General features: G+C 42.1%; 82 protein-coding genes (1 of these 82 cut by a window edge). 50 read left to right on the forward strand and 32 right to left on the reverse strand.

Features of this window, described 5'->3' with window-relative positions:
• Positions 1 to 1,147: the 5' portion of a penicillin-binding protein activator gene (locus NLF92_RS03025; protein ID WP_254098744.1), read on the reverse strand. 764 nt of this gene lie to the left of the window's left edge; 1,147 of the gene's 1,911 nt are visible here — the first part of the coding sequence; it begins with the start codon at positions 1,145 to 1,147; its stop codon lies off the left edge, out of view.
• Between the two features lie 123 nt (positions 1,148 to 1,270).
• On the opposite strand from NLF92_RS03025, the gene rsmI reads away from it, so the two are divergent.
• Positions 1,271 to 2,110 (forward strand): 16S rRNA (cytidine(1402)-2'-O)-methyltransferase, encoded by an 840-nt coding sequence (rsmI, locus tag NLF92_RS03030; protein ID WP_254098746.1) that lies wholly within the window; start codon positions 1,271 to 1,273, stop codon positions 2,108 to 2,110.
• 41 nt (positions 2,111 to 2,151) lie between these two features.
• Here rsmI and nspC read toward each other — a convergent pair whose 3' ends face one another.
• The 4 genes from nspC to NLF92_RS03050 form a co-directional block, all read right to left on the reverse strand.
• Complete coding sequence (gene nspC / locus NLF92_RS03035) at positions 2,152 to 3,288, reverse strand: carboxynorspermidine decarboxylase (RefSeq protein WP_254098748.1); 1,137 nt, start codon at positions 3,286 to 3,288, stop codon at positions 2,152 to 2,154.
• Between the two features lie 16 nt (positions 3,289 to 3,304).
• Positions 3,305 to 4,513 (reverse strand): saccharopine dehydrogenase family protein, encoded by a 1,209-nt coding sequence (locus tag NLF92_RS03040; RefSeq protein WP_254098750.1) that lies wholly within the window; start codon positions 4,511 to 4,513, stop codon positions 3,305 to 3,307.
• Positions 4,514 to 4,618: 105 nt separating this feature from the next.
• Positions 4,619 to 5,026 (reverse strand): hypothetical protein, encoded by a 408-nt coding sequence (locus NLF92_RS03045; protein ID WP_254098752.1) that lies wholly within the window; start codon positions 5,024 to 5,026, stop codon positions 4,619 to 4,621.
• A gap of 71 nt (positions 5,027 to 5,097) precedes the next feature.
• Positions 5,098 to 6,093, reverse strand: coding sequence for a 1-aminocyclopropane-1-carboxylate deaminase/D-cysteine desulfhydrase (locus tag NLF92_RS03050; RefSeq protein WP_254098754.1), 996 nt, complete (start codon positions 6,091 to 6,093; stop codon positions 5,098 to 5,100).
• Positions 6,094 to 6,208: 115 nt separating this feature from the next.
• Here NLF92_RS03050 and NLF92_RS03055 point away from each other — a divergent pair, with 115 nt between their 5' ends.
• Positions 6,209 to 6,826, forward strand: a complete 618-nt coding sequence (locus NLF92_RS03055; RefSeq protein WP_254098756.1) for a chalcone isomerase family protein — start codon at positions 6,209 to 6,211, stop codon at positions 6,824 to 6,826.
• Between the two features lie 2 nt (positions 6,827 to 6,828).
• Entirely contained in the window at positions 6,829 to 7,380 is a 552-nt protein-coding gene (locus tag NLF92_RS03060; protein ID WP_254098758.1) for a DUF3833 domain-containing protein, read from the forward strand.
• A 46-nt stretch (positions 7,381 to 7,426) separates the two neighbouring features.
• Here NLF92_RS03060 and aceK read toward each other — a convergent pair whose 3' ends face one another.
• The gene (aceK, locus tag NLF92_RS03065; RefSeq protein WP_254098760.1) at positions 7,427 to 9,160 is read right to left on the reverse strand and encodes a bifunctional isocitrate dehydrogenase kinase/phosphatase; all 1,734 of its coding nucleotides are present in this window, start codon (positions 9,158 to 9,160) and stop codon (positions 7,427 to 7,429) included.
• A gap of 404 nt (positions 9,161 to 9,564) precedes the next feature.
• Between aceK and thrA the strand changes: the two genes are divergently transcribed.
• The 4 genes from thrA to ung all read left to right on the forward strand — a co-directional run bounded on the left by thrA (position 9,565) and on the right by ung (position 15,079).
• Complete coding sequence (gene thrA, locus NLF92_RS03070) at positions 9,565 to 12,033, forward strand: bifunctional aspartate kinase/homoserine dehydrogenase I (protein WP_254098762.1); 2,469 nt, start codon at positions 9,565 to 9,567, stop codon at positions 12,031 to 12,033.
• The gene (gene thrB / locus NLF92_RS03075; RefSeq protein ID WP_254098764.1) at positions 12,030 to 12,977 is read left to right on the forward strand and encodes a homoserine kinase; all 948 of its coding nucleotides are present in this window, start codon (positions 12,030 to 12,032) and stop codon (positions 12,975 to 12,977) included. The genes thrA and thrB overlap by 4 nt, the downstream gene beginning before the upstream one ends.
• A 27-nt stretch (positions 12,978 to 13,004) precedes the next feature.
• Positions 13,005 to 14,288 (forward strand): threonine synthase, encoded by a 1,284-nt coding sequence (gene thrC / locus NLF92_RS03080; RefSeq protein WP_254098766.1) that lies wholly within the window; start codon positions 13,005 to 13,007, stop codon positions 14,286 to 14,288.
• A gap of 131 nt (positions 14,289 to 14,419) precedes the next feature.
• A complete protein-coding gene (gene ung / locus NLF92_RS03085) occupies positions 14,420 to 15,079 on the forward strand; it encodes a uracil-DNA glycosylase (RefSeq protein ID WP_254098768.1) in 660 nt (219 codons plus the stop codon).
• A 71-nt stretch (positions 15,080 to 15,150) separates the two neighbouring features.
• On the opposite strand, the gene NLF92_RS03090 is transcribed toward ung, so the two are convergent.
• Positions 15,151 to 15,315 carry a DUF3545 family protein gene (locus tag NLF92_RS03090; RefSeq protein WP_254098770.1) on the reverse strand — a complete coding sequence of 55 codons (165 nt, stop codon included), beginning with the start codon at positions 15,313 to 15,315 and terminating at the stop codon, positions 15,151 to 15,153.
• A 164-nt stretch (positions 15,316 to 15,479) separates the two neighbouring features.
• On the opposite strand from NLF92_RS03090, the gene NLF92_RS03095 reads away from it, so the two are divergent.
• The 3 genes from NLF92_RS03095 (at position 15,480) to hemN (ending at position 20,238) form a co-directional block, all read left to right on the forward strand.
• Positions 15,480 to 16,532 (forward strand): aldo/keto reductase, encoded by a 1,053-nt coding sequence (locus NLF92_RS03095; protein ID WP_254098772.1) that lies wholly within the window; start codon positions 15,480 to 15,482, stop codon positions 16,530 to 16,532.
• A 14-nt stretch (positions 16,533 to 16,546) separates the two neighbouring features.
• Positions 16,547 to 18,703 (forward strand): S9 family peptidase, encoded by a 2,157-nt coding sequence (locus NLF92_RS03100; protein ID WP_254098774.1) that lies wholly within the window; start codon positions 16,547 to 16,549, stop codon positions 18,701 to 18,703.
• A 170-nt stretch (positions 18,704 to 18,873) separates the two neighbouring features.
• Positions 18,874 to 20,238, forward strand: a complete 1,365-nt coding sequence (gene hemN / locus NLF92_RS03105) for an oxygen-independent coproporphyrinogen III oxidase (protein WP_254098776.1) — start codon at positions 18,874 to 18,876, stop codon at positions 20,236 to 20,238.
• Positions 20,239 to 20,341: 103 nt separating this feature from the next.
• Here the strand turns inward: hemN and pgi are convergent, their stop codons facing one another.
• Positions 20,342 to 21,976, reverse strand: a complete 1,635-nt coding sequence (gene pgi / locus NLF92_RS03110; protein ID WP_254098778.1) for a glucose-6-phosphate isomerase — start codon at positions 21,974 to 21,976, stop codon at positions 20,342 to 20,344.
• Positions 21,977 to 22,131: 155 nt separating this feature from the next.
• Entirely contained in the window at positions 22,132 to 23,085 is a 954-nt protein-coding gene (tal, locus tag NLF92_RS03115) for a transaldolase (protein ID WP_254098780.1), read from the reverse strand.
• Positions 23,086 to 23,471: 386 nt separating this feature from the next.
• On the opposite strand from tal, the gene yaaA reads away from it, so the two are divergent.
• Positions 23,472 to 24,254 (forward strand): peroxide stress protein YaaA, encoded by a 783-nt coding sequence (yaaA, locus tag NLF92_RS03120; RefSeq protein ID WP_254098782.1) that lies wholly within the window; start codon positions 23,472 to 23,474, stop codon positions 24,252 to 24,254.
• On the opposite strand, the gene NLF92_RS03125 is transcribed toward yaaA, so the two are convergent.
• From NLF92_RS03125 to NLF92_RS03140, 4 genes are all read right to left on the reverse strand, one after another.
• On the reverse strand, positions 24,251 to 24,670 hold the full coding sequence (locus NLF92_RS03125) for a DUF4426 domain-containing protein (protein WP_254098784.1): 420 nt from the start codon (positions 24,668 to 24,670) through the stop codon (positions 24,251 to 24,253). The genes yaaA and NLF92_RS03125 overlap by 4 nt on opposite strands.
• 61 nt (positions 24,671 to 24,731) lie before the next feature.
• Entirely contained in the window at positions 24,732 to 25,274 is a 543-nt protein-coding gene (locus tag NLF92_RS03130; RefSeq protein WP_254098786.1) for a YggT family protein, read from the reverse strand.
• Between the two features lie 20 nt (positions 25,275 to 25,294).
• Entirely contained in the window at positions 25,295 to 26,152 is an 858-nt protein-coding gene (gene proC, locus NLF92_RS03135) for a pyrroline-5-carboxylate reductase (protein ID WP_254098788.1), read from the reverse strand.
• Positions 26,153 to 26,268: 116 nt separating this feature from the next.
• Positions 26,269 to 26,955 carry a YggS family pyridoxal phosphate-dependent enzyme gene (locus NLF92_RS03140; protein ID WP_254098790.1) on the reverse strand — a complete coding sequence of 229 codons (687 nt, stop codon included), beginning with the start codon at positions 26,953 to 26,955 and terminating at the stop codon, positions 26,269 to 26,271.
• A gap of 34 nt (positions 26,956 to 26,989) precedes the next feature.
• On the opposite strand from NLF92_RS03140, the gene NLF92_RS03145 reads away from it, so the two are divergent.
• Genes NLF92_RS03145 through NLF92_RS03155 form a run of 3 tightly spaced genes read left to right on the forward strand, consistent with a single transcriptional unit; the run spans position 26,990 to position 29,539 of the window.
• Entirely contained in the window at positions 26,990 to 28,033 is a 1,044-nt protein-coding gene (locus tag NLF92_RS03145; protein ID WP_254098792.1) for a type IV pilus twitching motility protein PilT, read from the forward strand.
• A gap of 33 nt (positions 28,034 to 28,066) precedes the next feature.
• Positions 28,067 to 29,179, forward strand: coding sequence for a PilT/PilU family type 4a pilus ATPase (locus NLF92_RS03150; protein ID WP_254098794.1), 1,113 nt, complete (start codon positions 28,067 to 28,069; stop codon positions 29,177 to 29,179).
• Positions 29,180 to 29,221: 42 nt separating this feature from the next.
• The gene (locus NLF92_RS03155) at positions 29,222 to 29,539 is read left to right on the forward strand and encodes a putative signal transducing protein (protein ID WP_254098795.1); all 318 of its coding nucleotides are present in this window, start codon (positions 29,222 to 29,224) and stop codon (positions 29,537 to 29,539) included.
• On the opposite strand, the gene ruvX is transcribed toward NLF92_RS03155, so the two are convergent.
• The 5 genes from ruvX to NLF92_RS03180 form a co-directional block, all read right to left on the reverse strand.
• The gene (ruvX, locus tag NLF92_RS03160) at positions 29,536 to 29,952 is read right to left on the reverse strand and encodes a Holliday junction resolvase RuvX (RefSeq protein WP_254098797.1); all 417 of its coding nucleotides are present in this window, start codon (positions 29,950 to 29,952) and stop codon (positions 29,536 to 29,538) included. The two genes, NLF92_RS03155 and ruvX, sit on opposite strands and share 4 nt — an antisense overlap.
• Positions 29,953 to 29,979: 27 nt before the next feature.
• The gene (locus NLF92_RS03165; RefSeq protein WP_254098799.1) at positions 29,980 to 30,534 is read right to left on the reverse strand and encodes a YqgE/AlgH family protein; all 555 of its coding nucleotides are present in this window, start codon (positions 30,532 to 30,534) and stop codon (positions 29,980 to 29,982) included.
• Between the two features lie 6 nt (positions 30,535 to 30,540).
• Positions 30,541 to 31,503, reverse strand: a complete 963-nt coding sequence (gene gshB, locus NLF92_RS03170) for a glutathione synthase (RefSeq protein ID WP_254098801.1) — start codon at positions 31,501 to 31,503, stop codon at positions 30,541 to 30,543.
• Positions 31,503 to 32,237, reverse strand: a complete 735-nt coding sequence (locus tag NLF92_RS03175; protein WP_254098803.1) for a 16S rRNA (uracil(1498)-N(3))-methyltransferase — start codon at positions 32,235 to 32,237, stop codon at positions 31,503 to 31,505. Before NLF92_RS03175 ends, gshB begins: the two co-directional genes overlap by 1 nt.
• 81 nt (positions 32,238 to 32,318) lie before the next feature.
• Positions 32,319 to 32,480, reverse strand: a complete 162-nt coding sequence (locus NLF92_RS03180) for a hypothetical protein (protein WP_254098805.1) — start codon at positions 32,478 to 32,480, stop codon at positions 32,319 to 32,321.
• 464 nt (positions 32,481 to 32,944) lie between these two features.
• Here NLF92_RS03180 and NLF92_RS03185 point away from each other — a divergent pair, with 464 nt between their 5' ends.
• Positions 32,945 to 33,700, forward strand: coding sequence for a mechanosensitive ion channel family protein (locus NLF92_RS03185; RefSeq protein ID WP_254098904.1), 756 nt, complete (start codon positions 32,945 to 32,947; stop codon positions 33,698 to 33,700).
• Positions 33,701 to 33,851: 151 nt separating this feature from the next.
• On the opposite strand, the gene NLF92_RS03190 is transcribed toward NLF92_RS03185, so the two are convergent.
• On the reverse strand, positions 33,852 to 34,646 hold the full coding sequence (locus NLF92_RS03190) for a M48 family metallopeptidase (RefSeq protein ID WP_254098807.1): 795 nt from the start codon (positions 34,644 to 34,646) through the stop codon (positions 33,852 to 33,854).
• 180 nt (positions 34,647 to 34,826) lie between these two features.
• On the opposite strand from NLF92_RS03190, the gene NLF92_RS03195 reads away from it, so the two are divergent.
• The gene (locus tag NLF92_RS03195) at positions 34,827 to 36,962 is read left to right on the forward strand and encodes a glycoside hydrolase family 97 protein (RefSeq protein WP_254098809.1); all 2,136 of its coding nucleotides are present in this window, start codon (positions 34,827 to 34,829) and stop codon (positions 36,960 to 36,962) included.
• Positions 36,963 to 37,064: 102 nt separating this feature from the next.
• On the opposite strand, the gene metK is transcribed toward NLF92_RS03195, so the two are convergent.
• Entirely contained in the window at positions 37,065 to 38,210 is a 1,146-nt protein-coding gene (metK, locus tag NLF92_RS03200; RefSeq protein WP_254098811.1) for a methionine adenosyltransferase, read from the reverse strand.
• A 370-nt stretch (positions 38,211 to 38,580) separates the two neighbouring features.
• On the opposite strand from metK, the gene tkt reads away from it, so the two are divergent.
• The 4 genes from tkt to NLF92_RS03220 all read left to right on the forward strand — a co-directional run bounded on the left by tkt (position 38,581) and on the right by NLF92_RS03220 (position 43,962).
• Positions 38,581 to 40,572, forward strand: a complete 1,992-nt coding sequence (gene tkt, locus NLF92_RS03205) for a transketolase (RefSeq protein ID WP_254098813.1) — start codon at positions 38,581 to 38,583, stop codon at positions 40,570 to 40,572.
• 8 nt (positions 40,573 to 40,580) lie between these two features.
• Positions 40,581 to 41,600 carry an erythrose-4-phosphate dehydrogenase gene (gene epd, locus NLF92_RS03210; RefSeq protein WP_254098815.1) on the forward strand — a complete coding sequence of 340 codons (1,020 nt, stop codon included), beginning with the start codon at positions 40,581 to 40,583 and terminating at the stop codon, positions 41,598 to 41,600.
• An 18-nt stretch (positions 41,601 to 41,618) separates the two neighbouring features.
• Positions 41,619 to 42,782, forward strand: coding sequence for a phosphoglycerate kinase (locus NLF92_RS03215; RefSeq protein WP_254098817.1), 1,164 nt, complete (start codon positions 41,619 to 41,621; stop codon positions 42,780 to 42,782).
• A gap of 280 nt (positions 42,783 to 43,062) precedes the next feature.
• A complete protein-coding gene (locus tag NLF92_RS03220; RefSeq protein ID WP_254098819.1) occupies positions 43,063 to 43,962 on the forward strand; it encodes a fructose bisphosphate aldolase in 900 nt (299 codons plus the stop codon).
• A gap of 83 nt (positions 43,963 to 44,045) precedes the next feature.
• On the opposite strand, the gene ppx is transcribed toward NLF92_RS03220, so the two are convergent.
• The gene (gene ppx / locus NLF92_RS03225; RefSeq protein WP_254098821.1) at positions 44,046 to 45,572 is read right to left on the reverse strand and encodes an exopolyphosphatase; all 1,527 of its coding nucleotides are present in this window, start codon (positions 45,570 to 45,572) and stop codon (positions 44,046 to 44,048) included.
• Positions 45,573 to 45,587: 15 nt separating this feature from the next.
• A complete protein-coding gene (ppk1, locus tag NLF92_RS03230) occupies positions 45,588 to 47,717 on the reverse strand; it encodes a polyphosphate kinase 1 (protein WP_254098823.1) in 2,130 nt (709 codons plus the stop codon).
• 352 nt (positions 47,718 to 48,069) lie between these two features.
• Between ppk1 and NLF92_RS03235 the strand changes: the two genes are divergently transcribed.
• The 24 genes from NLF92_RS03235 to mutT all read left to right on the forward strand — a co-directional run bounded on the left by NLF92_RS03235 (position 48,070) and on the right by mutT (position 75,678).
• The gene (locus tag NLF92_RS03235) at positions 48,070 to 48,978 is read left to right on the forward strand and encodes a hydrogen peroxide-inducible genes activator (RefSeq protein ID WP_254098825.1); all 909 of its coding nucleotides are present in this window, start codon (positions 48,070 to 48,072) and stop codon (positions 48,976 to 48,978) included.
• 69 nt (positions 48,979 to 49,047) lie between these two features.
• The gene (locus NLF92_RS03240; RefSeq protein ID WP_254098827.1) at positions 49,048 to 50,580 is read left to right on the forward strand and encodes an ATP-binding protein; all 1,533 of its coding nucleotides are present in this window, start codon (positions 49,048 to 49,050) and stop codon (positions 50,578 to 50,580) included.
• Between the two features lie 111 nt (positions 50,581 to 50,691).
• On the forward strand, positions 50,692 to 51,816 hold the full coding sequence (locus tag NLF92_RS03245) for a beta-ketoacyl-ACP synthase III (protein WP_254098829.1): 1,125 nt from the start codon (positions 50,692 to 50,694) through the stop codon (positions 51,814 to 51,816).
• Positions 51,817 to 51,963: 147 nt separating this feature from the next.
• The gene (gene prsK / locus NLF92_RS03250; protein WP_254098831.1) at positions 51,964 to 53,982 is read left to right on the forward strand and encodes an XrtA/PEP-CTERM system histidine kinase PrsK; all 2,019 of its coding nucleotides are present in this window, start codon (positions 51,964 to 51,966) and stop codon (positions 53,980 to 53,982) included.
• A 30-nt stretch (positions 53,983 to 54,012) separates the two neighbouring features.
• Positions 54,013 to 55,371, forward strand: coding sequence for a PEP-CTERM-box response regulator transcription factor (gene prsR / locus NLF92_RS03255; RefSeq protein ID WP_254098833.1), 1,359 nt, complete (start codon positions 54,013 to 54,015; stop codon positions 55,369 to 55,371).
• Between the two features lie 40 nt (positions 55,372 to 55,411).
• A complete protein-coding gene (locus NLF92_RS03260) occupies positions 55,412 to 56,548 on the forward strand; it encodes an alpha/beta hydrolase (RefSeq protein WP_254098835.1) in 1,137 nt (378 codons plus the stop codon).
• A 12-nt stretch (positions 56,549 to 56,560) separates the two neighbouring features.
• Entirely contained in the window at positions 56,561 to 56,830 is a 270-nt protein-coding gene (locus NLF92_RS03265) for a hypothetical protein (protein ID WP_254098837.1), read from the forward strand.
• 173 nt (positions 56,831 to 57,003) lie between these two features.
• Positions 57,004 to 57,783 carry a SapC family protein gene (locus NLF92_RS03270; protein ID WP_254098839.1) on the forward strand — a complete coding sequence of 260 codons (780 nt, stop codon included), beginning with the start codon at positions 57,004 to 57,006 and terminating at the stop codon, positions 57,781 to 57,783.
• A gap of 297 nt (positions 57,784 to 58,080) precedes the next feature.
• Positions 58,081 to 58,539, forward strand: coding sequence for a division/cell wall cluster transcriptional repressor MraZ (mraZ, locus tag NLF92_RS03275; protein ID WP_254098841.1), 459 nt, complete (start codon positions 58,081 to 58,083; stop codon positions 58,537 to 58,539).
• On the forward strand, positions 58,536 to 59,468 hold the full coding sequence (rsmH, locus tag NLF92_RS03280; protein WP_254098843.1) for a 16S rRNA (cytosine(1402)-N(4))-methyltransferase RsmH: 933 nt from the start codon (positions 58,536 to 58,538) through the stop codon (positions 59,466 to 59,468). Before mraZ ends, rsmH begins: the two co-directional genes overlap by 4 nt.
• Entirely contained in the window at positions 59,465 to 59,779 is a 315-nt protein-coding gene (gene ftsL / locus NLF92_RS03285; RefSeq protein ID WP_254098845.1) for a cell division protein FtsL, read from the forward strand. Before rsmH ends, ftsL begins: the two co-directional genes overlap by 4 nt.
• The gene (locus NLF92_RS03290) at positions 59,776 to 61,524 is read left to right on the forward strand and encodes a penicillin-binding transpeptidase domain-containing protein (RefSeq protein ID WP_254098847.1); all 1,749 of its coding nucleotides are present in this window, start codon (positions 59,776 to 59,778) and stop codon (positions 61,522 to 61,524) included. Before ftsL ends, NLF92_RS03290 begins: the two co-directional genes overlap by 4 nt.
• A gap of 5 nt (positions 61,525 to 61,529) precedes the next feature.
• Positions 61,530 to 62,981 (forward strand): UDP-N-acetylmuramoyl-tripeptide--D-alanyl-D-alanine ligase, encoded by a 1,452-nt coding sequence (locus tag NLF92_RS03295; protein WP_254098849.1) that lies wholly within the window; start codon positions 61,530 to 61,532, stop codon positions 62,979 to 62,981.
• Entirely contained in the window at positions 62,975 to 64,057 is a 1,083-nt protein-coding gene (gene mraY / locus NLF92_RS03300) for a phospho-N-acetylmuramoyl-pentapeptide-transferase (RefSeq protein ID WP_254098851.1), read from the forward strand. Before NLF92_RS03295 ends, mraY begins: the two co-directional genes overlap by 7 nt.
• Positions 64,058 to 64,064: 7 nt before the next feature.
• Entirely contained in the window at positions 64,065 to 65,351 is a 1,287-nt protein-coding gene (gene ftsW, locus NLF92_RS03305; RefSeq protein ID WP_254098852.1) for a cell division protein FtsW, read from the forward strand.
• Positions 65,344 to 66,423, forward strand: coding sequence for an undecaprenyldiphospho-muramoylpentapeptide beta-N-acetylglucosaminyltransferase (gene murG / locus NLF92_RS03310; protein WP_254098854.1), 1,080 nt, complete (start codon positions 65,344 to 65,346; stop codon positions 66,421 to 66,423). Before ftsW ends, murG begins: the two co-directional genes overlap by 8 nt.
• A complete protein-coding gene (locus NLF92_RS03315; protein ID WP_254098856.1) occupies positions 66,420 to 67,361 on the forward strand; it encodes a D-alanine--D-alanine ligase in 942 nt (313 codons plus the stop codon). Before murG ends, NLF92_RS03315 begins: the two co-directional genes overlap by 4 nt.
• Positions 67,358 to 68,086: a cell division protein FtsQ/DivIB gene (locus NLF92_RS03320; protein ID WP_254098858.1), complete on the forward strand. Its 729-nt coding sequence runs from the start codon at positions 67,358 to 67,360 to the stop codon at positions 68,084 to 68,086. Before NLF92_RS03315 ends, NLF92_RS03320 begins: the two co-directional genes overlap by 4 nt.
• A gap of 25 nt (positions 68,087 to 68,111) precedes the next feature.
• Positions 68,112 to 69,341 carry a cell division protein FtsA gene (gene ftsA / locus NLF92_RS03325; RefSeq protein ID WP_254098860.1) on the forward strand — a complete coding sequence of 410 codons (1,230 nt, stop codon included), beginning with the start codon at positions 68,112 to 68,114 and terminating at the stop codon, positions 69,339 to 69,341.
• A gap of 41 nt (positions 69,342 to 69,382) precedes the next feature.
• Entirely contained in the window at positions 69,383 to 70,510 is a 1,128-nt protein-coding gene (gene ftsZ / locus NLF92_RS03330) for a cell division protein FtsZ (protein ID WP_254098862.1), read from the forward strand.
• A 59-nt stretch (positions 70,511 to 70,569) separates the two neighbouring features.
• Entirely contained in the window at positions 70,570 to 71,487 is a 918-nt protein-coding gene (gene lpxC, locus NLF92_RS03335) for a UDP-3-O-acyl-N-acetylglucosamine deacetylase (RefSeq protein WP_254098864.1), read from the forward strand.
• 139 nt (positions 71,488 to 71,626) lie between these two features.
• On the forward strand, positions 71,627 to 72,517 hold the full coding sequence (locus tag NLF92_RS03340; protein ID WP_254098866.1) for a M23 family metallopeptidase: 891 nt from the start codon (positions 71,627 to 71,629) through the stop codon (positions 72,515 to 72,517).
• Positions 72,518 to 72,539: 22 nt separating this feature from the next.
• Positions 72,540 to 75,224 carry a preprotein translocase subunit SecA gene (secA, locus tag NLF92_RS03345; RefSeq protein ID WP_254098868.1) on the forward strand — a complete coding sequence of 895 codons (2,685 nt, stop codon included), beginning with the start codon at positions 72,540 to 72,542 and terminating at the stop codon, positions 75,222 to 75,224.
• Positions 75,225 to 75,258: 34 nt separating this feature from the next.
• On the forward strand, positions 75,259 to 75,678 hold the full coding sequence (gene mutT / locus NLF92_RS03350) for an 8-oxo-dGTP diphosphatase MutT (RefSeq protein WP_254098870.1): 420 nt from the start codon (positions 75,259 to 75,261) through the stop codon (positions 75,676 to 75,678).
• 14 nt (positions 75,679 to 75,692) lie between these two features.
• On the opposite strand, the gene NLF92_RS03355 is transcribed toward mutT, so the two are convergent.
• From NLF92_RS03355 to nadC, 8 genes are all read right to left on the reverse strand, one after another.
• Complete coding sequence (locus NLF92_RS03355) at positions 75,693 to 76,565, reverse strand: aspartoacylase (RefSeq protein WP_254098872.1); 873 nt, start codon at positions 76,563 to 76,565, stop codon at positions 75,693 to 75,695.
• Position 76,566: 1 nt separating this feature from the next.
• Positions 76,567 to 76,800, reverse strand: coding sequence for a DNA gyrase inhibitor YacG (gene yacG, locus NLF92_RS03360; protein ID WP_254098874.1), 234 nt, complete (start codon positions 76,798 to 76,800; stop codon positions 76,567 to 76,569).
• A complete protein-coding gene (gene zapD / locus NLF92_RS03365) occupies positions 76,800 to 77,552 on the reverse strand; it encodes a cell division protein ZapD (protein ID WP_254098876.1) in 753 nt (250 codons plus the stop codon). Before zapD ends, yacG begins: the two co-directional genes overlap by 1 nt.
• A gap of 56 nt (positions 77,553 to 77,608) precedes the next feature.
• Positions 77,609 to 78,241 (reverse strand): dephospho-CoA kinase, encoded by a 633-nt coding sequence (coaE, locus tag NLF92_RS03370; protein WP_254098878.1) that lies wholly within the window; start codon positions 78,239 to 78,241, stop codon positions 77,609 to 77,611.
• Between the two features lie 17 nt (positions 78,242 to 78,258).
• Positions 78,259 to 79,158, reverse strand: coding sequence for a prepilin peptidase (locus NLF92_RS03375; protein WP_254098880.1), 900 nt, complete (start codon positions 79,156 to 79,158; stop codon positions 78,259 to 78,261).
• Positions 79,159 to 79,193: 35 nt separating this feature from the next.
• Positions 79,194 to 80,408, reverse strand: a complete 1,215-nt coding sequence (locus tag NLF92_RS03380) for a type II secretion system F family protein (RefSeq protein ID WP_254098882.1) — start codon at positions 80,406 to 80,408, stop codon at positions 79,194 to 79,196.
• A 128-nt stretch (positions 80,409 to 80,536) separates the two neighbouring features.
• Positions 80,537 to 80,953, reverse strand: coding sequence for a pilin (locus NLF92_RS03385; protein WP_254098884.1), 417 nt, complete (start codon positions 80,951 to 80,953; stop codon positions 80,537 to 80,539).
• A 165-nt stretch (positions 80,954 to 81,118) separates the two neighbouring features.
• A complete protein-coding gene (gene nadC / locus NLF92_RS03390; RefSeq protein WP_254098906.1) occupies positions 81,119 to 81,970 on the reverse strand; it encodes a carboxylating nicotinate-nucleotide diphosphorylase in 852 nt (283 codons plus the stop codon).
• Between the two features lie 207 nt (positions 81,971 to 82,177).
• Between nadC and ampD the strand changes: the two genes are divergently transcribed.
• From ampD to lpdA, 6 genes are all read left to right on the forward strand, one after another.
• Complete coding sequence (gene ampD / locus NLF92_RS03395; protein ID WP_254098886.1) at positions 82,178 to 82,735, forward strand: 1,6-anhydro-N-acetylmuramyl-L-alanine amidase AmpD; 558 nt, start codon at positions 82,178 to 82,180, stop codon at positions 82,733 to 82,735.
• A complete protein-coding gene (gene ampE, locus NLF92_RS03400) occupies positions 82,726 to 83,550 on the forward strand; it encodes a regulatory signaling modulator protein AmpE (protein WP_254098888.1) in 825 nt (274 codons plus the stop codon). Before ampD ends, ampE begins: the two co-directional genes overlap by 10 nt.
• A 200-nt stretch (positions 83,551 to 83,750) precedes the next feature.
• Positions 83,751 to 84,500: a GntR family transcriptional regulator gene (locus NLF92_RS03405; protein WP_254098890.1), complete on the forward strand. Its 750-nt coding sequence runs from the start codon at positions 83,751 to 83,753 to the stop codon at positions 84,498 to 84,500.
• A gap of 34 nt (positions 84,501 to 84,534) precedes the next feature.
• The gene (gene aceE, locus NLF92_RS03410) at positions 84,535 to 87,201 is read left to right on the forward strand and encodes a pyruvate dehydrogenase (acetyl-transferring), homodimeric type (protein ID WP_254098892.1); all 2,667 of its coding nucleotides are present in this window, start codon (positions 84,535 to 84,537) and stop codon (positions 87,199 to 87,201) included.
• A 9-nt stretch (positions 87,202 to 87,210) separates the two neighbouring features.
• On the forward strand, positions 87,211 to 89,166 hold the full coding sequence (gene aceF / locus NLF92_RS03415) for a pyruvate dehydrogenase complex dihydrolipoyllysine-residue acetyltransferase (RefSeq protein WP_254098894.1): 1,956 nt from the start codon (positions 87,211 to 87,213) through the stop codon (positions 89,164 to 89,166).
• Between the two features lie 179 nt (positions 89,167 to 89,345).
• Positions 89,346 to 90,767, forward strand: a complete 1,422-nt coding sequence (lpdA, locus tag NLF92_RS03420) for a dihydrolipoyl dehydrogenase (protein ID WP_254098896.1) — start codon at positions 89,346 to 89,348, stop codon at positions 90,765 to 90,767.
• A 314-nt stretch (positions 90,768 to 91,081) separates the two neighbouring features.
• Here the strand turns inward: lpdA and NLF92_RS03425 are convergent, their stop codons facing one another.
• Both NLF92_RS03425 and NLF92_RS03430 read right to left on the reverse strand, forming a co-directional pair.
• Complete coding sequence (locus NLF92_RS03425) at positions 91,082 to 91,513, reverse strand: hypothetical protein (protein WP_254098898.1); 432 nt, start codon at positions 91,511 to 91,513, stop codon at positions 91,082 to 91,084.
• An 8-nt stretch (positions 91,514 to 91,521) separates the two neighbouring features.
• A partial coding sequence (locus tag NLF92_RS03430; protein ID WP_349293213.1) for an RHS repeat-associated core domain-containing protein occupies positions 91,522 to 92,778 on the reverse strand: 1,257 nt, incomplete at its 5' end.

A 92,778-nucleotide genomic window follows, 5' to 3' on the forward strand; every position in this document is an offset into this window, starting at 1 on the left:
ATGTCATGGCAGTTGCCGTTTTTGATGCGTCGAAACCTGCCAGGAGACGACTAATCTCATCTGTTTGTTGTGTCGTGTTTGTGATTCCCGGATCAAGAGTAGTCTGTCTATCCACTCGATTTAAAGCAAACAGCTGTTGTTGTGGTTTGATTAACGGTAAGACCATTTCTACATTTTCTTTTAGTAATGGACCGATAATAACATCGGCATCTACGATAGCTGATTGCATCTGTTCACTATCCATTCCAAACGTATCTGTGAACGTCAGGAGATGAGCTTTTCCTTGGGCAAAATAACTGGCCAGAATACCTTGTTTGATTTGTTCAGCACGTGCTCCCAAGCGCCCACTAAGAGGCAGGAGAACGGTGACTTTGACTGCAGTATTATTTTGTTCATTGGCCAACAACACCGGTATTTCTTGAGGTATATTTGTAACCAAAGGATGTCCTGCGTATTGGTACTGCCAATACGTCAAGGCGTTAGCCAATGCATAAGGAGTGAGACCGTGTTCACGTAAAATCAACGCCAACTCAATAAATGCGTTCACTCTTGGTTCGTCAGTTTTCGTTAACTCTGTAGCAGGTAAACTTTGGGTTAACGCCCATACTTGCTCCAACACATAACGTTCACTTTTTACGTACGCATAAATGGCATTGGGAATATCTAACAACGCCTCAAACAGCAAGGCTTTGTTGAACCATTGTTGCTGGGATAAGTCTGTTTTTTGAGTGGGCGCATTTAACAGTTCGATACGCTTAACAAGACTATCTTGTGGGTGAGCGCAAACCGCTCGGTAAAAACTAGCTTCGGCTTGCTGTTCTTTGTCTAGCGCCGCAAAATGATCCACAGTAAAAAGTGGAGCAAGCACAGCATGTGTGGCTGCGCAGTCATCATTTGTAAAATATACTTTAGCAGCGGCTAAGACTTTTTCATATAGAGTATTAACTGCACCTATTTGCTCAGCTTCTTGGGCCGCTTTTAGGTATTTTGTAGATTCCGCAAGCACTGAATGGTCTTGTGTATGAGCCGCTTGTGTTTGTTTTATACGCTCCGGGAGTGTTGTCTGAGGTTTATGAGTACTGCCACAGCCAGTTAGTAAGAGCGTGAATAAAACCATTCCAACGAGAGGTATCAGTGACAGGTGCATTATGTGGCGTTCTCCAAATACTGTTCGGGCAAATGTTTTAAGCAATCTGATCTAACTAAGCTATCCGTTCATAACGGCTTGGGTGTATAATACATCTTACTGTATTTTTTATGAACAAGCATTATGTCAGACACGGGTTTTTTATATATTGTGCCAACCCCGATAGGGAATCTCCAAGATATCACACAACGTGCTATTCAAGTTTTATCGGAGGTGAGTGCCATTGCTTGTGAGGATACTCGGCATAGTCGGATATTACTCGAACATTTAGGGATCAAAAAACCCACCTTTTCGATTCATGATCATAACGAATCTCAGCGTATTGAGCTAGTGATCGAAAGGTTAGAAAAGGGCGAATCGTTGGCGTTAATAAGTGATGCTGGCACGCCATTAATTAGTGATCCTGGATATAAGATCGTACATGCTTGTCGTAAGCAAAACCTACCTGTGGTGAGTTTGCCTGGCCCATGTGCTGCCATTGCTGCGCTGGCCGGTTCTGGGTTACCCTCTGATACATTTACATTTAAAGGCTTTTTCCCTGTCAAACACCAAGCTAAACAAAACTTAGCGCATACCCTACTCACTGAAACGGCCACGAGTATTTTTTATGAGGCGCCTCGACGTATTCTTGATACGCTGAGTGTATTAGCTGAAATGTTACCTGCTGAACAAAATATTGTGGTCGCCAAAGAAATCAGTAAAACCTTCGAAACGTATCGCTATGGTTCTGCAGAATCTGTGCATGCATGGTTTGCTGCAGAAGATGTCCGACAAAAAGGTGAGTTTGTCATTTTAGTCAGTCCCGGATTAGCTCAGGACGAAGCCCTACCTATGGCCGCTCAAGACCTTTTACGTTTGTTGTATACAGAAATGCCACCCAAGAAAGCGGCAGGTGTAGTCGCCACTCACTATGGCCTCAAAAAGAACACTTTATACCAATGGGCGCTTGCTAATTTAGGCTAGAGGAATACTTCGTACAAGGGGTTCCCCTGATAAATGACTTTCTAAGAAAGCCTATCTTTGAAATCTTGATAAGTGAATTCACGAACTAATGTAAATGTCCCATCGGTTTTTAATACGCCAATCGCAGGGTGCTGAATACCATTAAAGAAAGTCGTTTTGACCATCGTATAATGCATCATGTCGGTGAATACCAAGCGCTGTCCCACTGCCAACGGTTCAGCAAAACTATACGCTGGTAACATATCGCCAGCCAGACAAGAATTGCCACCGAGTTTGTAGGTATATGGCAGTTCATCTGCTGCACCTGCGCCAAGGATATTCGGGCGGTAGGGCATTTCTAATACATCAGGCATATGTGCCGTCACAGAAATATCTAGGATCCCTATGGGCCCATTGTTTTCAACAATATCAACGACTTCACAAATTAGCGGGCCAGTATCCCAAGCTACAGCAGAACCTGGTTCAAGGATGACTTGTAGATGAGGGTATTTTGCCGTAAAGCGTTGTAACACCTCGATGAGATGCTCAACATCATAATCAGCACGCGTCATTAGGTGACCACCACCGAGATTCAGCCACTTTAATTTAGCAAAATATTCGGAAAATTGTTGCTCTATCGCGTTTAGCATGCGTTCAGTCGCATATGAATCAGACTCACATAGGGCATGGATATGGAAGCCTTCAACGTCGCTAAGGTCTTGCTCTTTGAGCTGTGCTGCTGTTATCCCTAACCGAGAACCTGGTGCACAAGGATCATATAAGGGAGTGTCGGCTTCTTGATGCTCAGGATTGACCCGTAAACCGATGCTCACATTATGGCGATGGGCAGTCGATTTATGCAATAAATATTGGGCAATAGAATTAAACGAAAGATGATCGACGGTTTGGCAGATTTCTTCCATTTCAGAGGTTTTAAATGCGGGTGAAAAAGCATGTACTTGCTTCCCAAACTCTTTGGCAAGTAAGGCTTCCCACAAACCAGAAGCTGTCGCCCCTTGTAAATATGGGCGCATAATTGGAAAACATGACCACATGGAAAAGCCTTTAAGTGCCAAGATGATTTCTACACCCGTTGCCTCTTGGACTCGCTGTATTAGTGCTAAATTGTGCAATAATTTTTGCTCTTCCAGAACATAACAAGGGCTCTGGATGTCAGAGTTATTGGTCCAATGTGGCATGTTTAATCCTAGATATTTAGCTTTCAGAGCGGTCAAAAGGTGATTCACATTCCATGACATGCCAAGGTAAACCATGTTTATTTAGCATTTCCATAAACGGATCTGGATCCATTTCTTCCATGTTGACCACGCCATTTTTGCGCCATGTACCATTTAACATTAATGCCGCACCGATCATTGCTGGCACACCAGTGGTGTATGAAACAGCCTGTGCACCGACTTCTTCGTTACAAACTGCATGGTCACAGTTGTTATAAATGAAAATCGTTTTTTCTTGGCCATCTTTAACACCAGTAATGTAGGTACCAATACATGTTTGTCCAGTGTACCCCTCAGCTAATGAACCTGGATTTGGCAACACGGCTTTTAAAAATTCCAGTGGGGCAATTTGTTGGCCATTAAAGTCAATCGGATCAATACTCGTCATACCAATACCTTCAAGGACTTTTAAGTGATTTAGGTAGGCGTCACCAAATGTCATCCAAAAACGTGCGCGTTTGATCGTTGGAAAATGTTTCACTAATGATTCTAGTTCTTCGTGATACATCAAATAAGAAGCACGCTCACCGATATTTTGATAATGGAGGTCCTCACGAACACTTAACGGTTCTGTTTCACGCCACTCACCGTTGAAATAATAACGGCCACGCTGAGTGATTTCTCGAATGTTGATTTCAGGGTTAAAGTTAGTGGCGAAGGCTTGTCCGTGATCGCCACCATTACAATCTACGATATCGAGATAATGAATTTCATCAAAGTAATGTTTCGCTGCATATGCGGTATATACATTAGTGACACCAGGATCAAAACCGCTACCTAATAAAGCCATTAACCCAGCTTTTTCAAAGCGTTCCTGATATGCCCACTGCCAAGAGTATTCAAATTTAGCGACGTCTTTGGGTTCATAATTTGCAGTATCCAAATAATCAACGCCACATGCTAAACAAGCATCCATAATTGCTAAATCTTGGTAAGGTAATGCTAGGTTAACCACTAAGTCTGGCTTAGTTTGTTTAATGATGGCCTCTACCTCGTGTGCATGGTCAGCATCGACGGCAAACACCCCTTTAACGCGATCAGCTCCCACTTCTTCTTGTAACGCTGCGCATTTACTCACTGTTCTTGAGGCCAAATAGATCTCTGAAAAGTGCTCAACTAAGCGGGCGCATTTTTTTACTGTAACTGCAGCAACACCGCCTGCACCAATAATTAAAACAGTAGACATAACAAAACCTTATCAATGAATAAAAGCTAAACGATAGACAGTCCTTACCCATCCAGTAAGAAGATACCGTCAAAATTTCGCGAATTCTAGCACCGAATACAATTTTTACAATGTTTGATGCATAAATGGCGCACCGATTTCCACCTTATTGGGCGTAAAGGTAACCGGATAAAGAATTTGTTGCATTATCCCCGTATACAAAGAGACTTCAAAAACTAGAACATCTTGGTTTTCCGTTTGTGGGGTGTCGACATACGCAGAATACACAATCAATGAATTGCTTTTGGATACATTGACAGTGTGGTGCAAGATAGTGTCTTCTAATTGCTCAATAACGCCACATTCGTGTTCTTTGTGTTCGTCAAAAAACACACTCTGTATATCGCCATCTATGCCAATGGCAGCGAAGGGGTAAAACGTTTCGTTATACGAGAGAAGCGAGGAACATAAAGCTAAACTCGCGTCTATCATTTGGGTAACATCTGCAGGAAGTTCTGGTTTGGGAATATGCAAGGTAATGTCCTAGTAACGAATATATAATTAGAACGTCTAGGTATTAATATTAGTTCACAATTTTCAAATGTTCACTTTTTGTCGATAGAATTTGTCGAAAGGTTTCTAGTCGCCTGCAAACCGCCAGTATGCAGAAATACAATATCGGTATAATGCTTAAGATGGCCACTTTTGACTAGCTCGCTCAAGCCCCACAGCGCTTTTCCTGAATAACAAGATTCCACTAATAACGTGGGATTTGCTGCGTTCCAAGATGTGATAAATCCATCTAATACGGGAGAAGATTTGGCATATCCACGAGTGACATAATCATGATTTATCCACCACGTGTTGTCCCTGTCGTAGTGTTCATCACAGAGTAACTCAGAGACGTTATCCTCGAGATAACCTTGGCCTTTTAACACCGCTATTCCCAACACGTCACAGTATTTGGCGGCCACTAAGCCAGCGAGAGTGGCACCCGTGGCGACAGGACTCACAACTAATACTTTTTGTGGTACTGCTGAGTATTGGTCATATGCTTGCGGTAATTGTGTTGCTATTTCTGTCATACACATAGCACTTCCTGCTAAAGCATCCACCGAGTAACCTCCTTCTGGCAGAATTATTGCGTTAGGGTGGCTTGTTTGTAAGGCTTGAATACTGGCTTGGTGTTCTGGATGAGATGGGTCTGTATAGCGTTTATATTGGGACTTATCTGTGTAAATAATATGACTCGACCATGCCGCTAAATCCTGTAAGCAAGGTGTTTCATTTCCCGTATAGTGACCACGTACAATAGCCGTAAACTCATAGCCCAACACAAAACAAGTATAGGCCAATGCATGCAAGTGATTAGAGTGGCCCCCCCCGAAACTGATCAGGTGCACTGAATCTTGAGTAACCCGTCTATGGCCTAGTGCTGTGATTGTTTGACTTAATTTACGCCATTTATTTCCAGAAATAATAGGATGAATTAAATCATCTCTTTTGCACCATATCCTAGCGAGACTGCCGTCGAGAGTCATACTTTCAAGAGGAGAGGGTAGCGTCAGTACATCAGCTAATGCGGGAGGTAAATTGTACATTAAAGTTGATCAATATCTGTCTTGATTGGGTAAACATTAACATAGAACCATTTAATCATGCAGTTGAATTATGTGATTAAAAATCCACAGTGTTTTCATTAAGGATAAGCATAAGATGCAAAATAATTCGTTTTTTAAACGGTCAAAATGGCATGCAAGTACCCGCTATTTGGGGCATAAGTTGACATATTTCAGTATATTTTTGAGTGTGTGCTTGAGTATACCTGCTTGGGCCGCTCCAGTAACCGAGAAGCCAACCCAAATTGAATCAACAATCGACATTGCCCAAGTGAAATCCTTTGTTCAGCCTACTAATTTAGTCGGCAAAGCCCGCTTATCCTATTTATTTTGGGATGTATATGATGCACAGCTATTTGCACCACAGCAAAATTTTTCAGCACAAGGGACATATGCGCTTTCTCTTCGCTATCTAATGGATTTCTCTGGACCTGATATTGCAGAACGTTCACTGGATGAAATGCGTGGCCAAGGATACCGCGATCAAGAACAGTTAAAGCGTTGGTTAGTTGAAATGCTCGCTATATTTCCTGATGTGCAAGCAGGTGACGAGTTACTGGGAGTTCGGTCCGTCACTGGAAGTAGTTATTTCTTTTACAATGGCTCAGCAGTAGGTGAGGTTAGTGATCCTTTGTTTGCCGACGCATTTTTTGGTATTTGGCTGGCCCCCAATACTTCAGAACCGAAATTACGAAAAAAATTACTAGGAATATAATTATGTTGAAACAACATTTACGAGCGCTTTGCTTATCGAGTTTATTGGTGTTCTCCTTGAGTGGCTGCACTTTAACGATTGATGGAAACGACTATAAACAGCAAGCACCTGAATTTAATGTTGTGGCATTCTTTTCTGGCGATGTTAAAGCATGGGGGATTGTCCAAAATCGTTCAGCTGAAGTGGTTCAGAGGTTCATTGTGGATATTGATGGCACGGTGGAAGACGGCGTTTTAGTGCTAGATGAAACCTTTACATATATTGTCGGTGAAGGAGTTCAAAAGCGTGTCTGGCGGTTGACTCCTCAAGCGGATGGCACATTTGTGGGGAATGCCGGTGATATCAATGGTGACGCCCTAGGCACTCCTTATGGGAGTGCGTTTAATTTTGTATATGAAATGGATTTGACCGTTGATGGTAGTACATACACAGTATCTTTTGATGATTGGTTTTTTGCGTTAGACGACCAAACCATGATGAACCGATCATATATCAAAAAGTTTGGCATTGTCGTAGCTGAGGTCACTATATTCATGCAAAAGACCTCAAGCTAGGGGCTATTGGTTACAAGTTTGCCACTGATAGAAAAAGGCAGAATGTCTAAAGCGTCAGATAATCATACTTTTTATCAGGGTGATAGAAAAAACTTTTCTTCGGATTATAGGGGGTGAAATTAAGATATTTACCTGCTTTACACATCCCTTGAATTTTGATCCAATATTCTGGGGTCATCAAGTCCCCATGGAGTTCTTTTAGTAAATCCTTTAGATGTTTTTTCCCAACAATAAAATGTTCAAATTGTTGCGGGAAAACATCATTAGGTCCGACAGATAAAGTATCTACAGCAAATGGGTCATCAGTTTGAGGCATTTTTCTAAAGTTGCGTTCATTCATGAAGCAAATTTCATCATAGTCGTAAAAGATGACGCGACCGTGTTTAGTGATGCCAAAGTTTTTGTGCAACATATCTCCAGGAAATATGTTTGCTAAGGCAATCTGTTTGATGCATAAACCGAGTTCATCAATGGCCGAACGGATCTTTACCGGGTCGGTTTCTTCATTTAAGTATATATTTAAAGGTGTCATTTTCCTTTCGATATACAAATGTTTGATAGTTAAAACATCTCCTGTAATGGCGATACTACTCGCACAGGTCTCTTGTAAATAGTTGAGAAGTTCAGGATCGATCCGGTTTAAGTCAAAGTTAAAATTCATATATTCATGGGTATCAGCCATGCGTCCGATGCGATCTGACGTTTTGACGAGTCGATATCGGTTTTTAACAAAATCACGGGTAATTTTTTTACTTTCAGCAAATTCATCTTTAATGACTTTGAAGACAATGCCGTAACTTGGAAGATGAAAAACGGTCATAACCAAACCCTTGATCCCCGGGGCAAGTTCATAGTTGTCTTGAGTTTGGGTCAGGTGGTGAGAATAATTCCGGAAAAATTCTGTTTTACCGTGCTTATAAAAGCCCAATGACATATACAATTCGAACTGTTTTTTATTGGGGAGTAGTTCAGCTAAGAAAGCGACTAATTCTGCTGGATTTTGAGTATCTGCCATAAAATAAGAACGTGCAAACCCAAAAATAACACTCAGATCTGCACTGTCAGTTAGTAAGGCATCCACAAATATTTCATGACTTTTGTTGATTCTCAGGGCAATCACAAAAGGGAGAGTTTTGTTTTCTAAGCAGATACGCCCAATGAGATACGCAGCTTTCCCTCGGAAAAAAACAGGCCGTAACATTTCTACCGTATGGACTTTGGCTAACTCTTCTTGGGGAAAGACTGCTCGTAAACCTTGTTCAAGGTTTTGCTTGTCTCTTTCTAAGTCCGCAAATGGCGTGTTAAACGTGAATGTTGCGAAAATCTGATCATACATATTCCGCACGGTACCCGTGGTATCAAATGACACAACCACTTTGTCGCGTTCTTGTCCGGGAAGATAACACCGGGTTGACTCGACAAACATCATATCGTTGGTAATGCAGCCATGTTTGAAAATACGGCAAATAACAGAGTTATAAAACGTTTCTGCCAGTTCAAACTGTGGATGATGAGCTATGAGTTTGGTATAGCAGGTTTTCATTTGTAACCAAAACTCAGCGGTCTCCTGTTGTGGTTGCAAATGATGATAAATTTCAGTGACGACTTCACCTAGGCTTTGTTCATAAATCGTGATGCGTTCTTTTATCGCCTGCTGTGAAGCTGCCCAGCGCCTTTGCTCAAATCGCGATTGGGCACCTTTGGTGATCCGAGAATACCATCGATAGCTTTTATCAAAACCAGATAAAATTTGATAAGCGATTTTTTGGGCACGTTCCATTGAGCATCCTAAACGATAAAGGTTTGGTTGTATTTGCGACAAAGACCTTGGATGAGATGTCCTCACTATAAAGTAAAACAGAAAGGTTTAAAAAGCCCCTGTATTTAGACCTTAGTCGTGCTATGATAATCAACATAAAAAGTATGCTTATTTGTTGTTGACATTTAGACGTCTATACGGCAAATTAAAAGCATGAAAACAATTATTAGCACCACCGACATGACGATTATTACCATCCTTAACAGGGCGGACGTTGGTTAGTGCAAGTCACAAAATCTTCAGAAGCCCGCTAAGTTAGCGGGCTTTTTCGTTTTTGGCAAGGTGTTAATGAATCATGCAAGAGTATTGCATAGTGTCTCAAAAATTATCAATACTCACACAATAAAGGGCATACAGGAGTCTATATGAAAGTTTTAAAGTTTGGTGGGTCATCATTAGCCGACGCCCAACGTTATCAAGGTGTCGCTGACATTGTATTTGATGTACATCAAACCCATGGTGCAGCTGCTGTGTTATCCGCTCCTAAAGGTGTGACTAATGCATTGTCGCTATTAGTCGAACAAGCCCAAGCCCAAGAGGATTTTGGCGAGTTACAAGCCAAATTAACCATGACACTAAATAGTATCGTGGCAGAATTAATGGGGGCCGTTGAAGGGTTCAAGCCGGAACCTGTGAAAGCAGTCATCGATGATGCCCTGACCATTTTAGATGAAAAATTAAGAGGTATTTCTTTACTGAACTCTGCCCCACAAAGCACAACTGCCGAGTTGCTTAGTTTAGGTGAATATGTCTCAGTCAATATTTTACAAGGTATTTTACAAGCACGTGGCGTGACTACCGCTATTGTGGATCCCGTTGAACACATTATTGCTCATGGTCCTTATTTGGATGCTTTAGCCGATGTTGGTGCCTCAAAAGCCACATTTGGCTCAGTAGATACTTCAGGTGACACGTTGCTTATTATGCCGGGTTTTGTGGCTGTTAATGAAGAAGGTGAAAAAGTCACGCTGGGCAGAAACGGTTCTGATTATTCAGCAGCAATTCTTGCTGCTTGTATTGACGCTGAAGTATGTGAAATTTGGACGGATGTAGATGGCGTGTATAACGCTGATCCAAACCAAGTAGAAGGTGCGGTCTTAATGGATAAGTTGACCTACGAAGAGGCGATGGAACTGTCTTATTTCGGCGCTAAAGTCTTGCATCCTAAAACGATCGGTCCGATTGCCCAACACCACATACCATGCTTGATTCGCAACACTTTGAACCCAGCCGCACCAGGTACCTTAATCAGTAACGAGAAAAGTGAAAAATGGACCCATGTTAAAGGGATTTCTCATTTAGATGATGTCGTGATGCTAAACATCGCTGGCCCTGGGATGAAGGGGATGGTGGGTATGGCTACGCGTATTTTTGACTCATTAGCGAATGCTCAGATTTCAATTACCTTAATCACTCAGTCATCTTCAGAGTACTCGATCAGTTTCTGTATTTCTGCCGTTGATCACAGCAAAGCATTGGATGTTTTACACGATGAGTTTGCTTTGGAACTGCACAATAAGTTACTTGAACCGATTGATGTTCGAGAAAATTTATCGATTGTCACCTTAGTCGGTGATGGTATGCGTAAAACCAAAGGTATGGCTGCAAAGTTTTTCCAAGCGTTAGCTCAAGCACGAATTAACAACATCGCGATTGCTCAAGGTTCATCAGAACGCTCGATTTCAACAGTGATTGAAGCAAATAAAGCGAAAAAAGCCGTCAAAGTTGTGCATCAAAACTTCTTTAGCCGAATGCATTGTATCGATGTCTTTCTTATCGGTTGTGGCACAGTGGGGGCTGAGTTATTGGACCAGATCGCACGTCAACAACCTCAGCTAGAAGCTAAATCAGTACGCTTACGCGTCTATGGTGTAGCCAACTCGAAACAAGTATTGCTTAATCCTAATGGGATTGATTTGAGTGACAAAGCCCAATGGCAAGCTGATTTAATAGAACACGGTGTGCATTATGGCTTACCAGAGCTACAACAATTTGTGGTGGATAATAGTTTAACGAATCCTGTGTTTGTTGATTGCACTAGTGCCCAGTCCGTAGCTGATCAGTATGTTGACATCCTTGATGCTGGTTTCCATGTAGTGACGCCAAACAAAAAAGGCAATACAGGCAGTAGTCAGTATTATGCAGATATCAAAGCGGCCGCTTTGCGTCACAAGCGTCAATATCTATATGAAACAACCGTAGGTGCAGGTCTACCGGTTATTGATAACTTACAAAAGTTAGTGTCTGCAGGTGACCGCTTAAATACTTTTGAAGGTATTTTATCAGGCTCTTTATCCTATGTGTTCGGTAAGCTAGAAGAAGGTTTATCTTTGTCAGAAGCAACCGCTGTCGCAAAATCGAACGGTTTCACAGAACCCGATCCGAGAGATGATTTAAGCGGTATGGATGTCGCGCGTAAATTACTGATCATGGCACGTGAGGCAGGGATGGTATGCGAACTAAGTGATATTGATATTCAGTCTGTGTTACCTGCTGACTTTGATGACAGCGGTGACATTCCGACGTTTATGGCTAATCTTGAAAAAGCCAACGATTACTATGCTGAATTAGTTGCACAAGCGAAAGCGGATCATAAAGTATTGCGCTATATTGGGAGTATCAAAGACGGTAAATGCGCTGTCAGTATCCAAGCTGTGGCATTAGATAACCCACTTGCAGCAGTTAAAGACGGTGAGAATGCCTTGTCAATGCACTCTGATTATTACAGCCCAGTACCTTTTGTCATTCGTGGCTACGGTGCTGGCGCAACAGTTACAGCAGCTGGTGTATTTGCCGATATCCTTAGAACAATGGCATGGACACAAGAACTATGAGTCAGTCTCTCACTGCGTTTTCACCTGCATCCATCGGTAATGTAAGTGTTGGCTTTGATGTCCTTGGTGCTAGCCTGGCGCCGGTGGATGGCACTTTATTAGGTGATCAAGTCACTGTCCAAGAGGCCCCTGAATATACCTTAACGGTTTCTGGGCGCTTTGCCGATAGATTACCACCTGGTACTGACAATAATATTGTTACTACTAGTTATCATTTTTTTAATGAGGCGTTGGTACAAAAAGGGCTGCCCGTAAAAACACTTGCTTTGCATTTGACCAAAAACTTACCGATAGGGTCTGGCCTGGGTTCCAGCGCTAGCTCGATTGTTGCAGCGTTTTATGCGTTGAATGCATTTTATGACCATCCTTTTGATGATAATAGCTTGTTGTTTATGATGGGGGAGTGTGAAGGGCAAATTAGCGGAGCCGTACACTATGACAATGTGGCCCCAGCCTTGTTTGGTGGGATGACACTGATGACGGGACTAGACAGTCCTATCTGTGAAAATGTTCCAGTGTTTGCCGATTGGTATTGGGCGATATGTTATTCAGGAATTTCTGTATCAACCTCTGCAGCTCGTAAAATTTTACCGACTGAATTACCCATGGCGACCACATTGACATTTGGTCGTCAATTAGCGTCATTTATCCATGCATCGCATACCCAAAACGCGCCTTTAGCCGCCGCAGTTTTACAAGATGTGATTGCCGAACCTTATCGCCAATCATTGTTGCCGCATTTTTCGGAAAGTCGAGAATTTGCGCTGGCCAATGGCGCTTTAGGTTTTGGTATATCTGGCTCAGGTCCAACTGTATTTGCAGCCTGTCCAGATCGTGCTACAGCAGAAAAAGTAGCGGATTATTTAACTAAACACTATATTCAGAACGAAGACGGTTTTACTCATGTGTGTCATATTGATACAGCAGGCAGTCGCGTTTTATAACCTTATTTTTGATAGAAAGGAACAACCATGCATTTGGTTAATTTAAAAGATAATACTCAGCAAGTTGGTTTTTGTGATGCCGTTAAAACCGGTTTAGGGCGTGACCAAGGCTTGTTTTTTGTTGAAGAGATAGCTCCCCTAGCAGATATTAATGCTGCATTGGCATTACCACTGGTCGAGCGTAGCCAATTGATCTTACAACACCTTATTGGTGATGAATTCAGTGAAGGCGAATTAAATGCCCTAGTCGAGGCTGCATTTACCTTCCCTGCACCGGTAGTGAAAGTCGATGAACAAACCTATGCATTAGAGTTATTCCATGGTCCAACGTTAGCATTTAAAGACTTTGGTGGTCGTTTTATGGCTCAATGTTTGACGAAAATCAGTCAAGGTGCTCCAGTGACTATTTTGACGGCAACTTCAGGTGATACAGGAGCTGCAGTAGCACATGCTTTCCACGGTATTGATAATATCAATGTCGTAATCTTGTTCCCTAAAGGTAAGATTTCTCCATTACAAGAAAAGCTCTTTACTACACTAGGTGGCAATATTCATACTGTTGCCATTGATGGTGATTTTGACGCTTGTCAGGCCATCGTCAAACAAGCGTTCGATGATCCGCAAATGCGCGAAGAACTGCACCTTAATTCAGCTAACTCGATCAACATTTCTCGGTTGTTGGCACAAGTTTGTTATTATTTTGAAGCCTTTGCTCAGTTAGATGAGGCAGCTCGTAAGGAGCTGGTTGTTTCTGTGCCGAGTGGAAATTTTGGTAATTTAACAGCCGGCCTGATTGCTAAAGCACTCGGTTTGCCGATTAAGCGTTTTATCGCGGCAACAAATTTGAATGACACGGTTCCTCGCTATTTAGAAACGGGTGAGTGGGCTCCGAAAGACACGATTGCTACCTTGTCTAATGCTATGGATGTGAGCCAACCCAACAATTGGCCACGGATCGAAGCTATGGTCGAATTCGGGATTATTGATAAAGACATCATCACGGGTATGATGATTGACGAAGATTGTACACAAATCGCAATGAAACATTTACAAAGCGTAGGCTATACCTCAGAGCCTCATGCTGCGCTTGCTTATCGCAGTCTGCAAAAGAGTTTAGCAGAAGGAGAAACTGGCTTATTCTTAGGTACAGCACACCCTGCTAAGTTTCGAGAGTCAGTGGAAAATATCTTAGGTGAACCATTAGCATTACCTAAAGCCTTAGCCGATGTAGCTGCTGAAACGTCGTTAGATGTGGATAAACCGGCTGATTATCAAGCAATTAAACAATACATGTTTGATATTTTGAAGTAATGTTAGTGTTTTATGCGTGAAGATGAGTACGTTTTGGAATATTTTTTCTAAGCGTACTTATATCTACTAGAAATTTATTGTGACAAGCGGTAATCTCAGTTTAAGATTTTGCCGCTTTTTTATAGGTGCCTATGTCGACTTGGGCCGATTTTATTGAACAACAACAACAAGAAACGTATTTTCAGCATCTACAGCGTGAAGTGGCTTCGTTGCGTGCCAACGGACAAGTTGTTTACCCAGCTGAAAAAGATGTGTTTGCCGCTTTTTTGTTAACCGACATATCTCAAACAAAAGTGGTTATATTAGGTCAAGACCCTTATCACGGGCCCGGTCAAGCTCATGGTTTAAGTTTTTCAGTCCCCGATGGTATCCAACCTCCACCTTCCTTGAAGAATATCTATAAAGAGTTGGAAATGAGTTTATCTGATTTTGTTCCCCCTGTGCATGGTAACTTGACCGCTTGGGCAAAGCAGGGGGTAATGTTGCTCAACACGGTACTAACGGTTAACGACGGCCAGGCACATTCTCATGCCAAGCTTGGCTGGCAAACATTTACTTACCGAGCGTTAGAGTTCCTACTGACAAACAATCAACACGTAGTATTTATGCTGTGGGGAGCCCATGCGCAAAAATTTGCTCCGCAGATAGACACTCAGCAACATCTTGTACTAAAAGCGCCTCATCCTTCACCCCTTTCAGCCCATAGGGGGTTTATTGGCTGCAAGCACTTTAGTCTGGCAAATGATTGGTTAGACAGAAAAGGGTTAGGCAGCATCAATTGGCAGGTGTGATCATTTAATGGGGCAATAACACCCAAATATGGCCCTGCTTCATACGATGTTACCGACCCAGGTTATTCGTGCTATTTATCTTCGTCGCTAAAGTCGAAATTAAAATCATAAGCGCCAAGCTCTTTGGCAAGTCGGCTTTTCTCTTTAATCGCTTCAATTTCTCGCCATTTTCCGTTTTTGCTTTTTCGTTTTGCTTTATTTGGCGCTGGTGTTTCTAACGTTATTGATTCTTCCATGAGAACCTCCTTGTTATGAATTTGTTTAATTTTTGCGCTTATATTGATTATTACTCATATATTGTCAATGATCGAGTAAAGTTATAGAAAATAATATTCCGTAAGGCTTTAGCCTATGAATATGCTAACCTCATTCGGTAATTATCAAAATAATAAGGAATTTTATGCGTTACTCTCCTCTAGGTGCTTCTGGTTTGTCGGTTTCAAGAATTTGTTTAGGTACAATGACATGGGGTATACAAAATACCCAAGCCGATGCAGACTTACAGCTCAACCATGCTATCGCTACTGGAATTAACTTTTTTGATACGGCAGAGATGTACCCTGTTCCCCCAAGCGAACCTACGTACACCAAAACAGAGCAAATTATTGGCAACTGGTTGTCACGTCACCCGGATAAACGCAAAGATATGATTATTGCGACTAAGATCGCTGGTCCGGGGTTTCCCTATGTCCGGAATAATGCACCGATCACGGGAGAGAATGTAGGCTTAGCACTAGCAGGATCGTTAGAACGTTTAAACACCGATTATATTGATTTATACCAATTACATTGGCCTAATCGTATGACGCCACATTTTGGTAAGCATGCATTAAACGCAACACGGCCAACTAAGCTGGATGTTGAAGCTGAACGTGAAAATATGCGCGATATTTTGCTAGGCCTGAAACAGGCGCTGGATGAGGGTAAAATTCGGCATTGGGGTTTGTCTGATGATACGACTTGGGGGATCCATACTTATCTTAACCTTGCCCAAGAGATAGGAATGCCTGCACCAGTATCCATTCAAAATGAATTTAATTTATTACATACCAAAGATTGGCCTTTCCTCATCGAGTCTTGTGTCTGTGAAGATATTGCTTATTTGCCATGGTCCCCTTTATCGGGCGGAATGCTTTCCGGTAAATATCGCAATGGGGTCATCCCCAAGGGCAGTCGTTGGAGTTATGAGCAGCGCCATGGTCTGTTCCGCAACACCCAAGATAGTCAACGTGCCACACAAGCTTATTGTGATATCGCCCAAAAATATGATATGACACCCGCACAACTGGCTCTGGCATGGTGCGATCAAGTGGATGGTGTGACGTCTACTATAATTGGCGCGACCAGTATGTTGCAATTAGAAGAAAATATTGCGGCTTTTGCTAAGACATTATCCAAAGAGTGTTTAGACGAAGTCGCAAATGTCTTACGCCAATATCCAGCGCCATTTTAAACAGGATACAGAACATGCAAAACCGACAGTCGAAAAGACTCATGAAAACACCATTTGTGGGTGTAGTACTTGGTACAGTATTGGGAATTGTGTCGAGCTTATCACATGCCAACGATGCCAATATAAATCAGCAAAATACGCCTCAGAATCTTGCTTACTCAGGTGTCTATCCCATAGCAGATACTTTGACTTACGAAGATATATTTGGTTTAGAGTATGCCGCAAATCCGATCATTTTAAGTGATGATAAAACAGTCTTATATGAGCGCATTAGCCTAGATATTATGTCCGATTCACGTAGAAGTAATCTATGGACTGTACAAATTGACGGGAATAAGCATTTACCTTTTTTATCCAGTCAAGCTAATCATTCGAGTCCAGTTTTGTCTAAAGATGGCCAACGTTTAGCTTACTTATCTACTCATGAAGGTAGCACTCAGATCTATGTTTATGATTTTGCAAACCAAACGACAACTAGGGTAACAGATGTCGCTATGCGTCCCTCTGGTCTTGCCTTTTCACCGGATGGGAAAACGTTAGCTTTCTCTATGTTTACTCCTAAATCACCAAAACCTTTATTTAGCCTAGGCTTTAAACCCAAGGGGGCAAAATGGGCTGAACCTGCGACATATATTGAAGATACCTTATTTCAGCGTGATGGTGCAGGCATGAATAAACCTGGGAATATGCATTTGTATGTAGTCCCAGTTATCGGAGGTCAAGCACGTCAAGTCACACAAGGTGATTACGACTATTCTGGAACAGTTGCTTGGTTACCTGATAGTGAACACGTGGTGGTCTCTGCCAATATTCGGCCTGATAGCCAATTTGATGTTTTTAACAGTGATTTAGTGCGCATTAATACCAAAACGGGTACGTGGCTCCGTTTGACGGATATGACAGGGCCTGAAGCTAACCCAGTCTTGAGTCCAGATGGGCAGAAAATCGCTTTTACAGGGTTTATTGATAATGGTAAATCGAATCAAATTGCTCATTTATATGTGATGGATATTCAGGACCATTCTATAGCGCAAAACGTGCGTGATTTAACTCCAACCTTGGACCGTTCAGTTGGTGATATCCGCTGGGCTAAAGACGGTGCAGGCTTATATTTCTCGTACGACGATGATGGCAAAAAACACGTCGCTCATGTGGGATTAGATCGCAGGATTTCCAGTAAAACTGATGCGTTAGGAGGCCAGAGTTTTGGCCGTCCTTACACCTCTGGTGATTTTGCAGTTACTGCAGCAGGAGATGTAGTGTTTACCTTAGGTAATGGTGTCGCTCCTGCAGATTTAGCGGTTACTGATAAGCAAAATATACATGTACTCACCGATTTAAATAGTGATGTGCTCGCCCACAAGAAACTCTCAGCACCACAGGAGATGAAAGTAAAAAGTTCGGTAGATGGACGAGAACTGTCTGCCTGGATAGTGACACCGCCAGACTTTGATCCAAGTAAAAAGTATCCACTCATCTTGGAGATCCACGGTGGCCCTCATACTGCTTATGGTCCTGAGTTTTCGACCGAGGTACAGTTATTCGCTGCGGCAGGCTATGTGGTGGTCTATGGCAATCCTCGTGGCTCGACTTCACAAGGTACGGAATTTGCCAATTTGATTGATAAAAATTACCCCTCACAAGACTATGATGATCTGATGGATATGGTCGATGGTGTAGTGGCTAAAGGGTATATTGACCAGGATAATTTATTTGTGACTGGTGGCTCTGGTGGTGGAGTATTAACTGCGTGGATTATTGGTAAAACAGATAAGTTTAAAGCTGCAGTAGTCGCCAAACCGGTGATCAACTGGATAAGTATGATTGGTACCAGTGATATTTATACATTTATGACGAAATACTGGTTCACAGATTTACCCTGGAATGACGTTGATCAATATTGGAATCGCTCACCTTTGAAGTTGGTGGGGAATGTGACGACACCCACGATGGTGTTGACCGGAGAGCTCGACGTGCGTACTCCTATGGGAGAAAGTGAACAGTATTATGGTGCTCTTCGTTTAGAAGGTGTGGAAAGTTCTTTAGTCAGGATCCAAGGTGCATATCATGGAATTGCGGCAAAACCGTCTAATTTAGCCCGCAAAGTTGGGTATATTTTAGCTTGGTTTGACCGTTATAACAGTCAAAAGCAACCCAAAGAAAAGAAGTAAATAAGCGGACTTATTCTGGAGCGCATATTGTACAATGCCGACCAGTACGAGTGGTTCTTTTGGGAGTATAAAGAACCGCTCGATATCCCTTAGTAATTGCTCTAGATCAATAAACAATAAGTGTTGAATTGGTAGCATAATGGCTCTTTTTATTCGCTTGAGAATCTTACGTGTCCATATCTTTATCACCAGCATTAGTAAGCAAGTACAATAGCCAAGGTCCGCGTTATACCTCTTACCCTACCGCTTTAGAATTCACGCCAAATAACAGTCCCACTGCACTGGCAGACGCTTTTGCAACGGCTACGACAGATGCTTTTGCTTTGTATGTACACATCCCGTTTTGCCATGCTCTGTGTTATTACTGTGGTTGCAATAAAATTGTCACTCGTCACCAAGACAAAGCTGATCGATATTTGGATTTTCTTGCCCTCGAAATGCAAGCCACCCAAGACTTCATGACGTGTAAAACCGTTGAACAATGTCATCTCGGTGGAGGTACACCCACCTTTTTAACGATTGGACAAATGACGCGACTAGTCGCCTTGTTAAAGCAACATTATCAGTTCAGTCCTAGTTGTGAATGGAGTATTGAAATTGACCCACGCAGTGTGGACCAGGCGTATTTGACAGCTTTAAAAGCACTTGGATTCAGTCGCATTAGTTTGGGCGTACAAGATATTGACAATGCAGTACAAATATCGATTAATCGAGTGCAATCCACCGCACATGTAGCGGAGTTGATTCGTCATGCACAAAAAATTGGTTTTAGGTCAGTTAATATTGATTTAATTTATGGGTTGCCCAAACAAACACCAGAGACTTTCAAGCAAACACTGAATGCGGTTACAACATTTGCGCCAGAACGCATTTCACTGTTTAGCTATGCCCACCTACCGACACGTTTTGCTGCGCAACGCAAAATCAAGGACACGTGGTTACCAACACCGGATCAAAAAATTGCCTTGATGACGATGGCTCATCAGTACTTGCAAGCAGCCGGTTACCATATGATAGGGATGGATCATTTCGCTAAATCTCATGATACCCTTGCCATTGCACAGGCGAATAAAGTGTTACACCGGAACTTTCAGGGGTATACAACACACCAACACCTTGACATGCTAGGCTTAGGTGTTTCTGCGATAAGTTTTATTGGGGATCGATATTTACAAAATACAAAGACACTGAAGGCCTATTATGCAGCTTTATCTGCAGAGCAGTTGGCAGTAGAAAAAACGTTAAGCCTGCACAAGGATGATCACATACGTCGAGCCGTTATTATGGGGCTGATGTGTAATCTACAAGTCGATAAACAAGCGGTCGAACAGTCCTTTGGTATTGATTTTACGACGTATTTTGCAGAGGCTGAGACCTTATTAAGCCCTTTCATTAAAGATGGGTTGTTAACGCTCGACGCCCGTTGGATTAAAGTCCATCCCGCTGCAAGGTTGTTGATTAGAAGTATTGCGATGTGCTTTGATGCTTATATAGGGCTGCACAAAAATCAGCAACGTTTTTCACGAGTGATCTAACTTTTTGAGAGGCGACAGTGATGGTACATCAGGCATGGGTTTGCGAATGAGAAGGTCCCCCGCAAGCGGAACTTGCTGACGAGGGAGGAGGCGATGATGACGCTTATTGGGCTGTTCTGAATTGCTCTATCAAAGCTTGGGTTGAACTGTCCATGGCTGGATGCATCGTACCTGTTTCAATAGCATCTAAAACTTGATTACCTAGCACCTTACCTAGTTCCACACCCCATTGGTCGAAACTATTCACGCCCCAGATGACGCCTTGAACAAATACTTTATGTTCATACAGCGCAACTAAAGCACCTAACGTAAACGGATCCAATGTTTGGAAGGTAATCGTATTAGAGGGCTTATTACCTGGCATGACTTTATGCGCTGCAAGCGTATCTTTTTCAACGTCAGATAAGCCCTCAGGGAGTTCTGCACGACATTCTGCAAAGGTTTTTCCTTGCATCAGTGCTTGGGTTTGACCAAAACAGTTTGACGCTAACATCGCATGATGCGTGTTATCTTGGTTAGGGACATTTAAAGGTAAAATAAAATCGGCAGGAATAATCGTATCCCCTTGATGGATCAACTGATGGAAGGAATGTTGACCGTTCGTACCTTCAGAGCCAAAAATAATAGGACCAGTGGCATAGTCTACAGCGGTACCATCGTGTTGATTGCGTTTACCGTTAGATTCCATATCTAATTGTTGTACATACGCAGGGAAACCACGTAGATAGTGATAGTAAGGCAATAACACATGTGACTGAGCATCTTGGAAGTTGCGATACCAGACACCTAATAGACCTAAAATAGCCGGTAAGTTTTCTGCAAGAGGGGCTGTTTGGAAATGCTGATCCATCGCTTCTGCCCCCTTCAGTAGTTGTTCGAAATTAGCATAGCCGATAGCTAATGCAATCGGTAAACCAATTGCAGACCATAACGAATAACGGCCACCTACCCAGTCTTCCATGCCGATGACACGGTCTGGACTCATGCCAAATTCAACCGCTGCGGGTACGTTTGATGAGATAGCGGCAAAATGATCCGCTATCGCAGATTGTGGTGCTCCTGACGCCAAGAACCATGCCTTTGCCGTTAGGGTATTTTGTTTCGTTTCTTGGGTGCCAAAAGATTTAGACGACATGAGGACCAAGGTTGTTTCTGGGTCACGTTGTGCCAAAACATCTTGAATATGACAGCCATCAACGTTGGCGACAAAGTGTACATTGAGTTTGTGTTGATGATAAGGCAATAGGGCCTCTGACATAATTTTAGGGCCTAAAAATGAACCCCCAATACCAATACTGACGACATCTGTGATGGTTTTGCCGGTATAGCCTTTGTGCTCACCCGAGTGGAGCGCCTCAGTGAACGCTTTGATTTTAGCACGTGTTGCTTGGACATCAGGCATGATGTCTTTGCCATTAACGTAGATAGGATCAGTGCCAAAGTTACGTAAAGCGGTGTGTAACACAGCACGTTGTTCGGTATGATTAATGGGTGAGCCAGTAAACATATCAGTACGTTTTTGGGCAACATCTGCACTTTCAGCTAGTGCGATTAACTCTGCAAAAATATCATCAGAAATCGTGTTTTTAGAAAAATCGATATGTAATCCACAAGCACTTTGGGAAAAGCGTTTAACACGATCAGGATCAGTGGCAAATGCATCACGCATGTGGACATCAGCTTGTTTTGTTGCCAAAGCTTGTAGATTCTGCCACGGTTGGGTTTGGGTAATACTCATAAAATAGCCTTTTGTTAGCAATCCATTAGTTACATGACAAAGTCATGTCTGAGGCGTAGGGTAGGTATTAGTTGTTACGGGCGTTTTTTGTTTTTAGAGAAGCACCGTTTAGTTTTAGCCAGTCGGCAATCATAGTGTCGACTGGCTAGTTATACTTATAGCTTGGCTTGGAGTAACTGCTCAAGTTTAATTTGGTCTATAGTGAAATTACGAATGCCTTCGGCTAGTTTTTCAGTGGCCATGGCATCTTCGTTCATAGCCCAACGGAATTCACTTTCACTTAAACGAGAAGGCGGTGTTTGTGTCGCGCCTTTGTCACTTAATTTTACCGTTAATTCACCGTTTGTGTTGGCTAGCTCTTCCAACAGAGCAGGAGCAATAGTTAACCGATCACATCCAGCGAGTTCAATAATTTCATCTGTATTACGGAAACTTGCACCCATGACAACGGTTTGATAACCATGATCTTTATAATATTGGTAGATCTTACTCACTGATTGCACACCCGGATCTTCAGCGCCAGGAAAGGCATCTTTACCCGTTGATTTTTTGTACCAGTCCAAAATGCGACCAACAAAAGGCGAGATTAAGAAAACACCTGCTTCCGCACATGCACGAGCTTGGGCAAAGGAGAAAAGTAGCGTCAAGTTGCACTGAATACCTTCTTTTTCTAGGATTTCAGCTGCTTGGATACCTTCCCATGTTGACGCGATTTTAATTAGGATGCGGTCTTTACTGATCCCTTCATCTGCGTACATACCCACTAATTTACGTGCTTTAGCAACCGTTGCTTCAGTAGCAAAAGATAAACGAGCGTCAACTTCGGTAGAAATACGCCCAGGAATAACGCCTACGATTTCTTTACCGATCAGTACTGCTAACTTATCAGAAGCATCAGCTACTTGTTGTGCGGTATCAGAAGACTCTGTTTTTGCCCATGCTAATGCAGCACTGACCATCTCGCTATATTCTGGGATCTCAGCTGCTTTTAGCAATAAAGATGGATTCGTTGTCGCATCAACAGGTGCGTATTTTTTGATCGCTGCAATATCGCCAGTGTCAGCTACAACAGTGGTTACTTTTCTGAGTGCGGTAAGTAGGTCGCTCATCATAATCCTTTTTATCGATTGTGGTGATAGGTTTTCTTCATTTTATTTGATGAGACTATCTTGTCATACTCATCATGTGCTTCGGTTAGAGGCATTTAAGAAAACTAATTTAGAAGGTAAATATTATGCAAAAGCTTATCAATTTTTTTATGAAAAAACCATTAAACCGTGCACAAGTCTGTAATTATCTTGATAATTATTATGGTGACCAAGTTTGCATCACAAAAGATGCAGATAAAGCACAATGATGGCATTGCAAAATACCGTCACTCAGCTGTTTACAAAGACCGGGTATCGAATATGAGATTGTCTATTTTTTCCTGGCTGAGTTACGGTATACTTTACATCGATTAGAAAAACTACCCCCATAGTGCAAAGAGGTTCTTATGCTTGTTGTTGTATCTCCAGCAAAAAACTTAGACTACAAAACACCTGTAGCAACGTCAGAATATACCCAACCCCAGTTTATGCCAAAAACCCAAGAGTTGGTGGCGACTTGTAAAACACTCGCGCCAGCTGACCTTTCTAATTTAATGGGGATCAGTGATAAATTAGCGGTGTTGAACGCAGAACGCTTTTCGTCGTTTTCTCAACCATTTACACCACAGAATGCCCGCCAAGCAATGTATGCTTTTAATGGTGATGTATATGCTGGGTTAGATGCTCATAGTATGACGTCAGAAGATGTTGCATTTGCTCAAGCTCATTTACGCATTTTGTCTGGATTGTATGGGGTGTTACAACCGCTTGATTTAATGCAGCCCTACCGTTTAGAAATGGGGACCAAACTCGCTACTGAACGCGGCAAAAACTTATATGAGTTTTGGGGTGCTGATTTGACTGCAGCGTTAGATAAAGAATTGGCCGAGCAATCTCACCAAGTGCTAGTGAACCTTGCTTCCAATGAGTATTTTTCAGCAGTACAACCTAAACAGCTCCATGCTCAGGTTATAACGCCTATTTTTAAAGATGAAAAAAATGGCAAGGTTAAGATTATCAGTTTCTATGCTAAAAAAGCCCGAGGCTTGATGGCGCGCTATATCATTGATAACAAAATCACGGATCCGGCAGAACTCAGTCAGTTTTCTGTTGCAGGATACCGATTTGCAGCAGAACAAAGTTCTACAACTGAATTAGTGTTTGTGAGATTAGAAAAAGATCGTCCTTAATCGACAAACATTTCCTGTTTGAACGTTAAGTTCTCTGTGGTGTTTCCTCTCCTAATGTCCACTGAAAACGTATAGTTCTCCATGTGACGAAAGGAGAGTGGCGCCAGATAATAAATGGCCTCACCATCGATAACTCTTTTGAAGTTTAACGGTTTGGTTGTGCCAATTAGATTTCGGGCGGTACCAGAAATATCAATGCGTTGCGCGACCTTGGTGGTTTTGTCTAACACTGAGATATTGACGAGCGCATTGTATTTACTGCGAATTAAACCGTTTGCTTTGGCAATTTCTGGGGTTAAAAACGTCGTTGGAAAAACAATATAATGGACTTCCCATTGTCCTAACTCCTTTTTTTGCTCGGCACTTGCTGTAGCGCTCACTAATAGCAAACTGACGATTAATAATAGAATTCTCATACCTGCCTCAATATTTCTCAATATGGATTATAGCGTTGCGCATATCGTTTGCGAACAACGTCTACAGTGGACCTATAAAATCTTGGAGTAACAATTGTATGAATTGCAGAGCAATGATTGCAATTAATACTGATAAATCTAGGCCACCTAATGGCGGTATTACTTTACGAATAGGTGCTAACAGCGGCTCTGTCAGTTGGGCTATCACTAGTTCAAAGGGGTTGCCACCTTGGGATACCCAGCTGAGAATGGCCCGTAGGATCAACATCCAAAAAACTAACGATAAGAACTGTTTGAGTAGTGTAATGCTCCCTATGATAAGGACGGCCAGTGGATTAAACGGACCATTTGAGAATAGGGTGGAAATGATAGCAATTTTAGCGATGGCAACGACCAAGGCCAATATCAATGTGGCCGTATCGAGTTTGCCTAGTGCAGGGATAACACGACGCAATGGAGCCACCACGGGTTGGGTCGCTTTTACAACAAACTGTGAAAAAGGATTGTAAAAATCAGCTCTGACATATTGTAACCAGAGACGCAGAAGCACGACCATGAGGTAGAGGTTAAATAGTGTGTCGATTAAAAAATAAGAAGAACTCATAAAATCCCTAAAAGTAAAAATTAAATATTCGCTTGCATTTCGCGGGCACGGTCTACGGCCGCTTGCATGGCATCAGCTATAATATCGGCTAGATTGGCTGTATGAAAACTGGCAATCGCTGCAGCTGTGGTACCGCCTTTAGATGTCACGTTAGATCTAAGTGTAGCAAAGTCTGTGTCAGGGTTCTCTAATAACATTTTACCCGCACCAGCGAGTGCTTGCGCTACGAGTAATTTAGCATCTTGTTCTGTCAGACCTAACTCTTGGGTTTTTGTTTGCATCGCTTCAGCAAACATAAACAGATAAGCCGGAGAGGAGCCTGCCGCCGCGATGACAGTATTGATGTCATCTTCATGGGTAACCCAAAGTGTTTCACCGACCTGTTTTAGGCAATATTCTGCACAAATGCGTAAGTCGGTAGAGGTATTATTTTGCGCATATAAACCGGTCATCCCCATACCGATTGCTGAGGGAGTATTCGGCATAGTACGAACGACTTGCACTGGCGCATCTAACATTTCTTGAATACGCGCAACACTAACCCCAGCGGCGATAGAAATATAAGATTTATCTTGTTTGCTCTCTGGTAAAGCCGCACACATATCAGCCAATATTTGTGGTTTAACCGCTAGTACAATGGTTTCCGCAAAATCTAAAGCCGCAGCATTATCTGTTGCCGTCATAATCCCTAAATCATTCGCCAAAACGTCTAATTTTTCTTGTGAGGGGTTCGTTGCCATTAACATATTGGCAGGATAACCTGCTTTCACCATGCCACGAATAATGGCAGACGTCATATTACCAGCACCAATAAAAGCGATGTTCTCATGGGTAAATTGCGTACTGTGCGGTGTTGTTCCTGCGCTTACTTGTGACATGGTATAACCTATTTTGTTGCAGCAAAACTCCCCAAGATGGGCTCATTGAGAGCTTGAGCTAATTCTAAACGTGATAATAAGCGAAGGAATAGCGGATTTCCATCTATTTCCTTGCGCTACCTCGCTCCAAAAATACCAGTTCCGACCCTTACCATAGTAGAGCCTGATGCAACCGCTAGTTCTAAATCACTACTCATTCCCATAGATAAAGTGTCAACGCTAGGATAGTGAGTTTGTAAGTCTGTGAACATATCATGCAGAGCTGCAAAGGTCGCGGCTAACTCAGGTTCAGATTGGCTCGCCTTGGGGATGGCCATCAGTCCTCGCAGGTTTAGATTGGGCAATTCTGCAATAATTTGGGCCGCGCTACTGACTTCTTCAGGAGCAAAACCTGATTTGGTCTCTTCCATGTTGATGTTCACTTGGATACACACATTTAACGCTGGTAAAGCTTCTGGGCGTTGAGCGCTGAGACGTTTTGCTATTTTTAACCGGTCAATGCTGTGACACCAAGAAAAATTTTTTGCAACGAAAGCACTCTTATTTGACTGAATTGGGCCGATAAAATGCCATACAAGATCAGATAAGTGGGCCAATTCTTCTGTTTTCGCCACACCCTCTTGGACATAGTTTTCACCGAAGTGGCGTTGCCCCGCTGTATACGCAAGCATGATATCTGATACCGGTTTTGTTTTAGAAACAGCTAATAATTGTATATCACTAGCTGGTCTTTGAGCTAGTTCTGCAGCTTTTGCAATGGCTGACAAAGTGGCTTGTAAACGCTCTGCTATAGTATTTGGCATGGCTCAATTTTTCTGTAAGTTAAAAGGGTAAAAAATGGATATTACCGAATTATTAGCGTTTAGTGTAACGAATAACGCATCTGATTTACACTTATCTTCAGGCTTACCGCCGATGATTCGAGTGGACGGTGAAATGCGTCGACTGAATGTACCTGAATTAGACGATAAAGCCGTCCAAGCACTCATTTATGAAATCATGAATGACATGCAACGCAAAGAATACGAAGAAAACCTTGAAGTCGATTTTTCTTTTGAAATAAAAGATTTATCGCGCTTTAGGGTCAATGCATTTATGCAAAATCGTGGCCCTGCAGCGGTATTGAGAACCATTCCAAGCAAAGTACTGACTTTGGATGAGTTAGGTGCCCCCGCTATTTTTAAAGATATTATCAACCAACCCACCGGTATCGTCTTGATTACTGGTGCAACGGGATCTGGTAAATCCACGACGCTTGCCGCCATGATTGATCACATCAATACACACAAACGTGAGCATATACTGACGATTGAAGATCCGATTGAATTTGTCCATCAAAATAAACTGTGTTTAATGAATCAGCGCGAAGTGCATCGTGATACAAAGAGCTTCTCTGCTGCACTGCGGTCGGCACTGAGAGAAGATCCTGATGTGATTTTAGTGGGCGAGTTACGCGATTTAGAAACCATCCGTTTAGCGATATCAGCTGCTGAAACTGGGCATTTAGTATTTGGTACGTTGCATACAAACTCAGCACCTAAAACGATTGATAGAATTATTGATGTGTTCCCTGCGGAAGAAAAATCAATGGTGCGGTCAATGTTATCCGAAAGCCTACGGGCGGTAATTTCGCAAAACCTGTTAAAGAAAGTTGGTGGTGGTCGTGTAGCAGCACATGAGATTATGGTAGGTGTACCCGCTATCAGAAACTTGATTAGAGAAGACAAAGTGCCGCAGATGTACTCGGTGATTCAGACTGGACAAAACTACGGTATGCAAACCATGGAGCAGTGCTTACAACGCTTAGTCGCCCAGGGCCTAGTGTCTCAACAGGATGCAGATATGTTATCTCCTGATAAGAAAAATGCCGTTAATTTTTAAGTCACAATGACCCTATTATAAAAAGGTGATGCTATGTCTCTTCATCAATATCTTGCCAATATGGTGGCCCAGAATGCCTCAGATTTATTTGTCACAGTCGGGCGTCCTGTCAGTGCTAAAATTAATGGCAAAATGCAAGCTGTGGACACTCATTCGCTGAATGCTGAAAATGCTTTAGCGTTAGTATACGAAGCGATGACGACTGAAAACCAAGCAAAGTTTAACACTGAAAAAGAGTGTAACTTTGCGATTGCGCTAGAAAATGTAGGGCGGTTTCGTTGTTCTGCCTTTTGGCAACGTGATATGCCTGGCATGGTCGTTCGTCGTATTGTTACAGAAATTCCCCAAGCTGACGATTTGGGTCTACCAGAAGTATTAAAAAATATCATCATGGCGAAACGCGGCCTTGTGCTATTTGTCGGTGGTACAGGGACGGGTAAGTCGACCTCTCTAGCTGCTTTGATCGGTCATCGAAACCGTCATTCTTCAGGGCATATTTTAACTATCGAAGATCCGATTGAGTTTGTCCATGAGCATGATGCTTGTGTGGTGACACAACGAGAAGTCGGGATTGATACACATTCTTTTGATGATGCATTAAAAAGCTCACTCAGGCAGGCACCTGATGTAATATTGATTGGTGAAATCCGATCTATGGAGACGATGGAATATGCCATGTCTTTTGCCGATACCGGGCATTTATGCGTGGCGACCTTACATGCGAATAATGCTAATCAAGCTATTGAACGTATCATGCATTTAGCACCCAAAGATATGCATGATAAGTTACGTTATGACCTGAGCTTAAACATCCGAGCGATTGTCGCCCAGCAATTGGTACCAACGGTTGATGGGAAAGGTCGTGTTGCGGCGATTGAAGTACTTCTGAACTCGCCGTTGATCAGCGATTTAATTCAGCGCAATGAGATGTCTGGTTTAAAAGATGCGATGGGCAAAGGTAAAGAAATGGGTATGCAGACCTTTGATATGGCTTTATTGGAACTTTATAAAGCCGGTAAGGTCTCTTTAGAACAGGCTTTACACCATGCTGACTCACCCAACGATTTGCGTTTAATGATTAAGTTAGAGCAAAATGATGGCAGTCGTTTAGGGTCATTGTCGAATGTATCGATTGATATGGACTAAGCCCAAGACATTTATTTTAGCTGCATTGCTGACCAGGAACTTATGCCAAAATTATATACCGATCATCAGCTTTTCAAGGTTCACCAAGTCATGCATTGTCTTGAAGATGCTGGTATTCCTTGTGTCTTGAAAAATGAATTTGCCCAAGGTGCTGTAGGCGAATTGTCCGCCATAGATAATTTGCCAGAAGTGTGGTTGATAGATGAAGAATGGCGGCCTAAAGCACAGGCGTTAATTACGCAGTTGATGGCTGCACCTCTAGAAACGGAGGATGCACATAATGATTGGATATGTCAGGTATGTACTGCTGAAAACGAAGCACAATTTGGTGTGTGTTGGCAATGTCAGAGTTCTTGTTAGTCGTTTTGGCTTGCTAACCAACCTTCAAAGATCACACAAGCTGACACTGAATCTATCTTATCTTTCGTGAGCTTTTTAAATCCACCCAGTTCAAATAAGCGAGATTTGGCATCTGTTGTTGTTAAACGCTCATCCACCTCAAACACTTCTTTATGACATTGAGCACTTAAGCGACGAGCAAATTTACGCGCTCTTAATGTCATCTCTTGTTCAGTACCATCCATGTTATAAGGGATCCCTACAAGTAGCTTGGCTGGCTCCCATTCTCGGCATAACTGAATAAATATTTGCCAATCCGCTTTACCGTCATTTGCTTTAATCGCCGCTAACGGTTGAGCCGTGTTAGTAATCGTTTGCCCAACGGCAACGCCGATACTTTTGGTGCCAAAATCAAATGCTAAGTAAGTACTCATTAATCTAGTGGTCCTTTATAATTAGAGTTAAGCATGACCTGATGAGGATGTTAGTTGCCAAGGCTCTATACCCAATGCTTGCACAGCAGCTTCCCAGCGACGATGTAAAGGCGTCCCAAACACCAGTTCACTTGATGCAGGGATAGTGAGCCAGGTGTTTTCCGCTAACTCTGCTTCAAGTTGTCCTTCTGTCCAACCGGCATATCCCAAAGCGACAATTTGTTGTGCGGGGCCAGCCTCATTGCCGATAACATTGAGAATATCTTTGGAAGTCGTGATCATAAAGTCATCATTTAGTTGAATACTGCCTTCCCAGCCTAGTTGGGGTTTATGTAGAATAAAACCACGGTCTGGGTTAACAGGACCACCTTTGATTAAAATCTGTTTAGCTCTCTCGGGAATCACCTCAGCATCTGGCACCGCTTGATTGAGCATTTCTCCAAGCGTCATCTCAATCGGTGCATTAATCACAAGCCCCATTGCACCTTCTGCATTATGTTCACATAAATATATGACAGAGCGTTTAAAATTAGGATCTTGTAAATCAGGCATCGCTACCAATAAATGATTCTCAAAATACATAGTGTCTTAGGCTACCTTTGCTTCAATTGCGGCAAATAACTTGGCGCAGATATTAATTTCATACGCGGCTTCAATCTCTCTGACGCAGGTTGGCGACGTAATATTTATTTCCGTGACACGGTCGCCGATAACGTCCAGTCCGACAAACAAAATACCATGCTCGATAAGAGTAGGAGCAATACTTTGAGCTAATAAACGATCGGATTCAGTAATCGGTTGTGGACGGCCAACACCACCAGCGGCTAAATTCCCTCGAGTTTCGGTACCTTGGGGTAAACGCGCTAGACAATACGGCATGACTTCACCATTGACGATTAAAATCCGTTTATCCCCATCTTTGATCGCTGGAAGGTAAGCTTGGAACATGGCTAAGCGAGCCCCGTTATTGGTCAAAACTTCGCTAACTACCCCTAAATTGTTGGCATCTTCTTTGACACGAAAAATGGATGTCCCACCCATGCCATCGAGAGGTTTACAAATAATATCCCGATGTTGCGCATGGAATGCTTTTATTTGATGACTGTTTCTAGTCACCAACGTCGGTGGGATTAAATCTGGGAAGTATGAGGTAAATAATTTTTCGTTAAAATCACGCAGAGCTTGTGCTTTGTTAACCACCAAGAGCCCTTGCTTCTCTGCTAATTCAAAAATATGTGTCGCGTATATAAATTGATCATCTACCGGAGGGTCTTTGCGCATCAACAACACATCAAAGTCGGCCAGGTGATAATCGCTAGCTTCACCCAAGGTAAAGAAATCTTGAGCTTGATCTCGAACAGTGAGCGGGGCACTACTTACTCTGGGTTCACCATTATTGATATACAAGTCCTGCATTTCAGCATAGTAAACATCGTGGCCTCTGCGCTGCGCTTCTAAACACATGGCTATAGAAGTGTCCTTGTGCGGTTTACTTGTTGCGATGGGGTCCATGACTACGATAATTTTAAGTGGATTAGAGCGGATAGTCATTATAGTAAATCTCCATATTGTGCTTGTAATACAGCAATACTCGCTAAGGCTGCAGTTTCGGTGCGTAGGACGCGAGGACCAAATGTGACGGTTTGAAAGCCTAATTGTTCGGCGTTGTAAGTTTCGGTATCAGCAAGTCCACCTTCAGGACCGATTAATAAGCGCACACCATGTTGTTGGGTGATCGGCAGTTGCCCCATAGTTTGTTCAGCATGAGGATCCAAGGTTACACGAACTGCTTGCGTTGTCTGCCCTAACCATTTATTCAATTCGATAGGTGGGTGTAAAATGGGGAGTGTATTTCTGCCTGACTGCTCGCAAGCGGCAATAATGATTTTTAACCACTGTTGATGTTTTTTCTCCCAGCGTTCCGCCGTGATTTTCACGTTACAACGTTCGGTAATGAGTGGGGTGATTTCAGTCACTCCAAGCTCTGTCGCTTTTTGTAGAGCGACATCCATACGGTCGCCTTTGGCGATCCCTTGACCAAGATGAATAGGTAGAGGAGATTCGACACTTAAGCCGATTTTACTATCGACAAAAACGGTTGCGGCCCTTTTGTTGACTAAACTCAATATACCTGAATAATCGTTCCCATCGCCATTAAATAGAACCACTGGGTTATCGATTTTCATCCTTAAAACATTATGAATGTAATGCGCCGTTTCAAGAGGTAAAACACAATCTTCATCCACTGCTATAGGCGTATCTACATAAATTCTAGGTACTCGCATTGCCTACCCTATTGCTTACGCTATAAAAGCTGTGATGATAGCAAAATGTCAAAGTACTAGCAGGGCTTAATTGATAAAAAATTAGTTTTTTTCGTGAAACCCCTTTGGTAGTAGGTTTTTTAAATTGACTTTTTGTGGAGTATCGGAGAATGTATGTTTGGTTCGCTTGGCTGTAGCATCACTGGTCAGAGAAAAAATCAATAAAGCAAAAACGGCAAAGCCAAGTGCTAATAGATAGAACATATAAAGTTCCTTTTCATTCTGTTATTTTGGTTTGAGTTGAGTTGATTGCATCCCTATGCAATATCTAAAGGCTAGTCTACTTCTCTTAAAATGCAAAAAATCAGTATGTTTTTCTTAGAAAAAAGCAGAATCTGAATGAGCTAGCAAGTGAAAAGATATAGAGTTGCAAATTTGACATTTGCAACTTTGACATTAACAGCTAGGCTAACATGTACAGCTAGGTTAATAATGATACAAACCGTACATCAACCAGACGAATGATAAATCATTGAGTCATACACTCTAAACTTGTAAAGGGAATTGCCATGCTCCACACACTACTTTCTTTTTTTACTCAAGATTCTGCTCCTGCTTCGCCGGCCAATGAGTCACCGATTACGAGTGACCCACTGTCAGCAACAGCAGATGTTGTCAGTAACTTTGACTTAAATGCCTTTATTGAAACTTATGCGATCCCTTGGGGTATGAATATAGGTTTTGCGATTCTGATTTATCTTGTTGGTAAGATAGTGGTCAAAGTATTAGTTAGTGTCTTTGTCAAAGTCATGAGTAAATCGAAATATGACGACATGTTAGTTGATTTCTTAAAATCTATAGTACATGCCGTTTTAATGTTGTTCGTTATCATCGCTTCTTTGAATCAACTCGGTGTCAATACTACTTCATTAGTTGCTATTTTAGGTGCTGCAGGTCTAGCAATTGGTTTATCACTACAAGACTCCTTGAAAAACTTCGCCGCAGGTGTGATGTTATTGGTATTCCGTCCATTTAAAGCCGGAAATTTTGTTGATGCTGGTGGCGTATCGGGTACAGTAGTAAGTGTTGGTGTTTTCTCAACCACGATGAATACGCCAGATAACAAAGAGATTATTGTGCCAAACGGGAATATCTACGGTGGTAATATTGTTAATTACTCTGCAAAACCAACGCGACGTGTCGATATGGTATTCGGGATTGGCTATGACGATGATTTGTTGAAAGCTAAGCAAATACTTGAAGCCATGTTACAAGCTGATGAGCGTGTTCTAAAAGATCCAGCCTACACTGTTGCAGTAGGGGAACTTGGTGATAGTTCAGTAAATATTTTAGTGCGTCCTTGGGTGAATTCTGCCGATTATTGGGCGGTGAAATTTGAATTTACCGAAGCTGTCAAATTGCGTTTTGACCAGGAAGGTATTTCTATCCCTTATCCGCAAATGGATGTCCATCTCCATAAATAAAAAGGTGTGACGAAACAAAATGCCATTATTTTTACTAATACCAGAATGTTGGATACGGTAAAAATGAATGGCATTTCGTTTGTCGTTAGCCACTAGTTACTAGCCATTATTTACTATCCACTATGACTAACAATGTCTCTCTTATATTGGCTTACATCCGACAATTAGGTGCTTTGTTAGGAACGGGGTGCTTTTTAACGGCACTTTTTATCGCATTTTTGAGGTCTTTGATACGTGTATCTGCAGACGGATGTGTAGATAAAATCTCCGGTGGTTTCGTTTTTCCTGCCGATGCTTGGTCCATGTTTTGCCATAATTCAACGGCTGCATAAGGGCTGTATCCGGCCTGTACCAAGAGCTCAAGACCCGCTATATCAGCTTCGCTTTCATGTAATCGTGAATAAGGCATAAGCACGCCATACTGCGATAGGAGCCCTATACCATTCATAGCAAGATTTTGAGTACCCGCATCCACGTTGTTCAAATCCATCAATACCTTACCAATGATACTGGCGCCTTTGGCTAACATTTTTTGAGATGCACGTTCATTCGCATGTTCTTTGATAACATGTGCGATCTCATGACCAATAATGGCAGCTAATTGATCTGGCGTTTCTGTCACAGCTAAAATACCGGTAAAAATCCCGATTTTGCCCCCAGGCATTGCAAAAGCGTTGATTTGTTCTGAATCAAATACAACGACTTCCCATTCACCGGTAAACGTTTCAGCACTGACTAAGGGCGTTAGTGCATCAGCGACACATTGCACGTACTGGGTTGGTCTAGGACCGGCAATCGGGATTTCTTGTTTCATTTTGCTAAAGGCTTCAGCGCTTTGTCCCGCTAGTGTTGCATTATCTAAAAACTTAAATTGGGTTCGACTATCTGAAGTGCTGGAGCACCCGAGTAAGAGAATACTAAAAAGAAAAATGATCGAGTTTCGCATAAAACCTCCTGTTAATGATTAGTTAGGTTATCGAATGAAATGGATAGAATTCAAGTGAAATTATTCAGTACTTTATCTTAATTGATTAAGTTAATGGTTTATTTCTAGGGAAACTTAAGGCATATTAACTTTTGGTTAACATATAGAATTACTCGTACAGCTCTATAATAAGGATACGCTATGCGTCAACGTTTATCATTTATCCCGTCATTGCTAACACTTTCAGTGATGATTGGCAGTGTTGTGGTTCTGGCAACTGCCCAAGCAGTAGAACACACAGCAGAGCATGCCGCAGATAAGTCCACTGAGATCTCAGTGAGTTCACCCGACCAAGACATTGTGTTGCACTTTACTGATGCTTCAGAACTTGCGCAGTACAAAGTAGATTATCGTGGTAAAGCATTGGTGAAGCCAAGTAAATTAGGTTTTACCTTCGCCCAAGCCAAGCCCCTATATCGGGATTTTACCGTCAGTGAAGTGGCGCGTTCCAGTCATAACCAGACCTGGGAACAGCCTTGGGGTGAACAACGTTTGATCGACAATCACTATAACAGTGTAACCGTCAAATTCACCCATTTACGCGACAAAGCACGAGAGTTTAGTGTAGAAGCTCGCGTATTTGATGATGGCGTCGCATTTCGTTATCACGTCCCTGCAGATGGACCACGAGCGATCACCAGAGAACTAACAGAGTTCTTTTTTCGAGATTCACACTTAGCTACAGCTTACTGGATCCCTGGTCAGGGTCGAGAGCGTTATGAATATTTATATCGCAAGACACCGATGCAAGACATGCTGCTATCACATACACCGATGACGTTTAATTATACAGACGGTCTACATGTTTCAGTACATGAAGCTGCTTTGGTGGATTATGCAGGCATGAGCCTGGAGAAAAAACAAATGGGGCGCTTTGAGGCCAAGTTAGCACCACGTGCTGATGGCGTTTTAGTACGCAAAGAAGGCAGTTTTACCACGCCCTGGCGGACTATTACGATCGCAGATAAAGCGGTTGATTTGATCGAGTCATACATGGCGTTAAACTTAAATGAGCCGAATAAATTAGGAGATGTTTCATGGGTAGAGCCTGGCAAATACCTAGGTATTTGGTGGGGGATGCACATTGCTAAATATACTTGGGGCTCTGGTGCAAAACACGGAGCCACAACAGAACGCACGATGGAGTATATGGATTTCGCTGCCGAGCATGGTTTTGATGGCGTCTTAGTTGAAGGTTGGAATACTGGCTGGGATGGCGATTGGATTGCTAATTCAGAATTGTTCTCTTTTACTGAGTCATACCCAGATTTTGATATTGAAAAGGTCTCCGAATACGGCCAGAAAATAGGGGTACGGTTGATTGGTCACCATGAAACATCAGGGGGAATTACGAATTATGAAGCCCAGATGGAAGATGCGTTTAAGCTTTATGAAGACCTCGGTGTTGCACAAATCAAAACCGGTTATGTAGCCCATGGACAAAACTTAAAACGACGTGATGCTCAGGGTATTATGCGTTATGAATTCACAGATAGTCAGGATGTGGTGAATCACTTTATCCACAATGTGGCTACTGCGGCGCAATATCGTTTGTCGATTAACACGCATGAAGCAGTAAAAGATACCGGTTTGCGTCGTACTTATCCAAATTGGATCAGCCGCGAAAGTGCCCGAGGACAAGAGTATAATTCAGGTTGGGCGGCAGTGAACCCCCCGTCACATATTCCCACGTTAACATTCACTCGGATGTTATCAGGACCGATGGATTTTACTCCGGGGATCTTTGACCTGGACTATCCTCCGGTCAAGGCTGAGCCAGATCCTGAAGCAGGTTTTGGCCCCTATATGCGTCCTCTGACAACGCTGGCAAAACAGTTAGCACAATACGTTGTGATTTATAGTCCGATTCAAATGGCAGCCGATTTGCCACAGAATTATCTGCGTCACCCTGAAGCATTCCAATTTATTAAAGATGTTCCTACAGACTGGGAAAAAACAGTCGCCCTAGCGGGTGAAATCGGTGAGTATGTCATGATTGCTAGACAAGAACGCAAACATCGCCAGTATAGTGGTAATGATTGGTACTTAGGTGTGATTACCGGAGATACAGATAGGCGCCTTAAGATTGCTTTGGATTTTCTAAAGCCAGGTCAAAAGTATCTTGCACACATTTACCAAGATGCTAAGGATACAGATTACAAAACGAATCCCTATGCGATAGATATCCAGAAAACACCGGTACAATCTACCGATGAATTGGTAGTGACTGCCAAAGTTGCTGGTGGTGTAGCTATTCGTTTTGAGGCGGTACAATAGTATCTATGCAAAGACAGTTATGTCTTAACTCAAAAACAAAAGGGAGCCTAAGCTCCCTTTTTCTTAATCACTAACATCACATCTTTAGCAACTAATAAACCCTCATAAAGCCGCTTTTAATAAATCAGCTTTGTCGGTTTTTTCCCATGGATATGCGTTATTACCAAAGTGCCCGTACGCCGCTGTTGGTAAATAAATTGCGCGCTCTAGGTCGAGCATTTCGATTAAGCCATAAGGTCGTAAATCAAAATGTTCGCGGACTAATTGAGTGATTACCTCATCAGCAACTTTACCCGTACCGAAGGTATTGACACTGATAGATGTCGGCTCAACCACACCAATTGCATAAGATACTTGTATTTCACATTTATCAGCGAGTCCTGCTGCCACGATATTTTTTGCGACATAACGGCCAGCATAAGCCGCTGAACGGTCCACTTTTGAAGGATCTTTTCCAGAGAAAGCACCACCACCATGGCGAGCCATACCGCCATATGTGTCGACAATGATTTTACGCCCCGTCAAACCACAATCACCCACTGGACCACCAATAACAAATCGGCCGGTAGGGTTGATATGGAACTTCGTATCAGCCGTAATCCATTTTTCGGGTAAAACGGGCTTTATGATCTCTTCCATCACCGCTTCACGCAGATCGGGAGTACTTATAGTGTCAGCATGTTGCGTCGATAAAACAACCGCATCAATCCCAACAGGTTGGCCATTTTCATACACGAAAGTGACTTGAGATTTGGCATCTGGGCGCAACCAGTCAAGTTTTCCTGATTTGCGAATTTCTGCCTGGCGACGCACTAATTTATGTGAAAACATGATTGGTGCGGGCATGAGTTCTTCTGTTTCATTACAGGCATAGCCAAACATTAAACCTTGGTCACCGGCCCCTTGTTCTTCACGACTACCACGGTCAACACCTTGGTTAATGTCTGCCGATTGCTTGCCAATGGCGTTTAAAACGGCACACGAATCCGCATCAAAACCCATGTCTGAGCTAACATAACCGATTTCTTTTACGGTATCTCGGGTGATTTTCTCGATATCTACCCAAGCGTGAGTATTAATTTCACCACCTACTAGCACCATACCCGTTTTAACAAATGTTTCACAAGCTACTCGGGCAGTAGGATCTTCAGTCAAAATAGCATCAAGAATCGCATCAGAAATTTGGTCGGCGACTTTATCTGGATGACCCTCAGAAACCGATTCTGAAGTAAATAAATGTTGTGACATGCGCACCTCTAAATAAAAATTGGAGTGTCGTTGTAATAATTGTTGTTATCCGTCTTAAATCCAAACGCCAGTATTTGCGAGAATGGATTTGGCATAAAATGCAGTTTATCAGTTTTACCGTCTAGACGTCTATATGTCTATTTACGTTTTTATCGGTATATGGTTCATAGATTTTAAGAAAAAGTTAGACACTGGTCTTAACTCCCTAAAAACTGTGAAGAAAAGTCGCAAATATGATTGAACAAACACTGAGTCTGGGGGACAATGAAGAGATTATTTATTGCATCATTTCAGTAATCGAAGGTTGTCAGTATTTTACCTGGCAGTCAGAATGATTCTGCGTTAACACATTATCCCATTGGAGTTTTATATGTCCTCACGTCAACAACAAGCAAATGCGATTCGCGCCCTCAGTATGGACGCTGTCCAACAAGCTAATTCAGGTCACCCAGGTGCACCAATGGGTATGGCGGATATTGCGCAAGTGTTATGGACAGACTTTTTAGCCCATAACCCTGCAGATCCAACATGGGCAAACCGCGACCGTTTTATTTTGTCAAACGGCCATGGTTCAATGTTGTTGTATTCATTGCTACACCTTTCTGGTTATGCTTTACCGATTGAAGAATTAAAGAACTTTCGCCAGTTGCATTCTAAAACGCCAGGTCACCCTGAATATGGTTATGCACCCGGTGTGGAGACAACTACCGGCCCTCTAGGTCAAGGTATTTCTAATGCGGTAGGTATGGCGATTGCAGAAAAAGCATTGGCTGCGCAGTTTAACCGTGGTGAGTTTGATATTGTTAACCACTTCACGTATGCCTTTTTAGGTGACGGTTGTTTGATGGAAGGTATTTCTCACGAAGTTTGCTCACTTGCTGGCACATTAGGCCTGGGTAAAATGATTGCGTTTTGGGATGACAACGGTATTTCCATCGACGGTGAAGTAGAAGGTTGGTTCTCTGATGATACTCCTGCTCGTTTTAGAGCCTATGGCTGGCAAGTCATCGAAGGTGTGGATGGTCACAATGCTGACGAAATTGCATCCGCGATTCGCACAGCCCAAGCGGAATCAGAAAAACCGACGCTGATTTGTTGTAAAACTGTCATTGGTTTTGGTTCTCCTAGCAAACAAGGTACAGAGTCTTGTCATGGCGCACCATTAGGTGCCGATGAAATTGTAGCGACCCGCAAGGCGCTAGGCTGGGAACATGACGCTTTTGTCATCCCTGAAGATATTTATGCTGCATGGGATGCAAAACCACAAGGAACTAAGCGTCAACAAGCCTGGAACGATTTATTCGCCGCTTATGCCGCTGAATATCCAGAGTTAGCAGCTGAATTTACACGTCGTAACAGTAATGAATTACCTGCAAATTGGGCAGAGACTGCTCAGGATTATATTCAATCCCTACAAGATAACCCCGCCAATATAGCTACTCGTAAAGCATCACAAAATGCCTTAAATGCATACGGTCCTGTGCTACCTGAGTTAATGGGCGGTTCGGCAGACTTAGCCGGTTCGAATTTAACCATTTGGTCTGATTCAAAAGGCTTAACGGCAGATGATGCATCGGGTAATTATATTTACTATGGTGTACGTGAATTTGGTATGTCAGCCATTATGAATGGGATTACTTTGCACGGTGGATTCAAAGCTTACGGTGCAACGTTCCTAATGTTTATGGAGTACGCGCGTAACGCTGTCCGTATGGCTGCATTGATGAAGCAACCTGCAATTTTTGTTTATACCCATGACTCTATTGGCTTAGGTGAAGATGGTCCGACGCACCAGCCTGTTGAGCAATTAGTCGCACTGCGTTCTACACCGAACTTAGATAACTGGCGTCCATGTGACCAAGTGGAAAGTGCAGTGGCATGGAAATGTGCGATTGAGCGCACCGATGGTCCATCTACGCTTATTTTTACCCGCCAAGGATGTGAACAACAACCACGTTCCGCACAACAATTAGCTGACATCGCCAAAGGCGCTTATGTCCTGGTCGATAGTGCTGAAACGCCAGAATACATTTTGATTGCGACAGGTTCAGAAGTTGAACTAGCTGTCGCTGCTCAAAAAGAATTAACGGCTCAAGGTAAACAAGTGCGCGTCGTCTCTATGCCTTCTACCGATGTGTTTGATGCCCAATCTGCAGCATACAAAGAATCTGTATTACCGGCAGCTGTAACGAAACGCGTTGCGGTTGAAGCGCTAGCCAAAGACACTTGGTACAAATATGTTGGTTTAAATGGTGCCATTATTGGTATGGATTCTTTTGGTGAGTCAGCACCTGCCAAAGACTTATACGAGCACTTTGGAATTACTACTGCAGCAGTTGTGGCTGCAGCTCAAGCACTATAAGTGAATCAATGCTAAAGATCGCTATCAATGGTTTTGGCCGCATAGGGCGCAATGTATTACGTGCGCTCTATGAATCGGGTCGACAACAAGCAATTAAAGTCGTCGCTATTAATGAGATTGCTGAGCCTGAAGGGATTGCCCATCTTTTGCAATATGATACTGCGCATGGTCGTTTTGGCCATGATGTACGATTAGAGACAGTAAATGGGCCGACATTATATGTGGATAATGACTCGATAGCGTTGCTTCAACACAGCGCTATTACGGATTGCCCTTGGGGAGATTTAGGCGTTGATATTGTGTTGGAATGTACCGGACATTTTGGTCAGGCGACACACGCTGCTCAACACATTGCGCAAGGGGCAAAGCGCGTTTTATTATCAGAACCTGGTAGTCCCGACGTCGATGCGACCATTATTTATGGTATCAACCATGAAGAACTCACAGCCGCACATAAAATCGTTTCTAATGGTTCTTGTACCACAAATTGTATTGTCCCCGTCATCCAAGCTTTAGACGCCGCGTTTGGTGTCGAAAGTGGGACTGTGACAACCATCCATTCTAGTATGCATGATCAACAAGTTATCGACGCGTATCATCCTGATCTACGTCGTACTCGCGCGGCAAGTCAATCCATCATTCCAGTAGATACCCGTTTAGCGCAAGGTATTGAACGTATCTTGCCAAAGTTTGCCGGCAAGTTCGAAGCCATCGCTGTACGTGTACCAACGATCAATGTTACCGCGATGGATCTTTCTGTGACTTTACGTGACAAGGTTGATATTGGCCAAGTTAACCAGGTTTTGAAAGCTGCCAAAGTGGGTAAGTTAAGCGGTATTCTAGATTATACCGAAGCACCATTGGTGTCGGTAGATTTTAATCATGATGCGCATTCTTGTATCGTTGATGGCACACAAACTCGTGTCAGTCATGGCCAGCTCGTAAAAACATTAGTCTGGTGTGACAACGAGTGGGGCTTTGCCAATCGCATGCTCGATACTGCATTTTGTATGCATCAATTTTCATAATTTTTTCAAGGATTTTCCATGACTATTCAAGCCATGTCTGATTTAGATTTACACAACAAAACCGTACTGATTAGACAAGACCTAAATGTCCCAGTCAAAAATGGTATAATTACGTCAGATGCCCGCCTTAGAGCATCTTTACCGACTTTGAAAACCGCCTTAGCAAAGGGGGCTGGCGTCATTGTAATGTCGCATCTAGGGCGGCCGACCGAAGGTGAATTTGCTGCAGAATTTTCGATGGCACCCGTCGCGAAGTATTTATCTGAAGCACTTGACCTAGAAGTCACTCTAGCAGATGATTTGGATAATGTAGTGGTGACGCCAGGACAAGTCGTTTTACTTGAAAATGTCCGCTTTAACGTTGGTGAGAAAAAAGATGCTGATGATCTCGCTAAACGCTACGCAGCTTTGTGTGATGTATTTGTTATGGATGCTTTTGGTACCGCTCATCGGGCTCAAGCTTCCACTCATGGCGTCGCAAAATTTGCTCCAAATGCCTGTGCTGGTCCTTTGCTTAAAGCTGAACTAGATGCGCTTGGCAAGGCAATGGATAACCCTAAACGTCCATTGGTAGCTATTGTTGGTGGTTCAAAAGTCTCCACTAAGTTAACGGTATTAAATTCTTTAGCCCCAATGGTCGATCAGCTGATTGTCGGTGGTGGTATCGCAAATACTTTTATTGCCGCAGAAGGTCATGCTGTTGGTGGCTCTTTATATGAAGCCGACCTCATTCCTGAAGCACAAAAATTACAAGCAGACGCCCAAGCGAATGGCGGTAATATTCCTGTTCCAAGTGATGTGGTAACGGGCAAAGCGTTCTCTGCAGACACAGAAGTGACAACCAAGCCAGCATCAGCAATAGCGGCTGATGAAATGGTGTTTGATATTGGTCCTGATACAGCCGCTACCTTATGTGAAATATTAAAAAATGCAGGTACGATTGTATGGAACGGCCCAGTTGGTGTATTTGAATTGGCCCCATTTGCTGCAGGTACTAAAGCGATTGCAGAAGCCATCGCCGAAAGCTCAGCATTTTCTATTGCAGGGGGTGGAGATACGTTAGCTGCCGTTGATATGTTTGGTATTGCGGACAAAGTGTCATATATATCAACCGGTGGCGGTGCATTTCTAGAGTTTTTAGAAGGTAAGACATTGCCAGCAGTTGCAGTTTTAGATAAATAAAACAACACTAAAGTGGTAGGTAATAAGTTTTCCAACCTTGCATTTGTCGTATACGATATAGTGATAAAATAATCTGATATATGTTTCACTTGAGACGTATATCAGACAAAACATATAAGTGACTAACATACTGAGTAAAGAAATTTAACAACTATCATGACCAAACATGTAATGCTGGCGTATTGTACAAGGTATTATAAATCTAATAAAAATCGTTTGGCTTGAGTATCTGTAACCCTACACCCACCTAGTTTGGTGGGCTACAATTTGGAGAGTCGACATGACGTCAACCGCCCAACAAGCCATGCTAGAGCAAGTGCGTTCTGGTAGTGGTTTTATTGCTGCTTTGGATCAAAGTGGTGGTAGCACACCTAAAGCATTGGCTTTATACGGTATCGAGTCAGCTGAATACAACACTGAAGACGAGATGTTTGGTAAAGTCCACGAAATGCGTACTCGTATCATTACTAATCCCGCTTTCAACGGTGAACGCGTTTTAGGAGCTATTTTATTTGAAAATACCCTAGATCGTGAAATCGAAGCAAAGGCGACAGCTAATTATTTATGGGAAGAAAAACACGTTGTTCCGTTTTTAAAAGTCGATAAAGGCTTAGAGGCTGAAGCAAATGGTGTACAACTCATGAAGACTATACCTAGCTTAGATGCTTTACTGGCAAAAGCCAATGCACAAAACGTGTTTGGTACTAAAATGCGCTCTGTGGTGAAGTTAGCGAATGCCGATGGCATAGAAGCAATCGTCAAGCAGCAGTTTACCGTAGCAAAACAAATTCTAGCCGCTGGTTTAGTACCGATCATAGAGCCAGAAGTCGATATTAATAGTCCGGAAAAAGCAGCCGCTGAGGCGCTCTTAAAAACGGCTATTTTAGCGCACTTAGACACGTTGAATGACGGGCAACAAGTAATGTTGAAATTAACCTTACCAGAAACAGCCAACTTTTATGCAGAGTGTGTTGCACATCCTAAAGTATTGAAAGTAGTAGCTTTATCAGGTGGGTATGCCCGTGACGAGGCTAACGCTCGCTTAGCAGAAAATCACGGTATAATTGCTAGTTTTTCTCGTGCGTTAACTCAAGGGGTGAGCGCTCAGCAATGCAATGACAAATTTACTGAAACCTTGGATTCTGCAATCGCTGATATCTATGCCGCGTCTTTAACGTAGGGCATAGGTGATTTATTATCCTGATGCATGGACACAATAAATAGATAAAACCGAAGGTTAACAGGCCTTCGGTTTTTTTGTCGCTAATTCACGGTGAGTTTTATATTTAACACCTCTAAATATTTCGCTTCTTGAATTAAATCAGCCGTAAATATGGGCTTTTCTGCCAACCAGCCATCAGCAAAAGCAATAGCAATTTCCTCATCCGTAAAATCTACTGCATACTCAGGGAGGATATCGGATTGACGTTTGATATTGAGCAAGACACCTAGCCGCAATAAAATAATCATACGCTGTACTTCTTGGTCAGAAAATTGTTCAAGAGTGGCGAATAAATCAGGTTTGATTTTTTTCCGACAAAAACGGGTTAATGTACCTAACAACAATTGTTCTTCTACATTAAAACCTGGCATTTCAGTATTTTGAATAATGTATTGTGAATGGCGTTGAAAACCCTGTGAATTAATCGCAATTCCCACTTCATGCAACAGACAACTCCAAGCTAATAAGCTTTTTACTTTCTGTTTCTTACTCAGCCAACTAGCGGGAGCTTTCTTATATAAAGTATCTACAGTATCCCAAACACGTGCGGCTTGGGCTGGATCAATGTCATAGCGATTCGCCAAGGTTTGGGCCGTTCTTTCACGAGTCTCAGATTGAAACAGGTCGCCATGCATTTCATAAATAACCCCTTCACGCAGTGCAGAGCTAGAAAACACCATTTCTTTGATATTTAGACTTTTAAAAATGCCCAATAGAATAGCTAGTCCAGCAGGAAAAACATCAGCCCGATCAGGCGAGACATCATTGATAGGTAAATCAGCGATATTGCCAATGTTAACGGTTTCTTTTCTGAGTGCTTTGAGGTCAGAAAGTTTAATCGTCATAAAATCCGTTTTGTGGCGGCTTAATAATAACTGCAATATGCTTTTTATGGTGCCTGAAGTACCAATGCATTCATGCCATTTTAGGCGAATATACTTATCTTCGATCAGTTCAAGAGTTTGTCGCGTCGCAATCACTGCCGCAGCCATATTTTTCTTAGTGATTTTCCCATTGGGGAAAAAGCGTTGTGTGTAACTGACACAGCCCATTTGTAAACTTCGACAAATTTTAGGTTTGAAACCATCCCCAATGACAAACTCTGTAGAGCCTCCCCCAATATCGATAATTAAGCGTCGTCCGTCGTCAAAGTGAGTATGGGCAACACCAGAATAGATTAAGCGGGCTTCTTCGACACCTGAAATGACCTCGACGGGGTAGGGGAGTATTTGTTTTGCTGCATGTATAAATGCATATGCATTACGCGCTTTTCGCAATGTAAATGTGGCGACAATTCGCACATGTTCAGGGGCAAAGCCCTGTAAACTTTCTTGCATACTGCGCAGAGCATCCAGGCCTCGTTCTATCGCCTCTTCTGACAGCATATTGTTAGCATCTAACCCTTGGGCGAGCTGCACCCTACGCTTTACCCGGTGCACAATTTGCAAAGAGCCAGAAACCACACGGGTAACGACTAAATGAAAACTATTAGAACCCAGGTCAATGGCCGCCAAATGCTCTTGGTCGGGTTGATTTAACTCTTGGATGACTTGTTCAGGTTGATTCAAAAAGATAGACCTTATTTAAGATGGCTTAGTTGGAGGATCAGTTTTGTCACTTTTGATAAAATACGGCATAGACTCAAGGCCTTTTAAGTACTTAAAAATCTCTATTTGTGAGCGTAAATGCTTGCGGTTTCCTCTGGCTACATAGTGATTTTTTTGTTCAGCATCAATCACTCGAGCTTTTAGTGTATCTCTAAATTGTAGCTCAATCATATCGGTGATTTGTTGAATTAAACGTTTGGAGTAAATAGGACAGCCCACTTCTATACGTTTGTCCATATTACGAGTCATCCAATCAGCAGATGAGATGAACACTTTCGGTTCGCCACCATTTTCAAATATCATGACTCGAGGATGCTCAAGGAATCTGTCAACAATACTCACTACAGAAATATTTTCTGAAAAGTTTGGAATTCCAGGTATGAGTGCACACATACCGCGAATGATCATCCGTACTTTTACACCAGATTGACTGGCGCGATATAAGTCATCGATCAATTCATTATCAACTAGGTTATTTATTTTCAAAGTTATCCGAGCAGGTAAACCTTGGTTCAAGTTTTGAATTTCACGACGGATCAAAGACTGGATCTTAGTTCTGGTGTTTACAGGAGATACTTGTAAATGTTGAAACTTCACGTTGCGATAAGGGTTGATAATAAAATCAAACACTTCTAAGCCTTCGACAGCAAGGTCCTGGTTTTTCGTAAACAAAGAGTAATCTGTATAGATCTTAGCGGTCTTCTCGTTAAAATTTCCTGTACCAAAATGGGCATAATGTATGGTTTTACCATGTTCATTGCGGCTCACCACACAGAGCTTGGAATGGATTTTAACGCTTGGGTTACCAAATACTACGCGGATCCCAGCATCCGTCATTCGCTTAGAAACTTCCACATTGTTTTCTTCGTCAAAACGGGCTCTGAGTTCAACGACAACCGTGACTTTTTTGCCATTATCAACAGCGTCGATTAAAGAGTTAATAATACGTGAGTTAGATGCAACACGATAGATATTGATTCGAATGTGTTTTACATGACGGTCAAAAGCGGCTTGACGTAAAAACTCGGTAAAATGTAAGAAGCGATGGTATGGGTAGTAGAGCAAGATATCATGATGGGAGATGGCATCAAACACAGTATCAAAGTTTGTGAATTGCTGTGTACTGATTGCTGGTATTTTTTCATTTTCGAGGTAAGCGCGACCAATGTTGGGAAACCCAATGAAGTCCTTGAAGTTACGATAATGACTCGCTTCTTGCATGGTACTTGCAGATTTGATTTTGAGTCTACGCGCTAAATCTTGGATCATGTAGTCAGGCATACTTTGATCATGGATGACGCGAACCGGCTCCGCATACAAACGCTGTTTCATACTCTCTGATATTTTATCAACAAAACTTTCATCGATTTCATCGTTGATACGATAATCCGCATCCCGCGTCATTTTAAAGCTGTAAGCTTGGATAGAGTCAAACTTCACGAAGCCTTTGAAAATCTGTTTGATACACAATTTGATCATGTCATCGAGCAGAATAATTTGTTTGTTCTTTTTACTTTGTTCAGCAGGCAACTGAATGAAACGTGACATTTCTTCTGTCGGTACTTGGACAACCGCAAATCTAGGTTCTTTTTGCTCACGGTTTAATGCGACATAAAAATAGACACTGCTACCATTCAAACGTTTCGACAAATCGACTTTATTGTCTTTTGAGGTGTGTAAGAGGATTGGGGCGATATGTCGTAAAACCTTGTTGACAAAATAATCTTGGATCCACTCTTTGTGAAAATCAGATAAGCTCTCAATCTTACAAATTTCAATATTGTATTTTTTGAGGGTACGCAGTACTTCTCTGTGAATTTTATCAAAGCGTTTAGTGAGATGGTTAATGCGCTCTTGGATGACAGTGAATAAGGTCTTGTTTTGTTGAAGTTTGGTTTGGTCATCATGTTTCTTTGCGACAGAAATGGTCCGTTGAATTTCTGCGACTCTTACCCGAAAAAACTCGTCCAAGTTATTGGAGTATATTCCTAGAAAACGCAACCGTTCAATGATGGGGTTATTGGTATCCGCGGCTTCTTGAAGGACGCGCTCATTAAAGGCTAACCAACTGAGTTCTTTAGGGTAATACTGCGGCTTATTTTCCATCTATGGACATTCTCCAAATAAAATAAATCATGAGTCCAAAAAATCAACGTAATGTATGCTACTGAGAACTCTTAAAAAACAATATATTTGATGCTTAGTGTAGGCGTGTTGTGTTAATTTTTGGTGACACAAATATAATATTAGCTAAATTATTCTCGTACTACTAGCATTGTGTAAGGTTGTTTTGCTAAAAGAAGCCTTCTAAAAGACAAATCAAATTTCAACCTTTTTTGTCCGAGCGGTAATTCTTGTGTATTATCTATTGCAGATGCTTTAAAACGTCAGTGTATCAGTTTGCAACGCTAGACATTTGTGAAGTAGTCGTTTGCAAAAAAGTGAAAGAAGGGTACTGATGCGTTTTCCAAACTTAAAACATTTACACTACCTGGTTGTATTATTTGAAGAACAACATTTTCATAAAGCTGCAGCACGTTGTTTTATTGGCCAATCCACATTGAGTGCGGCGATCCAAAATTTAGAAGAGCAATGTGCGCAACAAATTCTTGAGCGAGATAATAAACAATTTGTTTTTACCGGTTTTGGTGTGGAATTAGTTGCTCAAGCCAGACAACTCTTGGAGCATGCCGAAGATGTTTCGAACTTTGCGAATACAGGTGGTGATTGGCAGAAATCTACTGTATTACTTGGGACTATTCCGACGATAGCACCGTTTATTTTTAGTGATTTACTGAATCGCGTCCAAGCTGAATATCCAGATTTACAGATTAAATTGACGGAAGATACTTCTGAAAACCTCGTACGCAAACTCCAAGATGGTCAGCTAGATTGCATTATCTTAGCTTTACCGTTTGCTACGCCAGGGTGCACTCAGCGCTTGTTAGGGAATGACCCATTTTATCTCGTAGGCACCCAAGCGAATATAAGCTTGTTACCTGAACCATTTGTATACAGTCATCTCCCTCAAGACAGTGTGTATTTATTGCATGCTGAACACTGCATGACTGAGCATGCGGTAAGTGCTTGTCAGTTAGCATTCCAAGAACAGGTGAATTCACTTGCAGCATCCAGTATTTTTACCTTGGTACAAATGGCCCAAAACCAAGGTGGATTTACTTTTGTCCCAGAACTCGCAAAACGCAGTGGTATTCTAGATAATACCAACCTAGTAGTGAAACAAGGTGCACCGGATGCTTATCGTGAAATAGCCTTGGTCTGGCGTAAAACTTCGCGTCGTTTACCACTGTATAACGGTTTAGCAGTCCTTTTACAAAAGCTAATGCCGGTGCCATTGGCAGAATAAAAGTATACTTCCGTTTAATATCTAAATATTGCCTCGTTATCTATAATTTTAGATAACTAGGGGAATATCATGTTTATTGAAAGAAGTTATGTTCAGGAGCACTTACATAACACATCGAGTGGCTTACAATTTTCGTTTACGGATGCATTGATCCGGGATCTTGAGCAATCAACCGTCGATGTGACGATGTTGATCCGAGGCTCAGGGTTTGGAATTTGTTTGAAACAACATGGCCAACTTACGACTGTCGCGTCTTCCAGTGCGATGCTAGCACAAGTGAACCCTAACCAGTTCTACACTCAACAGACCTTAGAAAACGCACGAGTCACAGAGATCATGATGCCCTTTGGCATGGTTGGTCAGTATGCATTGCCGGAAAACTTTAAAATTATTATCCATTATTTCATCGGTATGCCTATTTTTTTGAATACTGGAGAGTGTGTTGGATGTATTTTTGCTTTGAGCGATAAACACGCTTCACTGTCAGAAAAAGAAAAAACCATGTTGCAGATTATTGCTCAGAACATTGGGCTTAAATTAGATGTGGCAGCTTCAGAACAAACCGAGGTTTTGCATCATAAAACTTTTCAGTTTCTGTTTAATCATTTTGAAGAAGCGGTTTTTATAAAAAACGAACGTTTTGAAATTGTGTTCGCCAATGAAGCTTTCCTGTCGTTATACCCAGAAGACCAAAGATCACAAGTTATTGGGTATACCACATTAGAAAAATATTCCCCTGAAGAGGTCGAAGTGTTTGTCCAAGATGACCGAGATGCTTTTCGTGACGGGCAAAAGTCGGTCATCGAAAAAATTTCGTTTCCGAATGGTAAAATACGCACAATGCGCACCAGTAAATCCCGTTTTGAGTTTGCTGGGCAAACCTATATTTTAGGGATTGCCGCGGACATTACAGAAGAATTACAGTTACAAAAAGCATTGAGTTTATCGACTCGTGATCTACGCATGTTATCCAACCTCGCGATGCAAGATTTGCACAAACCTTTAGATAAAATTCAACGCCTAGCGTTTTACGTAAAAGAGGATACTGAAGGATTATTAGATAGTACCTCTATTGGACAATTGAGTGAAATTCAAGACCGCTGTATAGGCATTAGCCAGTACTTGTCTGCATTAGGCTCTTATACGAAATCTTACAGTGATATAGAAGAATGCTCGCAGTTTAACTTGGCAAACATAGTAGAAGAAACCATGGGGTTGATTAATTTACCTGCAAGTATGCGTATATTTATGTCGCATGGTGAGATAAATATACCTAAAATTTCACTACAAATTATTCTCATGCAGTTAGTTAACAACAGCATCATTCACAGCCAGAACACCTTGAACACCATCAAGATAACCTTTGAAAAGGAGAAATTTGGTACCGTTATACATATTTGTGATACTGGTAGAGGCTTTTCCGAAGCTGCTTTGGCCAGGGTTGAAAAGTATATCGAAGGTGATGCAGAAGAGTCTTTTCAATTACTAGAAGGAAAAGGCTTGGCTATCGTAAGTAATCTTGTGCGTCTGTACAACGCTAATTTATTAGTAGATAGTAAGCCAACGACTGGTGCTAGAGTTTCTATTTTTTGGCCTAATTAATCGTGTGACGCGCGATGAACCATTGAATAAGTTGTTCTTAATAGCATTTCGACTAACATTTTTTGTTAAATCGATGTAAGCTAAAAAAATAACAACGTGAAGGTTATCTCAATGTCCATAGACGTCAGAATTACAGGCTCAGGTTTATTTACGCCAAAGTATAAAATTACGAATGAAGAATTAGTAGAAAGTTACAATGCTTACGCTGATAAGTTTAATGCTGAAAATGCAGCTGCTATTGAGGCGGGTGAAGTAGCCGCTAAGCCTCATTCTAGTGCTGAGTTTATCGCTAAAGCTTCTGGTATTAAATCGCGTTATATTTACGCCAAAGAAGGCGCCCTTGATTTAGATAGAATGCGCCCCCTGATCGCCCCAAGATCTGATGATGAATTGTCCCACCAAGCTGAAATAGCCGTTGATGCAGCTAAAAAAGCCATGCAAGCAGCACATAAGTCTGCGGCTGATATCGATGTAGTGATCGTCTCATGTGCTTATACCGAAAGAGCTTATCCGGCCGTTGCGATTGAAGTTCAGGCTGAGTTGGGTATTCGTGGCTTTGCTTTTGATATGTTAGTGGCTTGTTCTGCTGCAACTTTCGGTATGCATCGCGCATATGAGATGCTCGCTGCCGGGACCGCAAAAACGGTATTGGTGATTAACCCAGAATTGGTTTCTCCACAGGTCAATTATACAGATCGTGACTCGCACTTTATTTTTGGTGATGTGGCAACGGCGGTTATTTTAGAAAAGGGCGAAACTGCGACTTCTGAACATCAATATCAAGTCTTATCGACCAAAGCGGTTACCCAATTTTCAAATAATATTCGTTCTAATTTTAGTTACTTAAATCATGCTACCGATCTAGCACCCTATGCGGCTGACATGCTATTTCACCAAGAAGGCCGTAAAGTATTTAAAGAAGTCTGCCCGATGGCTGCTGAGCATATTGAAACTCACCTACAAGCACATTCACTCACTCCAACCGATGTGACAAAGTGGTTTTTACATCAAGCAAATATCAATATGAATACATTGATTTGTAAAAAGTTACTCGGGCGGATGGCGGAACAGTCAGAAGCGCCGATAGTATTAGATGAATACGCAAATACGGCATCGGCAGGTTCGGTGATAGCATTTAATTTGCATCACGCCTCTATGCAATCAGGTGACTATTCAATTCTATGTTCATTTGGTGCAGGATACTCGATAGGCAGTTTAGTTCTGCAGAAGATATAACGCACGGCAAGAAGAACAATGCTGGAGATGCAGACCATACCAAAAGTAGGTTATTTCTGGCGTATGTACGACGTCTGTTAGCACGATTCAGTATTGACAAAGGGCGTAGGATGCACTGAGTTTAAGTTTATAACATAAAGGTCAAGGATGATTGCAAATATCGGCTTTAGTATAGCTAGTATGGGGTACTTGTTACTCTTGCTGTTACTGTTTACTATTCGCAAAAAAACGACGGCAACCTATTTACTCATATGTGCAGTAGTGACCACGATCGTTTGGTCTTTACAATATAATTTGTGGTTATTTCCTAGTCCTTCTTTAGCACAATACCTATTTTTTGAAACGATTAAACAAATATCTTGGCTGGTATTTCTTTGTGCTGCAATTCACAATCAATTTGGCCGATTTTTAGATGTGTTGCGGCAACGATCAACATTAATCGCATTATTTTTCCCACTAATCGCCATGTTGGGGATCTTTATTCCTAGCATACCTATGGATTGGTTGTTTTTATTACAAACGATATTAGCACTCGTCATGCTGTTGTATATCGAAGTGCTCATTCGCCAAGCTGGCGAACAACGCTGGGCTTTTAAACCCTTAGTGTTATACCTTGGGGTCATCAGCGTATTTGATTTCGTTATTTATGCCAATGCGACAATGGTTACTTACTTAGACGTGAATTTCATTGCTGCCAAAGGGTATATTTATGCTGGGCTCTTACCTTTATTAGTACTGGCTACAAGGCGCATGCAGCATTGGGGGATCAAGATATTTATCTCTAGAGAAATCGTTCTGCATTCGACGTTATTAACTGTCGCTGGTTTATATTTATTTGTTATGGCAAGTGCCGGCTATGTCATCCGCTACTTTGGTGGGGATTGGTCAATGACAGTACAAGTTATATTACTGGTATTATCCTTGGTGTTATTAGGCACATTGATGCTCTCCACTCAGTTTAGAACTAAGATGAAAGTATTCATTACTAAAAACTTTTTCGCTAATCAATTTGATTATCGAGAGCAGTGGATTGAATTAACGAATCATTTAGCCGTCGCTGAAAATACCTTAAATGATGTGTACAAAACCGCATTAACCGGTTTAATAAAAGCAGTCAAATATGATGCAGGATTACTGGTAAAAACCCAAGGGAATGACTTTACAATAGTTGCACAACATCATACATCCAAGCCATCGAGTTTGGAGAAGGATGTTATCGAACAAAGTATTATTTTTTGTCGAAACAAACCTTGGTTAATTGATTTAAGTGAACTTTTGACTAGGCCTGAAAATTACCACGGTTTGGCACTGAATCCTCAAGTGGGCAAATTAACCCCCTACCAATTTATCTTACCTATCTATAAAGAAAATCAGCTTTGGGGCCTGGCAATTCTACAAGCTGATAGTGCGGAAAAAAGAGAGTTAAACTGGGAGTTGCGCGACTATTTAAACGCTGTACTTGCTCAAGTATCTAATTTTTTATTGCATTATGAAGCAGCAAATGTGGTGGCAGAAAATGCTCAATTTGCTGCATTTAGTCGTATGTCAGCTTTTGTTGTTCATGACCTAAAGAATGTATTAGCACAGATAGATATGATTTTAGCCAATGCGCAGCAGCACCGAGATAATCCAGAGTTTGTCGATGATACGTTTGAAACACTTGGGCACACTCAGACGCGAATGCACAAAATGTTGAGTCAATTAACTGAAAAACAAATCAGTGCTGAAGATGCTCAACAGTCTGTCCAGTTGTCAACTATACTTAAAAAGTTGATAGAGCAAAAATGCGCAACATTAACCCCGCTCCCCCAACTTATCGTGTTGAGCGAAGCTGAGGTTCGTTGTAGTGCAGATAAAATAGAAACGGTTTTTTATCATCTTATCAGTAACGCGCAGCAAGCAACCTCAGCCCAGGGGAGTGTGCAAGTCACTTTGGAGATAAAAAATACCGACATGCAGGTGGTGTTACAAGATACAGGACATGGGATGTCCCAAGCATTTATTGAAGAACGTTTATTTAAACCCTTTGATACAACAAAAGGAAATGCTGGAATGGGAATTGGTGCGTATGACGCCAAACAATACATTGCAGAATTAGGCGGTAGTATTAAAGTAGAAAGTATTGTTGATAAAGGCTCTACTTTTACCATTATTCTGCCGATATAAAGTTATTGCACGATTATTCAAGGAAGAAATATGAGCAAAGTTCTCGTGGTAGATGACGATTTGGGGATCCAGAAACAGTTAAAATGGTGTTTAACTGATTTTGATGTTGTGTATGCCGACGACCGCGCATCTGCGATCAACCAACTGAGACGTTTCGAGCCCGCTGTGGTAACGCTGGATTTAGGTTTGCCACCTGACCCGACTAATGCCTCAGAAGGACTCAAGACACTTGAGGAAATCTTAGCATTATCACCACATACCAAAGTCATTGTAGTGACGGGTAATAATGATAAAGAAAATGCCTTGCAAGCTATAGATCTGGGTGCATACGACTTTTACCAAAAACCGATCGACTCTGACACTATGAAGATCCTGGTGTCTAGGGCCTTGCATGTATCGAGTTTAGAATCTGAAAACCGTAAGTTGTTACAAGCTCGGCCGGCCATGGGACGAATAGTCGGCACGTCTGAATCTATACAAGCTGTCAGTCGTCGCGCTGAAAAAATTGCTAAAACAGATATTTCTACGTTATTGCTGGGCGAAAGTGGCACGGGAAAAGAGGTTTTTGCGCGTTCAATCCATGAAGCATCACCTAGAGCAGATAAAGCATTTGTTGCGATAAACTGTGCCTCGATCCCAGAAAACTTATTAGAAAGTGAGTTGTTCGGCTATGAAAAAGGGGCATTTACAGGGGCGAATAAAACCACTTTAGGTAAGATTGAAACGGCTCAAGGCGGTACATTGTTCCTCGATGAGATCGGTGATATGCCAATCGGTTTACAGGCCAAAATGTTACGTTTTCTGCAAGAACGAGTGATTGAACGGGTCGGTGGACGCAGTGAAATTCCAGTTGATATTCGAGTTGTGTGTGCAACGCATAGAAACCTACAAACAATGGTCGCTGAAGAGACATTTCGTGAAGATTTATTTTATCGTGTAGGTGAGATGGTCATAGAAATACCACCATTGAAAGAACGTGATAAAGATGTCGTGTTGTTAGCAAAAACATTTTTAGCACAGTATGCAGAAGACTTTAATAGCAAGGTTAAAGGCTTTAGTGATAACGCGATTCAAGCGATGCTAGAACATCATTGGCCTGGCAATATTCGTGAACTACAGAATAAACTGAAGTCTGCGGTTATTTTGGCAGAAGGAACAATGATTCAAGCGTCAGATTTGTCTTTACGCGTATCGGGTGAAACAGCAGAGCAAGAAGTATTTAATTTACGAAGCGTTAGAGAAGAAGCTGAGTCTCGGGCAATCCGTCGAGCATATAACCAAGTGGACGGAAATATTTCAAAAACAGCAGAGTTACTCGGTGTTACACGTCCTACTTTGTACTCTTTGATTGATAAATATTCATTAGAGGATTTAAAAACAAGCGCATAAGCAGTATGCTTCAAGAATAATATTGTGTTGTGAGGACAGCATGCACCGTTTCTTGAAGCATATACAAAAAATGATTTTATTCGTCAGTGTGTTGGGGTGTTTTGTGACCCAGGCAGACACTGTCGCGTTAAACAATCTAGAAGCAGTTTACGCAGATTCGTTGACATTGACCGAATGTGAGCAAAACGAGGCTGCTTTTTCTACGCTAAACATCTCAAACTTAGTTCCCACTCTTACGTCAAACAACGCAAGTATTACAGCACCTTCCTTGATCCGTTATTGCGCAACACAATTACGCAATCCAGGTAATGCTCCCTTTGTGTTGTATCATGGGCATTCGACTCGTGGGGTAGTGGTTTTGTTTCACGGCTTGAGTGATTCCCCCTTTTATATGGAGTCGATTGCACAAGCTGCTTTCACAGCTGGCTACAATGTCGTAGTCGGTTTACTTCCCGGACATGGTTTGCGAGAAAATGCGTTGGCCGTATTACATGATGCAAATTTGAAAAGTATTTGGCGTCAACATGTCGCACAAGTCATCCACGCTGCAAAACCACTGGGGCAGGACTTGATTTTGGGTGGTTTCTCAACTGGAGGCGCATTAGTGACAGACTATGCGTTACAAAATAGTTCTGAGGTGACGGGGGTGGCTTTATTCTCTGGGGCCTTACGTTTACCACCTAATGCTGAGGCATTGACCAAGTTTCCTTTCGCTAAATACATTGCGCAGTGGACTGAGTTATCTTACCAAACCTCAGGGGCTAATCCCTTTAAGTATCCCAGTGTATCGAGTTATGCAGCTGGTGAATTGATGGCTATCATTCGCGATATTCGACGTGTACTATCCAACAATCAGTCGCTTGATTTACCAATTTTTGTGGCACACTCCGAACATGATTGGGTGACGCCAATCGGTGGTGTAGAGGAATTAACTGCGAATGTGAATGGCGAACATACTTTCTTTAGGATCGCGAAATCTTTGGCAGTGTGTCATGACGCACTGCCTATGAGTAGTGCTCAAATCCAACTCATTCCTCAGCCAGAGAAATTAACAACGGATAGTTGCAGTCAGAAAAAAGCAAATCCGGTGCATGCCAAGATGCTAGGGATGTTTGAATTTTTCTTAGTAAATCAATCTAGTACGTTTAACAATAACAATAACAATAATAATAATTAGTAGGAGTTGGCTATGCGTGGTTTTTTTTGGATATTAATCGCTGTTTATATTTTCTTGTATTTCTATGCAGTGTATTTGTATGAAGAGTTTAGTGTTTGGTTGATTATCGCGCTATTAGTGGCTATCGCGATCAGTTATTGGGTGCACAAGAATAAAGGGGCGTTAACTAAACAAGTCCATCATGTTGAAGTAGATACCCAACCCTTATCCTTATGGCAGTCACCCTTTCCTTACCTATTAATAGGCCTTGGTGCATTTTTGTTATGGTTTGTATTGTTGTGAAGCGTGATTAAATTTCACTGTTTTGTATGCTTTTTAAGCATTGCATTCAGAAAGATATTCCCTAAATACAGAAAATATCACAACTTTTTAACAAGTTAATTTATCAGATGACTTGAATACGGATTCTTAGTTACTATATAGATAGTTTATAATTACAAAAATTAGAGAGCAACATGGCTATTAATTATGTGCCTTTAGATAAGGCAGTTCACAAAGATCTTAAACTTTCCACAAAACCAGATTATTCTTTTACCGAAAGTACTCATATCGCAGCGGCAAGCATTCGCGAATATCCACAACTAGCGACGGCTATGCCAATTGTTTTCATCAAGGATGAAAGTACCGGCAATCACCACTCTGTTGCTATGTTAGGTGTTGAGCAACAGAAAAATTTATATATGAATGATGGTAAATGGCAAGCGCCACAAGTGCCAATGAACATTCAGCGTTACCCTTTTGATATCCGCCCAGACGGTGACAAGCTAGGTTTGTACATCGACGAGAATAGTGATTTATTAGGATCAGAAGGCACTAGTTTATTCACTGAAGACGGTGAAGCATCGGAATTATTGCAAAACCGCCTACAATTTATGGATTTACTGGCTAACAGTGAGCGTCTAACAGCTGAATTCATTAAGAAGGTTGTCGAGTTAGAATTGTTGACTGAAATTGAAATCCGTTATGTGACTGTAAATAACGAGCGTCGCACAATCACTGGTATGCTTAGCATTGATGAGCCTAAGCTACTTGATTTAGCTGATGAAGAAGTTGTCGCATTACACAAAAAAGGTTTCTTAGGTGCACTGTATGCCATCATGATGTCTTTGGGCCAGCTTAATCGTTTAGTTGAGTTATCCAATAACACTGAAAGTCCAATTCGTTCGTTACAAATTGTGAACTTAGCTCAAGAAGCAGCAGCGAAAGCAAAAGCGGAAACAGAAGCTGCGCAATAATCTCCTTGGGATATCAGCCAAATAAAGCCTCGCATTAGCGGGGTTTTTTTTGGCTTAAAATTAATAAATCGAATGGAATCAATACCTTTAATTTTACTGTATAAAAAAACACCATACCATTGTCTGTTTTTACTTACATTTGACTTGACCAAACCAAAAATTGACCATAAACTGCAAATAAGTGGGTAAAAGTGGCACAAAGTGGATCAAATAAGTTAGTTCACGTTTAAAAATCTTATTTTCACAATGCCACCCTTACAAAATTCAATGAGATAATAACAATAAAAGGTCTGGGGCATGTTCCGCGGTGCTAATGCAATTAATCTAGATAGTAAAGGCAGGGTGGCGATACCGACAAAGTATCGACAATCTTTGCTAGATGATTGTCAGGGGCAGCTGGTTTGCACGATCGATACTAAACAAAGTTGTTTGCTACTTTATCCACTTCACGAATGGGAAGAAATTGAACTAAAACTTGCCAGACTCTCCACTATGAATACCGCTGAGCGTCGGATTATTCGTCTTACCTTGGGCTACGCTTCTGAAGGTGATATGGATAAAAGCGGACGTTTCTTACTCCCCCCCCCACTGAGACAACATGCCAAGCTAGATAAGCAAATTATGCTAGTTGGGCAGTTAAACAAATTTGAAATTTGGGATGCTGACATTTGGCAGAAACAAATTGAAGAAGACATCCAGACTGAACAACTGGGTGGTTTTGAGTTGACTGAACGATTACAGGACTTTTCCTTATGATGGACCCGGCGCATTATTCAGTGTTACTCAAAGAGTCGCTAGCAGGATTAGCGATTAAACCTGATGGTATTTATGTCGATGCGACTTTTGGTCGTGGCGGTCATTCGAGTGCTATTTTGGCTGAGTTAGGTCCACAGGGTCGTTTATTTGCCTTTGACCGTGATCCTCAAGCAATTGTTGCTGCCGAGAAGTTTGCCGGTGATACTCGATTTAGAATCTTTCATGCTGCTTTTGCTGATATGCAGTCATGCCTTGCAGAAGCTTTAGATATTCATCACGTTGATGGTGTATTGATGGATTTAGGTGTGTCATCTCCGCAGTTAGACCAAGCTGAGCGTGGGTTTAGTTTTCTCCGTGATGGCCCACTCGATATGCGTATGGATACTACTAAAGGGCAAAGTGCAGCCCAATGGTTAACGTATGCTGACGAACAAGATATTGCACAGGTTATAAAGGAATTTGGCGAAGAAAAATTCGGCAAGCGCATCGCGCACGCGATTGCGAACACGCGCAAAGAGACGCCCCTTACGAGTACGTTGCAATTAGCACAAATTATCAGTGATGCCATGCCTGTTAAAGACAAGCACAAACATCCTGCGACACGTGCATTTCAAGGGATCCGAATTTATATAAATAGTGAGTTAGATCAGTTAAGAGATGGTCTGAAGGCGGCTACGGCCATGCTTAAGCCGGCAGGACGTTTGTCGATCATTAGTTTTCATTCTTTGGAAGACCGTTTGGTAAAACGTTTTATGAAGGACCAAGCAAAAGGCAAATCGGCACCGCGTAATATGCCAATTACCCAAGCCGAAATTGATGCAGATAAGGTGCTAAAAATAGTCGGAAAAGCGCACAAAGCGAGTGAATCTGAGTTGCAAGAAAATATTCGTTCGCGCAGTGCAGTGTTGCGGGTGGCAGAAAAATTATGATGCAGACAGATAACCAACTCGTCAATATTTTGCTAAAGGATCTAGCCCGCAACTTCATGCGGGTTTTGTTGTTTATAGCGGTTATTGTGACAGCCTTTGGTGTCATTCTCTCGGTCCATGAAAATCGTCAGCTATCTATAAAATTAGAAGAGTTAATGCAAGAACAGGATGAGCTTGATGTCGAATGGCGGCACTTGGTGCTAGAACAAAGCGCATTGACTGAACACAACCGTATCGAAACTATGGTCCAGCAAAAGCTCAATATGCGTCGCCCTACCACCACAGAAGAAATCGTAGTGGTGATTGAATGAGTAAGTCCTATACAGAAAAAAACACTACAGAGAAGAAAGTTGCTCCAGCGGTCGTGACATGGCGGTTTGTTCTGGTTGTTGTGGCGATAATGTTAGTGTTTACAGGGATTGGCACTCGAGCAGCCTATATTCAAGTAATTGAACCGGATCAACTGATCAAACAAGGTGATAATCGGACCAAAAGAACCCGAAATACTCCAGCTCATAGAGGCTTGATCACCGACCGTCATGGTGAAGAATTAGCGGTGTCTATTCCGGTTCGAGCTATCTATGCGGATCCAAAAATTGTTGCTCAGCAGAATTCGTTAGCTGATACCAGACGTTGGTCAGCCCTAGCCAAAGTGTTAAATCAAAATGTGACCAAGCTACAAGAAAAAGTGAGTAATCCGAAACGTCGCTTTGTGTATTTACAACGTCAAGTGACGCCAGCTATGGCAAATTATGTCGAAGAACTGGATATTCCAGGCGTATATTTGCGCAATGAATCACGTCGTTATTATCCAGCTGGGGAAGTTTCTGCGCATGTCATTGGATTCACTAACGTGGATGATAAGGGCATCGAAGGTATCGAAAGTTTGTTTAATACGCATTTGACGGGTAAAGCCGCCAAACGTGTAATTCGCCGTGATGGACGCGGTCGCCAGGTTGAGTTATTACGCGAAGAAAAAGGCGAAAAAGCCAAGGATTTACAGCTGACGATTGACCAGCGCATCCAAGCACTGGCGTACAAAGAAATCAAAAAAGCGTTAACCTTGTATCAAGCCCGTTCAGCTTCTGCGATTGTGGTAGACGTAGAAACTGCGGAAGTCCTCGCATTGGTCAACGGACCGTCATACAACCCAAACAATCGCAGCAATGTAGGTTCACATCGTATTCGTAATCGTGTGGTGACGGATGCTTTTGAACCAGGTTCTGCAGTCAAACCATTAGCTGTGCTCAGTGCACTAGAGTTTGGTACTACCGAAAAAGATGCCCTCATCGATACGCACCCAGGCTGGATGCGCCTTGGGGGGAGTCGAGTGTCGGATAGCCGTAATTACGGCGAAATTGACTTGCGAACCATCATTCAAAAATCATCCAATATGGGTACCTCAAAGCTAGCGTTATCTGTACCCAAAGAGTTTTTATTAGATACTTATTACAATATCGGACTGATGAGCGAGACCGGCATGAATATGCTGGGCGAAAGTAATGGTATTTTCCATGAGCGCAACCGCTGGTCTGATTTTGAATTGGCAACGTTATCTTTTGGTTACGGCTTATCGGTCACTACAGCCCAGTTAGCGCGCATGTATACCACGCTAGCAAATGGTGGCATTAATCAGGAATTATCCATCATTAAAAATATGGATAAGGCTGCAGGAGAACGTGTTTTCTCAACAGAAAACACACAGTATGTTTTAGAACTTATGGAAAGCGTGACGCAAAAAGACGGTTCAGGGACCAAAGCCGCAGTACCGGGGTATCGAGTGGCTGGTAAAACGGGGACCAGTAGAAAAGCGGTCGCCGGTGGATATGGCGAAGAATACGTGAATATTTTCGCTGGCGTGGCGCCTGTTTCAGATCCGCAACTCGTCGTAGTTGTTCTCGTCAATGAACCCGCTGGGGATTTATATTATGCCGGCGATACTGCAGCACCTGTGTTTTCAAAGATCATGAGTGGTAGTTTACAAATTTTAAATGTTGCACCCGATGCACAAAATAATAATAACGTAGCGCAAATAAGTGCGCTGGAGGATGAATAGTCATTATGATTAATCTTACTTTACACGACATTATACAGCATTTTGCTCGTTCTGAATTGCTTGATGATAGCACCATACTGGCAGCAGATAACGATATTAAATCCAGCGAGTTAATTATTTCAGGTGTCTCTACTGATACTAGGACGATACAACCTGGGGATGTGTTTATTGCATTGGTTGGGCCAAATTTTAATGGTCATGCGTTTATTTCTGAAGCACGTCAGAAAGGTGCTGTAGCAGCTATTGTGAGTGAGCCTACACAAACATTTATTCCAGAAATCATTGTGTCTGATACCAAGTTGGCACTTGGCGAGTTAGGTGCATTTGTTAAACAACAAGTCAATCCTAAAACAATCGCGATTACTGGGAGCTGTGGCAAAACCACCGTTAAGGAAATGGTAACAGCGATATTGCAAGAGTGTGGGTCAGTATTATCAACTAATGGTAATTATAACAATGATATTGGTGTACCACTAACATTGTTGAGAATCGAAGAACATCATGAATTCGCGGTGATTGAGATGGGGGCAAATCATCTTGGGGAAATCGCGTATACAACAAAGCTAACTCAGCCAGACGTCGCAACTATTGTCAACGCAGATGCCGCACATTTAGAAGGGTTTGGTAGTTTATTTGGGGTCGCTCGTGCCAAAAGTGAAATTTTTAAAGGCCTAGGTCCTCAAGGCACCGCAATCTTAAATTACGATAGCCAATTTCATGATTTTTGGCGTGGTAAGTTAGCCAACGAGTTTATTTATTCCTTCTCATTAAATGAAGCACCGGGCGGCAATGCTGATTACACTGCGGAATCTGTCGGTCTAGCGTATAACGGTTGTGCGCATTTCATTATGCATACCCCGATTGGCGAGATGAACATTGAGCTGACTTTACCAGGCTTGCACAATGTGGGCAACGCATTACTAGCCGCTGCACTAAGTATCAATGTTGGTGCTAGTTTAGAACATGTTCGGGATGGTTTGGCGAAAATGCAAAACGTTGCAGGTCGCTTGCATGTCAAACAAATATCAGAACAAGTACGTTTGATTGATGATACTTACAATGCTGCTGTGGGTTCAGTTAAAGCGGCTATTGAGCTACTAAGTCAGTATGAAGGAAAACGCGTTTTGGTTTTAGGTGATATGGCAGAGCTAGGTGATAAAGCGCGTTACTATCATGAAGAAATAGGTACATTGGCCAAAGATAAAGGTATTGAGTATTTGTTTACTCTGGGTGTATTAAGCCAATCAGCGAGTCAAGTCTTTGGGGCAAATGGAGCTCACTTTTCAGCGATTGATGCACTCAACGATACGCTATATAACACCTTGTACAACACACCTGAGAATATCACTATTTTGGTTAAAGGCTCCCGCTCAGCTCGCATGGAAAGAGTCGTCAAAGCACTGGAGGAATCCCCCGTGGGAAAGCTTGATAGAAGCCGAGGGCTTATCGCGTGTTAATACTTATTACCGATTGGTTGATGCAATTTGATGTAGGCTTTAGTGTCCTAGGGTATCTTACTTTACGTACCATACTTGCAACGTTAACGGCATTACTTATGGCTATTTTGATTGGCCCAAAAATGATTTTATGGTTACAAAAATTGCAGATCGGGCAAACCGTTCGCGATGATGGTCCTGAATCGCACTTGCAAAAAATGGGGACACCGACCATGGGCGGTGTACTTATTTTGGCAGCGATTTTGACCAGTGTACTGTTGTGGGCGGACCTCAGTAATGAGTATGTTTGGGTAACGTTAACTATAGTTGTTGGTTACGGTGTTGTGGGTTTTGTAGATGATTATCGTAAAGTCGTCCGCAAAGATGCAAAAGGACTGATCGCACGCTGGAAATATCTGTGGCAATCCATTATCGCTTTAGCAGTGGCGATTTACTTATATGCCAATGCCACCTCTCCAGAACAAACTGCGTTAGTTGTCCCCTTTTTCAAAGATGTTATGCCTCAATTGGGGATGTTCTATATCGTTGTTGTATATTTTACGGTTGTGGGTAGTAGTAATGCAGTGAATCTGACGGATGGTCTAGATGGTCTTGCCATAGTACCAACCATATTGGTTGCTGGCGCATTAGCCATTTTTGCTTATGTCACTGGCAATATTAACTTCTCCGAATATTTACATATTCCATATATTCCACAGGTCAGTGAATTAGTCATTATCTGTGGTGCGATTATTGGTGCCGGTTTGGGTTTCTTATGGTTCAACGCTTACCCTGCCCAAGTATTTATGGGGGATGTGGGTTCATTAGCACTAGGTGGCACACTGGGTATAATCGCTGTGTTGGTCCGTCAGGAAATCGTATTGATCATTCTAGGTGGTATTTTTGTTATTGAAACCTTGTCGGTCATTATTCAAGTAGGTTCTTTTAAATTAAGAGGTAAGCGGGTTTTTCGTATGGCACCGATTCATCATCATTTTGAGTTAAAAGGTTGGCCAGAGCCAAAGGTTATCGTCCGTTTTTGGATCATTTCGTTAATTCTTGTTTTAGTCGGACTTGCGACTTTGAAGTTGAGATAGGCACCCAATGACAACACAATCCTTACAACAACTGTTTCAAGCTAGGCACGCTTCATCAGGCCCAGTCGAAACACGTCTATATGATTTGGGATTGATTTGTATTGTCATTGCACTAATTGCTTTAGGTATCGTTATTGTCGGTTCAGCTTCGATGCCTGAAGGCACTGCAAAGTTCGATAATCCGTACCATTTCATCATACGTCATATTATCTTTGCCGGACTTGCCTGTATGGTTGGGATGTTTACGCTAACAATACCTATGTCTGTATGGCAAAAGTACAATCCATATTTGTTGTTTGCTGCTTTCTTGCTGCTAGTTGCAGTATTACTTATTGGTCGAAGTGTGAACGGGGCAATGCGTTGGATCACCATCGGACCGATTAATATCCAAGCGGCAGAGCCCGCTAAATTATTCTTTTTTAGCTACCTTGCTGGGTACTTGGTCCGCCGCTATGAAGAAGTAACAGAAAACTTAAAGGGCTTCTTAAAACCTTTAGCCGTATTCTTTGTGTTTGGTGTTTTACTCCTTAATCAGCCAGATTTTGGGACCACAGTGGTGATGTTTATTACCACAATTGGATTATTGTTTTTAGTGGGTGCCAAAATTTATCAGTTCGTGGGTATTGTGATTACAGGTGGCTTCCTAGGAGTGGCGATGATCATATTTGCCGAATATCGGATGCGTCGAATTACTGCGTTTTTAGATCCTTGGGCCGACCCTTTTGGTAGTGGTTATCAGCTGACACAGTCATTGATGGCGTATGGTCGTGGTGATTGGTTTGGTCAAGGTTTGGGTAACAGCCTGCAAAAATTACAATTTTTACCAGAAGCTCATACCGATTTTATCGTCGCCATTTTAGCCGAGGAATTAGGTTATGTGGGCGTCTTATGCTTACTGGGTTTAATCATGGCTTTGGTGATGAAAGCGTTGTTTTTAGGTAAACGCGCACTACACAATGATATGGCATTTTCTGGTTATTTTGCTTATGCCATTGGTATTTGGTTTAGCTTTCAAACCGTCGTGAATGTCGGTGCCAGTGCAGGCGCATTACCGACCAAAGGACTGACTTTACCACTTGTTAGTTATGGTGGTTCAAGTTTGATCGTCATGGCGATTGCGGTTTCGGTATTGATTCGTATTGATTACGAATGTCGTTGCAACGAGATGCGGTTGGCCGAGGCAAAGCCAGTGAAAAAGAAAGCGACCAAGCGCAAGCCAAAAAAACAGATTGTGATTGACGATGAGTCCCTTGCTCCTGCAGGCGGTACTGAGCCAGAGGTGCAAAATGCCTAAATTAATGATCATGGCAGGTGGTACTGGTGGACATATTTTTCCGGGAATAGCCGTCGCAGAAGCATTACCAAAGAATTGGGAAGTGATATGGTTAGGGACGGCAGACCGTATGGAAGCTGATATTATACCAAAACACAATATTCCTTTTTTCACAATCGAAATAAAAGGTATCCGTGGGAATGGATTATTGCGGATGTTAGCTTTACCGTTGACGTTAGCAAAGGCGGTTTATCAAGCATATCGCATTATTCTTCACGAACAGCCTGATGCTGTTTTAGGAATGGGGGGCTATGCCAGTGGACCTGGCGGGATTGCAACTAAATTAGCGGGCTTACCTTTGTACTTACATGAACAAAATGCAGTATTGGGAATGACGAATCGTTGGTTAAGCAAAATTGCTAACCACCTGTTTACGGGTTTCCCGTTATCCAATACAGGTACATTAGTGGGCAATCCAGTGCGTCAGGCGTTTGGACAAATACCTGAACCTATTCAGCGAACGATATCTGACAAACTGTCAATTCTAGTAGTGGGTGGTTCGTTGGGGGCCAAGGTTTTAAACGAGACATTACCAGAAATATTCAGTGAAATCGGTGGTTTTGTAGTGGTGCACCAGTGCGGTAAAGGTAACACTCAAAAAGTGACCGCTAACTATGCAAGTGCACTCAAATCAACGAATAACGCCAGCGCTAGTGAAAATGAAATAGTGCTGACAGATTTTATCGATGATATGGCGAGTGCTTTTGCCCAAGCCGATATCATCATTTGTCGAGCGGGTGCATTGACCGTGGCAGAGGTTGCAATGGCAGGAAGAACCGCAATTTTTGTTCCTCTGCCCAGTGCAGTGAATGATCACCAGACGCGTAATGCAGAATACTTAAGTCTAAATGATGCGGCTTATCTAGTGCCCCAGGCACAAATAAAACCACAAATAAGAGAGATACTCACTACACTTAAAGCTGCGCCAAACAAGAGCTTTGACAAAAGTATACTAGTAAAATCCTATGCCCGTTTTGCTGCAGCAGAAAAAATAGTAACGCATATTATTGATAATACAGTGGTGCGCACATGATTAAAAAAATAGCCGTTTTGTTAGGCGGAACGTCTGCCGAGCGAGAGGTCTCATTGGCTTCCGGTACCGCTGTTGCGCGCGCACTAACAACATTACAACTCCCACACATAGAGTTCGATACTGCCAAGCGCCAACTGCATGAATTAGTAGAGGAAGGTGTGAGTCACGCTTTTATCATGTTGCATGGTCGTGGAGGTGAAGATGGCACCGTCCAAGGAGCCTTAGAATTTATGGAGATCCCTTATACGGGTACAGGTGTTTTAGGTTCTGCATTATGCATGGATAAAGTACGTACTAAACAAATCTGGCAAGCATTGGGATTACCCACTGCCGGCTATCAAGAAGTCCGAAGACCTCTGGAGTTAGCTGAAGCTAAAGCGTGTTTAGAGCAACTATCTGGTCAGGTAATGGTCAAACCAAGCCATGAAGGTTCCAGTATCGGAATGGCAAAAGTAGATACCGCTGAAGATTTAGTAAAAGCGGTAGCAACAGCCTTGCTCATTGATGACTCCGTGTTGATTGAATCTTATATTAATGGGCCAGAATACACTGTCGCAATTCTTGGTGATAAGGCTTTACCGAGTATTAAAATGGCAACGCCAAATGCATTTTATGATTATGAGGCAAAGTACCAAAATAGTACGACTGAGTATTTTTGTCCAAGCGGTTTAAGTGCCGAACAAGAAGTAATCTTGGGTGATTTGTGCATCGCTGCATTTAATGCAGCCTCAGCTAAAGGTTGGGGACGAGTAGATGTCATGCAAAATGAACAAGGCGAATTTATTTTATTAGAAGTCAATACTGTGCCAGGGATGACTGAAAAAAGTTTAGTACCCAAAGCAGCCGCCCAAGCAGGACTGGATTTTACCCAATTAGTAGCCACGATTATTCAGCAAGCGTTTCAGGTTGAAATGCAACACATAGGCAGTACTGAATGACGCATAACACTGAACATACAGACCATGCCACTGATGCACGAGCCCGTTCTTTCGGGTTAGCTTTTTTGCTGGCAGTGTGTTTTGGTTTAGCGGTAGGTGCAGTGCAATTGTGGCAGTGGATGATGGATGCCCAAAAAACACCTATTCATCAAATACAGATAACGGGCAAGACGTCATATATTGATGAAACATTGTTAAGAGCCGTTATTAGAGCGCAAAATAAAGCGAGTTTTTTTGCTTTAAATATTGATGAAGTGCATCAGCAAGTGGTCAGTCAACCTTGGATTTACCAAGCATCCGTTAGGAAAAAATGGCCCAACACATTACAAGTCTTTGTGGTAGAACAAGAGCCTGTTGCGCATTGGAATAACGATTTATTGATCAACGCCCAAGGGCAACCATTTGCAGGTAAAGTAAAATTAGCAGGGTTACCTGAGTTGTATGGTCCAAATGGCGCCGAGAAAACAGCACTTTCAGGCTTGAACTCGATGCGTTTATTGCTTAAAAGTCAAAATATGGACGTTAAATCTTTGATTTTGACCGAGCGCTTTGCTTGGCAAGTGACATTAGACAACGGTATCCAGTTGAACTTGGGGCGACAAGAATTTATTAATAGGTTACAACGCTTTGTCAATCTTTACCCACTCTTGGAAAGTCAAGGTAAGCCCATTAAGTATGTGGACTTACGCTATGACACAGGTGCGGCAGTGGGTTGGCAGGTTTAAGTAGTAGAAATTTCAGGGTTCAAAAATGTCAAAAGTGGAAAGTGGCAATATTATTTTCGGTTTGGATGTGGGAACACACCAAATAAAAGCGCTCGCGGGTGAAGTTCTGGCGGATGGTTTTATCAATATTGTGGGAGTTGGCACTCATCCTGCTAAAGGAATGGACAAAGGAGGAGTAAACGATCTAAACCTCGTCGCTCAGTCCATTCAAAAAGCGGTGAATGAAATGGAAGTCTTTGCTAATTGTAAAGCCTCAAGTGTGAATTTAGCGATAACAGGCCGCCATGTTCAATGTCAAAATGAAAGTGGTATGGTGCCGATTAATCATCATGAAGTTGATCAAGATGATATTGATAATGTCATCCATGCTGCTCGGTCCGTACCCATTCCCGCTGAACGCAGGATATTGCACGTTCTTCCCCAGGAATACTCTGTTGATGTACAAGAACGGGTAAAAAATCCTATGGGCATGTCAGGTGTCCGGATGGAGGCGAATGTGCACATGATTACGTGTGCAGATGACATGGCAAAAAACTATATTAAATGCACTGACCGAGCTGAAATAAAGGTTGAGCAAATGGTATTTTCTGCTTTAGCATCGAGTTACTCAGTGTTGACAGATGATGAGCGAGAGTTAGGTGTCTGTGTGGTTGATATTGGTGCTGGGACCATTGATTTAGTGATATACGCCGAAGGAGCTATTCGACATAGTGCAGTTATTCCTGTAGCCGGGAATCAAATTACGGGTGATATCGCAAAAATATTTAGAACACCGATTAACAACGCCGAAGCATTAAAAGTGAAATATGCCTGTGCATTAAAAGATATGGTGAACCAAGAGCAAACGATTCAAGTTCCGAGCGTTGGCGGACGTGAAGCAAGGAACATGGCAAGACACACGTTAGCTGAGGTGATTGAGCCAAGATATCAAGAAATTTTTGAACTGGTACGCGACCAAATCCGTTCTAGTGGTTTAGATGAGCAAATTGCTGCAGGGCTAGTTTTGACTGGTGGAAGTGCAAAAATGGAAGGGGCAGTTGAGTTTGCAGAAGAAATTTTTCAGATGCCGGTGCGTATTGGCAAACCTTTACAAGTAAAAGGTTTAACAGATTATGTCAATGATCCATCAATGGCAGTAGCAACTGGTTTATTACAATATGGCAGAGCAGAACTGGATGAGACTCAAACCATACAGAAAATGCCAGAAGAAAGTGTATTTAAAAGAATAAAAGCCTGGTTTAAGGGCGAATTTTAAATTTATAAGTTGTATAATAACGACATAAATTGGAGAGCAATATGTTTGAATTAATAGACGACGATAGTTCAGAAGCGGTCATCAAAGTCATCGGTGTTGGCGGTGGCGGCGGTAATGCTGTAGAACACATGGTAAAAAATACGGTTGAGGGAGTTCAATTCATCTCTATCAACACAGATGCTCAGGTACTTAAAAAGTCAAATGCTGACACCATATTACAAATCGGTAATAACGTCACTAAGGGCCTTGGTGCTGGTGCTGATCCAAATGTTGGACGTGAAGCAGCCCATGAAGACCGTGAAACTATTCGCCAAAGCATTGATGGTGCCGATATGGTATTCATTACTGCTGGTATGGGTGGTGGTACTGGTACTGGTGCAGCCCCAGAAGTGGCAAAGATTGCCCGTGAAATGGGTATCTTAAGTGTTGCAGTTGTGACACGTCCGTTCCCATTTGAAGGTAAGAAACGTAACTCTTATGCATCACAAGGGATTGATGAATTAGCCAAACATGTTGATTCACTCATTACTATTCCAAATGAAAAACTCTTAAAAGTTTTGGGTAAGGGGACACCTTTATTGAAAGCTTTTGAGGCAGCTAATGATGTGTTACTGGGTTCAGTTCGCGGTATTGCTGAGTTGATTACCACCGAAGGTTTAGTCAATGTCGATTTCGCGGATGTGAAAACAGTGATGTCAGAAATGGGTACTGCAATGATGGGTACCGGAACTGCTTCAGGTGAAGATCGTGCTGAAGAAGCTGCTAGCCAAGCAATTGCTTGCCCGCTGTTAGAAGATATCGATTTATCTGGTGCACGTGGCATTTTGGTCAACATCACAGCTGGTCCTGATTTTGCGATTGATGAATTTGAAACCGTTGGTAATGCAGTGCGTGCCTTCGCATCAGAAAATGCGACTGTTGTTGTGGGTACTGTGATTGATATGGAAATGGAATCAGAGATCCGAGTTACAGTTGTTGCGACTGGTATTGGCCAAGATAAGCCTGAAATATCGCTAGTTACACCAGATACTCCGGTACGTACAAGTGCAGTCAGTCACTCGTCTTCAGTGCCTAGTGGTAATGCTCAAACAGCAACAAAACTAGAAGCGGAAGATGAAGATTTGGAATATTTAGATATTCCAGCATTTTTGCGTAAACAAGCAGACTAATATTTGACTGTTAACTGGTATGACCATATAATATGCCTCCAGTTTTAAAGGGTTAAGCGATGATTAGACAGCGTACCATCAAACATTCTGTACAAGAGACAGGAATTGGCTTACACAAAGGCGAAAAAGTGACTATGACTTTGCGCCCAGCACCTGCCAACACAGGTATTGTGTTTCGCCGAGTTGATTTGCACCCGCATGTCGACATTCCTTCACGTGCTGACGCAGTAAAAGATACTGTGTTGTGTACCTGTATCAGTAATACTGATGGCGTGACTATACATACCGTTGAACACCTAGCCTCAGCTCTCGCAGGTTTAGGTATTGACAATATCATCGTCGAAGTTAACAGTCATGAATTACCTATAATGGATGGTAGTGCTAGCCCATTTGTTTTCCTCTTACAGTCTGCGGGCATCGAGGAATTAAATGCGCCAAAACAATTCCTTAAAATGATCAAAACGGTGCGTGTTGAGGATGGTGATAAATGGGCAGAACTTCAGCCTTATAACGGCTTCAAAGTTGATTTTGCTATAGACTTTGACCATCCAGTGATTAGTCAAACTCGTCAACATATGGAACTCGATTTTAGTTCCGATTCTTATATCGACCATGTTTCAAGAGCGCGAACTTTTGGTTTCATGCGAGACTTGGAAACGATGAACGCTATGGATCTTGCTTTAGGTGGCTCGATGAATAATGCTGTCGCATTAGATGAGTACCGTGTGTTAAATCCTGAAGGTTTACGTTATGAAGATGAATTCCTAAAGCATAAGGTACTTGATGCCGTGGGTGATTTATATCTTGGTGGCCATAGTATTATCGGATTAATGTCAGCTTATAAAACGGGCCATGGTTTAAATAATAAACTACTAAATGCTGTACTCACCCAAACCGATGCTTGGGAATACGTCACATATGAAGATACAGTTAATGCACCAATTCAGTATCTGAATCCTGTTTTGGGTTTTAACTAAGCCTGCAAACTCAGTTAATCCTATTTTTTTCAGACGATATTCTCTAATTTTTTGTTCTTAATATGTAAATAACAGATGATTAGTTTGTAATCTACTGCTTTTACGTTAAAATTATGGCCTTATTTTTTTAGGTCATATTATGAAATTTACTATCCAATTAGAAAAAGCAGAAAAGCGTTATGCGCTATCTTTTTCTGCACGTAAATTTTTGACCTGCTGCGTACTCGGTATCTCTTTATTACTCATCTCCAGTCGTTCAACGTTTTTACCGAATGACGAAGCTCAACGTGTTAATTTAGTTAAGCAAGGCTTGTTACAACAGCAAGTCATGATCAGTGATCTACAAGCTGAAAACACGCAATATTTAGTTTCATTGGCACAGACCATACAAAAATTAGATGCACAACTGACACAATTGAAAGTTCAGCAGCAAGTGTTAGCTGATTCAGTCAATGTAGAAATGCCAGTTCTGAAAGACGTTGGTTCTAGCAGTACTAACCCGTTGTCAGAGATTGAAAGCATTGACAATCCACTGCTTGAAAAATTAGAAAATTTAACACAGAAAATTAAAAGACAGACTGCAGAGCTCACCGTCCTTGAAAATATTCTGTTGAATACCCATATCAATAATGAACAGCGAATCGCTGGACGACCGATACACAAAGGGTGGTTATCTTCGTACTATGGTAAACGCAATGACCCGTTTACCGGTAAACCCGCTATGCACAAAGGCATCGATTTTGCTGGTCGCGAGGGTGATCCTGTCATAACAACGGCAGCAGGGGTAATTACCTGGGCCGGTGAACGATATGGATATGGCAATTTGGTTGAAATAAATCATGGTAATGGCCTGGTATCAAGATACGGTCATAACCACAGTATTAATGTGCAGGTAGGTGAGGTCGTCACCAAAGGGCACACAATTGCATTATTAGGGAATACCGGGCGCTCAACAGGGGCTCATGTTCACTATGAAATCATTAAGAACGGTAAACAGATAGACCCGTTACCTTTCGTCTATCGTCAATAATTATAACGGAATAAAAATATCCATGTTTTCTTCAATCGCACGCAAAATATTTGGTAGTCGTAACGATCGTATTCTCAAAAAAATAAATAAATCAGTTAAGCTCATTGCTGCTTTAGAACCAGAGATGGAAGCATTATCCGATGCGGAACTAAAAGCAAAAACCCAAGCTTTTCAAGCCAAAATTAAAGAAGGTATCGCATTAGATGATTTAATTATCGAAGCGTTTGCTGTCGTGCGTGAAGCGAGCAAACGTGTCTATGGAATGCGTCCATTTGATACACAGATGACTGGCGGTATTGTACTCCAGCAAGGAAAGATTGCGGAAATGAGAACTGGTGAAGGTAAAACACTCACCTCTACATTATCGACATACTTAAACGCATTGACTGGGCGTGGTGTTCACGTCATCACTGTAAATGATTATCTAGCGCAACGTGATGCTGACTGGTCGCGTGATTTATATGATTTTTTAGGCCTAACGGTCGGTTGTAACATCGCTGGAATGAGTCATGACGCGAAAGTTGCGGCTTACGCATGTGATATTACTTATGGTACGAATAACGAATTTGGTTTTGATTATTTGCGCGATAATATGGCGTTTAGTCCAGAGCATCGAGTACAACGTGGATTATTTTATGCCGTTATCGATGAGGTTGATTCCATCCTAATTGACGAAGCGAGAACCCCATTAATCATCTCGGGTGCTGCCGAAGATAGCTCTGCTTTATACAAGCAGATCAATGCGTTAGTCCCCAAATTAATTGAACAAGATAAAGAGGATGAAGAGGGTGAAATGGGCGATGGCCATTACACCATAGATGAAAAAGGTAAACAGGTTCATTTAACCGAAAATGGCCAAGTTTTTGTTGAAGAATTGTTATTAGAGGCCGGCGTTTTACAAGAAGGCCAGTCTTTGTTTTCATCTGCCAATATCGCATTATTACAGCATGTAAATTCTGCATTAAAAGCGCATAAGTTGTTTGCTAAAGACGTCGACTATATCGTGAAAGATGGCGATATTGTCATTGTTGATGAACATACCGGTAGAACGATGGAAGGTCGTCGTTGGTCAGAAGGTTTACACCAAGCAGTCGAAGCGAAAGAAGGTGTCAACATTCAAAATGAAAACCAAACGTTAGCTTCAATTACTTTCCAGAATTATTTCCGTTTGTACGAAAAACTAGGTGGTATGACGGGGACGGCTGATACTGAGGCGTTTGAGTTCCAGCATATTTACGGCTTAGAAACGGTTATTATTCCAACAAACAGACCGATGATTCGCAACGATATGGCGGATTTAATTTATCGTACGGCGCAAGAAAAATATGAAGCCATAGTTAACGATATTCTCGTTTGTGTGGAAAAAGGCCAGCCGGTATTGGTGGGTACAGTATCGATTGAAAATTCAGAGTTAATTTCAGCGTTCTTGAAAAAACGAAAGATTAAACACAACGTACTAAATGCTAAATTTCACGAACAGGAAGCCGACATTGTTGCCCAAGCGGGTTTACCCTCAGCTGTCACCATTGCAACTAACATGGCCGGTCGAGGAACCGATATTGTTCTTGGTGGTAATTTACAAGTTGAGTTGGCTAAATTAGCCGAAAATGACACTGAAGCGAGGGACCGTGCCAAAGCCAAATGGCAAGAGCGCCATGATGCAGTATTAGCCTCTGGTGGTTTACATATTATTGGTACAGAGCGCCATGAATCTCGCCGTATCGATAATCAGTTACGTGGTCGTTCAGGGCGTCAGGGGGATCCTGGTTCTTCGCGTTTTTATCTTTCTTTAGAAGATGCTCTTATGCGTATTTTTGCTTCAGAAAAAATGGGCAATATGATGCAGCGTTTAGGGATGGAAGAGGGCGAAGCAATCGAGCATCCTTGGGTATCACGTGCTATTGAAAATGCTCAACGCAAGGTTGAAGGGCGTAACTTTGATATTCGTAAGCAACTTCTAGAATATGATGATGTGGCGAATGATCAGCGTAAAGTTATTTATGAGCAACGCAATGAATTGTTGAATGACGGTGATATCGGTGAAACGATTAGTGCAATTAGAAATGATGTCGTTGATGGTGTTATTAGTGCATATATCCCACCACAATCTTTAGAAGAAATGTGGGACGTGCCAGCATTAGAAGAACGTTTACGTGCCGACTTCACACTCGATTTACCGATCCAGCAGTGGTTAGATGAAGACGATAAGTTATATGAAGAGCGTTTAAGAGATAAAATCCACGCAGAGATTGAAGGTGCATACCAGGCCAAGGTTGAACAAGTGGGTCCTGATGTAATGCGTCAATTTGAAAAGGCGGTTATGTTACAAAGCCTTGATAACCATTGGAAAGAACATTTAGCGGCGATGGATTATTTGCGCCAAGGTATTCATTTACGTGGTTACGCACAAAAAAATCCTAAGCAAGAATACAAACGTGAATCATTTGAACTGTTTTCTGACATGTTAGAAAACCTTAAAGTGGAAGTCATTAGTTTATTGAGTAAGGTTCAAGTCCAAGCTGAATCTGATGTAGAGGCCGTAGAAGAACAACGTAAAGCCGCTGCAGAACAACCTACACAAACCAATGCATCACAAGGGCAAGGTTCTGTGTCGATTGGGCGTCGTGAAGGTCCTAAAGTCGGGCGTAATGATCCTTGTCCATGTGGGTCCGGTAAAAAATACAAGCAGTGCCACGGCAAACTGTAAATTGGTAGGTGTAGTAAAATAATCGTTTACGGGTATGGAGAATACTTTGAATAAAGCACACAAGCATACCGTAAACGTTGCCGTAGGTATTATTTTACGTGATACCGCATGCTTCGTCACAAAACGTAATGAGACAGTCCACCAAGGCGGTAAATGGGAATTTCCAGGGGGTAAAGTAGAACGAGACGAAAATGTCACTGATGCCTTAGCCCGTGAGTTACGAGAAGAACTTGGGATTGACGTTATAGATTCAGAGCCCTTTATGCACATCGAACATGATTATGGCGATAAACATGTCACATTACATATTCATACCGTTTCGTCTTTTACCGGTGAACCTAGAGGATGTGAGGGGCAGCAAGGTGCATGGGTGTTGCTTGAGGATTTACAAAAGCTGCGCTTTCCAGATGCGAATAAAGCTATTATCACAAAACTAGAAGCGCAGTATTTATAATCAAAACTGAACAGCTACCACTCAAATTTATCAGCAGTAGAAAAAGCAACGTTTGATTGTTTGTAAGCTGCTTCATTAACAAAATGTGGATAAATAGTCTTATCACCTTGTAACAATAGTTCAGAACCATCAAACATAGCAAAAATAGGCTCACCTACTGCTACTGGTTTAAAGTCACCATCGAGTAAGTTAGGGTGTACCAGGCCAATAATCTGATCTTCTTCATCCATTGGAAATAATACAACTTCACCAAAACGATAGGTATCTACGGGCTGGCTTGTTGGTATGGCTTGTTTGTTATAGAGGTCGACGTATGCCAAAATTATTTGTAGCATATTCTGGCATTGGGCAAAAATATCAGCTCTCGATACACCTTGTGGTTGGGCACCTATTTCCAACATAATACCTCGCTTACCAACGGTACATAGATAAGGGTGCTCTTGGTATGGGACTTCATCTTCCAATAATATATTTGCTTCAGGCATGTGCTGTTTCAAATATCTCGCCATCTCTCGATAAAAATCACTATCTTCAAGTACAATAAGTGTAGGCCCCATAGCAGAAGTTGTATTGTGTATATCAATAACCAGATCAGTTAAAGGGGCTTGTTTTGGACCGATTTTTTGATTCAAAATTTTTGCCAAGTTTAACTCGTACAGCATACTGTTGGAGCTTTTAAGGTTGTCGAGATGAAACTGACGGTTAAGGTCGACATCAATAAAACGGACATTGGCGGCTATGGCTTCTGCGTTTGCTAGGATAAAAGATAAAACAATATCATCATAGTACGTGATAGGGAAATTTTGCAGGTGTCTGACAAGTTGGATACCTGTCAGCTCGTTGCCATGTGTACCACCCACAATGGCAATTGATTGCACTTCAGGCATGTTAATCTTCCTTAAAGAAGTGGTCTGGTTGTTCAGCAAGTAAGGCTTCTATGTCTTCAATACTTGGTAGTTCTGTTGTTTCTTGGTCTTTGTTGGCACCACAAGGTATGGTTTTTTCTTCATTCGCCCATTCGCCAAGATCGATTAATTGGCATTGTTTACTACAAAACGGACGAAACTTCGAAGCATCACACCACTCCACCTTTTTTCCACAATTTGGACAATCAACTTGCATTAACACCCTGCCATTTTAAATGTAATTGTTTCTTCCATACTGCTAGATTGATTTTCATCTGGAGTAAAGCGCATAAATCGGATTGAGTAACGATATTTGTTACCACTGAGAGTGGGATAATAACCTTTATTCGGAGTTTGTTCGACACGAATTAATTCAACTTTACTATCTGCTACACCTTGGTAAAAGCCATTAGGAGCGTTTTGTTCACTTAGAGATTTACGATTTCTTATGAATGACAGCGCTACGTTGACACAGTCTTGCAATAATGCCAAGTCATTTAACCAGCGCTGACAATCGGCTAACTTTGCATCATCTTCTAAACTTAACCAGTAATGGAGTTTGGGAAGGTCAAAAGAGCAGGTTGCTCCAGGAATGGAAAATCGTTGACGTATTGCCGTTAAAAATTTGTCTGCTTTGAGTTCTTTCCCTATCCGCGACGTGTTTTTTAATCGATTAAGAACATCTAACACGTCATTTTTAGTGGAATTTAGTGCGTCTTGGTCTACATCAGGGAATTCCAACCAAGCATCTAGGACGAGTAAGTAATTATTTAGATCGCGTAGGAGTTCGGTTTTTAAATCAATTCTTTCGATCAGATCGAGTAAAGTAAAAAAATCACGAAAAAACTGGATTTCAGTGTGTTGTTTGCAAATTTTATCGGGATCATGCAAAGCATTGAACAAGTGTTCAACTCTTAGATAATTCCTCACTTTTTCATTAAGTGGGAATTCATATACTGCAAAACTCATGTCACACTCCTCTACACCTTATGCAATAGACAACAAAACACGTGATTTTTCAAGTGCTAACTGTCTTTTTTGTTATTTTTTTTATATTTATTTAACATTTCCTCATGGAATTGCTTTATTTGCTTTATGGTTTGTGTTTTAGTCCCATTATTATCGACAATGATATCTGCTTTTTTATTACGTTCATGTGCGGTTAATTGTTGAGCCATGATGCGTTTTATATTTTCTATGTCTACATCATCTCTTTGGCTGGCTCGGGATAGTTGTTTCTCTGCGCTGGTATTGACGACAATGGTTAAATCGCACAGCGCATCGAGTTTGTTTTCAAATAATAAAGGTACAGCAAGGATACAATATGGAGTTTGTGCTTGTGCTAATTGCCGTAATATCTCTGAACGGATCAAAGGGTGTAACAAGTTATTGAGCCATTTGGTTTCGTTGTGGTCGGCAAAAACAAGGGTGCGTAATTTAGCTCGGTCGAGTGACCCGGTGGCTGTGATAACATCTTGACCATATTTTTCTTTTATACTTTGTAAAGCTGAACTACCAGGTGCCACAACGTCGCGGGCAATAATATCAGCATCGATAATATCTATACCGAATGCATGTAAAGTGTCAGAAACTAAGCTTTTTCCTGAACCAATCCCACCCGTAAGTCCGACTACAGGTACTTGTTCAGTATGTTTCATTTTTATATCCGCCATGGTTAGACCAACCATTGAACATACAAAGCTAAAATGTCATCACCATACAAAATGGTAAGCCAACCTGCGATCCCTAAAAAAGGGCCAAAAGGAAAAGCAGAGGTCGGGACAGAGGTATCTGTTTGTTTAGCGTTTTTGAATAGAGGTAAAAGTAACCCAATAATCACCCCAACAACAGAAGACAACAAAATCACAATTAATAAATGTTGCCAGCCAACAAACGCACCAATGGCGGCCAGTAATTTAAAATCACCATACCCCATGCCTTCTTTACCCGTGAGCAATTTAAAGCCCCAATAGACAGACCATAAAAAGCCATAACCTAAAATTGCCCCGATAATGGCATCGCTAGGAGAGACAAACAGATGTTGCGTACTGGCTGCCAGACCTAGCCAAAGCATCGGTAAGGTAAGCTGGTCAGGGAGTAACATTTTATCAATATCGATTGCAATCATGGCGATGAGTAGAAAACTAACAAGTAGTATGATCGCCGTACTATAGGACAGCCCAAAGTGGACTGCGACCCAAACGCCGATAAGCGCAGTAAGTCCTTCAATAATAGGATACCGGTAAGCAATCTTTCCTGTACATTGGCTGCACTTTCCACCTTGGCGCAAAAAGCTAAAAATAGGGATGTTTTCGGTTGCACGTATTTTATGTTGGCAATGCGGACATGTTGAATGAGGTAGGGCTAAATTAAATGGTTGGTTTAACGGAACATTACCAGGGATTTTGCCAGTGAAAACGATCTGATAGTAAGTCGTAAATTCGGTGATCCAATCTCGTTCTATAATGATAGGTAAGCGATAGATAACAACATTTAGAAAACTTCCAACTAATAAGCTAAACAGTCCAACACAGGTGTAGAAAAGAAAGGGATAGAGTGTCAATAATTCAAGCATGGGAACAGGTGAACCAGGATAAAATAATCATATATTTATACCACGTTACCCATTTGAAATATAGGCAAATACATGGCGACAATTAACCCGCCAATGACCACCCCTAATACCGCCATAATCATTGGTTCTAATAGACTGGTGAGGCCATCAACAAGATCATCCACTTGGGCTTCATAAATTGTGGCGACTTTGGATAACATTGCGTCGACGGAACCAGACTCTTCTCCGATGGCTATCATTTGAATGACCATATCGGGAAAGACACCTGTAGAGCGCATTGCACTGAACATTTGGATACCGCCTGCAACCTCTTGACGCATAAACATAATTGCATTGCGATATACCGCATTGCCTGATGCACCTGCTGCCGACTCTAAAGCTGTAATCAAAGGGACCCCGGCCGCAAATGTTGTTGCTAAAGTGCGTGTAAAACGGGCAATGGCTGCCTTTTGAAAAATGTCGCCGACGACCGGAAGTTTAAGTAATTTAGCATCCACGGCGTCACGAAATTTTTGTGATTTTTTATGAGTTTTAGCCATAAACCAGCCCAAAACAGCTATGCCGGCTCCGATCAAAACACCATAAGTTTGGATAAATCCAGATAGGTTTAACACCATTTGGGTAAACACTGGTAACTCAGCCCCAAAGCTACTAAAGATCTCTTCAAATTGGGGGACGACAAAGATTAGGAGTATCGTTGTTACGATAAAAGCGACCACTAGCACTGCAATTGGGTAAAACATCGCTTTTTTAATTTTTGATTTCAACGCTTCGGCTTTTTCTTTGTACAGCGCAATCCGTTCAAAAATGGTTTCTAGGGCACCAGATTGTTCGCCAGTACTCACTAAATCACAATATAAATCATCAAAAATATCGGGATGTTTACGTAACGCTGCTGAGAGAGGGTTACCGGCTTTCACTTCATTGGCTATATCACTTAAGACATTTCGACCTTGCTGTTTATTGTGTCCTTGAGCCAGCATATCTATGGTTTGAATTAAGCTGACGCCAGCACCAAGCATCGTCGCTATTTGTCGAGTTATGACACAAACATCTGCCGCATCTAGTTTTTCTTTTTGCCGACTGAACAAAGAAGTGGTTTTCTTTTTGACTTTTTGGGCCGAAATACCACGTCGACGCAAGAGGTTTTTGACTTCATTAATTGAGACGGCCGACATTTCACCTTTAACACTATTTCCTTTGCGGTCAGCACCGTTCCATTCGAAAGTATGTAATGCAGTATTTGGCATAATCTTTACCCCAGAGCAGTCAGCATGAAAATGCTATGATATATGTGAGAAGATTGGTTGCGTTTGTCTTGCTTGATAGAGATAAAAAAAGCCCAGATAAACTGGGCTATTTCTCGTCTAACCTATGTTTAGCACAATGTAGCAGGGGCACAAGCTGCAGCCCAAGTCACTTTACCACCAGCCAATGTTGGGGTGAGAGTAAAGGTACCAGTACCGCTGATATCACTATCAGTCGCTTTCGTTGTAGTAATGACACCGTTTGCGGTAGTGAGTCCTACGACACCTGCGGCTGCTGTAATATCTGCAGGTATCCCTGCTGCACCACCATCACAACTGGCTAACGCGTTATTCACCTGAGCGCAAACTTCTACAGCCGATTTCGCTGCCGCAGAGGCATTAGTGACTTCAGTAAATTTCGCTTTTTGGGTATAGTTTTGATAGGCAGGTAATGCAATGGCTGCCAAAATTCCGATGATTGCGACCACAATCATCAATTCAATAAGAGTAAAACCTTTTGTGTTACGAGCAGTTGTAAAAGTATTCATAATATTTCTCCGCGAATTAACGCATTAACAATAAAAGCAACGTCCGTATCAAATGTGTTGTAGTCATTACTTGATGCTAAGTATATGGAGAAAACCGAATGAGTGAAGTATGTAGGAATATACCTATGTCTAACGCTCATAAACAAAAGACATAGGTGCTTGATTTTACTTAATTATTCTTAGTGATAAATCAATAGCGTGAATATTTTTTGTGATTGCACCGGTAGAAATAAAATCGACTCCGGTGGTTTTCAATTCTGTAATCCTAGTATCAGTAATATTCCCTGATACTTCTAGTTTAGCTCGCTGGCCGGTAAATTCTACTGCCTGTAGGACCTGTTTAGTCGTAAAATTATCGAGCATAATGATATCGGCACCGGCAGATACCGCCGATGCTAATTCAGCCATATTTTCTACTTCTACTTCAACTAACTTATCTGGGACGATACGTTTTGCTGTGCTAATGGCCGCAGCAATACCACCGCAGGCCATGATATGATTCTCTTTAATTAAGAACGCATCAGCCAGTCCTATACGATGATTTGTACCACCGCCACATTGTACTGCATACTTTTGGGCATACCGCATGTTAGGTAGGGTTTTGCGAGTATCTAGCAAGCGAGTGCTTGAACCTGCTAGCAATTGGACATATTTGCAGGTTTCCGTCGCAGTCGCACTCATAGTTTGTAAAAAGTTTAACGCTACTCGCTCTGCCGTTAGTATCGCTTGGGCATTGCCCGTTACGGTAAATAAAACAGTGTTTGCGGCAACCTGCTCACCGTCTTGCACAAACCACTCCAACACAAGATTGGGATCACAGGCTAAAAATGCTTCATTGACCCATGCTGCACCGCTAATAGTGGCGGCATCACGACAAACAACCTGAGCACTATCCACTTTGTCGGCAGGAATCAGTTGAGCCGTTAAATCGCGTTGGATAAGTTCTGCAATCGGCTTTTCAGCTGAGACTAAACCCAGATCTTCAAGTAATGCAGCACGTACATTTTCTTGCACCATTGCTAGGGTAATTAAAGTATCGCTAGGTAAATGTTGGCGGTGAATGTGTTGTAGAGTTGTCATTTGGACTTCCGCAAAAGAAAACACCTTGGTTAAAGGTATTAACAAATAATTGGTTAATGTTAGCTATAATAACAAAACTTTGGTTTCTTATTCGATAAGAAAATTTTAACATAGACTAATAAATTACTGACTATTCTGTTTAATATGCCATTTTATCCAGCAGCACAGCAACGTCCTTCGCCATATTTTAATGAGCGCCCAGCTGGTGAAACTGTGAGTTTACTGGTCATTCATAATATTTCCTTGCCGCCAGGGTATTTTGGCGGGGATTATATTAGCCAATTATTTCAAGGCACATTAATGCTTTCTGCGCATCCTGCTTTTGCCGCTTTAGAGGGACTCAAAGTATCGGCACATGCATGTATCAAAAGAAATGGCGATATCATCCAATACGTAGATTTTAACCAACGTGCATGGCATGCTGGAGTGTCCGTTTGGCAAGGCCGGTCGAATTGCAACGATTTTAGTATCGGTGTTGAGTTAGAGGGAACGGACTCGTTGAGCTATACCCATCAGCAATATGCTGCACTCAAACAATTAACCTTATTTTTACAAAGTCAGTTTCCTGAAATATCATTAGGCCGTATTGTCGGACACAGTGATATTGCATTTGGCCGTAAGACAGACCCCGGTACCGCATTTGATTGGTCTCGGTTTCGACAAAGTATTCACACTTATAAGGATGATCCAACGTGGTTTTAATATATGTATTGCTAGCCTTAACAGCCGAACGCTTAATTGATAAACCTGGGTATTGTCATACGGATTTTTACTACGGTCGTTATATGGGTTGGATACAGACTAAAAAGTGGTTAGGTTCAGAAACTCAGACATGGCAACTGTTGTTGATTTGTCTTATACCCGCATTCATTTTGTGGTTGTTCTTGTCTTCTGTGCAGATTGGCTTGGTCCATTTTGGCGTAACGCTGTTTGTTTTGTTTGTTAGTATTGGTTGTGCTGAGTTACGGGCGAGTTTCAAATGCTACCTTTCTGCGGCCGAACGTCACGATTTACAAGCTTGTGACATGTATACCCGAGAATTGGGTTTACCATCATATGATGCAAGGACGTTTGGACAACACCTTATCTGGTTGAATTATCAAAGATACGCTGCGCCAGTTATTATTTTTGTTGTACTGGGTTTACCCGGGGTTGTTGCCTATTCGATGTTGCGGATTGTTAATCATTATGCCCAAGAGAATAACTTCGGATACCAGCATGTACTGAGCAAAATTATCTTAATCGTTGATTGGCTCCCCATTCGTATTACAGCTTTTGGTTTCCTAATTGTTGGGCATTTCTCTAGAGCTTTACCAGTTTGGTTAGGTTTATTATTCGATAAGCACACCAAAGCTAAAGATGTATTAGCCCAAGTTGCGATTGCGGCTGAAGATGTCCCCGTGGCTCAAGAAGAGCCGGCCCAAGAAGCCATTACTTTGGTGCGTTTAGCAAAACGAAACATTATGTTTTTACTCGCATTAATCGCGGTCTTCACTTTAACGGGTTTCCTTCGTTAAATCCTATAATTCGCACCTTGTCTGCCGATATCCTAGTCATAATGAATATAAGTTAAATGTATATTCAGCCTGCGTTTTGTCTGTTTTTTATACTAAAATTAACTTCTGTCACTGCTGAAGCTTTACATTTTGGTACAATGGTATTACCATTATTCGAATTAAGTTAAAATTATTAACATTTGCAAAGAGAATTAACTCCTATGCCTGGCATAAAACAACAAAAACTATCGGATGTCATTACAGAGCGTTTAGAGGCTCTGATCTTGGATGGTTCTTTTGTTGCTGGTCAAAAACTACCTGCAGAACGCATGTTAGCAGAGCAGTTTAATGTTTCGAGACCTTCGTTGCGCGAAGCTATACAAAACCTACAAGCTAAAGGTTTAGTCGAACGCAAGCAAGGCGGTGGGACTTTCGTTAACGCAAAGTTAAATTCAAATATGACCGACCCCTTACTAGAATTAGTTGCAAACCGGCCTGAAACACAATTCGATTTGTTAGAATTTAGGCATGCACTTGAGGGTATGGCGGCTTATTACGCGGCTTTACGTGGTCAGCCTGAAGACTATCAAAATTTACAAAGAGCATGGTTAGCATTAGATGCTTTGCCACTTTCCAGTACTAAAGCACAAGAAGCTGAGTTACTTGGGGATTTTTACCTCATGATGGCAAAAGCTTCACACAACATGGTGTTACAGCATGTGATGCGGAGTATGAAAACCATGTTGACAGACAATATTCAGCGGAACTTAGAAATGCTAAAAGTGATGCCTGACGCTGTTACAGAAATTAAGCAACATAGAAACACCATTGTCCAAGCGATTATTGGACAAGACCCTGAGAATGCAAGGGAAGCAAGTAATACATTACTGGCTTTCATTGAAGAAACTTTACTTAAAATCAATCAACGTGATACCCGTGTCCAACGAGTGATGCGTCGACTTGATGTTTAAGTACCAAACAAAATAACAGGACAAAGGAAGCAATATGACTGACGTGAACTATTCAGACATCGATCCTCAAGAAACTCAAGAATGGCTTGAATCTTTAGAAGCCGTTTTAGAAGAGGAAGGTGTTGAGCGTGCACATTACCTATTAGAGTCTTTAATCGAAAAAGCTCGACGCAATGGTGCGCACTTACCTTACGATGCAACGACAGCGTATCTAAATACGATCCCACCAGGCCAAGAACCAACAATGCCTGGTGACCAAACGATTGAAACAAAAATCCGTAACGCGATTCGTTGGAACGCGATGATGATGGTATTACGTGGCTCTAAGAAAGATTTAGAGTTGGGTGGTCATATTTCTTCATTTGCTTCTTCTGCTATGTTGTACGATGTTGGTTTTAACCATTTTTTCCGTGCCGCCAACGACAAAGACGGTGGTGACTACTTATTCGTCCAAGGTCACGTTTCTCCAGGCATCTATTCTCGTGCATTTATTGAAGGTCGTCTTTCTGCAGGCCAGTTGGACAACTTCCGACAAGAAGTAGGCGGTGAAGGTCTATCTTCTTATCCTCACCCTAAGTTAATGCCTGACTTCTGGCAATTCCCAACAGTATCGATGGGCTTAGGCCCGATGCAAGCTATTTACTTAGCTCGCTATTTGAAATACCTAACGAACCGAGGCTTGAAAGATTGTTCTGAGCAACGTGTATGGTGTTTCATGGGTGATGGTGAAGTTGATGAGCCAGAATCACTAGGTGCTATTGGTTTGGCCGCTCGTGAAGGTTTAGATAACTTAACATTCGTGATCAACTGTAACTTACAACGCCTAGATGGTCCGGTCCGTGGTAACGGCAAAATTATCCAGGAGCTAGAAGGTACATTCCGTGGAGCTGGCTGGGAAGTCTTTAAAGTCATTTGGGGACGTTATTGGGATCCACTGATTGCGCGTGACACAACTGGAAAATTACTTGATTTGATGAACGAAACTGTTGACGGTGAGTACCAAAACTGTAAAGCGAATGGTGGTAAATACACCCGTGAAAACTTCTTCGGTAAATATCCAGAAGTTGAACAGATGGTTGCTAATATGTCCGACGATGACATCTGGCGCTTAAACCGCGGTGGTCATGACCCAGTTAAAGTTTATGCTGCATACAAAAAAGCAACAGAAACTAAAGGTCGTCCACAAGTCATCTTAGCCAAAACGGTGAAAGGTTATGGCATGGGTGAAGCGGGTGAAGGTAAAAACATCGCTCACAACGTGAAGAAAATGGATATCGAGGAAGTTAAACACTATCGTGACCGTTTCAATATCCCAGTCTCAGATGATGAAATTGGTGATTTACCGTATTACAAGTTCGAAGAAGATAGCCCTGAAATGAAGTATTTACGTGAAAAACGTGAAGCTTTACATGGTTATATGCCGGCGCGCTTGGCGAAGTCAACTCATGATCTGCCTGCTCCACCATTAAAATCGTTTGAAGCCATTACTAAAGGCTCTAACGGTCGAGAAATTTCTACCACAATGGCATTTGTTCGTGTTTTAACCGTTATGTTAAAAGATAAGCAAATGGGTAAAAATGTGGTGCCAATCATACCAGATGAGGCACGTACTTTTGGGATGGAAGGTTTGTTCCGCCAAGTGGGTATTTATTCTAACTCTGGTCAGAAATATGTCCCTCAGGATAAAGACCAAGTTGCTTACTATCGCGAAGACAAAAAAGGTCAGGTACTCCAAGAAGGTATCAATGAGTTAGGCGCAATGTCATCTTTCGTGGCAGCAGGTACCTCATACTCTACTAACGATTTACCAATGCTTCCTGTGTATATCTATTACTCAATGTTCGGTTTCCAACGTATTGGTGATATGGCATGGGCAGCTGGTGATAGTCAATGTCGTGGTTTCCTTGTGGGTGGTACTGCTGGTAGAACAACATTGAATGGTGAAGGTTTACAACACCAAGATGGACACTCGCACATCCAGGCCGGCTTGATTCCAAACTGTGTCTCATATGACCCAACTTACGGTTATGAAGTCGCAGTGATTACGCAAGACGGTTGTCGTCGCATGTTAGAAGAACAAGAAAATGTCTTCTATTACTTGACGGTGATGAATGAAAACTATGTTCAGCCGGAAATGCCGAAAGGTTGTGAAGAGGGCATTATCAAAGGTATTTATCTATTAGATACCGTCGGTAAATCCAAGCGTCAGGTGAACCTACTTGGTTCAGGTACGATTCTTGAGCAAGTAAGAGCCGCTGCAACGTTATTAGCCGACAAGTTTGATGTCGCATCCAATGTATATTCTGCGACTTCATTCAATGAATTAGGCCGTGATGCGATTGACTGCGATCGTTACAACATGTTGCATCCAGAAGGTGAGCAACGCACTCCTTATATCACTCAAGTGTTAAGTGAAAGCCATGGTGGGCCGACAATCGCTGCTACTGATTATATCAAAGCATACGCGGAACAAGTTCGCGCAGCTGTACCTGGTGCATATAGAGTCTTAGGTACAGATGGTTACGGTCGTTCTGATAGCCGCGAAAACTTGCGTCGTCACTTCGAAGTAGATGCGAATTACGTTGCGTTTGCCGCATTATACGAGTTAGCTAAAGCGGGAGATTTCCCGAAGAAAGATTTAGCAAAAGCCATTGAAACTCTCGGCATCGATGCTGACAAAATCAACCCACTTTACGCATAAGGAAACACGATGTCTGATATTAAAGAAATCTTGGTCCCGGATTTAGGTGAAGATTCGGTTGAAGTCATTGAAATCTGCGTCGCAGTTGGTGACAACATTGATGCAGAAGATGCGATTGTGACTGTTGAAAGTGATAAAGCATCTATGGATATCCCAGCACCTTTCGGTGGTGCTGTGGCAGAAATTTGTGTGGCCGTTGGTGATAAAATTTCTGAAGGTACTTTACTCGCTAAATTATCTGCAGCAGCCGCAGAAACAGCAACAGAAGCACCAGCTCCAGTATCTGCAACACCTGAAGCGACTCCTGTAGCCGCAGTACCAGTGGTTGAATCTGCTGCAGCGGCTGGTAGTGAAACTATCCAAATTACTGTGCCTGATATTGGCGGTGATACGGACGTTGACGTCATCGAAGTATTAGTAGCTGTAGGTGATACGATTGCAGAAGAAGACGGTCTGATTACCTTGGAAACAGATAAAGCAACCATGGATGTTCCAGCACCTCAAAGCGGTGTTGTAAAAGCGATTCATACTAATGTCGGTGATAAAGTGTCCGAAGGTAGTTTAGTCATAGACCTTGAAGTTGCTGGCAGTACGTCGGTAGCCGCGCCAGTTGTCGAAGCTGCACCTGCAGCAACGCCTGCGGCAGCTGCTCCAGTTGCCAATGAAACTGTGCAGGTAAAAGTACCAGATATTGGTGGTGATACAGATGTTGATGTCATTGAGGTGTTAGTCGCAGTAGGTGACACAATCGCTGAAGAAGATGGCTTGATTACATTAGAGACCGATAAAGCCACGATGGATGTGCCTGCACCACAAGGCGGAGTCGTTAAAGCTATTCATGCTAATGTCGGAGATAAAGTTTCTGAGGGTAGTTTAGTTATTGATTTGGCAGTGGCTGGCAGTGCGCCAGTAGCAGCCCCAGCGGAGGTTGCTCCGGCAACACCAGCTCCAGTAACAACAGCCCCAGCACCAGCTCCAGCAGCGAAAGCGCCACCCGTTCCACATCATCCTTCTGCGGGTGACAAGAACTCCTCAGGCAAAGTATATGCATCGCCTTCTATTCGACGTTTAGCACGTGAGTTCGGTGTTGAGCTTGGTTTAGTTAAAGGGACAGGAAATAAAGGACGTATTCTGAAAGAAGATGTTCAGTCTTTTGTGAAATATGAATTATCACGTCCGAAGATGACTGCAGCATCCGCTACTACAGCCGGTGAAGGTGGTTTACAAGTATTAGCTGCACCCAAAGTTGATTTTAGCAAGTTTGGTGAAATAGAAGAAAAGCCATTAACGCGAATTCAAAAAATCTCAGGACCAAACTTACATCGGAACTGGGTCACAATTCCACATGTTACTCAGTTTGAAGAAGCTGATATCACTGATATGGAAGCGTTCCGTAAAGAACAGAACGTAGTGGCTGAGAAACGTAAGTTAGGTTTCAAGATCACGCCTTTGGTCTTTATGATGAAAGCGGTAGCAGATGCGCTTCAAGCATATCCAACATTTAACGCTTCGCTGTCTGCAGATGGTGAAAACTTAATTCTGAAAAAGTATTTCCATATCGGTATTGCTGTAGACACTCCAAATGGTCTCGTTGTGCCAGTTGTGCGTGACGTAGATAAAAAAGGTTTCCATGAATTGTCGAAAGAATTGATGGAAATCAGTGTTAAAGCCCGAGACGGCAAGTTAAAAGCTGCAGACATGCAAGGTTCATGTTTCACGATTTCATCTTTGGGTGGGATTGGTGGTACTGCATTTACCCCTATTGTTAATGCGCCAGATGTTGCCATACTAGGTGTATCTAAGAGTGAGATAAAACCAAAGTGGAATGGTAAAGACTTTGAACCAAGGTTAATGTTGCCATTATCATTATCATACGACCATCGTGTGATTGATGGGGCTTTAGCTGCACGTTTTGCTGTACATATTAAGAATGTACTTGGCGATTTACGCCAGATTCTTTTATAAGTCACTAAAACTTACTAAAGAATGCGATTTCGACCCAAAATCTTAATTGTGAGAATTTTGGGTCGATATATTAAATATATTGAAATTTAACGGATTATTTGACTTATCTACTTTATTCACAATAACACGAGTGGGTAAAATATCACCGTTACTCTACAACTAAGACATTTGAGGTCAAAATGAGCGAAATAAAGACGCAACTAGTAGTACTAGGCGCAGGTCCAGGTGGTTATTCAGCAGCTTTCCGTGCGGCTGATTTAGGTATTGATACAGTACTTGTTGATGCAAGAGCTACTTTAGGTGGTGTTTGTTTAAACGTGGGTTGTATTCCATCTAAAGCACTGTTGCATGTAGCAAAAGTTATTGAAGAAGCAAAACATTTATCTGCAAACGGTGTTTCGTTTGGTGAGCCTCAAATTGATTTAGATAAAGTTCGTGCGTGGAAAGACAGTGTTGTTAGCCAATTGACTAAAGGCCTAGGCGGCATGTCAAAAATGCGTAAGGTGCAACATGTACAAGGTTACGGCAAATTCACAGGCTCAAATACGCTTGTTGTTGAAGGCGATGCCGGAACGACTACGATTAACTTTGACAATGCAATTATTGCTGCAGGTTCAGAGCCGGTCAGTTTACCATTCATTCCAGAAGACGATCGTGTGATTGATTCTACTGGTGCCTTAGAGATGAAAGACATCCCTCAGAAAATGCTTATCCTAGGCGGTGGTATCATCGGCCTGGAAATGGGCACAGTATACAATGCGCTAGGCTCGCAAATTGACGTAGTTGAATTCTTAGACCAGTTAATTCCAGCTGCGGATAAAGACATCATTAAAGTCTACATGAAAACTATCAAAAACAAGTTCAACACTATGTTAGAAACGAAAGTAACAGGTGTAGAAGCAAAAGAAGATGGTTTATATGTTACATTTGAGGGGAAAAAAGCCCCTGCAGAACCTGTACGTTATGACAAAGTATTAGTGGCAGTTGGCCGTCGTCCAAACGGTTCACTAGTAGCAGCAGAAGCAGCAGGCGTTAATGTTGATGAGCGTGGTTTCATTGCGGTTGATAAGCAAATGAAAACTAACGTTCCACATATCTTTGCTATTGGTGATTTAGTGGGTCAACCTATGCTTGCGCATAAAGCGGTTCATGAAGGTCATGTAGCAGCAGAAGTGATCGCAGGTAAGAAGCACTTCTTTGATCCTCGTTGTATTCCTTCAGTGGCGTATACTGAGCCAGAAGTTGCTTGGGTTGGTTTAACTGAAAAAGAAGCTAAAGCAGAAGGCATCAACTATGAAGTTGCTTCTTTCCCTTGGGCTGCATCAGGTCGAGCCATCGCATCAGCAGCAACAGACGGTTTGACGAAAATGATTTTTGAAAAAGACTCTGGTCGTGTTATCGGTGGTGCAATCATCGGTACCAATGCAGGTGAAATGTTAGGTGAGATCGGCTTAGCGATTGAGATGGGTGCTGATGCCGAAGATTTAGCATTAACTATTCACGCTCACCCAACACTGAATGAATCAATTGGTCTTGCTGCAGAAGTATTCGAAGGTAGCATTACTGATATGCCTAATCCAAAGGCTGTCAAAAAGAAGTAAGTCACTAACTTCTTGATGAGCTAAACAAAGCCAGTGTGTATCTCTCATACTGGCTTTTTTATTGGCTTCAATTGGTTTATCGTATCCGTCCGGTAAACCCCGTCTAGCAACACCATAATCTGTGTTTGATAATCCAGCCTCTGCATATATATGGAGCTTTGATATGGTAAAACGTCGTCCCAGAAAATCTATCGAACAATGGAAAGCCATTATTGCCGATCAACAAGCTAGTGGTCTATCGCGGCTTGAGTATTGCCTCAAGCATGACATTCATAATTGCTAAAAACTCAAAACCCGCCGGAGCGGGTTTTGTTTCAATTATCTTTTTTTGAAACAGATGTTTTGGGATCTATTTCGTTAAAGTTAAGATTAAATCGCACATAGAGTGTACTCAATAAGCCATCTGTCAATTCACTTAATCGCACATCGGTAATACTTTTACTCTTGATCGAACCCACGGACAAAACTGATGCAACACCAACATTTGTAATAGTTAATATCACGTCATCATTGTAGTAATAAGCAATAAAAAAAGCATCGTCACCCATACTAAGTGTTTTCATGTTTCTAGGAGGTTTGTCGAAAACGGTTAATTCATTTTCACTTGCAAATTCTTTAACTGCCTTTTCGATATCCTCAAGTTGAGATGTCCCAATATCTGCTCGGTGATAAGACATATATTCCTGACTACTTCCGCCACAAGCGGTGAGCAAACAAAGTAACAACAAAAGCGGATAAAATTTCATGTTAGTCCTCAGAAACCATATTTTCTAACTACTTGAGATACTCCGGGCCTAAAGAGAACCTGACCAGCAGTATTGTTGAAGCCCGGTGCCCAGCCACTTCCTGTACCAGTGACCTCATAAAACAAGTTACCATCTTCGAAATAGACTCTATGTGTTACATCTCCGGGATGGAAATTGTGTCCATCAAGAACGACATTTACGGACATTCGTTGATCAGGGAACTCAATATGAATTATAGGTTGGTTCCCTAATGGTCTAGGAATACCATCAATCAAGTTCTTAGGTCCAGACCCCAAGTCTCCATCATGAAATGGAACGTCATTGTTATTAACATCTTCAAAAATACTATCCGCCAATTGAGCATTACAAGCTGCCTGACTTTCACTACAAATTCGCCCTTTTATGGAGTACTCATGATAGTCACCATCTGTACTGGATGTTTGTCTTATCCGACTATTAACGAACCTATTTCTCTTTCTTGCATTTGACGCCTCAGCATTAAACAACTGGGCTATTGCTGCTGTAGAAGCGCCATTACCAAACTTTCCACCAGATATCTTTGAAGCAGTACCGCCAATCACTGCCGCAATGGTTGTTCTGCCAATAACTGCTCCAGTACTTACATCATTGTAATTGAATCCAGCATTAGACATAGCAAACTTGCTGAAGCCAGCAGAGAAAAATCCATGACCGAATTTGCCACCAGATAAGACAGAAATGACTCCTCCCGTAAACGCATGTGTACCAATATGGCCAATTCCCCCAGCTTCAAAAAACCCTCCAGCTCCCTCTGTGAACGCCCCACCTATATGATGAAATGCTGCGCCACTGAACGCTCCTATTAATGCACCTTTAAGACTACCAGTAGCCACCCCACCTGTTCCGAATCCAAATAGGGCCGCATGCCAACCCGATGCTAAGGTCCATTCCCAGACTCCCGGTATGGCAAGCAGTGCTATACCTAGTAGCGGCGCAAAATCACCCAACGCTTTGTTTAACTTCTTAAATAGAGATTTAAAGAAGTAACCAGACGGATCAGTATAGCTCATTGGGTTGTTCAGAACATATGAGTAACGATTATAGTTCTGGCTGTTATTGGGCGCTTGAACAAACGGATCAGCCTGCATGAACCTACCCAAGCTCGCATCATATATCCGCCCGCCCATATGCACAATACCCACATCATTTAGACTATGGTGCCCAGTATAGTCTTGATGCGACGGTGCATGGTAAATTGCTTGTGCAAACAGCGAGTGAGTGGATAA

The organism is Opacimonas viscosa (genome assembly GCF_024199005.1).
GTDB lineage: Bacteria > Pseudomonadota > Gammaproteobacteria > Enterobacterales > Alteromonadaceae > Opacimonas > Opacimonas viscosa.

Coding starts and splice junctions, on each gene's coding strand:
- pgi (WP_254098778.1), bottom strand. CDS start 21,976: ATGAGTATTACCCAAACCCAACCGTGGCAGAATCTACAAGCTTTGGCA.
- ftsW (WP_254098852.1), top strand. CDS start 64,065: ATGACAACACAATCCTTACAACAACTGTTTCAAGCTAGGCACGCTTCA.
- aceE (WP_254098892.1), top strand. CDS start 84,535: ATGACTGACGTGAACTATTCAGACATCGATCCTCAAGAAACTCAAGAA.
- zapD (WP_254098876.1), bottom strand. CDS start 77,552: ATGAGTTTTGCAGTATATGAATTCCCACTTAATGAAAAAGTGAGGAAT.
- thrA (WP_254098762.1), top strand. CDS start 9,565: ATGAAAGTTTTAAAGTTTGGTGGGTCATCATTAGCCGACGCCCAACGT.
- NLF92_RS03425 (WP_254098898.1), bottom strand. CDS start 91,513: ATGAAATTTTATCCGCTTTTGTTGTTACTTTGTTTGCTCACCGCTTGT.
- nadC (WP_254098906.1), bottom strand. CDS start 81,970: ATGGTGCAAGAAAATGTACGTGCTGCATTACTTGAAGATCTGGGTTTA.
- NLF92_RS03175 (WP_254098803.1), bottom strand. CDS start 32,237: ATGCGAGTACCTAGAATTTATGTAGATACGCCTATAGCAGTGGATGAA.
- NLF92_RS03315 (WP_254098856.1), top strand. CDS start 66,420: ATGATTAAAAAAATAGCCGTTTTGTTAGGCGGAACGTCTGCCGAGCGA.
- NLF92_RS03290 (WP_254098847.1), top strand. CDS start 59,776: ATGAGTAAGTCCTATACAGAAAAAAACACTACAGAGAAGAAAGTTGCT.
- gshB (WP_254098801.1), bottom strand. CDS start 31,503: ATGACTATCCGCTCTAATCCACTTAAAATTATCGTAGTCATGGACCCC.
- NLF92_RS03100 (WP_254098774.1), top strand. CDS start 16,547: ATGCAAAACCGACAGTCGAAAAGACTCATGAAAACACCATTTGTGGGT.
- NLF92_RS03260 (WP_254098835.1), top strand. CDS start 55,412: ATGCACCGTTTCTTGAAGCATATACAAAAAATGATTTTATTCGTCAGT.
- NLF92_RS03220 (WP_254098819.1), top strand. CDS start 43,063: ATGACGTCAACCGCCCAACAAGCCATGCTAGAGCAAGTGCGTTCTGGT.
- lpxC (WP_254098864.1), top strand. CDS start 70,570: ATGATTAGACAGCGTACCATCAAACATTCTGTACAAGAGACAGGAATT.
- murG (WP_254098854.1), top strand. CDS start 65,344: ATGCCTAAATTAATGATCATGGCAGGTGGTACTGGTGGACATATTTTT.
- NLF92_RS03355 (WP_254098872.1), bottom strand. CDS start 76,565: ATGCCTGAAGTGCAATCAATTGCCATTGTGGGTGGTACACATGGCAAC.
- NLF92_RS03375 (WP_254098880.1), bottom strand. CDS start 79,158: ATGCTTGAATTATTGACACTCTATCCCTTTCTTTTCTACACCTGTGTT.
- nspC (WP_254098748.1), bottom strand. CDS start 3,288: ATGCCACATTGGACCAATAACTCTGACATCCAGAGCCCTTGTTATGTT.
- aceK (WP_254098760.1), bottom strand. CDS start 9,160: ATGGAACGTGCCCAAAAAATCGCTTATCAAATTTTATCTGGTTTTGAT.
- rsmI (WP_254098746.1), top strand. CDS start 1,271: ATGTCAGACACGGGTTTTTTATATATTGTGCCAACCCCGATAGGGAAT.
- NLF92_RS03295 (WP_254098849.1), top strand. CDS start 61,530: ATGATTAATCTTACTTTACACGACATTATACAGCATTTTGCTCGTTCT.
- prsR (WP_254098833.1), top strand. CDS start 54,013: ATGAGCAAAGTTCTCGTGGTAGATGACGATTTGGGGATCCAGAAACAG.
- NLF92_RS03040 (WP_254098750.1), bottom strand. CDS start 4,513: ATGTCTACTGTTTTAATTATTGGTGCAGGCGGTGTTGCTGCAGTTACA.
- NLF92_RS03185 (WP_254098904.1), top strand. CDS start 32,945: ATGAATATAGGTTTTGCGATTCTGATTTATCTTGTTGGTAAGATAGTG.
- NLF92_RS03385 (WP_254098884.1), bottom strand. CDS start 80,953: ATGAATACTTTTACAACTGCTCGTAACACAAAAGGTTTTACTCTTATT.
- lpdA (WP_254098896.1), top strand. CDS start 89,346: ATGAGCGAAATAAAGACGCAACTAGTAGTACTAGGCGCAGGTCCAGGT.
- NLF92_RS03340 (WP_254098866.1), top strand. CDS start 71,627: ATGAAATTTACTATCCAATTAGAAAAAGCAGAAAAGCGTTATGCGCTA.
- metK (WP_254098811.1), bottom strand. CDS start 38,210: ATGTCACAACATTTATTTACTTCAGAATCGGTTTCTGAGGGTCATCCA.
- thrC (WP_254098766.1), top strand. CDS start 13,005: ATGCATTTGGTTAATTTAAAAGATAATACTCAGCAAGTTGGTTTTTGT.
- ftsA (WP_254098860.1), top strand. CDS start 68,112: ATGTCAAAAGTGGAAAGTGGCAATATTATTTTCGGTTTGGATGTGGGA.
- yaaA (WP_254098782.1), top strand. CDS start 23,472: ATGCTTGTTGTTGTATCTCCAGCAAAAAACTTAGACTACAAAACACCT.
- NLF92_RS03195 (WP_254098809.1), top strand. CDS start 34,827: ATGCGTCAACGTTTATCATTTATCCCGTCATTGCTAACACTTTCAGTG.
- tal (WP_254098780.1), bottom strand. CDS start 23,085: ATGAGCGACCTACTTACCGCACTCAGAAAAGTAACCACTGTTGTAGCT.
- ruvX (WP_254098797.1), bottom strand. CDS start 29,952: ATGAGTACTTACTTAGCATTTGATTTTGGCACCAAAAGTATCGGCGTT.
- NLF92_RS03125 (WP_254098784.1), bottom strand. CDS start 24,670: ATGAGAATTCTATTATTAATCGTCAGTTTGCTATTAGTGAGCGCTACA.
- epd (WP_254098815.1), top strand. CDS start 40,581: ATGCTAAAGATCGCTATCAATGGTTTTGGCCGCATAGGGCGCAATGTA.
- NLF92_RS03240 (WP_254098827.1), top strand. CDS start 49,048: ATGTTTATTGAAAGAAGTTATGTTCAGGAGCACTTACATAACACATCG.
- NLF92_RS03060 (WP_254098758.1), top strand. CDS start 6,829: ATGTTGAAACAACATTTACGAGCGCTTTGCTTATCGAGTTTATTGGTG.
- rsmH (WP_254098843.1), top strand. CDS start 58,536: ATGATGGACCCGGCGCATTATTCAGTGTTACTCAAAGAGTCGCTAGCA.
- NLF92_RS03190 (WP_254098807.1), bottom strand. CDS start 34,646: ATGCGAAACTCGATCATTTTTCTTTTTAGTATTCTCTTACTCGGGTGC.
- thrB (WP_254098764.1), top strand. CDS start 12,030: ATGAGTCAGTCTCTCACTGCGTTTTCACCTGCATCCATCGGTAATGTA.
- NLF92_RS03235 (WP_254098825.1), top strand. CDS start 48,070: ATGCGTTTTCCAAACTTAAAACATTTACACTACCTGGTTGTATTATTT.
- NLF92_RS03165 (WP_254098799.1), bottom strand. CDS start 30,534: ATGTATTTTGAGAATCATTTATTGGTAGCGATGCCTGATTTACAAGAT.
- NLF92_RS03090 (WP_254098770.1), bottom strand. CDS start 15,315: ATGGAAGAATCAATAACGTTAGAAACACCAGCGCCAAATAAAGCAAAA.
- ftsL (WP_254098845.1), top strand. CDS start 59,465: ATGATGCAGACAGATAACCAACTCGTCAATATTTTGCTAAAGGATCTA.
- prsK (WP_254098831.1), top strand. CDS start 51,964: ATGATTGCAAATATCGGCTTTAGTATAGCTAGTATGGGGTACTTGTTA.
- NLF92_RS03130 (WP_254098786.1), bottom strand. CDS start 25,274: ATGAGTTCTTCTTATTTTTTAATCGACACACTATTTAACCTCTACCTC.
- NLF92_RS03265 (WP_254098837.1), top strand. CDS start 56,561: ATGCGTGGTTTTTTTTGGATATTAATCGCTGTTTATATTTTCTTGTAT.
- yacG (WP_254098874.1), bottom strand. CDS start 76,800: ATGCAAGTTGATTGTCCAAATTGTGGAAAAAAGGTGGAGTGGTGTGAT.
- NLF92_RS03270 (WP_254098839.1), top strand. CDS start 57,004: ATGGCTATTAATTATGTGCCTTTAGATAAGGCAGTTCACAAAGATCTT.
- NLF92_RS03150 (WP_254098794.1), top strand. CDS start 28,067: ATGTCTCTTCATCAATATCTTGCCAATATGGTGGCCCAGAATGCCTCA.
- ung (WP_254098768.1), top strand. CDS start 14,420: ATGTCGACTTGGGCCGATTTTATTGAACAACAACAACAAGAAACGTAT.
- coaE (WP_254098878.1), bottom strand. CDS start 78,241: ATGAAACATACTGAACAAGTACCTGTAGTCGGACTTACGGGTGGGATT.
- NLF92_RS03245 (WP_254098829.1), top strand. CDS start 50,692: ATGTCCATAGACGTCAGAATTACAGGCTCAGGTTTATTTACGCCAAAG.
- NLF92_RS03050 (WP_254098754.1), bottom strand. CDS start 6,093: ATGTACAATTTACCTCCCGCATTAGCTGATGTACTGACGCTACCCTCT.
- ppk1 (WP_254098823.1), bottom strand. CDS start 47,717: ATGGAAAATAAGCCGCAGTATTACCCTAAAGAACTCAGTTGGTTAGCC.
- NLF92_RS03180 (WP_254098805.1), bottom strand. CDS start 32,480: ATGTTCTATCTATTAGCACTTGGCTTTGCCGTTTTTGCTTTATTGATT.
- ftsZ (WP_254098862.1), top strand. CDS start 69,383: ATGTTTGAATTAATAGACGACGATAGTTCAGAAGCGGTCATCAAAGTC.
- ampD (WP_254098886.1), top strand. CDS start 82,178: ATGCCATTTTATCCAGCAGCACAGCAACGTCCTTCGCCATATTTTAAT.
- mutT (WP_254098870.1), top strand. CDS start 75,259: ATGGAGAATACTTTGAATAAAGCACACAAGCATACCGTAAACGTTGCC.
- NLF92_RS03215 (WP_254098817.1), top strand. CDS start 41,619: ATGACTATTCAAGCCATGTCTGATTTAGATTTACACAACAAAACCGTA.
- NLF92_RS03140 (WP_254098790.1), bottom strand. CDS start 26,955: ATGCCAAATACTATAGCAGAGCGTTTACAAGCCACTTTGTCAGCCATT.
- NLF92_RS03055 (WP_254098756.1), top strand. CDS start 6,209: ATGCAAAATAATTCGTTTTTTAAACGGTCAAAATGGCATGCAAGTACC.
- NLF92_RS03320 (WP_254098858.1), top strand. CDS start 67,358: ATGACGCATAACACTGAACATACAGACCATGCCACTGATGCACGAGCC.
- NLF92_RS03145 (WP_254098792.1), top strand. CDS start 26,990: ATGGATATTACCGAATTATTAGCGTTTAGTGTAACGAATAACGCATCT.
- secA (WP_254098868.1), top strand. CDS start 72,540: ATGTTTTCTTCAATCGCACGCAAAATATTTGGTAGTCGTAACGATCGT.
- aceF (WP_254098894.1), top strand. CDS start 87,211: ATGTCTGATATTAAAGAAATCTTGGTCCCGGATTTAGGTGAAGATTCG.
- NLF92_RS03380 (WP_254098882.1), bottom strand. CDS start 80,408: ATGCCAAATACTGCATTACATACTTTCGAATGGAACGGTGCTGACCGC.
- tkt (WP_254098813.1), top strand. CDS start 38,581: ATGTCCTCACGTCAACAACAAGCAAATGCGATTCGCGCCCTCAGTATG.
- NLF92_RS03155 (WP_254098795.1), top strand. CDS start 29,222: ATGCCAAAATTATATACCGATCATCAGCTTTTCAAGGTTCACCAAGTC.
- NLF92_RS03405 (WP_254098890.1), top strand. CDS start 83,751: ATGCCTGGCATAAAACAACAAAAACTATCGGATGTCATTACAGAGCGT.
- NLF92_RS03095 (WP_254098772.1), top strand. CDS start 15,480: ATGCGTTACTCTCCTCTAGGTGCTTCTGGTTTGTCGGTTTCAAGAATT.
- proC (WP_254098788.1), bottom strand. CDS start 26,152: ATGTCACAAGTAAGCGCAGGAACAACACCGCACAGTACGCAATTTACC.
- mraZ (WP_254098841.1), top strand. CDS start 58,081: ATGTTCCGCGGTGCTAATGCAATTAATCTAGATAGTAAAGGCAGGGTG.